Annotated in this window: 112 protein-coding genes and 1 pseudogene (2 of these 113 cut by a window edge); 47 read left to right on the top strand and 66 right to left on the bottom strand. The window is 73.7% G+C overall.

The annotated features are described in order from the left end of the window. The 9 genes and pseudogenes from ftsW to mraZ form a co-directional block, all read right to left on the bottom strand. Positions 1–678 carry the 5' portion of a putative lipid II flippase FtsW gene (ftsW, locus tag ABD665_RS08245; protein WP_344741779.1) on the bottom strand. 618 nt of this gene lie to the left of the window's left edge, so 678 of the gene's 1,296 nt are visible here — the first part of the coding sequence; its start codon is at positions 676–678; the stop codon falls past the left edge of the window. Between the two features lie 56 nt (positions 679–734). Next, positions 735–2,240 (bottom strand): UDP-N-acetylmuramoyl-L-alanine--D-glutamate ligase, encoded by a 1,506-nt coding sequence (gene murD / locus ABD665_RS08250; protein ID WP_204913967.1) that lies wholly within the window; start codon positions 2,238–2,240, stop codon positions 735–737. Positions 2,241–2,330: 90 nt separating this feature from the next. Next, the gene (gene mraY, locus ABD665_RS08255; protein ID WP_204911410.1) at positions 2,331–3,407 is read right to left on the bottom strand and encodes a phospho-N-acetylmuramoyl-pentapeptide-transferase; all 1,077 of its coding nucleotides are present in this window, start codon (positions 3,405–3,407) and stop codon (positions 2,331–2,333) included. Then, positions 3,404–4,996, bottom strand: coding sequence for a Mur ligase family protein (locus ABD665_RS08260; protein WP_204911409.1), 1,593 nt, complete (start codon positions 4,994–4,996; stop codon positions 3,404–3,406). The genes mraY and ABD665_RS08260 overlap by 4 nt, the downstream gene beginning before the upstream one ends. Beyond that, the gene (locus tag ABD665_RS08265) at positions 4,993–6,531 is read right to left on the bottom strand and encodes a UDP-N-acetylmuramoyl-L-alanyl-D-glutamate--2,6-diaminopimelate ligase (protein ID WP_486348140.1); all 1,539 of its coding nucleotides are present in this window, start codon (positions 6,529–6,531) and stop codon (positions 4,993–4,995) included. Before ABD665_RS08265 ends, ABD665_RS08260 begins: the two co-directional genes overlap by 4 nt. A gap of 31 nt (positions 6,532–6,562) precedes the next feature. Further along, positions 6,563–8,584, bottom strand: a complete 2,022-nt coding sequence (locus tag ABD665_RS08270; RefSeq protein ID WP_204911408.1) for a penicillin-binding transpeptidase domain-containing protein — start codon at positions 8,582–8,584, stop codon at positions 6,563–6,565. Between the two features lie 11 nt (positions 8,585–8,595). Beyond that, entirely contained in the window at positions 8,596–9,174 is a 579-nt protein-coding gene (ftsL, locus tag ABD665_RS08275; protein ID WP_204911407.1) for a cell division protein FtsL, read from the bottom strand. A gap of 218 nt (positions 9,175–9,392) precedes the next feature. Beyond that, a pseudogene (gene rsmH, locus ABD665_RS08280) lies at positions 9,393–10,367 on the bottom strand (16S rRNA (cytosine(1402)-N(4))-methyltransferase RsmH); the annotation flags it as partial. Positions 10,368–10,601: 234 nt separating this feature from the next. Beyond that, positions 10,602–11,027 (bottom strand): division/cell wall cluster transcriptional repressor MraZ, encoded by a 426-nt coding sequence (mraZ, locus tag ABD665_RS08285; protein WP_204911405.1) that lies wholly within the window; start codon positions 11,025–11,027, stop codon positions 10,602–10,604. Between the two features lie 286 nt (positions 11,028–11,313). Between mraZ and ABD665_RS08290 the strand changes: the two genes are divergently transcribed. Genes ABD665_RS08290 through ABD665_RS08300 form a run of 3 tightly spaced genes read left to right on the top strand, consistent with a single transcriptional unit; the run spans position 11,314 to position 15,869 of the window. Next, positions 11,314–12,321 (top strand): AAA family ATPase, encoded by a 1,008-nt coding sequence (locus ABD665_RS08290; protein WP_344741959.1) that lies wholly within the window; start codon positions 11,314–11,316, stop codon positions 12,319–12,321. A 19-nt stretch (positions 12,322–12,340) separates the two neighbouring features. After that, entirely contained in the window at positions 12,341–13,615 is a 1,275-nt protein-coding gene (locus ABD665_RS08295; protein WP_204911404.1) for a DUF58 domain-containing protein, read from the top strand. Between the two features lie 10 nt (positions 13,616–13,625). Further along, complete coding sequence (locus ABD665_RS08300) at positions 13,626–15,869, top strand: transglutaminaseTgpA domain-containing protein (RefSeq protein ID WP_204911403.1); 2,244 nt, start codon at positions 13,626–13,628, stop codon at positions 15,867–15,869. Positions 15,870–16,207: 338 nt separating this feature from the next. Here the strand turns inward: ABD665_RS08300 and ABD665_RS08305 are convergent, their stop codons facing one another. The 5 genes from ABD665_RS08305 to ABD665_RS08325 all read right to left on the bottom strand — a co-directional run bounded on the left by ABD665_RS08305 (position 16,208) and on the right by ABD665_RS08325 (position 20,248). Continuing rightward, complete coding sequence (locus tag ABD665_RS08305) at positions 16,208–16,621, bottom strand: DUF3040 domain-containing protein (RefSeq protein WP_204911402.1); 414 nt, start codon at positions 16,619–16,621, stop codon at positions 16,208–16,210. Between the two features lie 164 nt (positions 16,622–16,785). Next, positions 16,786–18,000, bottom strand: coding sequence for a DNA polymerase IV (dinB, locus tag ABD665_RS08310; RefSeq protein ID WP_344741784.1), 1,215 nt, complete (start codon positions 17,998–18,000; stop codon positions 16,786–16,788). An 89-nt stretch (positions 18,001–18,089) separates the two neighbouring features. Further along, complete coding sequence (locus ABD665_RS08315) at positions 18,090–18,821, bottom strand: methyltransferase domain-containing protein (protein ID WP_204911401.1); 732 nt, start codon at positions 18,819–18,821, stop codon at positions 18,090–18,092. 324 nt (positions 18,822–19,145) lie between these two features. Continuing rightward, positions 19,146–19,859 (bottom strand): hypothetical protein, encoded by a 714-nt coding sequence (locus ABD665_RS08320; RefSeq protein ID WP_204911400.1) that lies wholly within the window; start codon positions 19,857–19,859, stop codon positions 19,146–19,148. A 32-nt stretch (positions 19,860–19,891) separates the two neighbouring features. Beyond that, positions 19,892–20,248, bottom strand: a complete 357-nt coding sequence (locus tag ABD665_RS08325; RefSeq protein WP_204911399.1) for a SelT/SelW/SelH family protein — start codon at positions 20,246–20,248, stop codon at positions 19,892–19,894. A gap of 60 nt (positions 20,249–20,308) precedes the next feature. Between ABD665_RS08325 and ABD665_RS08330 the strand changes: the two genes are divergently transcribed. Continuing rightward, positions 20,309–21,634 (top strand): FAD-dependent oxidoreductase, encoded by a 1,326-nt coding sequence (locus tag ABD665_RS08330; protein WP_204911398.1) that lies wholly within the window; start codon positions 20,309–20,311, stop codon positions 21,632–21,634. Positions 21,635–21,765: 131 nt separating this feature from the next. Next, positions 21,766–23,958, top strand: coding sequence for a UvrD-helicase domain-containing protein (locus tag ABD665_RS08335; RefSeq protein ID WP_204911397.1), 2,193 nt, complete (start codon positions 21,766–21,768; stop codon positions 23,956–23,958). A gap of 18 nt (positions 23,959–23,976) precedes the next feature. Here ABD665_RS08335 and ABD665_RS08340 read toward each other — a convergent pair whose 3' ends face one another. Continuing rightward, entirely contained in the window at positions 23,977–24,687 is a 711-nt protein-coding gene (locus tag ABD665_RS08340) for a cobalamin-dependent protein (RefSeq protein ID WP_204911396.1), read from the bottom strand. A gap of 109 nt (positions 24,688–24,796) precedes the next feature. Then, the gene (locus ABD665_RS08345) at positions 24,797–25,738 is read right to left on the bottom strand and encodes a methylenetetrahydrofolate reductase (RefSeq protein WP_204911395.1); all 942 of its coding nucleotides are present in this window, start codon (positions 25,736–25,738) and stop codon (positions 24,797–24,799) included. 109 nt (positions 25,739–25,847) lie between these two features. Here ABD665_RS08345 and ABD665_RS08350 point away from each other — a divergent pair, with 109 nt between their 5' ends. After that, positions 25,848–26,972 (top strand): polyprenyl synthetase family protein, encoded by a 1,125-nt coding sequence (locus ABD665_RS08350; RefSeq protein ID WP_344741961.1) that lies wholly within the window; start codon positions 25,848–25,850, stop codon positions 26,970–26,972. Positions 26,973–27,002: 30 nt separating this feature from the next. Here the strand turns inward: ABD665_RS08350 and ABD665_RS08355 are convergent, their stop codons facing one another. From ABD665_RS08355 to ABD665_RS08370, 4 genes are read right to left on the bottom strand one after another with little or no spacing between them, the layout of a single operon-like run. Further along, positions 27,003–27,377: a barstar family protein gene (locus tag ABD665_RS08355; protein WP_204911393.1), complete on the bottom strand. Its 375-nt coding sequence runs from the start codon at positions 27,375–27,377 to the stop codon at positions 27,003–27,005. Continuing rightward, positions 27,374–27,886, bottom strand: coding sequence for a guanyl-specific ribonuclease (locus ABD665_RS08360; protein WP_344741788.1), 513 nt, complete (start codon positions 27,884–27,886; stop codon positions 27,374–27,376). Before ABD665_RS08360 ends, ABD665_RS08355 begins: the two co-directional genes overlap by 4 nt. Next, complete coding sequence (thiE, locus tag ABD665_RS08365; RefSeq protein WP_204913953.1) at positions 27,883–28,596, bottom strand: thiamine phosphate synthase; 714 nt, start codon at positions 28,594–28,596, stop codon at positions 27,883–27,885. The genes ABD665_RS08360 and thiE overlap by 4 nt, the downstream gene beginning before the upstream one ends. 5 nt (positions 28,597–28,601) lie before the next feature. Continuing rightward, the gene (locus ABD665_RS08370; RefSeq protein WP_204911392.1) at positions 28,602–29,609 is read right to left on the bottom strand and encodes an LLM class flavin-dependent oxidoreductase; all 1,008 of its coding nucleotides are present in this window, start codon (positions 29,607–29,609) and stop codon (positions 28,602–28,604) included. 92 nt (positions 29,610–29,701) lie between these two features. Here ABD665_RS08370 and thiO point away from each other — a divergent pair, with 92 nt between their 5' ends. The 6 genes from thiO (at position 29,702) to ABD665_RS08400 (ending at position 36,048) form a co-directional block, all read left to right on the top strand. After that, positions 29,702–30,883 (top strand): glycine oxidase ThiO, encoded by a 1,182-nt coding sequence (gene thiO, locus ABD665_RS08375; protein WP_204911391.1) that lies wholly within the window; start codon positions 29,702–29,704, stop codon positions 30,881–30,883. Further along, positions 30,880–31,080: a sulfur carrier protein ThiS gene (gene thiS, locus ABD665_RS08380; protein WP_204911390.1), complete on the top strand. Its 201-nt coding sequence runs from the start codon at positions 30,880–30,882 to the stop codon at positions 31,078–31,080. Before thiO ends, thiS begins: the two co-directional genes overlap by 4 nt. Next, positions 31,073–31,942 carry a thiazole synthase gene (locus tag ABD665_RS08385; protein WP_204911389.1) on the top strand — a complete coding sequence of 290 codons (870 nt, stop codon included), beginning with the start codon at positions 31,073–31,075 and terminating at the stop codon, positions 31,940–31,942. Before thiS ends, ABD665_RS08385 begins: the two co-directional genes overlap by 8 nt. 85 nt (positions 31,943–32,027) lie before the next feature. After that, a complete protein-coding gene (gene pknB, locus ABD665_RS08390; RefSeq protein ID WP_204911388.1) occupies positions 32,028–34,202 on the top strand; it encodes a Stk1 family PASTA domain-containing Ser/Thr kinase in 2,175 nt (724 codons plus the stop codon). Positions 34,203–34,244: 42 nt separating this feature from the next. Continuing rightward, a complete protein-coding gene (locus tag ABD665_RS08395; RefSeq protein ID WP_344741795.1) occupies positions 34,245–35,189 on the top strand; it encodes a DMT family transporter in 945 nt (314 codons plus the stop codon). Continuing rightward, entirely contained in the window at positions 35,182–36,048 is an 867-nt protein-coding gene (locus ABD665_RS08400; RefSeq protein ID WP_204911387.1) for a VOC family protein, read from the top strand. Before ABD665_RS08395 ends, ABD665_RS08400 begins: the two co-directional genes overlap by 8 nt. 153 nt (positions 36,049–36,201) lie before the next feature. On the opposite strand, the gene ABD665_RS08405 is transcribed toward ABD665_RS08400, so the two are convergent. Further along, a complete protein-coding gene (locus tag ABD665_RS08405; protein WP_204911386.1) occupies positions 36,202–36,858 on the bottom strand; it encodes an MBL fold metallo-hydrolase in 657 nt (218 codons plus the stop codon). Positions 36,859–36,957: 99 nt separating this feature from the next. Between ABD665_RS08405 and ABD665_RS08410 the strand changes: the two genes are divergently transcribed. From ABD665_RS08410 to ABD665_RS08420, 3 genes are all read left to right on the top strand, one after another. Then, a complete protein-coding gene (locus ABD665_RS08410) occupies positions 36,958–37,629 on the top strand; it encodes a GntR family transcriptional regulator (RefSeq protein WP_344741798.1) in 672 nt (223 codons plus the stop codon). Positions 37,630–37,755: 126 nt separating this feature from the next. After that, a complete protein-coding gene (locus tag ABD665_RS08415; RefSeq protein ID WP_344741800.1) occupies positions 37,756–38,235 on the top strand; it encodes a sigma-70 family RNA polymerase sigma factor in 480 nt (159 codons plus the stop codon). Further along, the gene (locus ABD665_RS08420; protein ID WP_204911384.1) at positions 38,225–38,815 is read left to right on the top strand and encodes a hypothetical protein; all 591 of its coding nucleotides are present in this window, start codon (positions 38,225–38,227) and stop codon (positions 38,813–38,815) included. The genes ABD665_RS08415 and ABD665_RS08420 overlap by 11 nt, the downstream gene beginning before the upstream one ends. A 36-nt stretch (positions 38,816–38,851) precedes the next feature. Here ABD665_RS08420 and ABD665_RS08425 read toward each other — a convergent pair whose 3' ends face one another. From ABD665_RS08425 to ABD665_RS08450, 6 genes are all read right to left on the bottom strand, one after another. Beyond that, entirely contained in the window at positions 38,852–40,432 is a 1,581-nt protein-coding gene (locus ABD665_RS08425; RefSeq protein WP_204911383.1) for an FAD-dependent oxidoreductase, read from the bottom strand. Continuing rightward, positions 40,429–40,713, bottom strand: a complete 285-nt coding sequence (locus ABD665_RS08430) for a (2Fe-2S)-binding protein (protein WP_344741803.1) — start codon at positions 40,711–40,713, stop codon at positions 40,429–40,431. The genes ABD665_RS08425 and ABD665_RS08430 overlap by 4 nt, the downstream gene beginning before the upstream one ends. Then, a complete protein-coding gene (locus tag ABD665_RS08435; RefSeq protein ID WP_204911382.1) occupies positions 40,703–41,896 on the bottom strand; it encodes an FAD-dependent oxidoreductase in 1,194 nt (397 codons plus the stop codon). Before ABD665_RS08435 ends, ABD665_RS08430 begins: the two co-directional genes overlap by 11 nt. Before the next feature lie 148 nt (positions 41,897–42,044). Next, entirely contained in the window at positions 42,045–43,046 is a 1,002-nt protein-coding gene (locus tag ABD665_RS08440; RefSeq protein ID WP_204911381.1) for a proline racemase family protein, read from the bottom strand. Beyond that, positions 43,043–44,557, bottom strand: a complete 1,515-nt coding sequence (locus ABD665_RS08445; protein WP_344741806.1) for an aldehyde dehydrogenase (NADP(+)) — start codon at positions 44,555–44,557, stop codon at positions 43,043–43,045. The genes ABD665_RS08440 and ABD665_RS08445 overlap by 4 nt, the downstream gene beginning before the upstream one ends. A gap of 4 nt (positions 44,558–44,561) precedes the next feature. After that, the gene (locus ABD665_RS08450) at positions 44,562–45,479 is read right to left on the bottom strand and encodes a dihydrodipicolinate synthase family protein (RefSeq protein ID WP_204911380.1); all 918 of its coding nucleotides are present in this window, start codon (positions 45,477–45,479) and stop codon (positions 44,562–44,564) included. 159 nt (positions 45,480–45,638) lie between these two features. Between ABD665_RS08450 and ABD665_RS08455 the strand changes: the two genes are divergently transcribed. Beyond that, the gene (locus tag ABD665_RS08455; RefSeq protein ID WP_204911379.1) at positions 45,639–46,538 is read left to right on the top strand and encodes a bestrophin family protein; all 900 of its coding nucleotides are present in this window, start codon (positions 45,639–45,641) and stop codon (positions 46,536–46,538) included. An 89-nt stretch (positions 46,539–46,627) separates the two neighbouring features. Then, a complete protein-coding gene (locus tag ABD665_RS08460) occupies positions 46,628–46,843 on the top strand; it encodes a DUF4332 domain-containing protein (protein WP_204911378.1) in 216 nt (71 codons plus the stop codon). 40 nt (positions 46,844–46,883) lie between these two features. On the opposite strand, the gene ABD665_RS08465 is transcribed toward ABD665_RS08460, so the two are convergent. From ABD665_RS08465 to ABD665_RS08485, 5 genes are all read right to left on the bottom strand, one after another. Continuing rightward, entirely contained in the window at positions 46,884–47,924 is a 1,041-nt protein-coding gene (locus ABD665_RS08465; protein ID WP_204911377.1) for a GntG family PLP-dependent aldolase, read from the bottom strand. 156 nt (positions 47,925–48,080) lie between these two features. After that, positions 48,081–48,602 carry a hypothetical protein gene (locus ABD665_RS08470; protein ID WP_204911376.1) on the bottom strand — a complete coding sequence of 174 codons (522 nt, stop codon included), beginning with the start codon at positions 48,600–48,602 and terminating at the stop codon, positions 48,081–48,083. Positions 48,603–48,640: 38 nt separating this feature from the next. Further along, positions 48,641–50,053 (bottom strand): class II 3-deoxy-7-phosphoheptulonate synthase, encoded by a 1,413-nt coding sequence (locus tag ABD665_RS08475; protein ID WP_204911375.1) that lies wholly within the window; start codon positions 50,051–50,053, stop codon positions 48,641–48,643. Between the two features lie 282 nt (positions 50,054–50,335). Continuing rightward, positions 50,336–51,046 carry a lysophospholipid acyltransferase family protein gene (locus tag ABD665_RS08480; RefSeq protein ID WP_344741965.1) on the bottom strand — a complete coding sequence of 237 codons (711 nt, stop codon included), beginning with the start codon at positions 51,044–51,046 and terminating at the stop codon, positions 50,336–50,338. Positions 51,047–51,168: 122 nt separating this feature from the next. Further along, positions 51,169–51,903: a lysophospholipid acyltransferase family protein gene (locus tag ABD665_RS08485; RefSeq protein WP_344741813.1), complete on the bottom strand. Its 735-nt coding sequence runs from the start codon at positions 51,901–51,903 to the stop codon at positions 51,169–51,171. Positions 51,904–51,974: 71 nt separating this feature from the next. On the opposite strand from ABD665_RS08485, the gene ABD665_RS08490 reads away from it, so the two are divergent. Together ABD665_RS08490 and ABD665_RS08495 are read left to right on the top strand one after the other, a co-directional pair. Next, on the top strand, positions 51,975–52,778 hold the full coding sequence (locus tag ABD665_RS08490; RefSeq protein WP_204911374.1) for an alpha/beta fold hydrolase: 804 nt from the start codon (positions 51,975–51,977) through the stop codon (positions 52,776–52,778). 22 nt (positions 52,779–52,800) lie between these two features. Then, complete coding sequence (locus ABD665_RS08495; protein WP_204911373.1) at positions 52,801–53,292, top strand: hypothetical protein; 492 nt, start codon at positions 52,801–52,803, stop codon at positions 53,290–53,292. A gap of 39 nt (positions 53,293–53,331) precedes the next feature. Here the strand turns inward: ABD665_RS08495 and ABD665_RS08500 are convergent, their stop codons facing one another. The 6 genes from ABD665_RS08500 to ABD665_RS08525 form a co-directional block, all read right to left on the bottom strand. After that, on the bottom strand, positions 53,332–54,387 hold the full coding sequence (locus ABD665_RS08500; protein WP_204913943.1) for an ROK family glucokinase: 1,056 nt from the start codon (positions 54,385–54,387) through the stop codon (positions 53,332–53,334). Positions 54,388–54,443: 56 nt separating this feature from the next. Continuing rightward, the gene (locus tag ABD665_RS08505; protein WP_204911372.1) at positions 54,444–54,869 is read right to left on the bottom strand and encodes an SRPBCC family protein; all 426 of its coding nucleotides are present in this window, start codon (positions 54,867–54,869) and stop codon (positions 54,444–54,446) included. Positions 54,870–54,874: 5 nt separating this feature from the next. Continuing rightward, a complete protein-coding gene (locus ABD665_RS08510) occupies positions 54,875–56,002 on the bottom strand; it encodes a glycosyltransferase (protein WP_204911371.1) in 1,128 nt (375 codons plus the stop codon). A gap of 6 nt (positions 56,003–56,008) precedes the next feature. Next, entirely contained in the window at positions 56,009–57,172 is a 1,164-nt protein-coding gene (locus tag ABD665_RS08515) for a hypothetical protein (RefSeq protein ID WP_204911370.1), read from the bottom strand. Positions 57,173–57,300: 128 nt separating this feature from the next. Further along, positions 57,301–58,365 carry an NlpC/P60 family protein gene (locus ABD665_RS08520; RefSeq protein WP_204911369.1) on the bottom strand — a complete coding sequence of 355 codons (1,065 nt, stop codon included), beginning with the start codon at positions 58,363–58,365 and terminating at the stop codon, positions 57,301–57,303. A gap of 256 nt (positions 58,366–58,621) precedes the next feature. Continuing rightward, positions 58,622–58,915 carry a hypothetical protein gene (locus ABD665_RS08525; protein WP_204911368.1) on the bottom strand — a complete coding sequence of 98 codons (294 nt, stop codon included), beginning with the start codon at positions 58,913–58,915 and terminating at the stop codon, positions 58,622–58,624. A gap of 144 nt (positions 58,916–59,059) precedes the next feature. On the opposite strand from ABD665_RS08525, the gene ABD665_RS08530 reads away from it, so the two are divergent. The 4 genes from ABD665_RS08530 to ABD665_RS08545 all read left to right on the top strand — a co-directional run bounded on the left by ABD665_RS08530 (position 59,060) and on the right by ABD665_RS08545 (position 62,549). Next, a complete protein-coding gene (locus ABD665_RS08530; protein ID WP_204911367.1) occupies positions 59,060–59,908 on the top strand; it encodes a methyltransferase domain-containing protein in 849 nt (282 codons plus the stop codon). A gap of 252 nt (positions 59,909–60,160) precedes the next feature. Continuing rightward, complete coding sequence (locus ABD665_RS08535; protein ID WP_204911366.1) at positions 60,161–61,915, top strand: DEDD exonuclease domain-containing protein; 1,755 nt, start codon at positions 60,161–60,163, stop codon at positions 61,913–61,915. A 108-nt stretch (positions 61,916–62,023) separates the two neighbouring features. Beyond that, positions 62,024–62,302 (top strand): Lrp/AsnC ligand binding domain-containing protein, encoded by a 279-nt coding sequence (locus ABD665_RS08540; RefSeq protein WP_204911365.1) that lies wholly within the window; start codon positions 62,024–62,026, stop codon positions 62,300–62,302. 4 nt (positions 62,303–62,306) lie between these two features. After that, a complete protein-coding gene (locus tag ABD665_RS08545) occupies positions 62,307–62,549 on the top strand; it encodes a hypothetical protein (RefSeq protein WP_204911364.1) in 243 nt (80 codons plus the stop codon). A 33-nt stretch (positions 62,550–62,582) separates the two neighbouring features. On the opposite strand, the gene ABD665_RS08550 is transcribed toward ABD665_RS08545, so the two are convergent. Continuing rightward, a complete protein-coding gene (locus ABD665_RS08550) occupies positions 62,583–63,434 on the bottom strand; it encodes a rhomboid family intramembrane serine protease (RefSeq protein ID WP_204911363.1) in 852 nt (283 codons plus the stop codon). A 19-nt stretch (positions 63,435–63,453) separates the two neighbouring features. Next, a complete protein-coding gene (locus tag ABD665_RS08555; protein WP_204911362.1) occupies positions 63,454–63,987 on the bottom strand; it encodes a peptidylprolyl isomerase in 534 nt (177 codons plus the stop codon). Between the two features lie 201 nt (positions 63,988–64,188). Here ABD665_RS08555 and ABD665_RS08560 point away from each other — a divergent pair, with 201 nt between their 5' ends. From ABD665_RS08560 to ABD665_RS08570, 3 genes are all read left to right on the top strand, one after another. Continuing rightward, positions 64,189–65,598: a sunset domain-containing protein gene (locus ABD665_RS08560; protein WP_204911361.1), complete on the top strand. Its 1,410-nt coding sequence runs from the start codon at positions 64,189–64,191 to the stop codon at positions 65,596–65,598. Between the two features lie 225 nt (positions 65,599–65,823). Beyond that, the gene (locus ABD665_RS08565) at positions 65,824–66,372 is read left to right on the top strand and encodes a hypothetical protein (protein ID WP_204911360.1); all 549 of its coding nucleotides are present in this window, start codon (positions 65,824–65,826) and stop codon (positions 66,370–66,372) included. Positions 66,373–66,399: 27 nt separating this feature from the next. Continuing rightward, the gene (locus ABD665_RS08570) at positions 66,400–67,086 is read left to right on the top strand and encodes a prepilin peptidase (RefSeq protein WP_204911359.1); all 687 of its coding nucleotides are present in this window, start codon (positions 66,400–66,402) and stop codon (positions 67,084–67,086) included. Here the strand turns inward: ABD665_RS08570 and ABD665_RS08575 are convergent. The 3 genes from ABD665_RS08575 to ABD665_RS08585 all read right to left on the bottom strand — a co-directional run bounded on the left by ABD665_RS08575 (position 67,076) and on the right by ABD665_RS08585 (position 69,083). Beyond that, the gene (locus ABD665_RS08575) at positions 67,076–67,516 is read right to left on the bottom strand and encodes a pilus assembly protein CpaE (protein WP_204911358.1); all 441 of its coding nucleotides are present in this window, start codon (positions 67,514–67,516) and stop codon (positions 67,076–67,078) included. The genes ABD665_RS08570 and ABD665_RS08575 overlap by 11 nt on opposite strands. Positions 67,517–67,581: 65 nt before the next feature. Continuing rightward, positions 67,582–68,658, bottom strand: a complete 1,077-nt coding sequence (gene trpD, locus ABD665_RS08580; protein ID WP_204911357.1) for an anthranilate phosphoribosyltransferase — start codon at positions 68,656–68,658, stop codon at positions 67,582–67,584. Further along, on the bottom strand, positions 68,655–69,083 hold the full coding sequence (locus ABD665_RS08585) for a response regulator transcription factor (RefSeq protein WP_204911356.1): 429 nt from the start codon (positions 69,081–69,083) through the stop codon (positions 68,655–68,657). Before ABD665_RS08585 ends, trpD begins: the two co-directional genes overlap by 4 nt. 157 nt (positions 69,084–69,240) lie before the next feature. Between ABD665_RS08585 and ctaE the strand changes: the two genes are divergently transcribed. From ctaE to ABD665_RS08620, 7 genes are all read left to right on the top strand, one after another. Further along, positions 69,241–69,945: an aa3-type cytochrome oxidase subunit III gene (ctaE, locus tag ABD665_RS08590; protein ID WP_486348144.1), complete on the top strand. Its 705-nt coding sequence runs from the start codon at positions 69,241–69,243 to the stop codon at positions 69,943–69,945. Between the two features lie 130 nt (positions 69,946–70,075). After that, positions 70,076–70,894 (top strand): cytochrome bc1 complex diheme cytochrome c subunit, encoded by an 819-nt coding sequence (qcrC, locus tag ABD665_RS08595; protein ID WP_204911355.1) that lies wholly within the window; start codon positions 70,076–70,078, stop codon positions 70,892–70,894. After that, positions 70,891–71,988: a cytochrome bc1 complex Rieske iron-sulfur subunit gene (gene qcrA, locus ABD665_RS08600; protein WP_204911354.1), complete on the top strand. Its 1,098-nt coding sequence runs from the start codon at positions 70,891–70,893 to the stop codon at positions 71,986–71,988. Before qcrC ends, qcrA begins: the two co-directional genes overlap by 4 nt. Then, the gene (gene qcrB, locus ABD665_RS08605) at positions 71,988–73,784 is read left to right on the top strand and encodes a cytochrome bc1 complex cytochrome b subunit (protein WP_204911353.1); all 1,797 of its coding nucleotides are present in this window, start codon (positions 71,988–71,990) and stop codon (positions 73,782–73,784) included. The genes qcrA and qcrB overlap by 1 nt, the downstream gene beginning before the upstream one ends. 217 nt (positions 73,785–74,001) lie before the next feature. Further along, complete coding sequence (locus tag ABD665_RS08610) at positions 74,002–74,850, top strand: hypothetical protein (RefSeq protein WP_204911352.1); 849 nt, start codon at positions 74,002–74,004, stop codon at positions 74,848–74,850. 79 nt (positions 74,851–74,929) lie between these two features. Further along, on the top strand, positions 74,930–75,940 hold the full coding sequence (locus tag ABD665_RS08615) for a substrate-binding domain-containing protein (protein ID WP_204911351.1): 1,011 nt from the start codon (positions 74,930–74,932) through the stop codon (positions 75,938–75,940). Further along, the gene (locus ABD665_RS08620; RefSeq protein ID WP_204911350.1) at positions 75,940–76,626 is read left to right on the top strand and encodes a sensor domain-containing protein; all 687 of its coding nucleotides are present in this window, start codon (positions 75,940–75,942) and stop codon (positions 76,624–76,626) included. The genes ABD665_RS08615 and ABD665_RS08620 overlap by 1 nt, the downstream gene beginning before the upstream one ends. A 134-nt stretch (positions 76,627–76,760) precedes the next feature. Here the strand turns inward: ABD665_RS08620 and ABD665_RS08625 are convergent, their stop codons facing one another. From ABD665_RS08625 to ABD665_RS08635, 3 genes are all read right to left on the bottom strand, one after another. Further along, a complete protein-coding gene (locus ABD665_RS08625) occupies positions 76,761–78,155 on the bottom strand; it encodes an extracellular solute-binding protein (protein WP_204911349.1) in 1,395 nt (464 codons plus the stop codon). Positions 78,156–78,223: 68 nt separating this feature from the next. After that, entirely contained in the window at positions 78,224–79,165 is a 942-nt protein-coding gene (locus tag ABD665_RS08630) for an ABC transporter permease subunit (protein WP_204911348.1), read from the bottom strand. 11 nt (positions 79,166–79,176) lie between these two features. After that, entirely contained in the window at positions 79,177–80,124 is a 948-nt protein-coding gene (locus tag ABD665_RS08635) for a carbohydrate ABC transporter permease (protein ID WP_344741828.1), read from the bottom strand. Between the two features lie 417 nt (positions 80,125–80,541). Between ABD665_RS08635 and ABD665_RS08640 the strand changes: the two genes are divergently transcribed. Both ABD665_RS08640 and ABD665_RS08645 read left to right on the top strand, forming a co-directional pair. Next, a complete protein-coding gene (locus ABD665_RS08640; protein ID WP_204911347.1) occupies positions 80,542–81,642 on the top strand; it encodes a substrate-binding domain-containing protein in 1,101 nt (366 codons plus the stop codon). 15 nt (positions 81,643–81,657) lie between these two features. After that, positions 81,658–83,916, top strand: a complete 2,259-nt coding sequence (locus ABD665_RS08645) for an alpha-galactosidase (protein ID WP_204911346.1) — start codon at positions 81,658–81,660, stop codon at positions 83,914–83,916. A gap of 396 nt (positions 83,917–84,312) precedes the next feature. Here ABD665_RS08645 and ABD665_RS08650 read toward each other — a convergent pair whose 3' ends face one another. The 6 genes from ABD665_RS08650 to ABD665_RS08675 are packed head-to-tail and all read right to left on the bottom strand — an operon-like array spanning position 84,313 to position 88,909. Further along, on the bottom strand, positions 84,313–85,062 hold the full coding sequence (locus ABD665_RS08650; protein WP_204911345.1) for an urease accessory protein UreD: 750 nt from the start codon (positions 85,060–85,062) through the stop codon (positions 84,313–84,315). 3 nt (positions 85,063–85,065) lie between these two features. Beyond that, positions 85,066–85,845 carry an urease accessory protein UreG gene (ureG, locus tag ABD665_RS08655; protein WP_344741833.1) on the bottom strand — a complete coding sequence of 260 codons (780 nt, stop codon included), beginning with the start codon at positions 85,843–85,845 and terminating at the stop codon, positions 85,066–85,068. Further along, the gene (locus tag ABD665_RS08660; RefSeq protein ID WP_344741835.1) at positions 85,838–86,536 is read right to left on the bottom strand and encodes an urease accessory protein UreF; all 699 of its coding nucleotides are present in this window, start codon (positions 86,534–86,536) and stop codon (positions 85,838–85,840) included. Before ABD665_RS08660 ends, ureG begins: the two co-directional genes overlap by 8 nt. 19 nt (positions 86,537–86,555) lie before the next feature. Next, positions 86,556–88,256 (bottom strand): urease subunit alpha, encoded by a 1,701-nt coding sequence (locus ABD665_RS08665; RefSeq protein ID WP_204911344.1) that lies wholly within the window; start codon positions 88,254–88,256, stop codon positions 86,556–86,558. 3 nt (positions 88,257–88,259) lie between these two features. Then, positions 88,260–88,604 carry an urease subunit beta gene (gene ureB, locus ABD665_RS08670; RefSeq protein WP_204911343.1) on the bottom strand — a complete coding sequence of 115 codons (345 nt, stop codon included), beginning with the start codon at positions 88,602–88,604 and terminating at the stop codon, positions 88,260–88,262. A gap of 11 nt (positions 88,605–88,615) precedes the next feature. Beyond that, positions 88,616–88,909, bottom strand: a complete 294-nt coding sequence (locus ABD665_RS08675; protein WP_425562135.1) for an urease subunit gamma — start codon at positions 88,907–88,909, stop codon at positions 88,616–88,618. Positions 88,910–89,056: 147 nt separating this feature from the next. On the opposite strand from ABD665_RS08675, the gene ABD665_RS08680 reads away from it, so the two are divergent. The 4 genes from ABD665_RS08680 to ABD665_RS08695 all read left to right on the top strand — a co-directional run bounded on the left by ABD665_RS08680 (position 89,057) and on the right by ABD665_RS08695 (position 92,104). Continuing rightward, positions 89,057–89,995, top strand: coding sequence for an SMP-30/gluconolactonase/LRE family protein (locus ABD665_RS08680; protein ID WP_204911341.1), 939 nt, complete (start codon positions 89,057–89,059; stop codon positions 89,993–89,995). Positions 89,996–90,105: 110 nt separating this feature from the next. Beyond that, positions 90,106–90,621: a P-loop nucleotide/nucleoside kinase family protein gene (locus ABD665_RS08685; protein ID WP_204911340.1), complete on the top strand. Its 516-nt coding sequence runs from the start codon at positions 90,106–90,108 to the stop codon at positions 90,619–90,621. 57 nt (positions 90,622–90,678) lie between these two features. Next, positions 90,679–91,512: an alpha/beta fold hydrolase gene (locus ABD665_RS08690; RefSeq protein WP_204911339.1), complete on the top strand. Its 834-nt coding sequence runs from the start codon at positions 90,679–90,681 to the stop codon at positions 91,510–91,512. Then, complete coding sequence (locus ABD665_RS08695) at positions 91,505–92,104, top strand: WHG domain-containing protein (RefSeq protein ID WP_204911338.1); 600 nt, start codon at positions 91,505–91,507, stop codon at positions 92,102–92,104. The genes ABD665_RS08690 and ABD665_RS08695 overlap by 8 nt, the downstream gene beginning before the upstream one ends. Positions 92,105–92,107: 3 nt before the next feature. Here the strand turns inward: ABD665_RS08695 and ABD665_RS08700 are convergent, their stop codons facing one another. The 3 genes from ABD665_RS08700 to ABD665_RS08710 all read right to left on the bottom strand — a co-directional run bounded on the left by ABD665_RS08700 (position 92,108) and on the right by ABD665_RS08710 (position 94,675). Next, positions 92,108–93,001 carry an SDR family NAD(P)-dependent oxidoreductase gene (locus ABD665_RS08700; protein WP_204911337.1) on the bottom strand — a complete coding sequence of 298 codons (894 nt, stop codon included), beginning with the start codon at positions 92,999–93,001 and terminating at the stop codon, positions 92,108–92,110. Beyond that, positions 92,998–93,750 (bottom strand): SDR family oxidoreductase, encoded by a 753-nt coding sequence (locus ABD665_RS08705; protein WP_204911336.1) that lies wholly within the window; start codon positions 93,748–93,750, stop codon positions 92,998–93,000. The genes ABD665_RS08700 and ABD665_RS08705 overlap by 4 nt, the downstream gene beginning before the upstream one ends. A gap of 85 nt (positions 93,751–93,835) precedes the next feature. Then, a complete protein-coding gene (locus ABD665_RS08710; RefSeq protein ID WP_204911335.1) occupies positions 93,836–94,675 on the bottom strand; it encodes a helix-turn-helix domain-containing protein in 840 nt (279 codons plus the stop codon). A gap of 47 nt (positions 94,676–94,722) precedes the next feature. On the opposite strand from ABD665_RS08710, the gene ABD665_RS08715 reads away from it, so the two are divergent. Beyond that, a complete protein-coding gene (locus tag ABD665_RS08715) occupies positions 94,723–95,301 on the top strand; it encodes a GNAT family N-acetyltransferase (RefSeq protein ID WP_204911334.1) in 579 nt (192 codons plus the stop codon). On the opposite strand, the gene ABD665_RS08720 is transcribed toward ABD665_RS08715, so the two are convergent. From ABD665_RS08720 to ABD665_RS08730, 3 genes are all read right to left on the bottom strand, one after another. Then, positions 95,291–96,034 carry a polysaccharide deacetylase family protein gene (locus ABD665_RS08720; protein WP_204911333.1) on the bottom strand — a complete coding sequence of 248 codons (744 nt, stop codon included), beginning with the start codon at positions 96,032–96,034 and terminating at the stop codon, positions 95,291–95,293. The two genes, ABD665_RS08715 and ABD665_RS08720, sit on opposite strands and share 11 nt — an antisense overlap. Before the next feature lie 34 nt (positions 96,035–96,068). Continuing rightward, positions 96,069–97,169 (bottom strand): endo-1,4-beta-xylanase, encoded by a 1,101-nt coding sequence (locus tag ABD665_RS08725; protein WP_204911332.1) that lies wholly within the window; start codon positions 97,167–97,169, stop codon positions 96,069–96,071. Positions 97,170–97,651: 482 nt separating this feature from the next. Next, positions 97,652–98,683, bottom strand: a complete 1,032-nt coding sequence (locus tag ABD665_RS08730) for a glutathione S-transferase C-terminal domain-containing protein (protein WP_204911331.1) — start codon at positions 98,681–98,683, stop codon at positions 97,652–97,654. A 90-nt stretch (positions 98,684–98,773) separates the two neighbouring features. Here ABD665_RS08730 and ABD665_RS08735 point away from each other — a divergent pair, with 90 nt between their 5' ends. Further along, positions 98,774–100,249 (top strand): GuaB1 family IMP dehydrogenase-related protein, encoded by a 1,476-nt coding sequence (locus ABD665_RS08735; protein ID WP_204911330.1) that lies wholly within the window; start codon positions 98,774–98,776, stop codon positions 100,247–100,249. Between the two features lie 665 nt (positions 100,250–100,914). Beyond that, positions 100,915–101,346, top strand: coding sequence for a restriction system modified-DNA reader domain-containing protein (locus ABD665_RS08740; protein ID WP_204911329.1), 432 nt, complete (start codon positions 100,915–100,917; stop codon positions 101,344–101,346). A 60-nt stretch (positions 101,347–101,406) separates the two neighbouring features. On the opposite strand, the gene ABD665_RS08745 is transcribed toward ABD665_RS08740, so the two are convergent. After that, on the bottom strand, positions 101,407–101,703 hold the full coding sequence (locus tag ABD665_RS08745) for a hypothetical protein (protein ID WP_204911328.1): 297 nt from the start codon (positions 101,701–101,703) through the stop codon (positions 101,407–101,409). A gap of 236 nt (positions 101,704–101,939) precedes the next feature. Here ABD665_RS08745 and ABD665_RS08750 point away from each other — a divergent pair, with 236 nt between their 5' ends. Continuing rightward, positions 101,940–102,164: a hypothetical protein gene (locus ABD665_RS08750; RefSeq protein WP_204911327.1), complete on the top strand. Its 225-nt coding sequence runs from the start codon at positions 101,940–101,942 to the stop codon at positions 102,162–102,164. A 179-nt stretch (positions 102,165–102,343) separates the two neighbouring features. Continuing rightward, positions 102,344–102,718 (top strand): hypothetical protein, encoded by a 375-nt coding sequence (locus ABD665_RS08755; RefSeq protein ID WP_204911326.1) that lies wholly within the window; start codon positions 102,344–102,346, stop codon positions 102,716–102,718. A 630-nt stretch (positions 102,719–103,348) separates the two neighbouring features. On the opposite strand, the gene ABD665_RS08760 is transcribed toward ABD665_RS08755, so the two are convergent. The 3 genes from ABD665_RS08760 to ABD665_RS08770 all read right to left on the bottom strand — a co-directional run bounded on the left by ABD665_RS08760 (position 103,349) and on the right by ABD665_RS08770 (position 105,959). After that, on the bottom strand, positions 103,349–104,200 hold the full coding sequence (locus ABD665_RS08760; protein WP_204911325.1) for a PhzF family phenazine biosynthesis isomerase: 852 nt from the start codon (positions 104,198–104,200) through the stop codon (positions 103,349–103,351). A gap of 84 nt (positions 104,201–104,284) precedes the next feature. After that, on the bottom strand, positions 104,285–105,658 hold the full coding sequence (locus tag ABD665_RS08765) for an NAD(P)-binding protein (RefSeq protein WP_204911324.1): 1,374 nt from the start codon (positions 105,656–105,658) through the stop codon (positions 104,285–104,287). Positions 105,659–105,686: 28 nt separating this feature from the next. Next, on the bottom strand, positions 105,687–105,959 hold the full coding sequence (locus ABD665_RS08770) for a DUF2277 family protein (RefSeq protein WP_204911323.1): 273 nt from the start codon (positions 105,957–105,959) through the stop codon (positions 105,687–105,689). 326 nt (positions 105,960–106,285) lie between these two features. On the opposite strand from ABD665_RS08770, the gene ABD665_RS08775 reads away from it, so the two are divergent. Continuing rightward, positions 106,286–107,197 carry a ribonuclease Z gene (locus tag ABD665_RS08775; protein ID WP_204911322.1) on the top strand — a complete coding sequence of 304 codons (912 nt, stop codon included), beginning with the start codon at positions 106,286–106,288 and terminating at the stop codon, positions 107,195–107,197. Between the two features lie 9 nt (positions 107,198–107,206). Here the strand turns inward: ABD665_RS08775 and ABD665_RS08780 are convergent, their stop codons facing one another. Next, a complete protein-coding gene (locus tag ABD665_RS08780; protein ID WP_204911321.1) occupies positions 107,207–107,932 on the bottom strand; it encodes an SDR family NAD(P)-dependent oxidoreductase in 726 nt (241 codons plus the stop codon). A 94-nt stretch (positions 107,933–108,026) separates the two neighbouring features. Here ABD665_RS08780 and ABD665_RS08785 point away from each other — a divergent pair, with 94 nt between their 5' ends. Continuing rightward, positions 108,027–108,878, top strand: coding sequence for a LysR family transcriptional regulator (locus ABD665_RS08785; protein WP_204911320.1), 852 nt, complete (start codon positions 108,027–108,029; stop codon positions 108,876–108,878). Positions 108,879–109,117: 239 nt separating this feature from the next. Here ABD665_RS08785 and ABD665_RS08790 read toward each other — a convergent pair whose 3' ends face one another. The 3 genes from ABD665_RS08790 to ctaC are packed head-to-tail and all read right to left on the bottom strand — an operon-like array spanning position 109,118 to position 112,232. After that, positions 109,118–109,513 (bottom strand): aa3-type cytochrome oxidase subunit IV, encoded by a 396-nt coding sequence (locus ABD665_RS08790; protein WP_204911319.1) that lies wholly within the window; start codon positions 109,511–109,513, stop codon positions 109,118–109,120. Beyond that, positions 109,510–111,339, bottom strand: a complete 1,830-nt coding sequence (ctaD, locus tag ABD665_RS08795) for an aa3-type cytochrome oxidase subunit I (RefSeq protein WP_204911318.1) — start codon at positions 111,337–111,339, stop codon at positions 109,510–109,512. The genes ABD665_RS08790 and ctaD overlap by 4 nt, the downstream gene beginning before the upstream one ends. After that, the gene (gene ctaC, locus ABD665_RS08800; RefSeq protein WP_486348143.1) at positions 111,336–112,232 is read right to left on the bottom strand and encodes an aa3-type cytochrome oxidase subunit II; all 897 of its coding nucleotides are present in this window, start codon (positions 112,230–112,232) and stop codon (positions 111,336–111,338) included. The genes ctaD and ctaC overlap by 4 nt, the downstream gene beginning before the upstream one ends. A gap of 210 nt (positions 112,233–112,442) precedes the next feature. On the opposite strand from ctaC, the gene ABD665_RS08805 reads away from it, so the two are divergent. Beyond that, positions 112,443–112,671, top strand: partial view of a cysteine desulfurase family protein gene (locus ABD665_RS08805; RefSeq protein ID WP_344741849.1) — the start only. The gene runs 917 nt beyond the window's last position; the window shows 229 of its 1,146 coding nt (coding positions 1–229); its start codon is at positions 112,443–112,445; its stop codon lies beyond the right edge, outside the window.

The raw sequence follows: 112,671 nt of genomic DNA on the forward strand, positions 1-112,671 counted from the left end.
GGCCCCGAGCCCGGCGAGGACCCGCATCGGGGCGCCGACGATCCACAGCACCCCGGCCACGATCCCGGCGAGCACGACGGCCGTGCCGGCGTCGCCCTGGAAGACGACGAGCGCGATGACGAGCCCCGAGACCGGCAGGAACGGGACCAGCAGGTGGAAGGGCCGGTCCAGGAGCTTCTGCTTGCGGGCCAGCACGTCCGCGCCCCACAGCACCAGGGCCAGCTTGGCGAACTCGGCCGGCTGGATGCCGAAGCCGCCGATGCCGGTGGAGAGCCAGTTCCGGTTGCCGTTGATGGTCATGCCGAGCGGCGTGTAGGTCAGCACCAGCAGCAGGATCGCCAGGCCCATGCCGACCCAGCTCACCCAACGCAGCGTGGCGACGGGGAGCTTGAGGATGACGATCGCGCCGGTGGCGCCGATCGCGAGGAACATCAGCTGGCGCTTGACGTAGTAGTACGAGTCGCCGGTCGTCAGGTAGGCGTTCACGCTCGAGGCCGACAGCACCATCATCAGCCCGACCACGAGCAGCAGCGCCACCGAGCCGAGCACGAGGTGGTAGCTGGTGAGCGGCCGGTCGAGCACGGCCCGCAGCCACAGCGCGACCGCCCGGCCCGGGGTGGGGGCGATGTCGGTCTTGAGGTCGGCCTTGGGCCGACGGGTGGGGGTCAGGGTCGCCACGGGTGGCTTCCTCCTTCTCGTCCCACGTCGCCCGCCCGGCCCGATCGCGGTGGCGGTCAGGACTCGAGCGCGCGCACCGCCTCGGTGAAGGCGTCGCCGCGGGCGGCGTAGTCGACGAACATGTCCAGGCTGGCGCAGCCCGGCGCGAGCAGGACCACGTCTCCCGGCCGGGCCAGGGACGAGGCCGCCGCGACGACCCGTGCCATGACGTCGGCGCTGGCCGCCGGCGTCTTGCGACCATCCTCGGCGCTGGTCACGACCTCGACCGGCACATCCGGTGCGTGTCGAGCGAGCGCTTCGGCGACCACCGGCGCGTCCACCCCGAGCAGCACCGCGGCCCGCAGCCGGGGCCCGTGCGCCCGCACCAGGTCGTCGAAGCGGGTGCCCTTGGCCTGACCGCCGGCGATCCACACGACCCGGCTGCCCGAGGGGTCCTCCGGGTCGCCGAAGGTGCGCAGCGCGGCGTCGGCGGCGTGCGGGTTGGTGGCCTTGGAGTCGTCGACCCAGCGGACGCCGCGGCGCTCGGCGACCGTGGCGATCTTGTGCGCGCCGACGCGGACGGCGCGGAGCCCGTCGCGCACGGCGTTGGCGGGCACCCCGTACGAGCGGGCCAGCGCGGCGGCGGCGAGGGCGTTCGCGACGACGTGCGGCGGGGGCACGTCGTCGGCGCTCCCGCCCGCCGCGAGGGCGACGTCCGCGAGCGACGCGATCTCCAGCGCGGAGTCGCGGCGCTGCTCGATGAACGCCCGGTCGACCAGCAGGTCGTCGACGACGCCCAGCATCGAGGGCGCCGGCGTGCCGAGCGTGAACCCGATCGCCCGGGCCCCCTCGACCACGTCCGCCTCCTCGACCATCGCCTCCGTGGCGCGGTCGGCGACGTTGTAGACGCAGGCGTGCGAGACGCCCTCGTAAATCTTGGCCTTCGCCGCCCCGTACGCCTCGAAGCCGCCGTGCCACGACAGGTGGTCCGGCTGCAGGTTGAGCACGACCGCCGAGTGCAGGGCCAGCGAGCTGGACCAGTGCAGCTGGTGGCTGGACAGCTCGACGGCGATGACGTCGTACGGCTCGGGGTCGAGCACGATCTCCATCACCGGGCGGCCGATGTTGCCGACCGCCGCGGTCTTCAGCCCCGCCGCGCCCAGCATCGCCTCGAGCATCTGGGTGGTCGTGGTCTTGCCGTTGGTGCCGGTGATGCCGAGCCACGGGATCACCTTGGCCGGACGGCTCAGCCGCCACGCGAGCTCGACCTCGCTCCAGACCGGCACGGAGCCCGCCAGCGCCTGCACGAGGATCGGCGCGCTCGGCGGGAAGCCGGTGGTGACGACGAGGTCCGCGCCCTCGGGCAGCGTCGCGGTCGAGCCCGGCCCCAGCCGGACCGTCGCCCCGAGCACCTCGAGCAGCGCGCCCTTGTCGGCGTTCGCCTCCGTGGCCGCGTCGTCGAGCACGGTGACCCGGGCGCCCAGCTGCAGCAGCCCGTCGGCGGCGGCGAAGCCGGACACGCCGACCCCGGCGATCACGACGTGGGCGTCCGGCCACGGCGAGGCGCCGTCGGCGAGCGACATCCAGGAGATGGTCACGACTGCGAAGGTCCTTCCCTTGACCCGCACCGGTCCGGCGCACCGGACCGCGTCGGGGCGAAGCGGAGACAGAGGTTACGCGTTGCCGGCGACCCATTCCGCGTAGAAGATGCCGAGCCCGCCGGCGACGAAGAGCCCGCAGATGATCCAGAAGCGCATCACGATCGTCACCTGGGCCCAGTTCAGGAGCTCGAAGTGGTGGTGGATCGGCGACATCTTGAAGATGCGCTTGCCGTGCGTGAGCTTGAAGTAGCCGACCTGGAGGACCACGGACATCACCTCGATGACCAGCAGCCCGCCGAGGATGATCAGCAGCAGCTCGGTGCGGGTGAAGATCGCCATGCCGGCCAGCGCGCCGCCGAGCGAGAGCGAGCCGGTGTCGCCCATGAAGATCTTCGCGGGCTCCGCGTTCCACCAGAGGAAGCCGAAGCACGCGCCGGCCAGGGCGACGGCGACGACGGCGAGGTCGTACGGGTCGCGCACCTCGTAGCACTTGGGGCCGGCCGACGAGACGTAGGCGCAGGACTGGTTGTACTGCCAGATGTTGACCAGCGTGTAGGCGCCGAAGATCATCACGCAGGCGCCGGCGGCGAGGCCGTCGAGCCCGTCGGTGAGGTTCACGCCGTTGCTGGCCGCGGCGATCAGCAGCATCACCCAGAGCACGACGAGCACGACCGGCAGCACGGGCAGCCAGTCGATGTCGCGCAGGAACGAGATGGCCTGCGACGCCGGCCGGATCCCCCGCTCGTCGGGGAACTGCAGCGCGAGCAGGGCGAAGATGATCGCCACGATCGACTGCCCGGCGATCTTGGCCTTGCTCCGCAGGCCGAGCGACCGCTGCTTGCTGATCTTGATGAAGTCGTCGAGGAAGCCGACGACCCCGAGACCGGTGAAGAGGAAGAGCACGAGCAGCCCGGACGCCGACGGGAGCGTCCAGGTGATCAGGTGGCTGATCGTGTAGGCCAGCAGCACCGACGCGATGATCACCAGCCCGCCCATGGTGGGCGTGCCGCGCTTGACGTGGTGCGACGTCGGCCCGTCGTCGCGGATCAGCTGGCCGTAGCCCTTCTTGACCAGGAAGGTGATGGCCAGCCGGGTGCCGAGGAGGGTGCCCAGCAGGGCGAGGAAGCCGGCGAGGAAGACGACCTTCACGCGCGGCCACCGGCCTCGACAGCGGTGTCGTGCTCCGGGTCGGGTGCACGCAGGATGTCGTCGGCCACGACGTCCAAGGCTAGGCCACGCGACGCCTTGACCAGGACCACGTCGCCGGGTCGCACGTCGGCGCGCACCCAGGCCGCCGCCTGCGACCCGTCGGCCGCGATGCGGGCGCGCCCGGTCTGGCCGGCCACGAGCAGCGGGGCGAACTCCCCCAGCGCGACCACCTCGTCCACGCCGGCGGCGGCCGTCTGCGCGGCCAGCGCGGCGTGCAGCGCGGGCGCCTCGGCGCCGAGCTCGAGCATGTCCCCGAGCACCGCCCAGGAACGTCCGCGACCCCGCGCCAGCTCGACCAGGGTGTCGACGGCCGCGGCCATGGAGTCGGGGTTGGCGTTGTAGCTGTCGTTGACGACGCGGACGCCGTCGGCGCGGTCGTGCACCTCCATCCGCCAGCGCGACGCCGGCTCGGCGGCGCTCAGCGCGGGCGCGACGACGTCGAGGGAGAGCCCGACCGCGAAGGCCGCGGCCGCGGCGGCCGTCGCGTTCGCCACCTGGTGGCGCCCGGTGCCGCGCAGCGCGACGGACGCCTCCTCCTCGGTCCCGCCGGACCGCCGGTGCAGCGTGAACGCGTAGCGCCCCCGGTCGTCGGCCGTGAGCGCGTCAGCCCAGACGGCGTCGCCCGCTCCGGGGGCGGCGCCCACCGCGTACGGCAGCACCTCAGCGCGCGTGCGCGACCGCATCGCCCAGACACGTTCGTCGTCCGCGTTGAGGACGGCGACGCCCTCGTCCGTGAGCGCCTCGACCAGCTCGCCCTTGGCCTGCGCGATGGCCTCCCGGCCGCCGAACTCCCCGACGTGCGCGTGCCCGACGTTGAGCACCACGGCCACGTCCGGCGGCGCGATGCCGCAGAGGTACGCGATGTGCCCGATCCCCCGGGCGCCCATCTCCACGACGAGGAAGGCCGTGCTCTGTCCCGAGGGGGGACGACCCCCCACACCCCCCGCGGGGTTCCCCTCGCTGGCGCTCGTGGAACGCACTCCTGAGGGGGGACGACCCCCCACACCCCCCGCGGGGTTCCCCTCGCTGGCACTCGTGGAACCCGCTTCGACGCGCAGCACGGTGAGCGGGACGCCCAGCTCGTTGTTCAGGTTGCCGGCCGGCGCGACGGTGGGCCCGGCGGCGGCGAGGACCGCGCCGAGCAGGTCCTTGGTCGAGGTCTTGCCCTGCGAGCCGGTGATCCCGACGACGCGGAGCCCGGCAGCGCGGGCTCGGTCGACGACGTGGCGCGCGAGCCGGCCGAGCGCCTCGAGCGGGTCGGGGACCACGAGCTGCGGGCCGTCGACCCCGTCGACGGGGTGGGCGACGAGCACGGCGGCCGCGCCCTGGGCGAAGGCGCGGGCGACGAAGGTGTGCCCGTCCACCCGCTCCCCCGGCAGCGCGACGAAGAGCGAGCCCGGTCCGACCGTGCGGGAGTCGGCGGTGACGTGCGTGACCGTGACGCCGAGGTCGAACGGAGCGGCGCCCGGGCCGGGACGGAGGTCGGCGCCGAGGACGGTGGCGACCTGGGAGACGCGGAGCGGGATCACCGGGCCCCCCTACCCGCCTGCAGCGCGACCCAGGCGTCCCGGACCACGTCGGCGTCGACGAACGGCGTGACCACGCCGGCGACCTCCTGGCCGGTCTCGTGGCCCTTGCCGAGCACGACGACGGCGTCGTCGGGCCCGGCCAGCGCGAGCGCCGCGGCGATCGCCGACCGGCGGTCGCCGCCGTCGACGACCTGCACGTCCGAGCGGCGGACGCTGCGCGCGCCGGCGAGCACCTGGGCCCGGATGGCAGCGGGGTCCTCGCTGCGCGGGTTGTCGTCGGTGACGACGACCACGTCGGCGGCCACCGCGGCCGCGACGCCCATCGGCCCGCGCTTGCCCGGGTCCCGGTCCCCGCCGGCGCCGAGCACGACCACCACGCGGGCGGTGTCGGTCAGGGCGCCGACCGCGGCGGTGACGGCCTCCGGGGTGTGGGCGAAGTCCACGAACACCGCCGGGGCGCCCTCCCCGAGGTCCACGCGCTGCATGCGGCCCGGCACGGACGCCTGCTCGAGGCCGCGGGCCGCCGCCGCGAGGTCGCCGCCGGTCGCCGCCACCATGGCGAGCGCGGTCAGCGCGTTACGCACGTTGTGCTCCCCCGGCAGCGGCAGCCACAGCTCGACCCGCTCGCCGTGCACCCCCGCGACCAGCCGCGTACGGCCGCGTTCGGTCGGGCCGAGCGCGATCCGGTGGACGTCCGCGTACGGGCCGGCGCCGGTGGTCGTCACGGGCAGGCCCGCCGTCCGGGCCCGGCCGACGAGGACCTCGCCGCGGGCGTCGTCGACGTTCAGCACCGCGTGCCGGGTCCGTTCGGGGGTGAAGAGGGAGGCCTTGGCCTCGAAGTAGGACTCGAGGTCGCCGTGGAAGTCGAGGTGGTCGGTCCCGAAGCCCGTGAACGCCGCGACGTCGAAGACGATGGCGTCGACCCGGCCGAGCGCGAGGGCGTGCGAGGACACCTCCATGACGAGGGCGCGGGCGCCGTGCTCGACCAGATGGCCCAGCAGGCCCTGCAGCTCGGGCGACTCGGGCGTGGTCACCGTGGTCCGGGAACCGCCGAGGTCGCGCCCGTCGAGGGCGAACCCGACCGTGCCGATCAGCCCCGTCGAGGTGCCCGAGGCCCGGAGCGCGGCGTCGAGGAGGTAGGCCGTCGTCGTCTTGCCCTGCGTGCCGGTGATCCCGTACGTGGTGAGCGCCGTGGCCGGCCGCCCGTAGACGGTGGCCGCGACGGACGCCATGGCCCGGCGCGGGTCCTCGACCACGGCGACCGGGAGCACGTCGTCGGCCAGGGCCGCACCCGCGGGGTCCGTCAGCAGCGCCACGGCCCCGGCCGCGGCGGCCCGCCCCGCGAACGCCGCCCCGTGGTGGTGGCGGCCGGGGAGGCCGACGAAGAGGTCGCCCGGCTCCACGAACCGGGTGTCGAGGGTGACGCCGGAGACCGCGACGGAGGACCCGGCGCCGGGCACGAGCGCGTCGAGCGGGACCGGGGGCGTCGTCCGGGGCCGGAGCCCCGTCCGCGCTGCACCCTGGTCGTCCGCCACGTCGACGACGCTACCGACCGGCTTCACCGCCTCACCAGGTCGTGCGCTTCGGCTTGGTCTCGCGCGCGTCCGGCACCACCGAGTAGCGCGGGAGCACGTACTTCATGACGTCGCGCCACACCGGGTTGGCCGTGCTCGTGCCGGTGTCGAACTTGCCGCGCGGGTTGTTCATGACGACGTAGGTCAGGATCTCCGGGTCGTCCAGCGGCGCGAAGCCGACGAACGAGGTCACGTAGCCCTTGTAGCGGTGCAGCTCGGGGTCGGCCCGCTGCGCGGTGCCGGTCTTGCCGCCGCTGGTGTAGGCGTCGAGCTTGAGGTTGTTCTGGCCGTTCTCGCTGTCCATGACGGCCTGCATCAGGTCGCGGACCTGGGCCGAGGACTTGGCGGAGATGATCCGGCGCGGCTCGCGCTTGTCGAGGTCGACGGTGTTGCCCGCCGAGTCGGTGGCCTGGGAGATGACGGTCGGCGGGTTGTAGACGCCGCCGTTGACGATGCCGGAGATCGCCGCCGCCTCCTGGACCGCGGTGACCGAGATGGCCTGCCCGAAGGCGGCCTGGTCGCGCTGGATGTCCGACATGTCCGCCGGCGGGATGATCCCCGCGGACTCGCCGGGCAGCTGGACGCCGGTCGGCTTGCCGAGCCCGAAGCGCACGTAGTAGTCGTGCAGCTGCTTGCGGTCCATCTGGCGGGCCAGCATCGCCGTGCCGATGTTCGAGGACTGGGCGATGATGCCGCGCAGGCGCAGCCGCAGCGGGTCGGACTCGTGGGTGAAGGCGTCCTTGATCGACAGCGGCCCCGACTTGAGCCGGTACGGCACCGAGACCCGGGTGTCCGGCGTGGCCGTCCCCGAGTCGATCAGCGCGGCCGCGGTGAGGACCTTCTCGACGCTGCCCGGCTCGTACGGCGCCGAGACGGCGGTGTTGCCGCGGGCCTCGGTCGGCGACGCGCTGGGGTTCGAGGAGTCGTACGTCGGCGCGTTGGCCATGGCCAGCACCTCGCCGGTCTTGACGTTCATGACGATCGCCGTGCCGTAGTCCGACTTCGTCCGCACGACCTGCTTGGCCAGGCGCTCCTGGACCATCCACTGGAGCTCGCTGTCGATGCTGAGGCGGAGGTTCAGCCCGTTCTGCGCCGGGGTGACCTCGCTGTCGCCGAGCGGGATCTTGCTGCCGTTCGGCGCGCTCTCGTACGTCTCCTGGCCGACCTTGCCCGACAGCTCCTTGTTCATGGAGAGCTCGAGCCCGCCCAGGCCCTTGCCGTCGGCGCCGACGAAGCCGACCACCGAGGAGCCGACCGACCCGTTGGGGTAGGTGCGGACCGGGTCGGCCTCGCGGAAGATCCCGTAGATGCCCGCCTTGGAGAGGTCGGCGGCCAGCTGGGTGTAGGTGAGCGCCGGCACCTGCTTCTTGAGGTAGACGAAGTGCGTGTTCGGCGTGGTCAGCAGCGGGACGAGCTGCTCGGGCGTCATCTGGAGGTAGGGCGCGAGGATGCCCGCGACCTCCGGGGCCTTGGCGCCGACCAGCGTGGGGTCCGCCGTGACGGCGACGGCCGGCTGCGTGGCGGCCAGGACGGTGCCGTTGCGGTCGGTGATCTCGCCGCGCGACGGCAGCAGCGGCAGGGTGCGGGTGAGCGCGTCGATGGAGTCGGCGGTGTAGCGGGCCGAGTCGAAGCCCTGCAGCTGCAGCAGCCGCCCGGCGCACAGCGACAGGCCCATCGCCATGATGACGAGCACGACGTGGAGCCGGCGGCTGGACGACCCGAGCGGGACGCGGATGGCGGTGATCGGGGTCCGGGGCGGCGGACGGCGGACCACGGGCTTCGGCCGCGGCGCCGACGTCCGGGCCGAGGTCGACGAGGTCGAGGACGCCGGGCGCCGGACGGCCGGCTCGGGGCGCGGACGGGCGCGCTCGCGGGAGCCGTCGCGCAGGATCCGCTCGCCGCGGCGGTGCGCCTCGCCCCCGTCGGGGGTCCGGCGACGCGTCGCGTCGGACCGGTCGCGCCCCTCGGGACCGAGGCGGCCCCCGGCGGCGGGGTGCGGTCGGCGTTGCGGCATCGGCAGGCCTCTCAGCGGCTGGTGGTGGTCGGCTGCGGCGTGCTGGGTGCGGTGCTCGGGGCGGGGGTGGGTGCGGCGGTCGCGGCGGCGGCCGCCTTCGCGGCCTCCTCCGCCTTGTCGGCGGCCTCCGCCGCGGCACGCTCGGCGGTCAGCTGCTCGCCGGTGCCCGGTGCGAGGTAGCGCATCTCGGTCCCCTTGGTGGTCTCCGCGTCGCCCTTGACGGTGCCGTCGGGCAGCACCAGGAACGCCGGGTGGACGTTGGGCCGCATGCCCTGCGCGTACGCCTTCTGCGCCAGCGAACCCGGCGAGGAGACGGTCTGCAGCTGCGACTCGAGGTCATCCTGCACATACGTGAGCTGGCTGGCCTGGCTGTTGAGGCGGCGCGCCTCGAACTCCTGGTTCTGCAGCGTCGTGTTCAGCAGGAGCAGCCCCGCCATCCCCAGCCCGAACGCCGCGATCAGCACGATGAGGAACGGCAGCCGCGCCATCCGCGCCCCGGGCGTCGCCAGCGGCCGGAGGGCCGGCGGGGTGGCGGTGCGGTCCGGACGGGCGGTGGTCTTCTTGCCGGGAGCGGCGACGAGAGCGCTCATGCGCCCACCTCCTTGGATCGGGGGGTTCGGGGGGTTTCAGGAGCGGCGGCAGGGGGCGCGGGAGGCGCGGGAAGTCGTCCCCCCTCATGACCTCGCGGGGTTTCACGAGCGCCAGCGAGCGGAACCCCACCGGGGGGTGTGGGGGGTCGTCCCCCCTCAAGACGGAGATCCCCACCGGGGGGTGTGGGGGGTCGTCCCCCCTCAAGACGCGGCTCGAAGACGCGGACCGCCGCCCGGAGGCGGGCGGACGCGGCGCGGGGGTTGGTGGCGACCTCGGCCTCGGTCGGGCGCTGGGCGCCGCGGGTGAGCAGCTCGAGCTCGGCGCGGAGCTCGGGCGGGACGACGGGGAGGCCGCGGGGCGCGCGGTCGGTGGAACCGGCGGCCAGGATCTGCTTGACCGGGCGGTCCTCGAGCGAGTGGTAGGCGAGCACGGCGATCCGCCCGCCGACGGCGAGCGCGGAGACGGCGCTGGGCAGGACCGACTCGAGCGCGGCGAGCTCGCCGTTGACCTCGATCCGCAGTGCCTGGAACGTGCGCTTGGCTGGGTGTCCGCCGGTGCGCTGGGTGGCCATGGGGATGGCCGAGCGGAGCAGCTCGACCAGCCGGCCGGAGCGCTCGAACGGCTCGACCTCGCGGGCCTCGACGATCCGGCGCGCGATGCGGTCCGCGAACCGCTCCTCGCCGTAGCGCCGCAGCACCCGGGCGAGCTCCCGAGGCCCGTAGGTGTTGAGGACCTCGGCCGCGGTCGGGCCCGTACGCCCCATCCGCATGTCCAGCGGGGCGTCGGCGGCGTACGCGAAGCCGCGCTCGGCCGAGTCGATCTGCAGGGAAGAGAGCCCCAGGTCGAGCAGCACGCCCTGCACCCGCGGGTGGCCGAGGCGTTCCAGGACGTCGGGCAGCTCGTCGTAGACGGCCTCGACGAGGGTGACGCGGTCGCCGTACGGGGCCAGCCGCTCGCCCGCCAGCGCCAGCGCCTGGGGATCGCGGTCGAGACCGACCAGGTGGGCCTCGGGGCACGCCTCGAGCAGCGCGCTCGCGTGCCCGGCCAGCCCGAGGGTGCCGTCGACGACGACCGGGTGGGGGTTCGTGGGGGTGGGCACGAGTGCCGGGGTCAGGAGGGCCAGGACCTCGTCGAGCATCACGGGGACGTGGGTCGGCCGTGCCGAGCCCTCCCCGCCGGTGCTCTCGACCATGTACCCGCTCGACCCTTCGGCTGTGCCCTGCTCGTCCGGCCGGCCCACGGCTTGGGCCCGCTGGTCCACGCGGGACGTGCCGGGTGGTTCCAACCCGAGGCCTGCTGGCGACCTGGCACCGGGGAAGTGGTGCCAGGGCGCCGGCCTGCGGGTTGAAGCCGCTCGGCACGTCCTGCGTGCTGTCCTGCGCCTGCTCGTCCTGCTCGAGTGCTCTCCGGCTGAGGGGGGAAGTCCTCAGACGCCGGGGAAGACCTCGTCGTCCAGGTCGGCGAACGCCGACTCCTTGCTCGCCTCGTAGGCCTGCCACGCCGCGGCGTCCCAGATCTCCACGCGGTTGATCGCGCCGACGACGACGCAGTCCCGGTCCAGGCCCGCGTACGCCCGCAGGTGCTGCGGGATCGTCACCCGGCCCTGCTTGTCGGGCGTCTCGTCCGAGGCTCCCGACGCGAGCATGCGTTGGTAGTCACGGACCTGCTGGCTCGAGGACGCCCCCCGGACGCCCTGCACCAGCTCGGCGAAGGTCGCGACGGGCCAGATGGCCAGGCAGCGCTCCTGGAAACGGGTGATCACCAGGCCCTCCGCCAGCTCGTCGCGGTACTTCGCCGGGAGGATCAGCCGGCCCTTCTCGTCGAGCTTCGGAGTGTGGGTCCCGAGGAACACGGGCCCTCCTCTTCCACTCCACGATGCGGGTGCTGAACTCCACTGCGCGCCACTTTACTCCACTTCGCCCCACTCGACCCCCTTGCGAGGGCGCGTCGGCCTCCGGAGCACCGCCGACGTCCGTCCGGAGGGAGGTTTCTGTCGCGCCGACCAGGTTTCCGACGCCCGCATACGATGAGCGGGCACCGCACGAGGAAGCGCCGGACGCGCCCGTACGCGTGCACGGCAGCAGCCCTCGGGACGTCGTCCCGCTGGACCACCGGGACGAAGGGGATGGCTCGTGAGCCTGGGCGTCGACAACGACGCGCGTCGGGATGAGCGCAGCGAGCAGGCCGAGCACTCCGTCGCGGACGTGGTGGCCGTCATGGGCCGCGTGCGGCAGGCCATCGAGCAGGTGATCGAGGGCAAGCGCGAGGCGATCGACCTGGCCATGGTCGTGCTCCTGGCCGAGGGCCACCTGCTGGTGGAGGACGTGCCGGGCGTCGGCAAGACGATGCTGGCCAAGGCCATCGGGCGCTCGATCGACTGCTCCGTGCGCCGGGTGCAGTTCACCCCGGACCTGCTGCCGAGCGACATCACCGGCGTCTCGATCTGGAACTCCGACACCCGCGACTTCGAGTTCAAGCCGGGCGGGATCTTCGCCAACATCGTGGTGGGCGACGAGATCAACCGCGCCTCGCCGAAGACCCAGTCCGCGCTCCTGGAGTCCATGGAGGAGCGCCAGGTCAGCGTCGACGGCACGACCTACCTGCTGGACGCGCCCTTCATGGTCGTCGCCACGCAGAACCCGATCGAGATGGAGGGCACCTACCCCCTCCCCGAGGCCCAGCGCGACCGCTTCCTCGCGCGCCTCGAGATGGGCTACCCGACGCCGAGCGCCGAGCTGGACATGCTCGACTCGCACGGGTCGTCGGACCCGCTCTCGCGGCTCAGCCCGGTCACCGACGCCGCGACGATCCGCGGCCTGATCAAGGCGGTCGCCGAGGTCTTCGTGGCGCCGGCCGTCAAGCACTACCTCGTCTCCGTGGTCGGGGCGACCCGCACCTCGCGCGACCTGCGCCTCGGCGCCTCGCCGCGTGCCAGCCTGCAGCTCCTCCGGGCGGTGCGGGCGTACGCGGCGCTCCAGGGCCGCGACTACGTCACGCCCGACGACGTCCAGGCCCTCGCCGTGCCGGTGCTCGCGCACCGCGTGCTGCTGTCGGCCGAGGCCCAGCTCTCCCGCCGCAGCGCGGAGGAGGTCATCCGCCGGGCCCTCGCCGAGGTGCGGGTGCCCGACCGCAACCCCGGCCGCTGAGCGGGGAGCGGGACCGCACGTGAAGCGCGTCTGGACGGTGCTGACCGTGCGCGGCCGTTGGCTGACCGGGATCGGCCTGGTCGTGCTCCTCGGCGCCATGGTCAGCGGCCAGCGCGACGTCATGCGGGTGGGTCTGCTGCTGCTCGCGCTCCCCCTCGTCGCACTCGTGCTCGTGCTGCGCGCCCGGCTGCGGATGTCGGCGGAACGTTCCGTGGAGCCGGCCCAGGTCGCCCTCGGCACCCCCATGCACGGCCGGATCACCCTCGGCCAGGACTCCCTGCTGCCCGCGGCGCTGCTCGAGCTCGAGGACCAGGTGCCCCCGGAGCTCGGCGAGCGCCCCCGCTTCCTGGTCGACCACGCCACCTCGCACTGGCAGCGCACCGTCGAGTACCCGCTCCTCGGCCGGGCCCGCGGTCACTACCGGACCGGCCCCCTGATGGTGCGGACCACCGACCCGTTCGGGCTCGTGCAGCTCGACCGGACGTTCACCGCGACGAGCGAGGTCGTCGTCACCCCGCAGGTCTTCGACCTGATCCGCGTCGCCGCGGGCGGCAGCGGGGGCAGCGCCGGCGAGTCCCGACCGCGCCGGATCGGCGTCTCCGGGACCGACGACGTGCTCGTCCGCGAGTACCGGCAGGGCGACGACGTGCGCCGCATCCACTGGCGCTCCACCGCCCGTTCGGGCGACCTGATGGTGCGCCGCGAGGAGCAGGCCTTCGACCCGAGCACGAGCGTCCTGCTCGACACGCGCGCCTTCGGCCACGCCGGCCGCGGCCTGCACCACTCCCTCGAGTGGGCCGTCTCCGCCGTCGCGTCCGTCGGGCTGCGGCTGGCCGAGGACGGCTACACCGTCGACGTCACCACCCCGGAGGGACCGCTGCAGACCACCACCGCCCGCGGGCCGGTCGCGGCCGACGCCCTGCTGCGCCAGCTCACCGACCTCCAGCCCGTCCCCGGGCACGGCCTCGGCCACCTCCTCTCCGACGCCGGCGGCGAGCGCGGCGAGCAGCTCGTCGTGGCCGTCCTCGGTCGGCTCACGCCCGAGGAGGCGTACGCGCTCGCCGGCGTCCGCCGCCAGCGGGCCACGGGGCTCGCGCTGGTGCTCGACGTCGACGCCTGGGCACGGGTCGGTTCGCGCGGCGAGGTCGAGCCCCCCGGGGACGACGTCCCGAGCGCGGCGGCCCGGGCGGCGGAGGTCCTGGCCGAGCGCCAGTGGCGGGTCGTGGTCGTCGACCCGACCATGACCGTGCCGCAGGCCTGGGAGGCCCTCGAGCGCACGGCGGTCCCGGCGTGAGGACCGCCTGATGCGCGCCGACACCCGCCTGGGCCTCGCGACCGTCCTGGCGATGGGCCTCGCGACCCTCACCGTGCTGCCGCTGACCAGCGACCGGCTGTTCGTGCCGCTGACCTGGCTCGGCACGCTGCTGCTCTGCACCCTCGGCCTCGTGCTGCGCCGCCGCGGTGCCGGCGCCAGCCTGACCTTCGCGACCCAGCTGCTGGCGGTGGTCATCGGCTCGCTCGTGCTCGCGTACGGGATCAGCGGCGACCCCGACCTCCTCACCCGCTACCCCCGGCTGTGGGCCCGCGGCGTCCTGCACATGCAGACCCAGAGCTCGCCGATGGGCGCGGACCCGGGCGTGCTGCTGATCTTCGTGACGACGATCTGCCTCGTCGCGGCGCTGGCCGACCTGGTCGTCTCCGGCCTCGAGCGGCCGGCGTGGGCCGTCGCCCCGCTCGCCACCCTGTTCGCGGTGCCGGCCATCGGCCTCGGGTTCGACACCGGCGTGCTGAGCTTCGCGTGCCTCGCGCTCGGCTACCTGGCCGTCCTCGTCGCCGACGCGCTCAACCGCGCCGCTGCGTGGAACCGGGGGCTGAGCGCCGACTCCTCCCGCAGCGAGGCCCACCGGACCACCGCCACCGGCACCCGTGCGCGCTCCACCGCCGGTCCCGCCGTCTGGCGTTCCGCGGGCCTGCTCGCCGGGCCGGCCGTCGTGCTCGCGCTCGTCCTCGGCGTGCTGCTGCCCACGATCAGCCTGCCCGGGCTCGGGGTGGGCAACGGGTTCGGCGGGAACGGTCCGCTGCAGCTGACCGACCCCAGCCTCGACCTCAAGCGCAACCTCAACCAGCCGACGAACCGGGTGGTGTTCCGCTACACGACCGACCAGCCCGGCGGGGTCTACCTGCGGATGGCCGCGCTCCCCCAGTTCTCCGACGCCGGCTTCGGCAACACCCAGATCCGGCTCAACACCGGCACCAACCTCTCCGAGCCGCCCGGCTACAGCGGGCAGGTCCCCCGGGTCCGCACCACGAAGATCACGTCGGTCGACTTCTCGTCGCAGTACCTGCCCGCCCCGTACGCGGCCCGCACCTTCACGGCCGCCGGCGAGTGGAGCTACAACAGCGAGTCGCTGACGATCGTGAACAGCGAGAACCGCTCCGACGAGCTGACCAACCTCAGCTACGAGGTGCGCAGCTGGGACATCGCCCCCACCGCCGAGGACCTCGGTCGCGCCGGCGCCGGCTCGCCGGCCGACGGGGACGTGACGGCGGAGGTTCCGCGGGACCTGCCTCCCGAGCTCGTCGAGCTGAGCCGCCAGGTCACGCGCGGGGCCGACACCCCGTACGCCCGCGCCGCCGCGATCCAGGCCTACCTGCGCGACGCGGACAACTTCACGTACGACACCCAGCAGCGGCCGGGCACCGGCTACCAGGCGCTGGTCAACTTCCTCACCGTCGACCGGCGCGGCTACTGCGAGCAGTTCGCCAGCGCGATGGCGATGATGGCGCGGGTCAACGGCATCCCGTCCCGCGTGGCCGTCGGCTTCCTGCCCGGCAGCCAGGTCGGGGACACCTACGACGTGTCCGTGCGCGACATGCACGCCTGGCCCGAGCTCTACTTCTCCGGCTACGGCTGGGTGCGGTTCGAGCCGACGCCGGGTGTCCAGACGGGTTCGCCGCCGCCCTGGACCGTCCCGACCGACGACGCGGACACCCCGAGCGCCAGCGCCGCGCCCTCGAGCGCCCCGAGCTCGGCCGCGCCGAGCGCGTCCACCGCCCCGAGCACGGCGCCGCAGGACACGCCCACCACCACGACCGAGACGACGACCTCGTTCCCGTGGCGCACGGTCTTCGTCGTCGCGGGCGCCGTGGTCCTGCTGCTCCTGCTCGCCGCCCCCGCCGTGCTGCGCGTCCGGCGCCGCCGGTCCCGCCTCGACACGGACGTCCCCACGGACGAGCAGGTCGAGGCGGCCTGGGCGGAGCTGCGCGACACGGTGCTCGACTTCGGCGGGACCTGGCCCGAGGGCACACCGCGCGCCGTCGGCCGCGAGCTCGGCGAACGCCTCCCGCCCGCCGACCGCGACGACCTCGGCCGCGTCGCCACCCTCGTCGAACGCGCGCGCTACGCCCCCGACCTCGGCGACCCCGAGCAGGCCCGCGGCCTCTCCGGCACGACCACCTCGCTGCGCCACGCCATCAGCGCCCCCGCCGGCCGCGCCCGGCGCCTCCGCGCCTTCCTCGCCCCGCCCTCCCTCTTCCGCCGGCGCTGAGCCTGAGGCGCGTACGCGCGTCTGCTCGCTCCGCACGCGAGGCAGGGGCGGGATTGCTGACCACGTCTGCTCGACATGCGGCTCGCCGCCACCCGTACGGTCCACGTCTGCTCGACCTTGTGACGTCTGCGCGTGTTCAAACCCGCGCAGATGACACAAGAGCGAGCAGACAGCCCTCAGGGCCGAGCTCACGGTCCTCGGTGGAGGAACCGCTGGTCCGGCAGGCGGCAGAACCGATCAGGCGTACGGAGCAGCGGTTCGTCGGCACAACGGGTCCGGACGTGCAGAACGGCGGCGCGCTGGGCGCGGCCGCCGTTCGGATGCTGGGTGGTGCCGGGCTACATGCCCTCGTCGCGCCGCTTGCGCCAGCGCTCTTCCATCTTGTCCATGAACCCCTGGCCGCTGGGTGGGCGGCTGCCTCCGGGGGTCTTCACCCGGTCGGGACGGTCGCTCATGTCCGCGGCGGAGCCGACGTGCTGCCAGGAGAGGATCGCGATCACCGCGGCGGCGACCATCACCAGGAACCCCAGGACGCTGAGCGCGATGTACCCGCGGGTGCCGGTCGCCAGGTAGAGACCGGCCACGAGCAGGACCAGCCCGCCGAAGAACGCCACGCCCGCCAGAGCGGCACGACGTCGATGAACTCGACGCGTCCCCGTTCCGCGCATGGCGTTGACGAGCTTGGGGTCCTCGGCCGCCAGGGCGGCCTCCATCTGCTCGAGAAGCCGCTGCTCCTCGTTCGAGAGGGCCATCGGCCACCTCCCACCCGGTCACGTGATCAACTGCGGCCATCCTACGTGCCCGTGCGCCGGCCTCGAGGTGCGCGGTCGAATCGATACCAACCCGCTACGACGCCGTCGTCAGTCACACAGAAACCCGCGTGCTGAGCCGTGGGCTCCGCCAGTCTAGGCGGGCCTCAGGCCAGGGGGAACAGCCCGCGGGAATTGGCCTCGGCGACGCTCGTCGACCGCCGGTCCCCGCCCAGCACCGCCCGTCGGACGGCTCCCGGCCCGAACCGCGCGACGGTCTCGTCGATGGCGTGCTCGGCCTCCCGCCAGCCGAACTCCGGGTCGGTCAGCTGCGGCTGGCGGTGGGCCCGCGACTCGTCCACGAGGCCCTCCACGCGTACGCCCACCCGGCGGATGCGGGCGCGGTCCAGGCCGAGCCGGTCGTACGTCCCCATCACCGCCGCGTGGATCTCCTCACCCACGTCGGTGGGCGAGTCGATGGTCACCGCCCGGTTGATCTCGCGGAAGTCCGCGAACCGCAGGCAGAGCACGATCGTCCGGCCCAGCACGCCCTGCTTGCGCATCCGGCGGGCGGTCTTGTCGGCCATCCGCAGGAGCTCGCGGGACACGACCTCACGCTGGTCGGTGTCGAGCGACAGGGTCTCCTGCGAGCCGACGCTGCGCTCCCGCGTCCACGGAACCACCGTCCGGGCGTCCCGGCCCCAGGCGAGCGAGCGGAGCCCGGCGCCGGCGTTGGGCCCGAACACCGGCCGCAGCGCCCGTACGTCGGCGTGCGCGAGGTCGCCGACGGTCTCGATGCCGAGCCGGTGGAGCTTGGCCGCGGTGGCCGCACCGACGCCCCACATCGACTCGACCGGCAGCGGGTGCAGGAAGTCGGTCACCCTGTCGGGCGGCACCTCGACGAGCCCGTCGGGCTTGGCCGCGCGCGACGCGACCTTGGCCACGAACTTGCTCGGCCCGATGCCCACGGAACAGGTGATGTGCTGCTCGTCGGCGACGGTCGCCCGCAGCCGCTCCCCCAGCGCGACCGCCGAGCCGTGCATGCGCAGCGCGCCGGTCACGTCCAGGAACGCCTCGTCCACCGACGCCGACTCCACCACGGCGCTGAACGAGCAGAACACCTCGACGATCGCCTTGGAGACGGCGACGTAGCTCTCGAAGTCCGGCGGCAGGAACGTCGCCCGCGGCGCCAGCCGGCGGGCCTCGGAGGACGACATCCCCGAACGCACCCCGAGGGCGCGGGCCTCGTACGTGCAGGAGAGCACCACGCCGCGCCCCTCGCCGCCGACGATGACGGGCGTGCCCTGCAGGTCAGGACGGTTGCGGAGCGCGACGGAGGCGTAGAAGGCGTCCATGTCGACGTGCAGGATCGTCCGGCTCACGCGCGGACCGCCCGTCGTGCAGAATCGAACACGCGTTCTACCCTAGCGCCCACCGCCGACAACCGGCGGCAGCCGGCGCCGGGGCGGCGTCAGAACGCGCTGAGCAGCTCCTCGGGCGGCAGCTGGGCGAAGACGTGCACGTGCGGCGCGAGCGCCCGGAACGCCGGGTCGCGGCTCACCGCGGTCTCCAGCGCGAGCAGGTCGGCCCAGGCCCCCGGACCCTCGACAGCGACCTCGGGCACGAGCTCGGCCACGGCCCCGATCCCGTCCGCCTCCAGCACCGCGAACCCGGCGGCCTCGACGAGCGCGGTCACCGCGGCGAAGTCGAGCCGCCGCGGGTCGTCCCAGGTCTGCCGGGCGGCGGCGAGGTTGCCGGCGACGGCCTGGTTGACCACGAGGGCGTGCTTCTGGGCGACGAGCAGGCTGAGCGCCCCGCCCGGCCGGAGCACCGCGGCCGCGTCGGAGAGGACGGCGGCCGGGTCGTCAACCACCTCGAGCACCCGGTGGCACAGCACGACGTCGACGCTCTCCGGGCCGAGCAGCGCCACGAGGTCGGACGCGTCGCCCTGCCGCGCGGCGACGGTGCCCTCGAGGTGGTCGTCGGCGAGGCGGCGCTCGAGGGAGGCGAGCGCGTCGGGGCTCGGGTCGACCACGGTCACGTGGTGCCCGCGCCGGGCGACGTCGAGGGCGAGCCCGCCGGTGCCGCCACCGAGGTCGACCACGTCCAGGGGCCGCTGCTCCCCGGGGACCAGCTCGTCGAGCTGGGCACCGAGCACCTCGGCCAGCCGTGTCGAGGCGACCGAACGCCGTCGTCTGGTCATCGCCACCGACCCTCCTGCCCGTCTGCCGCCGCGTCGCCGTGCCGGCTCCGTGCGGGCAGCGTATCGGGAGGCGTACGCGCGGACCCCGGACGAACGACGACCCCGGTGCGCACGGGGGTCGAGGTCCGTGCGCACCGGGGTCGAGACGTCGGCGCGTGCCGCGAACACGCCACCGGGGTTCGGCGGTGTCGGCGGGCCCCTTCCCCAAGCAGCCTCTCGAACACCTGTTCGAACCCTCCGAACACTACCGCCACCCTCCGACAGTTCCGTGGGGCACGCGCACCGGCGTGTCGTCCGCGGCCCCGGACGGGAGGCGGCGGCGCCTCAGCGCTCCCGGTAGCGCTGCGGCGGGCGGTGGGCCGTGAAGGTCGGCGCGGGCACGAGGTCGTCCGGCGTGCCGTGCTCGCCGACCTCCCCGATGTTGCGGACCCGGCTGACCGCGGGCGCGACGGCGTGGAGCCCGTGCGCGGGGAAGACGCGGGTGTTGAGGTTCCAGTCCCAGCCCGTCTCGAAGCCGGGCTCGACGTTGTAGGTCGAGTAGTCGCGGTCCCACGTGGGGCCGACGAGGTCGAGCCAGCGGTCGCGCCAGGTCCCCCACACCCACGGGCAGAACTCCGTGGTCCGGACCAGCTCGTCCGCTCCCGGGCCGGGCGGGCCGGGGCTGAAGGCGTGCGCGGTCGCGACCGCGGGGTCGGCGGCGTACGCGGCGGCCACGTGCGCGAACAGCTCGAGCACGTCGTCGGAGACCAGCAGGTCGTCCTCCGCCCGCACCACGAAGCCGTGCCCGGCCCGGAACAGGGCGTCGAGGTGCGCGTACGGGTTCTCGAGGACGCCGAGCCGGCTCGGGTTGAGGACGACCTCGGTGTCCTCGTGCCCGGTCCTGCCCACGAAGGACCGCACCAGGTCGACGACCGCGTCGCGGGCCGGGCTGGGCTCGACCGCGACCCGGAGGTGCCAGCCGTCCAGGCCGCGGACCTCGGCCCACGCGTCCAGGACCGGCGCCAGGTAGTGGGGCCGGTCGTACGCGGTCAGCAGCACCGCGGGGCGGTCCGCCTCCCGCGCGCCCGGCGTCACTGCTCGGCGGCCGGCTGCCCGGCGTTCGGCTGCGCGGCGGCCGCGTGCCGGTCGGTGTGGCCGAGGCTGCGTCCTGGGGCGACGCGGTCGCGCACCAGGCGCTTGAGCGGCGCCAGGTCGGGGAACCCGCCGTCGGCCTTCCGGTCCCAGACCACCTCGTCGTCGATCCGGACGACGAAGACGCCGCCGACCCCGGGCACGAGCGCGACCTCGCCGAGCTCGGTGGTGAAGGAGGTCAGCAGCTCCCCGGCCAGCCAGCTAGCGCGCAGCAGCCAGCGGCACTGGGTGCAGTAGGTGATGCTCACCCGGGGACGGGGGCCCTCCGGGAGGGTCGGGGCCGTGGGCTCGCTCATGGGCCTCACCTTCTCACCGGCCTCCGCGCCGGGCCCGCGCCGCTCGCCTACCCTCGCCAGGTGCCGACCACCTCCGGACCGCTCGTGGCCGTGGTCGGCGGCGGCCTGGCGGGTCTCGCCGCCGCCGCCCGGCTGGCCAAGATGGGCCACCGCGTGCGGCTGCACGAGGCCTCCGGAACCCTCGGCGGGACGTGGGCGCCGTACGCCCTGCCGGGCACCGGGGTCCTGGTGGACGACGCCCCCGGCGTCCTGGGCTTCCCGGCACCGTGGCGCGACCTGCTCCGCAAGAGCGGGCGCCCGCTGGAGGCCGAGCTCGCCCGGCTCGGCCTCGGGCTGGTGCCCGCCCCGGGCGTCGAGCACCGGTTCGCGGACGGGACCTCCCTGGTCCTGCCCAGCGACCGCGGCGAGCAGCACGCGGCCCTCGACCACGCGTACGGGCCGGCGGCCGCCGCACGCTGGCAGCACCTCCTCGACTCCCTCGGCGAGGTCTGGCAGACGCTGCGCCCGCTCGGCCTGGAGGAGGCGTACGACTCGGCCGCGCTGACCCGCGACGTCGTGCGCCGGCTCCGCGGGCGGCGGACGCTGGCGGACCTCGCCGACGGCCTCGACGAGCCGCACCTGCGGGCCCTCGTCCGCAGCGTGGCCCATCGGCAGGGCACGACGCCGGAGCGGGCGCCGGCCCTCGCCGCGGTCGACCTCCTGGTGGGCCGCACGTTCGGCCGCTGGCAGGTGGCTCCGGCGACCCCGTCGGGCACCCCGGTGCACGATCCCGCCGCGCCCGGCGACGTCGGCCGGTCGTCGGTGCTCGTCGACGTCCTGGTCGCGCGGCTGGCGCTGCGGAAGGTGGAGGTCCGGACCGGTTCCGCGGTCGAGGCCGTCGAGGTGGCGGCCGGTGCCGTGACCGGGGTGCGGACCGCGACGGGCGTCGAGCCGGCCGACGCGGTCGTGCTGGCCGTCGACCCGTGGACGGCGGCCGGCCTGCTGCCGGGCGGTTCCGCGCGCACGCTCCGGCGGACGCTGCGCGGGGCCACCGCGGCCCGGCTGCCGACCGCCGCGCACACGGTCCTGCCCGACGACGCCCGGGTGCCCCTGGACGTCCACGAGCGCGTCCACCTCGACGCCGACGGCGTGCCGGTCGTGGAGACGACGCGCCGGCTCTCGGGCCGGGTCGTGCGCACCGTGCAGGACCACCACGCCACCACCGAGCACCCCGGGTCGGGCCTGGTCACGAAAGGCCTCCGGGGCTGGCGGCGCCGGCCCGGCACCGCGACGGCCCTGCCCGGGGTCGCCCTCGCCGGGGCGGCCTCGCCCGCGGGCCCCAGCCCCTCGGTGGTCGTCCAGACCGGCGCCCTGGCCGCGTACGCGGTGGCCGGCCGGCGCGACTGAGCCCGGGCACCGGGAGCCGCCCGACGGAGACGCCCGGCGGAGACCCACGGCACCCGCCGGACCCGCCTCCGTCCGACGAGGCCCCGGCCCTGCGGCGCGACCGTATAGTGGGCCGTCCGTTTTCTCCATGGATGGATGGGTCTTTGGCCATCGAGTCGCACACCGACCCGCTCACGACCGAGATAGCGGTCGAGCAGGCCCACGTGGACCTCGTCTACGCCCGTCTGGGCGAGGCGTCCCGGTCCGCCGAGCAGGTCGCCAGCGCCGGGCGTTCGCTGTTCCGCTCCGACCGGGGCTCCTACGTCCGCGAGGAGGACGGGACCGGCCTCTACGAGCGCGACGTCTTCGCCTTCCAGGCCGCCAAGCGCCTCGCCGTGCTGGACGCCGAGCACGAGGGCCTGGTCTTCGGACGCCTGGACCGCACGGACGGCGAGGTCCGCTACGTCGGCCGCATCGGCGTGCGCGACGACGACTACGAGCCGCTGGTGATCGACTGGCGAGCGCCGGCCGCCGAACCCTTCTACCGGGCCACGCCCACCCAGCCGATGGACGTCGTCCGCCGGAGGGTGCTGCGCTGCCAGGGCGACCGGGTGGTCGGCATCGAGGACGACCTGCTGGACTCCGAGCACGCCGACGGCGAGCTCGTGGTGATCGGCGAGGGCGCGCTGATGGCGGCCCTGTCCAGGGCCCGCGGCCACCAGATGCGCGACATCGTCGCCACCATCCAGGGCGAGCAGGACGAGGCGATCCGCGCGCCGTACCAGGGCTTCACGCTGATCTCCGGCGGTCCGGGCACGGGCAAGACCGTGGTCGGGCTGCACCGCGCCGCCTACCTGCTCTACTCCAACCGGCGCCGCTTCGAGTCCGGCGGCGTCCTCGTCGTGGGCCCGAGCACCGTCTTCCTGCACTACATCGAGCGCGTGCTCCCGAGCCTCGGCGAGGAGTCGGTGACGCTGCGCTCGATGGGTTCGGTGCCCTCCGACGTGCTGCCCGTGACCGGCGAGCGTCCGGACGACCCGCCGACGGCCGCGGTCAAGGGCAGCCTGCGGATGCTGCCGGTGCTCAAGCGCCTGGTCACCGAACCGCTGGTGGGCCACCCCCTCGAGCTGCGGGTCGTCGTGCAGGGCCAGGTCCTCGTGCTGCCGTCCGCGACGCTCACCTCGATCCGGCGCGACGTGCTCGCGCACCACAAGCTCAACGCCGGCCGCGAGGCCGCCGAGAAGGCCCTGCTGAACGCGCTGTGGCGCTCCCGGCCCTCGGAGGTCGACATGGAGCGCGACGAGTTCGACGAGCTGGTGACCGGGCTGGCGTCGTTCGCGATGTTCGGCCACGCGTGGTGGCCGACGCTGAGCGCCACGGCCGCGCTGCGCCGGCTGGCCGACCCCGCCCTGGCGCGACGGCTGAGCGCCGGCGTGCTGAGCGCGTCCGACGCCGGGCTGCTCAGCGCGGGCCTGACCGACCTGGAGGAGCGCGGCCCGACCGTCGCCGACGTCGCCCTGCTGGACGAGCTCGTGCACGTCCTCGGCCCGGTGCCGCCGGAGCCGGCGGAGACCGAGACGTCGCTGTTCCTCGACGCCGACTCCGAGTACTCCGAGATCCTCACCACCGCCGACCGGCTCGCCACTCCGAAGGAGGTCGACCCCTTCGACCTGCCGCACCGGACGTACGCGCACGTGCTGATCGACGAGGCGCAGGACGTCACGCCGATGCAGTGGCGGATGCTGCGCCGGCGCGGCGCCAGCGCCAGCTGGACGATCGTCGGCGACCCGGCCCAGAGCTCCTGGCCCGACGCCGCCGAGACCGACCGGGCGCTGCGGGAGATCATCGCGAACGCGCCGGTTCGCCGCTTCCGGATGAGCACGAACTACCGGAGCCCGGCGGAGGTCTTCGACCTCGCCAGCCAGGTCGTCGTGAAGGCCTACCCGGACGCCGACCTGCCGACTGCGGTCCGCTCCACCGGGGTCGAGCCGCTGCTCGTCGTCGGGCAGGACCTGGCCGTCGACGTCGTCGAGCAGGTCCGGGCGCTGCTGGGCGAGGTCGCCGGGACCGTGGGCGTCATCTGCCCGCCGTCCCGCCGGGACGCCGTCGAGGCCCACCTGTCCGCGGCGGGGCTCGAGGGGTCGGAGCGCATCGCGGTCGTCACCTCGACCGAGTCGAAGGGCCTGGAGTACGACGGGGTCCTGGTGGTCACGCCCGACGACGTGGTCGCCGAGGCGCCGGGTGGCGTGCGGTCGCTCTACGTCGCCCTCACGAGGCCGACCCAGCGCCTGGTCACGCTCGACCTGGGCTCACCGGGACGCTGGCGCCCCGAGCCGCAGGCCTGACGCGGGCCCCGACCCGGGCTAGGCGCTCGCGACGACGGGCTGGCGGAAGCGGTCCCGGGGCTGGCTGACCGGCTCCGGGGGCGGCGTCGTGTGGCGCGTGGCGAGCATCTGGGCCGCCTCCGTCAGGGTCCCGTCCAGCGGCACGCCCGGCGTGTTCTGCCGGAAGAACTGCGAGGCGAACGACGAGCCGGCGAAGTAGACGGGCAGTCCCGCCTCGGCGACGGCCTTCACGGAGCGGACGGCCTGGCTGGCCACGGTCGGGGTGTGCGACGACAGCACGACGGCCGTCGGGTTGATCGAGCGGGCGGCCAGCAGCAGCGACGCCACCGGCGTCTGCGCGCCGAGGTTGCAGACCTCGACCCCGCGGCTGCCGAGCAGCAGGTCGAGGCAGTCCAGCGCGAGGGTGTGCATGTCCTGCGGGCCCGCGGCCAGCAGGATCGTGCCCTTGCGGGACGGGCCGGGCAGCACGGCCGACTTGGCCGCCACCCAGCGCGCGACGGCCGTGGACAGCATGTGCTCGTGGGCGACGTCGATGGTGCCGCTCGACCAGAAGGTGCCGACCACGCGGAGCGAGGGGAAGATGACCTCGTCGATCGTCGCGTCGACGCCGTGCACGCCGTCCGCGTCGTCCAGGACGGCGCCCACGCGCGACTGGTTGAACGCGCGTACGGCGGTCAGGATCGTACCGACGTAGGTGGCGGGTGCGGGGTCGACGTGCACGGTCTCCATGCTCCTGGAAGAGGCGGCTGAAGTGGGTCGACCCCCGTCGACCAATCTGGTTACGACGTCATCCTGAGGGACGACAACGCTTGCCCGCAAGCAAACCGGGAAAATTTTCTTACGTGCGGTTAAGGCTCGGTTGAAGGCGAGCGTAAATCTCGCGGGTGGCCGGCGAGCGGTTCATGGTGATGAAGTGCAGCCCCGGCGCACCCCCGGCCAGCAGCTCCTCCGACAGCGTCGTGGCGAGGTCGACACCGGCCGCCCGAACGAGGGCCGGGTCGTGCCCGACCTCGCGCAGCCGGTCGGTCACGAAGGGTGGCAGCGGGGCGCCGGACAGGTCCGCGAACCGCTCGATCTGGCTGATCCGGGTCACCGGCATGATCCCGGGGATGATCGGCAGGTCGCTGCCCAGCGCGCGCACCCGGGCGACGAGGTCGAAGTAGCGCTCGGCGGTGAAGAAGAGCTGGGTGATGGCGAAGCTCGCGCCGGCCCGCTGCTTGGCCACGAGGATCCGGGCGTCGAGGTCGGCGTCGCGCGTCTGCGGGTGCAGGTCGGGGAAGGCCCCGACGCCGATGCAGAAGTCGCCCAGCCCAGCGACCAGCGCGACGAGCTCGGTGGCGTTCTGCAGCCCCTCCGGGTGCGGCTCCCACGGGACGGTCGGCCCGCCGGGCATGTCGCCGCGGATCGCCATGACGTGGTTGATGCCGACCGAGGCGTACGCGCCCACCACGTGCCGCAGCTGCTCGCGGCTCTGGCTCGCGGCGGTGAGGTGCGCCATCGGCCGGAGGGTCGTCTGCTCGGCGATCTGCTGCGTGGCGCTGACCGTGCGGTCGCGCGTCGAGCCGGACGCGCCGTAGGTGACGGAGACGAAGTCGGGGCCGAGCGACTCGAGCTCGCGGATCGTCGTCCAGAGCTGCCGGTGCTGCTCGGCGTCCTTGGCCGGGAAGAGCTCGAAGGACACCAGCGGCCGGTCGCCCGCCTGGAGGAGCTGGGCCACCGTCGGGGCACGGCCGGGGCGCACGGGCCGCGGGCGCGCGACGACGGTTCCTGTCCCGGACATGGCGACCACGATAGGTGCCCGGAGAAGCGCGTTCCGTACGCTCTCGGGTGTGGACAGACCGGGGGCGGACGTCGGGGGCACGGGTACGGCGACCCTGGTGCCGGGCCAGCTGCTCGATCCCGGCGACCCGCTCGGGGTCGGGTTCCGGCGGGCGGTGTCCGAGCGCGTGGCCGCCTTCGTCGAGCGCCAGCGGCCCGCCCTGGAAGCGATGGGCCCCGAGCTCGAGCCGGTCCGGGCCATGGCCGCCGAGCTCCTGGCGGGCGGCAAGCGGCTGCGGCCCGCCTTCGCCGTCTGGGGCTTCGTCGCCGCGGCGGGCCGGCCGTCGGACGCCGTCGTCCAGCCGCTGCTGGACGCGGCCGCGAGCTTCGACCTGCTGCACGCGAGCGCCCTCGTCCACGACGACGTCATGGACTCCTCGGACCTGCGCCGCGGTCAGCCGGCCGCCCACCGGCGGTTCGAGGCGCTGCACGGGCGGGCGGGCTGGCTGGGCGACGGGCCCGGCTTCGGCCGTGCCGGGGCGATCCTGCTCGGCGACCTGCTGATCATGTGGTCGGCCCAGCTGCTGGCGCGGTCCGGGCTGCCCGACGAGGCGCTCGCGCGGGCCCTGCCGCTGGTCGACGTGATGCGCACCGAGGTCACCTGCGGGCAGTACCTCGACATGGTCGTGCAGGCCCAGCCCCTCGCCCGCTGGCTGCCGGAGGTCGACGGGCGGCCCGCGCTCGCCGGCGCCCTCGCCGACGCCGACCGGGTGACCGAGCACAAGACCGCCCGCTACACCGTCGTCCGGCCGCTGCAGGCCGGCGCGGCCGTGGGCGGGGCCGACCCCGCCCTCCTGGCCGACCTGCGGGCGTACGGGTCGCCGCTGGGCCGGGCCTTCCAGTTCCGCGACGACCTGCTCGGCGTGTTCGGCGACCCGGAGGTCACCGGCAAGCCCGCCGGGGACGACCTGCGCGAGGGCAAGCGGACCGTGCTCGTCGCCCAGGCCTACGCCCGCACCGACGCCGCGGGGCGCCGGCTGCTCGTGGAGCTGCTCGGCGACCCCGGCCTCGGGGCCGACGGCGTCGCGCGGCTGCAGGACGTCATCAGCGCTTCCGGGGCCACCGCCGAGGTCGAGGCGACCATCGCCCGGGCCCACGACGAGGCCCTGGCCGCCCTCGACCTCGCCGACGTCACCGACGAGGGCCGGACGGCCCTCCGGGCGCTCGCCGACGCGGCGGTGCGCCGGACCTCCTGAGGTCGGTGCCCGCCTGGGAGGACGCGTCCTTCAGTCGGTGAGCAGGACCACCCGCGCCGGGGCGGCCGGGCGCGTGGGTCCCGCCGACGCCCAGTCCCGCAGCAGGTGCAGCAGCATCCGCCACCGCTCGGGCCGGGCGCGGGCGTACGTGCTCCACTCCCCCAGCACGAGCGCCGTCGGGACCGTGCGGTCACGCAGGACCTCGTCGAGCGCGTCCAGGTTCCGCCCGAACCACCCCGGCAGGTCGAGGGCGGCGGCCAGCCCGTCGAACAGGGCGTCGTCGTCCGTGGCGCCCGGCACGACCGCCACGCCCCAGCCGCGACGCCCGAGCTCGGCGGCCACGGGTCCGGCCGGGCCCAGGACCCGGTGGACGCCGTCCCGCGGCCACAGGTCGGGGCCGGTCACCGCACGACCTGCACGAACGTGGCGTAGTGGTCGCCCGTGTAGTACACGAGCCGGTCGTCGTCGCCGGTGACGATCCGCCGCGGGCCGCGGTCGCGCTCGCCCGGCGTGCGCACGGTGTACTCGCGGTACCAGCCCCGCGGGTGGGCCGGCAGCACGCGCTCGTAGTTGCCGAAGGTCGCGCCGTCCTGCGCGTACGGGAAGGGGCCGCCCGCGTCGATCAGCGACAGGGTCGCCTGCGCCTCGCGCGGGAGGTCGGCAGGGCTGACGCTGCGGAGCCCGCCCCCCGGCGCGGTGGTGGCGCTGCGCCGGGTGGGCGCCGGTGACGCCCGCCGGGCGGGGGCGGTCGGCCTGGCCGTGGTGCGGGGCTGCGCGCTGGCAGTGGACGTCGCGGGGGCGGCCGCCCCCGAACCACCGTCCCCGACCAGGCCGACGAGCACCGCGACCAGGGCGAGCACGAGCACGGTGACGACCACCGTCGCCGTGCGCGCCCCGCGGGCGGGACCGCTCACGTGTCGAGGGCCGCGGAGCGGAGCCCGTACGCGGCGAGCTCCGGGTCGTCCGCCCACGCCTGGCGCAGGCGGTCCTTGAGCACCCGGGCGGCGGCCTCGGGGTCGGGCGCCTGCGTGATGGCCCGGACGACGACGACGCGGCGGGCGCCGGCCTCGATGACCTGGTCGAGGTTGCCCGCGTCCAGCCCGCCGATGGCGAACCAGGGCTTGGACGCCGGGTCGGCGACCGGGGCGGTCCGCGCGGCGTGCCGGACGAGGTCGAGCCCGACCGGGACGTAGTCGGGCTTGGTCGGGGTGGCGTGCACCGGGCCGACGGCGAAGTAGTTCACGTCGGGGTCGGCGAGCGCCTCGTCGGCCTGGTCGGGCGTGTGCGTCGAGCGGCCGATCAGCGCCCACTCGTGCAGCGAGCGGCGGGCCCTGCGCGCGGAACCGTCCGTCTGCCCGAGGTGCAGCATGTCGGCGGCGAAGGCCTTCGCGACCCGCGGCGAGTCGTTCACGCAGACGATCCCGCGGGCCCCGGCGACGCTGCGCGCGACCTCGAGCGCGGCCAGCTCGGCCTCCGGCGCCATGTTCTTCTGGCGGATCTGCACGACGTCCACCCCGCCGGCGAAGGCGGCGCCGAGGAAGTCCGCCAGGTCGCCCTGGCGCTCCCGCGCGTCGGTGCAGAGGTACAGGCGCGACGCCCGCAGCCGGGAGGCCAGGCTCATCATCACGGTCACGCGGACAGTCTCTCAACGACCAGCGGGGCCACCTGCGTGCCGAAGAGCTCGATCGACCGCATCGTCGCGGCGTGCCCGACGTGGGCGGCGTGCATCTCGAAGCGCTGCAGCCCGAGCGCGCGGGTGAGCGCGACGATCTTGTCCGCCACCCGTTCGGGGTGGCCGAAGAACAGGGCCCCCTCGGGGGCGAGGACCGCCTCGACCGCGGCCTCCGACATCGCCGGCCAGCCGCGCTCCCGGCCGATCCCGTCGAACGTCGCCCGGTAGGCGGGCAGGAACTCCTCCCGCCCGGCCTTCTCGTCGAGGCAGACGTAGCCGTGGCTGTGGACCGCGAGCGGCGTGGCCGGGTCGGCCTCGCCGTACTCGAGCGCCCGGCGGTAGAGGTCGGCGTGCGGCGCGAACGAGGCCCACTGCCCGCCGATGATCGCCAGCGCCATCGGCAGCCCGAGCGTGCCGGCCCGCACGACGGACTCCGGGGTGCCGCCCACGGCCAGCCAGACCGGCAGCCGCCGCTCCGGCCGGGGGTGCACCTCGAGCCCGTCGAGCGGCGGACGGAACCGGCCCGACCAGGTCGTCGGACCGCCCTCGCGCAGGGCGAGCAGCAGCTCGAGCTTCTCCGCGAACAGGGCGTCGTAGTCGCCGAGGGAGTGGCCGAACAGCGGGAACGACTCCGTGAACGACCCCCGGCCGGCCATCAGCTCGGCCCGCCCGGACGACAGCAGGTCGAGGGTGACGAAGTCCTGGAACACGCGTACGGGGTCCGCCGAGCTCAGCACCGTGACCGCGCTGCTCAGCCGGATGCGGTTCGTGCGGCCGGCGACGGTGGCCAGCACGACGGCCGGGGCGGACGCGGCCATGTCCGGGCGGTGGTGCTCGCCGACGCCGTAGACCGCGAGGCCCACCTGCTCGGCGAGGACGGCCTCCTCCACCACCTGCCGCAGCCGCTCCCCCGGCGAGACCCCGGCCTCGGTGACCTCGGCGAACGTCGTGATCCCCAGCTCCATGGCGTGATCCTCCCGCACCGCGAACGGCCCTGTCGCCACCGCGGGACCGCCCGCACCCCGGCCTAAACTGCCCGGGTGGACGGGACCGGCACGTGAGCGCCCCTGACGTCGTCGTGGTCGGCGGTGGCCTGATCGGCACCGCGACCGCCTGGCGGCTCGCCGAGGCCGGGGCGGACGTGACGCTGGTCGTCGGGGAACGTTCCGCGGCCGCCTCCCGGGTCGCCGCCGGGATGCTGGCGCCGGTCACCGAGACGACCTTCACCGAACGCACGCTGCTCGCGCTCAACCAGGCGTCGAGCGAGCGGTGGCCGTCCTTCTCCGCCGAGGTCGTGGAGGCGTCCGGCCGGCCCTCGGGGCTGCGCGAGGGACCGACGCTCTCGGTCGCCTCCGACGCCGACGACGGGGCCCGGCTGCGGACGTTCGCGGACTACCTCGACCGCCTGGGGCTGCGCCACGACCGCCTGACGAGCCGGGAGTGCCGCGCGCTCGAGCCGCTGCTCGCGCCGACCGTGCGCAGCGGGCTGCTCGTGCCGACGGACTGGAGCTGCGACAACCGGGTGCTGCTCGAGGCCCTCGCCGTCGCGGCGGAGCGGGCCGGCGTGCGCGAGGTCACCGGGTTCGTGCACCGGGTCGAGAGCACCGACGGGCGCGTCACCGGCGCGACCCTCGCCGACGGCACCACGCTCGCGACCGGCCGGGTGGTCCTGGCCAACGGTGCCTGGGCCGCGCAGGTCGACGGCGTGCCCACGGTCCCGGTGCGCCCGGTCAAGGGCCAGGTCCTCCGGCTCGACCCGGGGCGGTTCCCGGGGCCGGGGATGACCGTCCGCGCGTTCAGCCGCGGCAACGAGGTCTACCTCGTCCCCCGTGAGCACGGCCACGAGGTCGTGGTCGGGGCGACCGTGGAGGAGCAGGGCTTCGACCACCGCGTCACCGCGGGCGGGGTCTACGAGCTCCTCCGCGACGCGCGCGAGGTCATCCCGATGACCGCCGAGTACGCCCTCGCCGAGACCAACGTCGGCTGGCGGCCCGGCACCCCGGACAACGCGCCGATCCTCGGCGGCTGCGAGCTGGCGGGGCTGACCCTGGCGACCGGGCACCACCGCAACGGGGTGCTGCTCACCCCGGTGTCCGCCGACGTGACCGCCGGGTTCGTGCTGACCGGCGAGCTCGCCGAGGTGGTCACGCCCTTCACCCTGGCCCGCTTCGCCGGGCCGCCGCCCGCGCCGCGGCTCCGGGCCGTCCCGGGTGCGCGCGGACCGGAGGTCGTCCGGTGATCGTCTTCGTCAACGGCGAGCGCCGCGAGGTGGAGCCCGCGGTGACGCTCGACCAGGTGCTCGGCCTCGGCGGCCAGGCTCCGCGCGGCTTCGCGGTCGCGCTGGACGGCGTCGTCGTCCCCCGCACCCGGCACCGGACGACCGTCCTCGACGAGGGCGCGCGCGTCGAGGTCGTCACGGCGGTGCAGGGTGGCTGACGTGCACCCGAGCCCCGCCCAGAGCCCCGACCCCGCCGCCGACCCGCTCGTCATCGCCGGCCGGTCCTTCTCGTCCCGCCTGATCATGGGCACCGGCGGCGCGCCGAGCCTGGAGGTGATGGAGGCCGCCCTGCTGGCCTCCGGGACCGAGCTGACCACCGTCGCGATGCGCCGGGTCGACCCGTCGGCCCCGGGCTCCGTGCTCGACGTCCTGGACCGGCACCGGATCATGGTGCTGCCGAACACCGCCGGCTGCTACACCAGCGCCGACGCCGTGCTGACCGCCCAGCTGGCCCGCGAGGCGCTGGAGACCGACTGGGTCAAGCTCGAGGTGATCGCCGACGAGGTGACGCTGCTGCCCGACCCGATCGAGCTGCTCGACGCCGCGGAGCGCCTGGTCGCCGACGGGTTCGTGGTGCTGCCGTACACCAACGACGACCCGGTGCTGGCCCGCCGGCTGGCCGACGCGGGCTGCGCGGCCGTCATGCCGCTCGGAGCACCGATCGGCTCCGGCCTCGGCATCCGCAACGAGCACAACATCGAGCTGATCGTGGCCGACGCGACCGTGCCCGTGGTCCTCGACGCGGGCCTCGGCACCGCCTCCGAGGCGGCGCGGGCGCTGGAGCTCGGGTGCGACGCCGTGCTGCTCGCGTCGGCCGTCACGCGCGCCGAGGACCCGGTCGCGATGGCCCACGCGATGCGCCTCGCCGTGCAGGCGGGGCGGCTCGCCGCGGGGGCGGGCCGGATCCCGGTCCGGCGCTACGCCCGGGCCTCGACCACGCACGAGGGCCGGGTCGAGCGGCCGCAGCGGCTCGAGGACGACCGGCGCGTCAGCAGCGGCGTCCTGCCCCTGCACTCCTAGACTCGCGGCCAGCCCACGACTCTGGCGAGGGGCAACGGCGACGCCGCGACCGGCGCCGCCATCGGTGGCGGGAGCAGGCGTGACGATGACCAGCACCTTCGGCCCCCGGGGCTCCGGCTCCCGCGGCCCGAGCGGTGACCCCCTGGTCGGTCGGGTGCTCGACGGCCGCTACGAGATCACCGAACGGCTCGCGCGCGGCGGCATGGCGACGGTCTACCGCGGCATCGACACCCGGCTGACCCGGACGGTCGCGGTCAAGATCATGCACGTCGGGCTCGGCGACGACCTCGAGTTCGCGCGGAAGTTCGACCACGAGGCGCGCGCCGCGGCCCGGCTGTCCCACCCCAACGTCGTCTCCGTCTTCGACCAGGGCGCGGACGCCGTCGACGGCACCGTCGTGCGGCCCTACATCGTCATGGAGTACGTCGAGGGCCAGACGCTGCGCGACGTCGTCAACGCACGTGCCCCGCTCGACCCGGTCGAGGCGCTCGACCTGCTCGAGCCCGTCGTCGCCGCCCTCGCCGCGGCCCACGACGCCGGGCTCGTGCACCGCGACGTCAAGCCCGAGAACGTCCTGATCGGCGCCCGTGGGCGCGTCAAGGTCGCCGACTTCGGCCTCGCCAAGGCGATCAGCTCGCAGACCCAGACCGCGACCCAGGGCCTGCTCATCGGGACCGTCTCCTACCTCCCGCCCGAGCTCGTCACGTCCGGCCACGCCGACGCCCGCAGCGACGTCTACAGCGCCGGCGTGGTGCTCTTCGAGCTGCTGACCGGCCGCAAGCCGCACTGCGGCGACACCCCGATCCAGGTCGCGTACGCCCACGTGCACGCCGACGTCCCGCCGCCGTCGGCGCACGCGCCGCGCGGGACCGTCCCGCCCTACCTCGACGCGCTCGTGGCCCGCGCGACCAGCCGGGACGCGGCGCTGCGCCCGCCGGACGGCCGGGTGCTGCTCACCCAGGTCCGCCGGGTCCGCGCCGCGCTGCACGCGGGCCTCGCCGACGACCCCGAGCTCACCCAGGACCTGCTGCCCACCGCCCCGCGCCGCCCGGACCCGGACGACGCGCTCACCCAGGTCGTCGGCGAGCGGGCGGACTTCGAGCCGACCCAGCACATCCGCGCGGCCGTGGCCCAGCGCCCGTCCTTCAGCGCCCCGCACGAGGAGCTGACCGACCCGGACCCGTACGGCACCCGTTCCGGTGCTCGCGCGTACGACGCGCCTGCGTACGACCCCGCCGCGTACGCGCCCGCCCCGACGCACCCGACGGTGCGCGACGCGCCCCCGCCCGTGGTGCCCGGCCACGACCCCCGGTCCCGGTTCCGTCCGCCGGCGGACGACCCGCAGCGCGTCGCGGCCCGCCGGGAGCGCGAGGCCCGACGCCGCCGGCGCGGCTGGCTCGCCCTGATCCTCGTGCTGCTGCTGACCACGGCCGCGGCCGTGACCGGCTGGTACCTGACCGAGGGACGCTTCACCAGCGCCCCGGCCCTCACCACCCTGACCCGCAGCGACGCGGCGGCGGTCGCCGAACGGGCCGACCTCGCCGTGGACTTCAGCGACGGCTACAGCGAGACCGTGCCGGTCGGCGAGGTCGTCTCCACCGAGCCCGCGCCCGGCGCGCGGCTCCGCAAGGGCACCCACATCGAGGCCGTGCTGTCGCGCGGCCCCGAGCGGTTCGCGATGCCGAGCGTGGTCGGGCTGACCCAGGACGCGGCCACGGCGCAGCTGCGCGCCGGGAACCTCAAGGTCGGCAAGGTGACGAGCCGGTGGAGCGCGACGGTCGCCAAGGGCGTCGTGCTCGGCGCGGGCCAGGACCCCGGGGCGTCGCTCAAGCGCGACACCGCCGTGCCGCTCGTCGTGAGCGGCGGGCCGCAGCCGGTGAAGCTCGCCGACTGGACGGGCAAGGACGCCGACAAGGCCGTCGCCGCGCTCAAGAAGGCCGGCCTCGTCCCCGTCGTGACCACCGCGACGTCGGACGAGGTCCCGGCCGGGGACGTGGTCAGCCAGGACCCGCCGCCCGGCGACCTGGTCAAGGGCGACGAGGTCCGCCTCGTCGAGTCGAAGGGCCCGGTGCTCGTCACCGTGCCGAACGTGCGGGCCATGGGCATCCGCAAGGCCGAGGAGACGATGAAGGCCGCGGGCTTCAGCACGAGGTCCAAGAAGGCGACGAACTACCTCGGCCTCGGCTACGTCGTGACGTCCTCCCCCGGTGGCGGCAAGCAGGCGCCGAAGGGCTCGACCATCACCCTCTACCTGGTCTGAGCACCGGCTTCCGGGCGTCCCCCGGATCCCTACGCTGGGCCGGTGACCCGCTCGCGCACGCACGCCCTCGCGTTCACGGCGCTGCTGGTCATGTCGGCGGTGTGGGGCTCGACCTTCTTCCTGATCAAGGACCTGGCCACCCGTCTGGGCGTCCTCGACCTGCTCGCGGTGCGCTTCGCGATCGCCTCCGTGGCCCTCGCGCTCCTGGCCGCGCCGCGGCTGCGCATCGACGCCGGCGTGCTGCGCCGGGGCGTGCTGCTCGGCCTGCTCTACGGGGTCGCCCAGATCCTCCAGACCGCCGGGCTCTCGATGACGGCGGCGAGCGTCTCCGGCTTCGTGACCGGCCTCTACGTCGTCCTCACCCCGCTGATCGGCGCGCTGCTGTTCCGCTCGCGGGTCGACCGGGCGACCTGGGTCGGTGCCGTGCTGGCGACCGTCGGCCTCGGGGTGCTGTCCCTCGGGAGCAGCGGCGGCGGCTTCGGCCTGGGCGGCGGGGAGGCGCTCACCCTGGCCTCGGCCGCCGTGTACGCCCTGCACATCCTGGCGCTGAGCCGCTGGACCGACCCGGCGCGCGCGCTCGGGCTGAGCCTCGTGCAGCTCGTCGTCATCGCGGTCGTCTGCACGCTCGCGGCCCTGTGGCCCGACGCGCAGGGCCGGACGGGCCTGACGCTGCCGTCGACGTCGGCCGACTGGTGGTCGCTGCTCTACCTCGCGGTCGTCGCCGGTGCGCTGACGATGGTCCTGCAGACCTGGGCGCAGGCCCACGTCGAACCCTCCCGCGCCGCCGTCGTCATGGCCATGGAGCCCGTGTGGGCCGCCGGCTTCGCGGTCGCGTTCGGCGGCGAGCGGGTGAGCGTCCGGATGGTGCTCGGCGGGTTCGCGATCATCGCCGCCATGTACGTCGTCGAGCTGGCACCCCGACGGCCACCGCCCCCGGAGGCCGTCCCGGCGACCGCGTGGGACGTGGCGGAGGACCGGCGTGCCTGACCCCGTGGCGGTGACTCCGCCCGCCGTGGTCACATCGTCCATGGACCTCGTCACCTTCACGCACGTCGTGCTCGACGGATCCCTGTCCGACAGGGCCGCCGCCTTCTGGGGCCGGGCGCTCAACGGCTCCTGGCGCGCGGCGGCGCCGGACCCCGGCCTGGCCGCCAGCCTGGTGCAGGTGAACGGCGACAGCTACGTCCACCGCGCCCCCCGCACCGGCACCGCCCCGGCCCTCGTGCTGGAGGTCGCGGACGTGCCGGAGACCGTACGACGCCTGCTCGACCTCGGCGCCGGGCGGGACGAGGCCGCCGGGACCGGGCTGGGCGACCCGAGCACCGAGGGGCCGAGCGCCGAGGACGTCCCCGGGTCCGGCGGCGCCCCGGGCAGCGCGGACGGGGACGGGGCCTGGGAGGGGATGCGGTCCCCCGGCGGGCTGCCGTTCGCCCTCACGCTGGCCCACCCGCACCGCCGGGCCCCGGCCGCGCGCTGGAAGGACGGCAACCACAGCCGCCTCGTGCAGGTGTGCCTCGACTGCCCGCCCGACCGGGCGCAGGCCGAGGCGGAGTTCTGGCGGGACGCGACCGGGTGGGCCTGGCAGGACAGCGACAGCGCGGAGTTCGTCTGCCACCTGGTCCCGTCGGCGGGCTCGCTGCAGCTGCTGGTGCAGCGCCGTGCGTCCCCGGAACCGCCGGACGTGACGCTGCACCTCGACCTGGGGACGAGCGACCGGGAGGCCGAGGCCGACCGCCTCGTCGCCCTCGGCGCCGAGCGCGTGGCCACGGGCGACGGCTGGATCGTGCTCCGGGACCCCGACGGCACGACCTTCTGCGCGACCGGCCAGCCGCCCGAGGCGCCCTAGCGACCACCCGAGGACGACCGGTCGGTCCACCCACCCTGAGATCCGGCACGTCGACGCAGGACCGGCACTTGGGTCACGCTCAACCCGCGTCCCGCGCGCGATCGAGAGGTCGCACCTCAGAGGAGCCGGCTGACCCGACGGGCGCCCCGCCGCTCAGAAGCGGTGCGTCTGGCCCCCGCGGAGGTCGACCAGGGACGTCGGCGTCATCTCCTTGACGCGTCCGGACAGCAGCCCGCGGCCGCGGTCGTTGAGCAGCTCGTCGTGGATGCCGAACCCCTCGGTGGCGGCGACGGCGCGGGCGAAGTCGATCGTCTCGCGCAGCGCGCCCCACGGGCCGTAGAGCGGCACGGCCAGGATGTCGACGCCGCTCGGGGCGACGGCGTACGAGTCGCCCGGGTGGAAGAAGGTCGGCTCGCCCTCGGAGCGCAGCACGAAGCCGACGTTGCCGATCCGCGGCAGGTCGGGGTGGATGACGGCGTGCGCCCCACCGACGGCGGTCACCAGCACGTCGCCGATGGCCGTCTGGTCGTCGGGGGCCAGCCCGCTGCCCCCCGGGAGCGGCGGGAGCTCCCCGGCCTCGCTCGCCGCCAGGATCGAGGGCTCGACGACGACCCGGGCGCCGGGGTTCGCGGCCAGCAGCGCCGGCAGGGCCGCGGGGTCCATGTGGTCGGGGTGGCGGTGCGTGACGAGGACCGCGTCGAGGTCGGTCAGCCCGTGCCAGGCGTCGGAGAGGTTGCCCGGGTCGATCAGGATCCGGGCGCCGTCGGTCTGGACGAGGACGGCGGAGTGACCGAGGTGCGTGAGCTGCATGGTGCCCACGCTAGCGAGGCCGTGCGCGAGGCGGACCGGCCGTGGGCGGCGCGCCCCGTACGGTGTCACGTACCAGTCCGACGAGGGAGGACCGTCGCGGTGACACCGACGTCCAGCATCACGACCCTGCCCAAGACGAACCTGCGCGACCGGGTGTCCCAGGCGCTGCGCTCGGCCATCATCTCCGGCGAGATGGAGCCCGGCGTCGTCTACTCCGCACCGTCGCTCGCCGCCCGGTTCGGGGTCTCGGCCACGCCGGTGCGCGAGGCGATGCTCGACCTCGTCCGCGAGGGCATGGTGACGATCGTGCCCAACAAGGGCTTCCGCGTGACCGAGGTCGACGAGGCCTCGCTCGACCAGGTCGCCCAGGTCCGCCAGCTCCTCGAACCGCCCGTCGTCGCCCGGGTGACCGCGCTCGTCCCGGTCGAGGACCTGCCCGGCCTGCGGCAGATGGCGCAGGACATCGTCGACGAGGCGGCGGCCGGCGACCTCGTCGCCTACACGGAGGCCGACCGGCAGTTCCACCTCCGGCTGCTGGCGTACGACGGGAACCCCCGCCTCGTCGACCTCGTCTCCGAGCTCCGCAGCCAGACGCGCCTGCTCGGGCTGAGCAGCATGCTGGCCAGCGGCGCCCTCGCCGAGAACGCGCGGGAGCACCTCACCCTGGTGGACCTCGTGGAGGCCCGCGACGCCGCCGGCGCCGAGGCGCTGATGCACGCCCACATCGCGCGGACCCGGACGACCTGGGCGGGGCGCCCGGACGTAACCTGAGCGTTCCCGGCAGCAGGGCGCTGGTCGGGGGACGTGGCCGCGAGGAGTCGAGTGCCGTCATCCCAGGACGACGAGGGACCCCTCGTCGACGCCTTCCGCGCCGGCGGGACCACCGCGCTCGCGGACGTGTACGACCGCTGGTCGCCGCTGGTCTACAGCCTCGCGCTGCGCTCGGTCGGCGACGTCGCGCGGGCCGAGCGGGTCACCCAGCGGGTGTTCACGCGGGCCTGGGCCGCCCGGGCGACGTACGACCCCGCCCTGGCCCGCTTCTCCGACTGGCTGGTCGACCTGACGCGGGACTGCATCGGCGGCGCTGGAGCCGTCGCGGGACGGGCGGACGTGGTCGCGTCTCCGTTCGACGCCGACGATTTCGGGCAGGGTGAGTCCAAGACGGGCGGACTGGCCGAAAGGTTGGTGGTTGCGGACGGGATGTCCCACCTGGACACGCTGTCGCAACGAGTGCTGCGCATGGCTCTCGACCACGACCTCACGCTCGCGGAGATCGCGGAGCGGACGGGGCTGCGGGTCGAGGAGGTCAGGTCCCAGGTCGCAGCCGGTCTGATGGAGCTACGCCAGCGGCTGGAGGTGCAGGTCGATGCACACTGATCCCGACTCGCTGGCCCTGCTCGCCCTGGGCGAGCCGGTCAGCATCCTCGACGACCCCACGCACGTCACGACGTGCCCGGTCTGCGCGGCGGAGCTGGCGGGGCTGAGGCGGGTCGTGGGCCTCGCCCGTGACGCCGCGGGCCTCGCGCTGACCGAGCCCGGGCCGCGCGTCTGGGCCACGATCCGGCAGGAGCTCGACGCCCGGACCAGCGGCCACGGGCTCCCGTCCGCGCAGGAGCTGCGGGCGCACGCCCGGCTCATCGCGGTGCAGCCGTCGTGGTCGGACGCGTCCGGCGAGGCCGAGCTGGAGACCGACGAGGCCGGACGACGGCTGCTGCGGGTCTCCCTGCACGCGGACCTGCCCAGCGGCGGAGTCCGTCAGGCCTGGCTCGTTCACCGCGACGACCCGCGCACGCGCCAGTCCCTCGGCGTCCTCGACGGCCGGCACGGCCTGTGGACGGTCGCGCACGCGATCGACCTCGAGCAGTTCCCGTTCCTGGAGATCTCGCAGGAGAGCATCGCCAGCACCGAGCCCTCCGGGCAGACGATCGTCCGCGGGGAGCTCGTCCGCGCCGCCTGACGGTCCCCGCCCGGACGTCGTCCGGGCGGGCTGACCTCACGGTCGGTCGAGGGCGACGACCGTCTCCTGCGGGTCGACGTCGGCCAGCGCCGCGAGGCGGCCGAGGCTCACCGGGGTCGAGAGCGTCCGCTTGGCGGTCGGGCGCAGGTCGTCGACCGTGAGCGACCGGCCCTCCTGCTGGGCCGCGAGCAACGCGGTGGCGAAGCCGCACACCCGCCCCTGGCACCAGCCCATCCCCGTACGGGTCAGCAGCTTGGCCGTCCGGGCGTCGCCGCCGCCGAGCTCGTCGCGCGCCCGTTCCACGGTCGCCACGTCGACCTCCTCGCAGCGGCAGACCAGCGTCTCGGGCGTCAGCCACGTCGACCAGGTCGGCGGGACCGGGTGCGCGCGGTGCATCGCGCCGGCGAAGGCGCGGCCGCGCCGGATCGCCCCCTGCAGCCGCCGGGCGCGACGGGGGTCCCCGGGGCGGCCGCGGTCGGCCGCGGCCGTCAGACCGGCGAGCTCGCCCTCCTGCAGGGCCAGGGCCGCGCCGCCGACGCCGGTCGCCTCCCCCGCCACGTAGACGCGCGGGGCGGTGCTGCGCAGCCCGGCGTCGACGACGGCGACCAGCGAGTCGTCGACGTCGACCCGGGTGTCCGCGCCGACGGCGGTGACGAGCTCGAGCGACGGGGTGAAGCCCCAGCCGAGCGCGACGAGGTCCACCTGCGCGGTCCGCTCGCTGCCCGGCACGAGGCCCCCGTGCGCGTCGAGGCGCGCGGTGGTGACCGACTCGACGGCCTCACGGCCCCCGATCGCGGTGACGACGGTGCGCTGGCGGTAGGGGATGCGGTGGGCGAGCAGCGTGCGGACGTAGCCGACCGCGTCGAGGCCCTTGGCCGGGGTCTGCACGGCCCCGCGGAGCTGGCGGGCCCAGCCGCTGACCGGGTTCGCCTCGCAGATGCCCAGCACCTCGGCGCCGGCCTCGGCCAGGCCGGCGGCGACGGGCAGCAGGAAGGGTCCGGTGCCGGCGACCACGGCGCGCCGGCCGGCGAGCGACCCGTGGCCCTTGAGCATCGCCTGGACGCCGCCCGCGGCCATGACGCCCGGCAGGTCCCAGCCCGGCACCGGCAGCTGGCGGTCGTAGCCGCCGGGGCAGAGCACGAGGGCGTCGACGACGACCTCGGTGGGCACGCGGGCGTCCTGCTCGGGCCCGAGGCCCTCCACGACGGGGCTGAGGCGGAGCCGCCAGCCCTCGCCGGCCCGTTCGGTGAACCAGACCTGCGCGCCCGGCACGTACGTGATCGCGCCGGGACGGACGAGGGCGTCGAAACGTTCGCGGAGCCGGACGTACGTCCGCCAGTCGTGCTGCCCGTGCTGCCCGTGCTGCCCGTGCTGCCCGTGCTGCCCGTGGTCATGGTCGCCGTTGCCGGCGGCGTGCCCGTCGCGGTGGTCGCGCTCGTCGGCCACGAGCTCGGCCGCGCTCTGCTCGTCGAGGTGGCGCCAGTACTGCCCGCCCGGCTGGCGGCCGGCGTCGACCACCGTCACCGAGAGCCCGGCGCCGGCGGCGGCGACCGCGGCGGCGAGGCCGGCGGGACCGGCCCCCACGACCGCGAGGTCCGTACGGCTCGACGGGTTCACGTCCACTCCTCGGGTGCGCCGGTCCGCAGCCGCATCCCGGGCTGCACGGGGACCAGGCAGGCCCGCTGGTCGGGGCGCCCGTCGACCTCGATGAGGCAGTCGAAGCACACGCCGATGCCGCAGAACAGGCCGCGCGGCCTGCCGCGGCGCCGGGTCGTGCGCCAGGACCGGACGCCGGCGTCGGTGAGGGCGGCACCGACGCTCTGGCCGGGCCGGGCGGTCAGCGGGCGTCCGTCGAGCTCGAAGGGCACGGAACCGGCACGCTCGGGTTCAGCGGGCACCGGCGAGCTCCTGGTCGGTCGAGGGGACGGGGGTGTCGAAGCGTTCCGGGCGGAACGGGTGGAGGTCCAGCGCGGTCGGTCGACCGGTCAGGGCCTCGGCGAGCACGGAACCGGTGCCGACGCTCAGGCCGATGCCGGCACCCTCGTGCCCGCACGCGTGCCACAGGCCGGGCGCCCGGGGGTCGGGGCCGACGACCGGGAGGTGGTCGGGGCAGTAGGGCCGGAAGCCGGCGTACGCGCGGATGAGCGAGGCGTCGCGCAGCACCGGGAACAGGGCGCCCGCGGCGGCGGCGAGCCGGGCGAGCACCGGCAGCGAGGGCGTCTTGTCGAAGCCGACCCGCTCGCGCGAGGCGCCGACGAGGACCGTGCCGCTGGGCGTGCCCTCGACGACCGGGGAGGTCTGCAGCGCCTCGTCGGAGCTGGCGACGTCGGCGACGTAGCTGGCGCCGTAGACCTTGTGGTGCACGACCGGCGGCAGCGGCTGGGTGACCAGCACGAACCCGCGGCGCGGCAGGACGGGCAGGTGCACGCCGGCCAGGCGGGCGACCTCGCCCGACCAGGTGCCGGCGGCGTTCAGGACGGCGGGCGCGCTCACGTCGCCGGCCGACGTGCGGACCCCGGTGACCGTGTCGCCGTCCCGCAGGAAGCCGGTGACCGCGGACCCCGTCACCACGGAGGCGCCGAGGCCGCGGGCGAGCCGCAGCAGGTGCGCGGTGAGCAGCATCGGCTGCACCTGCGCGTCCTGGGGGTAGAACATGCCGCCGGCGAGGTCGCGGGTGAGGAAGGGCTCGTACGCGGGCAGCTCGTCGGTCCCGACGGCGACGGTCTCGATGCCGGCCCCACGCTGGTGCACCGCGAGCTCCTGCAGCGCCCGGACGCCGGCGTCGTCGTCGCTGACCACGAGCCCGCCCTTGGCCTCGTACTCCCACAGGTGGCCGTGCTCGGCGAGGTCCTGGGTCCAGACGCGCTGCGACAGCAGCGCGAGCTCGAGCTCGGCCCCCGGCTCCTTGTCGGACAGGAGGAGGTTCCCCTCCCCCGCGCTGCTCGTCCCACCCGCCACCGGCCCACGGTCGACGACGACCACGCGCAGCCCGGCCCGCGCCGCGAAGTATGCGCACGCCGCCCCGACGGCCCCCGCGCCGACGACCACGAGGTCCGCCGTACGCGGCACCGTCCCGCTCATCGCACCCCTCCCGGTCGCTGCCCCACGGGTCCCAGGACTTTCACGTTTACGTGAAACTCCCGTACTGACCACGGCAGATCTGCCGTGGTGAGCATGGGTGTTTCACGTAAACGTGAAACTCCGGATGCCGCCGGGAGCGCAGCCGAGGTCACAGGGTGAAGCCGGCGGGGAAGGGGTCGGTGGGGTCGAGGAGGTACTGGCCCATGCCGGTGACCCAGGCGCGGCCGGTGATGCTCGGGAGGACGGCGGGCAGCTCGCCGACCGTGGTCTCGCCGAGCAGCCGGCCGGTGAAGCGCGAGCCGATGAACGACTCGTTGACGAACTCGTCGCCGATGGCCAGCTCGCCGCGGGCGTGCAGCTGCGCCATCCGGCCGCACGTGCCGGTGCCGCAGGGCGAGCGGTCGAACCAGCCCGGGTAGATCGCCATCGCGTGCCGCGAGTGCTGCGCCGTCGAACCGGGCGCGGCCAGGTAGACGTGGTGGCAGCCGTTGATGTCCGCCTGCAGCGGGTGCACCGGCCGGTCCTGCTCGTCGATCGCGGCCATGATCGCCAGGCCCGCGTCGAGCAGCCTGTTCTTGGCCGCGTGCTCGAAGGGCAGCCCGAGAGACTCGAGCTGCACGACGGCGTAGAAGTTGCCGCCGTACGCGATGTCGTACGTGACGTCGCCGTAGCCGGGGACGGAGACGACGCGGTCCAGCCCGAGGTTGAACGACGGCACCATCTCCAGCGTGACCGAGGTGGCGTGCCCGTCGGTCACGGCGACCTTGGCCACGACGAGCCCGGCGGGCACCTCGAGGCGGATGGTCGTGACGGGCTCGACGACCGGCACCATGCCGGTCTCGACCAGCACGGTCGCGACCCCCATCGTCCCGTGCCCGCACATCGGCAGCAGGCCGGACACCTCGATGAACAGCACGCCCCAGTCCGCGTCGGGCCGGGTCGGCGGCTGCAGGATCGCGCCGCTCATCGACCCGTGCCCGCGCGGCTCGCACATCAGCAGTGTGCGCAGGTCGTCGCTGTGCTCCATGAACCACAGGCGCCGCTCGGCCATGCTCGCGCCCGGGATGACCCCGAACCCGCCGGTGATCACGCGGGTCGGCATGCCCTCCGTGTGGGAGTCGACCGCCGAGAAGACCCGGCTGGCCCTCACGCGGTCGCCCCGGGCCGCTGGAGGGTTCCGTCCACGCGCGTGGGCAGCGCGGCGGCGTCGCGCAGCTCGGCCGGCAGCAGCGCCTGCGGGAAGCCCTGGAAGGCGACCGGGCGCAGGAACCGGTCGATCGCCGCCGTGCCGACCGAGGTGGTCGAGGGGGCGGTCGTCGCCGGGTAGGGCCCGCCGTGCTGCTGGGCGTACGTGACGCTGACGCCGGTGGGCCAGCCGTTCCAGAGCAGGCGGCCGGCCTTGGTCCCCAGCACCGTGACGAGCTCGCCCAGCGCCGGCACGTCGGACTCCTCACCGAACACCGACGCCGTCAGCTGCCCGTCGATCGCCTGCGCGAGGGCGAGCAGGTCGGCCTCGCCGGCGTACGTCGCGACGAGCAGGGTCGGGCCGAAGCACTCCCGGAACAGCTCCTCGACGTCGGCCAGCAGGCTCGCCACGTCGGTGAGCAGCACGGTCGGCCCGGGCGTCGCGTCCTCGCCGTCGGCGGAACGGGCCAGCACGCTGACGTGCGGCAGCTCCTCGAGCTCGTGGCGTACGCGGTTGTGGCCGGACACCATCCGATCCGACAGCATCGGCGCCGCGCCCGGCAGCTCGGCCGTGCGCAGGGCCTCGAGCACCGAGGAGCCCTCCGGCACGAGCAGCACGCCCGGCTTGGTGCAGAACTGCCCGACGCCGAGGGTGAACGAGGCGACGGCCTGGCTCGCGATCTCCGGCCCGCGCGCCTCGGCGGCGGCCCGGGTGACGAACACCGGGTTCACGCTGCCGAGCTCGCCGAAGAAGGGGATCGGGACGGGCCGGGACGTGGCCAGGTCGAACAGGGTGCGCCCGCCGACGGTGGAGCCGGTGAAGGCGCCGGCCTGCACCCCGGGGTCGGTCAGCGCGGCCCGGCCGGCCTCGTCGCCCACGAGGAGCGTGAAGAGGTCGTCCGGGGCGCCCGCGGCGGTCAGTGCCCCACGGACGACGTCCGCGGTGGCGACGGACAGCCGCAGGTGGCCCGGGTGGGCCTTGAGCAGCACCGGGCAGCCCGCGGCCAGCGCCGAGGCGGTGTCCCCGCCGGCGACGCTGAAGGCGAACGGGAAGTTCACCGCGGCGAAGACGACGACCGGGCCCAGCGGCACCTGCGTCCGCCGCAGGTCCGGTCGCGGGGCGCCCATCGGCCACGCCGGGTCGGCGTGGTCGACGCGGACGTCCAGGTAGGCGCCCTCGCGCAGCACCTCGCCGAACAGCCGCAGCTGGAAGGTGGTGCGCTGCAGCTCGCCGCGGAGCCGACCCTCGGGCAGGTGCGACTCCGCCATCGCGAGCGGCACGAGGTCGTCCCCGGCCGCGTCGAGGGCGTCCGCGACGGCGTCGAGGACGCCCGCACGGTCGGCCCGGGAGGTCGCCGCCCAGCGCTGCCCCGCCGCCACGGCGGCGGCGACGAGCTCGGGGACGGCGTCCAGCGCGGTCTCGGCGGGCGCCGGTGACGTGGCGGTGATCTGGACGGTGCTGCTCAGTGTGCTCACCTGACTACTTGTAGCCCTTGGCCAGGGCGGCTTCGGTGTCGGCCACCACGCGGTCGTGGATCTCGGTCGGCAGCGCGGCGCGCGGCGGGCGGCAGACGCCGCCCTTGCGGCCGGCGACGTCCATCGAGAGCTTGATCGCCTGGACGAACTCGGTCTTGGAGTCCCAGCGCAGCAGCGAGTGCAGGTCGCGGTAGATGGGCAGCGCGCGGGCGAGGTCGGCGGGGTCGCCGGAGGTGACCAGCTCGTAGAGCTCGAGCGTCGACTGCGGGATCGCGTTCGGGTAGCCCGCGACCCAGCCGACGGCACCGGCCACGCCGAGCTCGAGCAGCACGTCGTCGGAGCCGACGATCAGGTCGAGGTCGGGGGCCAGCTCGGCGATCTCGTACGCGCGGCGCACGTCGCCGGTGAACTCCTTGACCGCCACGATCAGGCCCTCGGCGTGCAGCTGCGCGAGCACGGACGGCAGCAGGTCGACCTTGGTGTCGTACGGGTTGTTGTAGGCGACGATCGGGAGCCCGACCTTGGCTGCCTCGCGGTAGTGGCGCAGGACGGTGTCGGCGTCGGCGCGGTAGGTGTTCGGCGGGAGCAGCAGCACGGAGCTGGCCCCGGCCTTCTGCGCCTGCTCGATCCAGCGGACGCTCTGCAGGGTGCCGTAGGCGCCGCAACCGGCCATGACGCCGAAGCCCTCGGGGCTGGCCTGGACGGCGGTCTCGACGACCTTGGCCCGCTCGTCGTCCGAGAGCGTCTGGTACTCCCCCAGCGAGCCGTTCGGCGCGACCCCGTGGGTGCCGTACGCGGCGAGCCACGCGACGTGCTCGCCGAAGGCGTCGTAGTCGACGCTCAGGTCGTCGTGGAAGGGCAGCGCGGTCGCGGTGTAGACACCGCGCCAGGGGGTGCTCGTGGGCGTTGCGGACTCGGCCATGGGGACCATCCTCTCTCGGTGATCAGTACCATATGCAATTGCACTAGCCCTTGGCAAGTCGGACGACGGTCCTCCCCTGGACCGCACCGACGAGAATGGGTGTCCAGCGTGCCCGACGAGGGGTCGCGTCACCCGTCGCCCGACCCCCGAGGACGCCCCGTGATCCTGAACGAGAAGCAGCTGCCCCTGCGCGCCTGGCGCGGCCTGGCCGCGTCGGTCGCCGCCCTGCTGGTCTGGGACGTGCTCGTCACGGTCCTCTACCTCAACGCGACGACGCACTTCGAGGCGATCGACATCCAGTTCACCCTGTTCGGCACGGTGATCGCGCTCTTCGTCGGCTTCATGGTCAACGCCGCGTACGGGCGCTGGTGGGAGGCGCGGACGCTGTGGGGCCAGGTCGTGAACTCCTCGCGGAGCCTCGCGCGGCAGGCGCTCGTCCTGCTCGACGAGGACGTCCCGGGTGCGAGGCCCGGGCTCGCCGCCCAGGTGGTCCGCAACCAGGTCGCGTACGTCCACGTCCTGCGCACCGCCCTGCGCGGGCAGCCGCTGCCGGAGGAGGCGGGCACGTTCCTCGGGCCGGACCGCCTCGCGCACGTCGAGCGGGCGACCAACCGGCAGACCGCCGTGCTCCTCGACACCGACCGGCTGCTGAGCGAGGCCCACCGCCGCGGGATGGTCGGCGAGCTGTCGCGCCTGGAGCTGGAGGCCGCGCTGGTCGCGCTGACCGACGCCCAGGGCGGCCTCGAGCGGATCAAGAACACGCCGCTGCCGGTCCAGTACCGCTTCCTGCCGCGGTTCTTCTCCCGGCTGTTCTGCGTGATCCTGCCCTTCGCCGTGGTCGAGGACCTCGGCTGGCTCACGCCGCTCGGCTCCGGGCTCGTCGGCCTGATGTTCCTGCTGGCCGTGCAGATCGGCGACCAGCTCGCGAACCCCTTCGCCGACGGCGTCTACGACGTCCCCATGACGACCATCAGCCGGACCGTCGAGATCGACCTGACCCAGATGCTCGGCGACGAGCCGCCGCGGCCGGTCGAGCCGGTCGCCGAGGTCCTCTACTGAGCCTGCGACCCACCGTCGACACCGCCCGCCCCGAGGCCTAGATTTCGCGCAGGGCCAGAGGGGCTGGCCGACGAGGAGCACAGACGACCATGGCGATGGAGAACGACCTCTACAAGCTCAAGGGCATCGGCCCGAAGCACACCGAGATGCTCGAGAGCATCGGCGTCGACTCCATCAAGGAGCTCAGCCACCGCAACCCGGCCTCGCTGACCCAGATGATCCTCGACCGGCACGGCCGCGTCATCGGGGTGTCCGAGAAGCAGGTCGGCGCCTGGATCGACGAGGCCAAGACGCTCCAGGGCTGAGCGTGACCGGCCGTCCCGCCACGGGCGGGACGGCTCCGGCTCAGGCCGCCCGGCGAACCGCGGCGAGGACGTCGCCCAGGACCTGACCCGCCGTACGGGCCTCCTCGAGCGTGACGTCGAGGTGGGTCACCGCGCGGACCGTGCGCGTGCCGACCGTGCCGACGCGGACGCCCTGCGCGGCCGCCGCGGCCACCACCTGGGTCGCCGCGACGTCGCCGGTGTCGAGCGCCACGATGTTCGTCTCCACGGCGGCCGGGTCGATGGCCTCCGGCGCGCCCGCGGCGGCGGCCTCGGCCAGCGCCCTGGCGGCGGCGTGGTCCTCCGCGAGCCGGTCCACGTGGTGCTCGAGGGCGTAGAGGCCCGCCGCGGCGAGGATGCCGGCCTGGCGCCAGCCCCCGCCGAGCCGCTTGCGCTGCACGCGGGCACGGGCGATGTCGGCCGCGGGACCCACGAGCACCGAGCCCACCGGGGCGCCCAGGCCCTTCGACAGGCACAGGCTCACGGTGTCGAAGAGCCGCCCGTACGTCTCCAGCGGGATGCCGGTCGCGACCGCCGCGTTCGGCAGCCGGGCGCCGTCGAGGTGGAAGGCGATCCCGAGGTCGCGGCACAGGTCCGCGGTCGCCTGCAGCTGGTCGAGCGGCTGGACGGTGCCGCCGCCGAAGTTGTGCGTGTTCTCCACGGCGACGCAGGCCGTCGACACGAGGTAGGGGCCGGCGTCGGGCGAGACGATCGCCGCGACCTCGGCCGAGTCCAGCCGACCGTTGACCGAGGGCCAGGTCCGCATCGTGACGCCGGTGAGGGCGCCGTGGGCGCCCATCTCCGCGCGGGCGACGTGCGCGTTCACGTCGCAGAGCACCTCGGTGCCGGGCGCGACGTGCAGCCAGACCCCGAGGACGTTGGTCATGGACCCGGTCGCGCAGTAGAGCCCGGCCTCGTGGCCCAGCATCTCCGCGGCCCGCTCCTCGAGCGCGTGGATCGTGGGGTCCTCGTCGTAGACGTCGTCCCCCACCGGCGCGGAGGCCATGGCCTCGCGCATCGCGGCGGTCGGGACGGTGACGGTGTCGGAGCGCAGGTCGATCACGTCCCCGACCCTAGCCACGCCCGGGCGACGAGCCCGGCCCGTCCATCTCCGCCCGGCAGCAGCCTCCCGGAACCGGGAAGTGGTCGGTCCGGAGCCGGATCCGGGTCTCCCGGTGGCTCGGACCGACCACTTTCTGGTGGTGCGAGGGCAGAGGCCCTAGTCGCAGGTGCAGGTGCCGTTCATCGAGCGCTGCATGAAGCACTCGGGGCACGGCTCGCCCCACAGCTCGCTGACGAAGGCGCCGCCGCCGACGCCGACCTGGTACTCCTCGAGCGGCACGAACTCCTCGCCGATCTGGACGTACGTCTTGCCGGCCCAGGCGACCGGGTGGTCCTCCAGCGACAGCGCGACGAAGGAGCGGCTCTGCGGAAGGTAGACCTTGTCCCACTTGAGGCCCTTGAGCAGCTTGATGAGGCGCGGGCGCACCTCCGGGTTGGCCCCGAACTCACGCAGCGCGCCGTCCAGCGTCTTCTGCGGGATCCGGCCCACGCCGTCGAGCTCCGCGCGCGTCCAGCGGCAGACCGGCACGGACGTGTCGCCCGGGGCGACCGGCTCGACCTCGAGACCGGCGATGTGGGGGCAGCCGCGCAGGTGGATGCGCAGCCCGTCGGTGGTCTTGTAGAGGGTCTCGGACTCGGTCTTCTGGTCGATCACGGGCGCGGTCTTGGCTTTGGTCACGCCTCCACAGTGTCACGCCGGCCCCTGCGGGGCACTACTCAGAGCGAGACGGGGGCGTACGCCTGCACCGGGTTCGTCCGCTTGATGCGGCCCGAGGTGAGGCGTTCGGCGACCAGGAACGCGAGCTCGAGGCTCTGGTTCCGGTTGAGCCGGGGGTCGCACAGCGTCTCGTAGCGGTTGACCAGGTCGGCCTCGACGATCTCGTCGCTGCCGCCCACGCACTCCGTCACGTCGTCGCCCGTCAGCTCGACGTGCACGCCGCCGGGCCAGGTGCCGAGCTCCTCGTGGACGTCGAAGAAGCCGTTCAGCTCGTCCATCACGTCGGAGAAGGCCCGCGTCTTGTAGCCGTTGCGCGACTCGAAGGTGTTGCCGTGCATCGGGTCCGACACCCAGGCGACGCGGCGGCCGCTCGCGGTGACCTTGGCGACCAGCTCGGGCAGGACCTCGCGGATCTTGCCCGCGCCCATCCGGGTGATGAAGGTGATCCGGCCGTCGACGTGGTCGGGGTCGATCCGGTCGGCCAGAGCCAGGGCGACGTCCGCCGTCGTCGACGGGCCGAGCTTGATGCCGATCGGGTTGTGGACGTTGCGCATGAGCTCGACGTGCGGGCCCTCGAGCTGCCGCGTCCGCTCGCCGATCCAGAGGAAGTGGCCCGACGTGCCGTACGGGTTGCCCGTGCGGGAGTCGACGCGGGTGAGCGCGTGCTCGTACTCGAGCAGCAGCGCCTCGTGGCTGGAGTAGAAGTCGACGGTCCGGAACGTGTCCTCGTCGATCCCGCAGGCCACCATGAAGGCCAGCGCGCGGTCGATGTCGTCGGCCAGCTGCTGGTACTGCACACCGGCGGCCGACTGGACGAAGTCGGCGTTCCAGCTGTGCACGCTGCGCAGGTGGGCGAAGCCGCCGGTCATGAAGGCGCGGGTGAGGTTCAGCGTGGCCGCGGACGCGTGGTAGACCCCGAGCAGCCGCTCCGGGTCCGGGATCCGTGACGCTTCGGTGAAGTCGAAGCCGTTGACGGCGTCGCCGCGGTAGGCCGGCAGCGTCACGCCGCCGCGGGTCTCGTCGTCGGAGCTGCGCGGCTTGGCGTACTGGCCGGCCATCCGACCGACCTTGACGATCGGGACCTGGGCGGCGTACGTCAGCACGACGGCCATGGAGAGCAGGGTGCGGAGCTTGCCGGAGATGTTCTGCGCGGTCACGCCGGCGAACGTCTCGGCGCAGTCGCCGCCCTGCAGGAAGAACGCCTCGCCGGCGGCGACGCTGGCCATCTTGGCCCGCAGCGAGTCGCACTCCGCCGCGAACACCAGCGGCGGCAGGACCCGGAGCCGGTCGACCACGTCCCCGAGCGCGGCCGGGTCGCGATAGGTCGGCTGCTGCCGGGCGTCGAGGGCGTGCAGCTCCGTGAGGGAGGGCACACCCGCCTCGGTCAGTCGGGCCTGGACCGTCTCGGACATCCCGCAAGCGTACGGGAGCGCGTGGGTGGGCCTCCCCGGTTTCCACGACGCTGAGAACGCCCCCACCACGAACGCCGACCTCTTCGAGGCCCTTCGACAGGCTCAGGGGGCGTTCCGGCCTACGCGCCCTGAGCTCGTCGAAGGGCCCGGGACGGGTCGGCGCCACCGGCCACCACGAACGCCGACCTCTTCGAGGCCCTTCGACAGCCTCAGGGGGCGTTGCGGCCTACGCCCCCTGAGCTCGTCGAAGGGCCCGGGACGGGTCGGCGCCTCGATGACGCCCTAGGTCTGGGGGCTGACCTCGTCGAGCTCGGCGGCCTTGGCCTCCTTGGCGGCGAGCTCCTTGGCCACCGGGGCGTACAGGTCGACGTACTCCTGGCCCGAGAGCTCCATGATCGCGTACATGATCTCGTCGGTGATCGATCGCAGGACGAACCTGTCGTCCTCCATGCCCGCGTAGCGGGAGAAGTCGAGCGGCTCCCCGAACCGCACGGTCGGGCTGACCACACGCTTGATGATCTTGCCGGGCGGGGCGATCACGTCGGTGCCGATCACGGCCGTCGGGATCACCGGCACGCCCGACAGCAGCGCCAGCCGGGCGACGCCCGTCCGGCCCTTGTAGAGCCGCCCGTCGTGGCTGCGGGTGCCCTCCGGGTAGATGCCGAACAGCTCCCCGCGCTCGAGCACCTGCAGCCCGGCTCGGATCGCGCCCTCGCTCGCCCGTCCGCCGCTGCGGTCGACCGGGACCTGGCCGGTCCCGGCGAAGAAGCGCTTCTGCGCCCAGCCCTTGATGCCGACGCCGGTGAAGTAGTCGGACTTGGCCACGAACGTCACCCGGCGGTTCAGCGCCAGGGGGGTGAAGAGCCAGTCGGCGTACGAGAGGTGGTTGCTCGCCAGGATCGCGCCGCCCTCGGTCGGCACGCGGTCCGCGCCCTCCTCGATCGGACGGAACAGCCGGTTGACGACCGGGCCGAGGACGACGTGCCGCAGCACCCAGTAGACGCCGCGCCCGGGACGGTTGCCGTCGGCGCTGGCGACGCTGAGCGTGCCCGAGGCGTCGATCGAGACGACGTCGGTCGGGCCCGGCGCCGCGCCCGGGTCACGCCGCGGGGGCCTCACGGGCGGTGCGGCAGCGGGGGCGCGGTGCGCCCGAGCCCGGGCCGTTCGACCTCCACGGCCTCGACCTCGCGGCCCTCGCGGAGCGCGGCCTTGACCCCGCTGGCGTAGACCTCGACGTAGGGCTGGCCGCTCAGGGCCTGGATCGCCGCCATCACCTCGTCGGTGACGTGGCGCAGCACGTCGCGGTCGTTGCCCGCGCCGGCGTAGGCGCTGAAGTCGAGCGGCTCGCCGAAGCGGACCACCGAACGGCGCCAGCTCGGCGGGTGGGTGTGCTGCACGCCGACGGGGATGACCGGTACGCCGGTGGCCAGGGCCAGGCGCGCCACGCCGGTGCGGCCGCGGTAGAGCCGCCCGTCCGGCGAGCGCGTGCCCTCGGGGAAGATGCCGACGACCTTGCCGGCGCGCAGCGCGTCCAGCACGACGTCCATGCTCGAGGCGCTGGCGCGTCCGCCGGAGCGGTCCATGGGCAGGATGCCGACGACCGTCACGAACCAGGCCACCACGCGCGAGACCGGTCCACGGCTCACGAACAGCTCGGCCTTGGCCGGGAACGTCATCTGCCGCGGCAGCATCGCGGGGATCACCAGCGTGTCCCAGCCGGAGACGTGGTTCCCGGCGACCAGCGCGCCGCCCGAGAGGGGCACCCGCTCCGTGCCCTCGAGCCGGGGCCGCATGAGCACCTGGACGAGCGGCTTGAAGAGCGCACGCTTGAAGAACGTGTAGTAGGACAAGGCGACCTCCTCGTCACCGCGGGCCGTACGGCGGCGCGGGCCTGGACGCACCCTAGTGGGAGCATGCGCGCATGGACGTCGCCGAGCGCCTCGCGCGTGCCCCGCAGGCCGCCGGGCTGGACCCGCGGGCCGCCCCGTTCGCCGGTGGCCCCGAGGACGGGTCGCCCGTCCTGGTCGTGCACGGCTTCTCCGGGTCACCGCGCTCGATGCGGCCGTGGGCCGAGCACCTGGCGGCGCACGGGTTCCGGGTGGAGCTGCCGCGGCTGCCCGGGCACGGGACGAGCTGGCGCGAGCTGAACGTCACCGGCTGGCCCGACTGGTACGCGGCCGCCGAGCGTGCGCTGCTGCGCCTCGCCGACGCGACGGGCCGCCCGGTCGGGATCGGCGGGCTGTCGATGGGCGGCGCGCTCGCGCTGCGGCTCGCGCAGCGGCACCCGGACCTGGTCCGCGGGCTCGTCCTGGTCAACCCGGTCATCAACATCGTCGACCCGCGGGTCCGGGTGCTCCGCTGGCTGCGCCTGCTGACGCCGTCGCTGGGCGGCATCGCCGGGGACGTGGCCAAGCCGGGCGCCGACGAGGGCGGCTACGACCGCACGCCCCTGCACGCCCTCTACTCCCAGAGCCACCTGTGGGCGGCGGTGCGGCGCGACCTGCCGCTCGTCCGTACGCCGCTGCTCGTCTACCGATCGCGCCAGGACCACGTCGCCGACCCGTCGTCGGTCGCGCTGATCTCGGAGGCCACGACCTCGCCGGACCGGACCTTCGTGGTGCTCGAGCGCAGCTACCATGTGGCTACGCTCGACCACGAGGCGCCGCTGGTCTTCGACGGCAGCGTCGAGCTCTTCGCCCGCCTGGCCGGGGGACGAAGCTCGTAGGAGCCCGGGGAGAGAGTCACCTATGGCGGAGCGGGACGACGACCGCGAGGCGATCGACCGCGCCTTCGCCGAGCTGGTGGCGGGTTACCACCTCACCGCCGACCGCCCGGACGAGCCGCGGCGCACGCTCGAGCTGACGTCCGAGCTCACCACCACCGACGAGGGCCGCAGCGAGACCGCGGAACCCGCCGAGACCTTCGTCCTGCCCAGCCGTCCGGAGCCGCCGGTCGCGCCGGGCGTGCGCTCCTGGACGCCCCCGCCGCCCCCCGCGGGCGACGACCGCTACGTGCCCGACCCGCTGCCGCCCCTGGCCCGCCCGGGCGCACCCGCGCTCGTCGGCTGGACCGGCGTGCTGTTCGCGGCGGTCGTCGTGCTGGCCGCCGGGTTCGGGCTGAACCTGCCTGCGTGGCTCGGCTGGCTCGCCGTGACGGGCTTCATCGTCGGCGCGGTCGTGCTGCTCACCCAGCTGCCGCGCCACCGTCCGCCCGACGCGGGCGACGGCGCCGTCCTCTGAACCTGCTCTCCCCCGCCCCACGGGCCCGGAAGGGTCCGCTCAGGCGCTGAGCTCGCGACGCCGGGCGCGGAGCTCGCCACCCCGCCGCTCCGCACGCTTGCTGCGCCGCTTGCGCCGTGGCCAGAAGCCCGAACGAGCCGAGTTCGGCGGCTCCTGCAGCGCCCGACGGGCCAGGTCCGCCGCGCCGACCAGCCCGGCGTCGTTCCGGAACCGGGCGAGCTCGAGCCGCGCGTACGCCCGGAAGCCCCGTCCCGACAGGGTCGCCTGGAAGGCCTCCCGCGCCGGGCCGACGAGCAGCTCGCCGGCGGCGCTGACGCCGCCCCCGATCACGACGACCTCGGGGTCGAGCCCGGCGACGACGTCGGCGATCCCGAGGCCGAGCCAGGTCCCGACGTCGGCCAGCAGGGCGACGGCCACCGGGTCACCGGCCATCGCGGCCGCCGTGACGTGCGGGCCGCTGACGGCCTCGGGCACGACGCCGAGCGACGTCCGCAGCGTGTCCGCGCCGGGGCCGTCCGAGGCGAGCAGCGCCCGGGCCTCGCGGACGAGGGCGTTGCCCGAGGCGTACTGCTCCCAGCAGCCGCGGTTGCCGCACTCGCACCAGTGCCCGCCGGGCACCTTGGTCATGTGGCCCCACTCGCCAGCCATCCCGTACGTGCCCCGGAACAGCTCGCCGTTGATCACCAGGCCGCCGCCGATGCCGGTGCCGAGCGTCAGGCAGACCATCACCGACGACCCCGCGCCGGCGCCGAAGCGGTACTCCGCCCAGGCCGCCGCGTTCGCGTCGTTGTCGACGATGGTCGGGAGGTTGATCCGCTGCGCCAGCGCGGCCCGGAGGGGTTCGTCGCGCCACGCCAGGTGCGGGCTGAAGCGGACCACCGACTGCGTGTTGTCGACCCAGCCCGCGGCGCCGATGCCGACGGCCTCCACGCGGTGCCGCTCGCGCAGGCGCTCCACCGCGTCCACGATCGCGTCCTCGACGGCCTTGGGGTCGTGGGAGGGCGTGGGGACCTGCGAACGCTCCAGGACCCGCCCGGCCTCGTCGACGACGCCGGCGGCCACCTTCGTGCCGCCGATGTCGACGCCGACGCTCAGCCGCTCGGGGAGCGGACGCGGTCGCGGCTGCCGGACGCCGGCCGGCCTCGTGCCGCTCAGCCTTCGACCCGGCGCTTGAGCCCACGGAGGGCGCCGTCCACGATCGTCTTCTCCGCCTTGCGGCGCAGCAGCCCGATCATGGGCAGGGAGGTGTCGACGGCCAGGGTGTAGGTGACGTCCGTACGCCCGCTCCCGCCGGCCAGGACGTACGAGCCGTCCATGGCGGTCAGGCGGCCGCCGCGCACGAGGCGCCAGGAGACCCGGGCCGGGGTCCAGTCGTAGGCGAGCACGTAGGTGTCGGAGAACAGCGGGTGCGCGAGCACCATCTCCACCTCGTCCGCGCGCCCGGCGTCCTCGCTGAGGACGGTGGCCCGCTCCAGGGAGTCGACCCAGGCGGGGTACGCGGCGAAGTCGGCGATCACCGCCATGACCTCGTCGGGCTCGGCGTCGATGACGACGCTGGAGCTCGTCTGGCCTGGCACGGGCCTCAGGGTACGGGATCGGGGCCGATGCGGAGCGCGGTGCGGAGCGTCGTCCGGGCCCGGTCCGCCCCGAAGCGTTCCTGCACCAGGCGCCGCCCCCGCTCCCCCGTCGCCGCCGCGGCCGCGGGGTCGTCCAGCAGCTCGAGCAGCGCCCGGGTCCAGGCCGTCGGGTCGTCCGTCGGGAGCACCCGCCCGGTGACGCCGTCGAGCACCGTCTCCGGCGCGCCGCCGGAGTCGCCGACGAGGACGGGCAGGCCGCAGGCGGCCGCCTCCAGCGCGGCCAGGCCGAGACCCTCGGGGTTGAGCCCGGCCCAGCGCGTGCGGACGGGCAGGGCGAAGACGTGCGCCGCCCGGAGCCGGTCGGCCACGGCCGGGGCCGGCAGCGCGCCGGTGAAGGTCACCGAGCCCGCGACGCCGAGCCGGTCCGCGAGGGTGCGCAGAGCACCCGCCTGCGGCCCGTCCCCGACCACGACCAGGCGCGGGGCGCGGGCGGGGCCGAGGGCCTCGACCACGCCCGGCCAGGCGCGGAGCAGGACGTCGAAGCCCTTCTGGACGACGAGCCGCCCCACCGCCACCACGATGGGCGTGGCGGCCGCCGGACCGGCACCGGTCCCCGGGCGGAAGACGGGGTCGACCAGCGGCGGGAGCCGCAGCAGCCGCGCGCGGGCGGCCGGTCGCAGGGCCGGCGCGATCCGGCCGGCGGTGTAGTCGGAGATCGTCGTCAGGTGGTCGCACGCGTCGCCGACCCGGCGCAGCGCGGTGCGGGCGCCGGGCAGCGTCGCCCACCACACCTCGTGGCCGTGGGTGAGGGCGACGACGGCCTCGGCCCCGGCCCGGCGCAGGCCCGGGGCCAGCAGCCCCAGGGGCATCGCGGCGCCGACGAGCACGCGGCTGGCGCCGTGCTCGCGCAGCAGGTCGGCCGCCCGGGCGGCGACCCGGGGCGTGGGCTGGAGCAGGCTGCCGTCGCGGACCACGGGGTAGGCCCGGGCGGCGTCGGTGGCGGCCGCACCCGGCGGGCCGGACGTGTAGACCACGACGTCGTCGTCGAGGAGGCGGCAGGCCTGGGCCACGAAGGACTCGATGCCGCCGATCCGGGGCGGGAAGTCGTTGGTCACGACGAGCGTGGTGGGCACCGGGCCTCAGCCCCCGCCGTCGGCGGTCGCGCGGCGGAGCGCGTCGCGCCACCAGCCCACGAGGGTGCTCTCGTCGACCCCGAGCGCCGACCGGGCGGCGTCGTCGACCGGGCTCCCGGTGTCCAGAGCCGCGTAGAAGCGGCCGAGGTCGTCCTCGCCCCGGCGGTCCACGACCGTCTCGCAGAGCAGCCAGGCCTGCGCGTACGCCGCTCCCACGTCCGCACCGCCCGTGGCGAAGGCCGCGTCGTCGGGCAGCGCGGTGGGCGCTCCCCCGGTGCGCAGCGCGGCGAGGTCGGCACCCCGCTGGCCGGGGTGGGCCGCCAGCGCGACGTGCTCGGCCAGCCCCTCGACCGCCCAGAGCGGGGCGGGCGAGGCGGCCGAACGGGTGGCGACGTGGACGGTCTCGTGCACGAGCGTCGCCCCGAGCGCGTCGTCCGGCTGCGCGGCCGTCGCGGGGTTGACCACGACCCGGACGGCCGCGTCCGTCGTCGGGCCCTCCGGTCGGGTGACCGCGGCGGTGGTGGCGTACGTGGTGGGGGCGGCGCCGAGGACGCGGGCGAGGTCGGCGCCGCTGCCCGGCACCTCGACGACCAGGTGCCCGTCCCACCGTCCGCGGAGCGGCTCGGGCAGGTGGGTGCGGGCGTCGGCGGCGGCGCGCACGGCCAGGTCGAGCCAGCGCGTGGCGTCCTGGCCCGTTCCCGCGAGGACGGTCACGTCTCCCCGGGTCGCACGGACGGTGGGCGCGAGCCACAACAGCGGGACGGGGTCGGGCTCAGCGCCCGCGTCGGACCCGCCGTCGGTCCCGCCCTGGGGGCCGTCGTCGGTCCCGGCCAGCCGGGGACCGGTGGTTCCGGGGACGAGGGTCAGCCAGACGGTGGAGGTCGCGTCGGCCCGCTCCCCCGGCAGCCGCCAGTCGAGCCGCGCCTGCACCGCCCGGGCGTCGGGCCCGAGCACGGCACGACGGGCCGCCGGGAGCTCCTGCTCGACGCCGGTCAGGCGGAGCCGGAGCCGGGCGGGCGCCACGGCGCGGAGGTTGTCGAAGAGGAGGGACAGCCGGGTGGCTGACGTCGGGTCGACGGCGGCGACGCCCGTGTCCCAGTCAGCTCGTGATCCCGTCAGCGCAGCCGTGACCAGGCGGTCGACCGCCATCTGCGCGTCGACCGCGTCCATCGTGCCGACGGACGGAGGGGTGGCCGTGACGGCCGGCTCCGACCTCGGGCCGGTGCAGGCCTGGAGCCCGAGCGGGACCAGGAGGAGCAGGAGCCCGGCGACGGAGCGCCGGGCGCGCAGCGGGAGGGTCAGGCGGGGCGACGGGCGCCGGCGAACGGCATCGTCGAGAGCTTGGCGTACTTGACGGTCGAGCCCGGACGCGGCGCGTGAATGATCATGCCGTCGCCGACGTACAGCGCGACGTGGCTGATGCCGCTGTAGAAGAAGACGAGGTCGCCCGGCTGCAGCTCGTCGCGAGAGACCGCGCGGCCGTCACGGAACTGGGCCTGCGAGGTGCGGTCGAGGCTGACGCCGGCCGCCTTCCACGCGCCGAGGGTCAGACCGGAGCAGTCGTACGCGCCCGGGCCGGTGGCACCGAAGCGGTAGGGCTTGCCGAGCTGCTTGCGGGCCCAGGCGAGTGCCGTCTGACCCTTGCTGCCGTCGTTCGCGGCCGGGTCGGTGGTCTCGGGGGTGGTGCCCAGCGCGCTCTCGGCGAGCGTCTTGGCGTCCTCGGTCTGCTTCTGGTCCTGGGCGGCGAGCGCCTGCTGCTGCTCGGTCGTCAGCTTGTCCAGGACCGCCTTGGCCTCGGTGAGCTTCTTGTCCGAGCCGGCCTTGAGGCCGGCGAGGTCGGACTCCTTCTTCTCCAGGGCGACGAGGTCGGTCTGGCGCGACTTCTGCAGGTCGGAGAGGCTGGCGCGCTGCTGCTGGAAGTCCTGCAGCACCTTGTTCTGGTTGGCGCCGACCTTCTCGATCGTCGACACCTGGGAGAGGAAGCCCTCGGTGTCGGAGTCGAGCAGGAGCTGGGCGGCCGTGTCGACGTTCCGGTCCTGGAACTGCGCGAGGGCGGCCTGGCCGACCTGCTTGCGCAGCGCGTCGACCTTCTGGGCCTGCGTCTGGGCGTCCTGCTGCTTGAGGGCGAGGTCGGCCTTGGAGGCGTCGACCTGCTGCTTGACCGCGAGGTAGTCCTGGTCGAGCGCCTCGGCGTCCACCTGGAGCTGCTCGATCTGGGCCTTCGCCTCGGCGATGGTCACGGCCGGGTCCGCGGAAGCGGTCGACGCGGGGCCGACGAACATCGCAGCGCCGAGCGCCAGGCTCGTGAGCCCGAGCGCCAGCCCTCGGCTGGCACCTCTGGTCTCGCGGAGGCGTGGGAACACGCGGTCTAACCCCTTCGTCTGACTGCATCCGGTCCCGTCTGCGCGCACGCCGACGGTCCGGAACGGTCCTGTGCCCAGGATGCGTCCTGGCCCCGATCTACCAGTGTGCCCGACCTTCACGGAGGGCGCCCCTGGAGCGAGGGAATTCACAGCGTTGCCGAAGCGTGATCGACACCCTTGTCATCGGGTTCGTCAACCGTTCAAGTGCATCGGCTCGCTCAGGTTAGATCACGGTTTGGTCACTGGCAAACCCCGCCTAACCTTCCGAGCCCGTCACGTAACCGGTAAAAATGTCCCGGTCGTCCAGCCCCTCCCAGTCCGCCGGGGCCGGCGAGGCCACGCTCCGGACCGGCCGGGCGGTCGGGACGAGGCGCAACGGAGGCACCAGCCCCGACCCGGCGAGCGCCGACAGCGCCTGCTGCTCGTCGCCGTCGAGGTCGACCCGGGGGCCCGGGATCCCGAGCAGCACGGTGACGACGCAGTCCGTGCAGGCCGGCCCCCGTGCCGAGCAGGAGTCGCAGTCGACGTGCAGGGTGCTCCGCTGGCTCATCGTGGTCTCTCCCCTGGTCGAGCCGGTCTCGCCGGCTGCTGTCGCGGTGCTCTGGTCGGCGTGGCCGGTGACGTCCCCTCACGTCACCGGCCCGCCTTCGCACACTCTGACCACGCCCACTGACACTCCTGGGAGACTCGGCGCATGAGCAGCACCGAGGCGGACCGGCCGGCACCCGACGCGGGAGCGCCGGAGGGTCCGCGCGAGACGTACTCGCACGGTCACCACGCCTCGGTCCTCGCGGCGCACGGCCGGCGCACGGCCGCGACCTCGGCGGCCTACCTGCTGCCGCACCTGCGTCCCGACCACGTCCTGCTGGACGTCGGCGCGGGGCCCGGGACCATCACGGTCGACCTCGCCGCGCACGTGGCGCGCGTCGACGGCCTCGACCCCGCCCCCGCCGCCGTGGCCGCCGCGCAGGAGCTGGTCGCGAGCCGCGGCGTCGACAACGTGCGGATCGCGACGGGCGACGTCTACGCGCTCGACGCCGCCGACGACACGTACGACGTCGTGCACGCCCACCAGGTCCTCCAGCACCTGGCCGACCCCGTCGCCGCGCTGCGCGAGATGCGCCGGGTGTGCCGCCCCGGCGGTCTCGTGGCGGTGCGCGACGCCGACTACGCGACCATGACCTGGTTCCCGCAGAGCGAGGAGCTGACGCGCTGGCTGGCCCTCTACGAGGCGATCGCCCGCGCCAACGGCGGCGAGCCCGACGCGGGCCGGCGGCTCAAGTCCTGGGCGCTGGAGGCGGGCTTCGACGACGTCACCGCGACCGGCTCGGTCTGGTGCTACGCCTCCGACGAGGACCTCGCCTGGTGGACGGGGACCTGGGCGGAGCGCCTGACCGCGTCCTCCTTCGCCACCTCGGCGCTCGCGCACGGCCTCGCCGACCGCGACGAGCTGGGCCGCCTGGCCGAGGGCTGGCTGGCCTTCGGCCAGGACCCGCGCGCCTGGTTCCTGGTGCCGCACGGCGAGGTCCTCGCGGTCGCCTGAGCCGGGTCCCGGCCACGACGTCGGCCGACTTCTCGTGAGCGTCGGCAAGCGGAAGGGCCGGGCGGAGTCTGGACGACTGAGAGAGCACGTCGCGTCGCCCTCTTGACCAGCGCGCGACCGCCGCGGCGTGCGAACGCGGGAGGAAGACCCCGCCGTAGGCCCTGCAGCGGGCGCGAACGAGACGACACCAGACACGCCTCTCGAACAGGTGTGCGAGCAGTTTGTCGGTGGCGGCCCGTACGGTCTCGCGCCATGACCCCCTCGGCTGCGCAGGCGAGCTTCGACGACCTCGGCACCCCGCTGTCGGACCTCACCTACTGCGTGGTCGACCTGGAGACGACCGGCGGCGCGGAGACCGACCGGATCACCGAGATCGGCGCGGTCAAGGTGCGCGCCGGCGAGGTGCTCGGCGAGTTCCAGACGCTGGTGAACCCGCGCACGCACGTGCCGCCGCTCATCGCGGTGCTCACCGGCATCACGAACTCGATGGTCGCCGGCGCCCCCACGCTGCGCGAGGTGCTGCCGGCCTTCCTCGCCTTCGCCCAGGGGACGGTGGTCGTCGCGCACAACGCGCCCTTCGACACCGGCTTCCTCCGCCGGGCCTGCGAGGCGCTCGGCTACCCGTACCCGCGCTGGCCCGTCCTCGACACGGCCACGCTGGCGCGGGTCATCCTGCTGCGCGACGAGGTGCCCAACTGCAAGCTCGGGACGCTCGCCCGCCACTTCCGCACCACCGTCACGCCCAACCACCGCGCGCTCACGGACGCCCAGGCCACCGTCGACGTGCTGCACGGCCTGATGGAGCGGGTCGGCAACCTCGGCGTCCACACCCTCGAGGACCTGCAGGAGTTCAGCCGGCAGGTGTCCCCGCAGCGACGCTCGAAGCGCACCTGGGCGGCCGGCCTGCCCGAGACGGCGGGGGTCTACCTGTTCGTCGCCGAGCAGGAGGCGAGCCCCGGGACGGCCGGCGGCGAGGCCCAGCGGCACGTCCTCTACGTGGGCAAGTCCAAGAACCTGCGGGCCCGGGTGCGCACCTACTTCACGGCCGCCGAGAAGCGCCGGCGGATGGACGAGATGGTCCGGCTGGCCACCGGCGTCGAGACGATCCCGTGCCAGACCCAGCTCGAGGCGGACGTGCTGGAGCTGCGGCTGATCGCCGCCCACGCCCCGCGCTACAACCGCCGGTCCAAGTTCCCCGACCGCCTGTCGTGGGTCAAGATCACGACCGAGACGTTCCCCCGGCTCTCCATCGTCACCGGGGTGCGCGACGACGGCGCGTCGTACTTCGGGCCCTTCCAGCGTCGGCAGGCGGCCGAGGACGTCGTGCTCGCGATCTACGACGGCTTCCCGCTGCGGCAGTGCACGGCGCGGCTGAGCGCGACGAAGCCGGTGGCCGCGTGCGCGCTGGCCGGCATGGGCCGCTGCTGCGCACCGTGCGACGGCTCCGTCGGGCCCGAGGAGTACTCGGCCCTGGTCGAGCGCGTCCGGGCCGCCCTGTGCAGCGACGCCCGCCCGGCCGTGGCGGCGGTCTCGGCGCGGCTGAGCCGCCTGGTGGGCGAGCGGCGCTACGAGGAGGCCGAGACGATCCGGCGGCGGCTCGAGACGCTCGGCCGGACCGCCCGGCGCTTCCACCGGGTCTCGAGCCTGGCCGCCTGCCCGGAGATCGTCGCCGCCCGGCGCGAGGGCGCCGGCTGGGACATCCACGTGATCCGCTACGGCCGCCTCGCCAGCACCGGCGTGGCCGGCCCGCACGACGTCCCCCAGGCGGTCGCGCGCGACACCGTGGCGACCGCCGAGACCGTGCGCCCGGCCCCGCACCCGCTGCCGGCGGCGGGGATCGAGGAGACCGAGCAGATCGCGGACTGGCTCGAGCAGCCCGGCGTACGGCTGATGCACATCGAGGGCGACTGGGCCTGGCCGCTGCACGCGGTGCTCGACCACGAGACCCTCGTCCAGCACGCGCTCGGCGGCGCGGCGGCGCCGCTGCCGGCCCTGGCCTCGGCGTAGGAGGACCGGTGGCCCGCCGGCACCGTCCGACGGTGCGCACCGAGGAGCCGGGAGGGAGCTGCCCCGCAGGGCGTCGGGCCGGACCCTCCCGACCCTAGGATGGCGACCGTGGTGACCGCGATCGTCTTCATCAACGCCGAGGTGGCGCGCATCGGCGAGGTGGCGGAGGCCGTCGCCGCCCTGCCCGGGGTCTCGGAGGTCTACTCCGTCACCGGCGCGCTCGACCTGGTCGCGATCGTCCGGGTCGCCGACCACGAGCAGGTCGCGGGCGTGGTCGCCGACCGCCTGAACAAGGTGCCCGGCATCCTGCGCACGGAGACCCACATCGCGTTCCGCGCCTACTCGGCGCACGACCTCGAGGCGGCCTTCTCCCTCGGTGGCGACTGACCGCGTGACGGACCACTCCCCCGTCCCGGGTCAGGCACCCGAGCAGGTCGAGGACCCCGCCCCGGGCGCCGAGCCCCTCACGGCCGACCTGTCCACCGGTCGGCCGCGGGTCCCGACCCGGGCGCTGGTCGTGACCGCGCTGGTCCTCGTCGCGCTGCTCGTGGCCAGCACGGTCGTCGCCCTCGTCCTGCTGCACCAGCCCCGGCTGACGCCGGTGCCGGTGCCCTCGGTGTCCGCGATCGCCTGACCGCCCGGGGGCGGACCTTCTGACCCCGAGGGGTCAGAAGGACACGAAGGTCGGCAGCGCGACCGCCACCACGCAGGCCACGACGACGGCCAGCAGACCCACCACCTGGACCGGCGTGCGGTTGGCACGCGGCGCGTACGCGAGCACGACGCCCGCCAGCGCGCCGACGAGGATGCCGCCGATCATCGTGAGCCAGCCGTAGCTGGCGAAGCCGACCACCAGGCTGTAGAGCACGAGGATCACGAAGAGGCCGATGTCGCCCCGCACGTCCTCGCCGCTCTTGCGCTTGCCGATGGCGTTCGCCGCCAGCAGGCCGACGACGGCCGAGGCCGCGCCGAGCGTGAAGCCGTTGGCGGGCCCCAGCAGGTAGAACAGCGTCGACCCGCCGAGGGTGGCCGCGAAGTAGATCGCCAGGAACCGCGCCGGCCCCACCTCGGACTCGATGGCACGGCCGGCGAGCCACAGCACCAGCAGGTTCATCACCAGGCCGAGCAGCCCGCCCGAGACGAGCCCGCTCGTCAGGAGCCTCCACAGCTCACCGCTCGCCACACCCGGGTTGTACATGAGCAGCCACGGCAGGACGAGCCCGCGGGTGACCAGGTTCGTCACGTAGACGACGGCCAGGGCGACCATCACGCCCTTGGTCGCGACCCCGGCACCCGCGTTGGCCCGGGCGCCGAAGCGGGTGCGCGGCTCGCGCACACCCGCCCGGCCGAGCCCGACGCAGCGCGGGCACTGGAACCCGACGGACGCCGGGTTCATGCACTCCCCGCAGATCGAACGGCCGCACCGCTGGCAGGCGATGCCGGTCTGCCGGTCCGGGTGCCGGTAGCAGGCGGCGAAGCCCGGGGCCGCGAAGTCCGGCCCCGTCGGCTCGGCGCTCATCGGCTCGTCGGGTGGAGCATCAGGAGGTGGCGTCCGCCGAGCCGAGGGTCACGGACTCGATGACGACGGGCTCGACGGGACGGTCGCCCCGGCCGGTCCGCACGTTGGCGATCTCGTCGACGACCGCGCGGCTCTGGGCGTCGGCGACCTCGCCGAAGATCGAGTGCTTGCGGTTCAGGTGCGGCGTGTTCGTCACGGTGATGAAGAACTGCGAGCCGTTGGTTCCGGGCCCCGCGTTGGCCATCGCCAGCAGGTAGGGCCGGTTGAAGGAGAGGTCCGTGTGGAACTCGTCGGCGAAGGTGTAGCCCGGGCCGCCGGTGCCGGTGCCCAGACGGTCGCCGGTCTGGATCATGAAGCCGTCGATGACGCGGTGGAAGATGACGCCGTCGTAGAACGGGCCGGTGGTGCGCTCACCCGTCTGCGGGTCCTGGTACTCCTGCGTGCCGCCGGCCAGGCCGACGAAGTTCGCCACCGTCTTCGGCGCCTGGTCCGCGAAGAGGTTCAGCACGATGTCGCCGTGGTTGGTGTGCAGGGTTGCCGTTTGCTGGGCCACGAGAAGGGGCACCTTTCTGATGAGGGTCCGGGCTGCCCGGACGCCGGTCACGACCGGCGAGAACCTCGTGAGGTCCGCGCGGCTGGCCTTCCATCTTGGCAGACCGACCCAACGCAGCCCGTCTCTCGGGCCTGACCAGGCCGGACGCTACGGTTGGACAGGCGGCTGGTGGACACCGGTCACCGTCTGGAGGAGACAGAAGTGAACAAGACCCCTGACCCCGGCGAGGTCGTGCGCGACAAGGTCATCCCCGCCGCCGAAGAGCTCGTCGCCGCGTTCGCCGAGCGCGTCGGACCGCTCGCCAAGGAAGCCGTCGACCAGGTCACGCCGGTCGCCCAGGCCGCGGCCGAGAAGACGGTCGCGCTGGCGCACGCGGCCGCCGAGAAGGTCGCCCCCCTCACCCACCAGGCGGTGGACGCGGTCACGCCGTTCGCGCAGCAGACGCGCGACGCCGTGGCGCCCTACGCGCAGCAGGCCGCCGACGCCGTGAGCCCGTACGCCTCCCAGGCCGCCGAGCGCGTGGCGCCGCTGGCCCAGCAGGCGGCCGGGGCGGTCGCGCCGTACGCGACGCTGCTGGTCGAGCAGGGCCGCAAGTCCGGGCTCGACCTCGCCGACCGGCTCGAGCCGGCGCTCGGTGCCGCCAGGGACGCCTTCGACGGCGCCCGGGAGCGGGTCACCAGCGACGTCCTCCCGGCCGTCGGTGCCGCCGCCACGACGGCGGCCGCCTCCGCCGCCCCGCTGGTCGCGGCCGCGACCGAGCGCGGCAAGGCCCTCGTGCAGAGCACCCGGAGCCAGCCCGTGGTCGTCGCCCCGCCGAAGAAGAAGCGAGGCTGGCTGACCACCCTCGCCGTGGTGGCCGCGGCCGCCGGCGCCACGTACGTCGTCGTGCGCCGCCTCGTCGGCGACAAGGGTTCGCAGTGGCAGGCCGCCCGTCCGAGCACGCCGTACGAGCCGCCGGTGAGCGCCGAGGCCGGGGTCGCCACCCCGACGCCGGAGACCGCTCCCCCGACGGCCGGCGGCGAGGAGGTCGTGGCGAGCACGACCTCGCTCTACGGCACGGCCGGCACGGGCGAGGGTTCTCAGAGCCCGGTGGAGGACACCGACGCGTCCGCCGTCGCGGCACGCAACGAGACGATCGACGAGGTGGCCGACGTGGACGAGGGAGCCGACTCCGCACCGGCGGCCGGGCAGACGTCCGGGACCTACGGCGAGGGCTCCGCGACCGACGCGTCGACGGCGTCCTCGGGCACGTCCGGCTCGTCCGAGGGCACCTTCGGCGACGCCGACGGCGCGTCGCCCCTGGGCGACGACCGCGTCGAGGAGCAGGTGCAGGTGGCCGAGGAGCGCGTCTACGAGGAGCCCGAGGCCGCGGTGTGGGCCGAGGAGGACACGAAGATGGGCGGCGGGCCGGCGGAGCACCCCGAGCGCTACGACCTGCCGGGTGTTTACGTCGGCGTCGAGCCGCCCCCCGGCTACACCATCAAGGGCAACGAGCGCTCGATGAAGTACCACACCGTCGACTCGAACAGCTACGGCCGCACGATCGCCCAGGTCTGGTTCGACTCGGAGGACGCGGCCGAGAAGGCCGGCTTCACCCGCGCGCAGCACTGAGCGGACGGAGCACCGGGCCGCAGCGAGACGACAGCGGTCCAGCAGCACAGCAGCACGCCGACGGGCGGTCCGGGTCCTCCGGGCCGCCCGTCGGCGTCTCCGGTCCCGGGCACGGACAACACCCGCGCCCGAGCGACAACACCTCCCGTGTCACATCCAGCCCCGTGCGGAGGCCTTCTCCTACGAGGGCCCCCGCCGGGGGCCCCGGACGGGGACGGGGACGTCATGACGGTGCAGGCGGAGGCAGGGTCCGGTCGGGCGGGCCTGGAGGGGACGGAGGCGGACCGGGCGGCAGCGACCGGGGAGCACGCGGAGGCGGACCGGTGGTGGGTCGACGCCCGCCCGTTCCGGGCGCACCTGCAGCACCTCATGGGCGTCGGCCGGCTGGACGTGCCCGAGGTGGCCGTCGTCCTCGGCCTCTCGACCCGGGCGGTCCGGCACCTGCTCGAGGGTCGGTCGGGCCGGGTGCCGCGCCGGATCAGCCCGCCGACCGCCCGCCGCCTGCTGCTGGTCCGGGTCGACGACGTGCGCGAGCTCCGGTGGCGAGTCGCCCCGGCCGCCCCGGCCCGCACCTCCCTGGACCTCCTGCGCGCCGAGGGCTGGTCCATCGCCGACGTGGCCTTCGCCGTCGGCTCCGCCCTGGACGAGCTCGTCGCCCTCGACGACGCGACCCACTGCAACCGGCTGCTCGCCGTCCGGCTCGTGGGGCTGGCCCGGCGACTGCCCGGCACCCGGGACGACCAGGACCTCGACGAGGTCGCGGCGGCGGCGTGACGGGGACGCGTCCGTACGATCGGCCCGGTGCCGACCCTGTCCCCCTGGCCCGCGCCGGGGCTGCCGGCCGTGGTGCTCGTGGTGCTGGCGACGGCGCTCCCGGTGCTGCTGGGCGCACGCGCGGTGCTGGTCCGCCTGCCCGAGCCGGCGGAGCCCGACGGCAAGCCGCCCTACGCGACGCTCGCGACGCCGCGCTTCGTCGGGACCTGCAGCGCGCTCGCGGCCCTGGCCGGGCTCCTGGTCGCGCTGACCCTGCCGCCCGCGGTGTGGCCGCTCTGGTGGGTCCTCGCCGGGCCCGCTCTGGTCCTCGTCGCCGTGGACGCCCGGACCACCTGGCTGCCGCTCCGGCTGACCCACGTCGTGTGGGCGGCCGCCGTCGGAGCGGCCGCGCTGTCGACCGTCCTCGGCGGGGTCGAGGTGCTGGTCCGCGTCGGCGTGGGGGCGGCCGCGGCCGCCCTGCTCTACCTCGGGCTCTGGCGGCTCTCGCGCGGCGGGCTGGGGTTCGGTGACGTGCGGCTCGCCCCGGTCCTCGGTGCGGCGGGTGCGGCCGTCGGCTGGTCGACCCTCGTCGCGACCCTGCTCCTCGGCAGCCTGGCGGGAGCGGTGGTCGGGGCGGTCCTCACGCTGCGCGGGCGCCCCGGTGCCTTCGCGTACGCGCCTTCGATGCTGGCGGGCGCGTTCCTGGCCTGCGCGCTGCGGGCGTTCAGCGGGTGAGGGCGCCGACCGCGTCGCTCGCGGCCGGGCCGCGGGCCGGCAGCACCACGAGCAGCGCCTCGGCGTAGGCGTCGCTGGCGTCGGGCCGCGGCTCGGTGTGGAAGGCGCCGTCCGGGCCGGCGCCGCTGACCACGAAGCCGTCGCCCAGCCGGTCGAGGGAGACGAAGGCGTCACCGAGCAGCGTCCGCAGCTGCTCCTCGCGCGGCAGCCACACGACGGCGTCGGACTCGACGGAGTCGAGGGCCCACTCGACGGTCCCGTTGAAGTGGAAGCGGGACTCGCCGTTCTTCACGATCAGCTCGACGACCATGTCCGCGATGCTGAAGACCGACTCCGAGATCTCGGGCCGCGGGATGAAGAACTGGTCACCGTTGGCGGGAGTCCAGTCCAGGACGGGGGCGAGCCGGCTCGCGAGGTCGCGTGAGATCACCCGACCAGCGTACGGACCCCGCCACCCGGTGCCAGGGCGGAGCGGCACGGGCTGCCGGGGGTGGGTCAGCCCCCGGTACGGCGGACCGCGCGGGTCGCCGCCACCCAGGCGTCAAGGGTCCGGGCGGAAGCACCGCTGTCGACGGCCTCGCGGGCCACCTCCAGCTGGGCGGCGAGCTGCGCGGTGAGCCCGGCCGCGTCGGGGCCCTCGTGGGCGACCAGCGCGGCGGCGGCGTTCAGCAGGACGACGTCGCGCACCGGCCCGGTCTCCCCCGCCAGGACGGCACGGACGACGTCGGCGTTGTGCTGCGGGTCCCCGCCCACGAGGTCGTCGGGCTCGGCCCGGGCGATGCCCACGTCCAGCGGGTCGAAGGTCGTCCGCACGACGGTGCCGTCGCGGTGGACCCAGACGGTCGAGGGGCAGGTGGTGGTGAGCTCGTCGAGCCCGTCCCCGCCGTGGACGACGAGGCCCTGGTTGCCGCGACGGGCGAGCACGCCGGCCACGAGCTCGGCCACCCGTGCGTCGGCCACGCCCACCGCCTGGGCGGCGGGTTGCGCGGGGTTGGCCAGGGGGCCGAGGAAGTTGAAGACGGTGGCGACGCCGAGCTCGCGGCGCACGAGGCCCGCGTGCCGCAGCGCCGGGTGGTAGAGCGGGGCGAAGAGGAAGGCGATCCCGGCCTCGTCGACGACGCGCTGCTGGTCCTCGGGGACGACGTCGAGGACGACCCCGAGGGCCTCGAGCACGTCCGCGGCCCCGCTGGCCGAGGATGCCGCGCGGTTGCCGTGCTTGACCACGCGCGCCCCGGCGCCGGCGGCGACGATCGCGGCCATCGTCGAGATGTTGACCGTGTTGGCCCGGTCGCCGCCCGAGCCGACGACGTCGACCGCGTGGCCGCCGATCTCGAGGGGGGTCGCGAAGTCGAGCATCGTCTCGGCCAGGCCGGAGATCTCGTCGACCGTCTCGCCCTTGGTCCGCAGCGCCATCACGAAGCCGGCGATCTGCGCGGGGGTGGCGGAGCCGCCGAGGATCTGGCGCATCGCCCAGGCCGTCGTGGCCCGGTCCGCGTCGCGGCGCGCCACGAGGCCGCTCAGCACGGACGGCCAGGTCGGCTCCGCGCCGGGTCCGGGGGTCGCGCCGCTCACACGCGTCCGGCGGCGCTGGCCGCGTCGCGCAGCAGCTGCGCGACCACCGCCGGCAGCCGCACGGGGTCCACGGGATGGCCCACCACGCCGTCGGCGCGGGACCAGGTCGCGAGCCAGGCGTCGTCGGGCCGGCCCGTCAGCACCAGCAGCGGCGGGCAGCGGCGGACCTCGTCCTTCAGCTGGCGGCACAGGCCCATGCCGCCCGGGACGGCCTCGCCGTCGAGGATCGCGAGGTCGATGCCCCCGCGGTCCATCGCCGTGAGCACCGCGGGCTGGGTGGCGACCTCCTCCACCCGGACAGGCGGGAGGTCGCGGGCGACGCGGCGCCCGAGGGCCAGCCGCACGTCCTCCCGGGTGCGCCGGTTGGACGAATAGAGCAGCACGGTCAGGGCGCCGGGCGCGTCTGGTCCGGGATGGCTGCTCATGTCGACGTCTCCTGCGCGCTCGCCTGCCTGGGTCGGCCCGCCGACCGCGCGGACCGCGAGCAGCCTAGTGGTCGGCCCGGGCGTCCGGCCGACGCCATGCTGCGCCGCGCCCGACCGTGCCCCTTGCGGCATCTGTGGACATAATGACTCCGTGGCCATGCACACGCACAGCGTCACCGGCTCCATGACGAAGCCGGAGAGCGCGCTGCACCCGATCCCTCAGTCCCGCCTCTACGGCAGGGCCGGGAGACCCGACGCCGTGGCGGTGGGCACCATCATCTGGCTGGCGTCGGAGCTGATGTTCTTCGCCGCCCTCTTCGCCGCCTACTTCACGATCCGCAACGTGACCTTCGCCCAGGCGGCGCAGGCCAACGTGCCGGCGCTGTGGGACACCTCGACCGCGATGCTCAACATCCCGTTCGCCATCGCGAACACCGCGGTCCTGGTGTCGAGCTCGTTCACCTGCCAGATGGGCGTCTTCGCCGCCGAGCGCGGCCAGGTCGGCCGCACCGGCTCCCGGCTGAACGTCGGCGGCTGGGGCCTGCGCGAGTGGTACTACCTGACGTTCGGCCTCGGCGCCTTCTTCATCGCCGGGCAGACCTTCGAGTACGCCACGCTCTTCCACGAGAACCTGACGATCTCGACGAACGCGTACGGCTCGGTCTTCTTCCTGGCCACCGGCTTCCACGGCCTGCACGTGACCGGCGGGCTGATCGCCTTCCTGTTCGTCCTGGGCCGCACGTTCCTGGCCCGCACCTTCACGCACGAGCAGGCCGTCACCGCGGTCGTCGTCTCGTACTACTGGCACTTCGTCGACATCGTCTGGATCGCGCTCTTCGGCGTGATCTACCTGCTGCGCTGACGTCGTCCCCCGGCCGCCCCACGGGGACGGCCGACCTGCGCCGACGGTGACGCAAGCGACACACCACGTGTCGCATCCGTCGTCGGGCAGACAACTGAATCCTTGGATGAACGACGGAGGGGTAGAAACAGTGGCATTCCTGGCGGCACGACGGCGGCACCCGGCGACACGGGCTCTGCTCCTGCTGCTCGCGCTGTTCGTCATGGGGATCCTGTCGATGCTGTTCGCCCCCGGGCAGCAGTCGTCGGCCGACACCGGGACGAGCCAGCAGGTCGAGCAGGGCAAGGCGCTGTTCGCCGTCCAGTGCTCCTCCTGCCACGGCCTGAACGGCGAGGGCCAGGTCACCAGCACCATCCAGGGCCCGCCCCTGGCCGGCGTCGGCGCCGCCTCCGTCGAGTTCCAGGTGGGCACCGGCCGCATGCCGATGTCGCAGGGTCAGGTGGCGCAGGCGCCCGTGCACCCGGTCCGCTTCAGCGAGTCCGAGATCGCGGCCCTGGCCGCGTACGTCGCGACCCTCGGCCCGGGCCCGGCGATTCCCGCTCCGGAGCAGTACGACACGGCCGGCGTCAGCCAGGAGGACATCGCCCGCGGCGGCGAGCTCTTCCGCACCAACTGCTCGGCCTGCCACAACTTCGAGGGTGCGGGCGGCGCGCTGCCCGGCGGCAAGTACGCCCCCTCGCTGATGGACACCGAGAACATCCACATCTACGAGGCCATGGTGACCGGCCCGCAGCAGATGCCGGTCTTCAACGACGACGTCCTCCGCCCGGAGGACAAGAAGGCGATCATCGCCTACCTCAACGACCTGCACTCCCGCCCCAACCAGGGCGGCCTCGACCTCGGCGGGCTCGGCCCGGTGAGCGAGGGCCTGTGGGCCTGGATCATCGGCATCGGTGGTCTGATCGTCTTCGCGGTCTGGATCGCGTCCAAGGGAGTCAAGGCGAAGTGACCGATCTCGAACGCAGCGCATCGGCCGGCGACGGCCACACCGACCTCGACGTCGCGCACCCGGAGTCGCAGTACCCGGTCGCCGACCCCGGCCACCCGGAGCACCTGCCCCGGCTGACCGACGTCGACGAGGCCGCGGCCGACCGGGCCACCCGGCAGGTGGCGACGATGTTCGCCCTCGTGCCGGTGCTGGCCATCGGCTTCGCGGTCGCGTACTTCGCGGTCCCGAAGACGGCGTACGTCGACTTCGGCTTCCTGCACGTCGACCTGCAGCACCTGCTGCTGGGCACGACCGCCGGGCTCGCCCTCCTCCTGATCGGCGTCGGCGCGGTCCAGTGGGCACGCCAGCTGATGGACGACCACGAGATGGTCGACTACCGGCACAGCGCCACCTCCGACCGGGACGACCGCGAGTACGTCGTCACGGAGCTGCAGAAGGGCACCGAGGAGTCGAAGATCACGCGCCGCAAGGTGCTGGGTCGCAGCCTCGTCGGCGCGCTCGCCGCGATGGGCATCCCGCTCATCGTCAGCTTCGCCGACCTCGGTCCCTGGCCCACCAAGAAGCGCCGGGCCGCCACGATCGAGACGACGATCTGGCACGAGGGCGTCCGGCTCGTCAACGACGTCACCTACGTGCCGATCAAGGCCTCCGACCTGGAGATCGGGCAGCTGGTCAACGGCCAGCCCGAGAACCTCAAGGAGCTCGAGGGCACGGAGTTCCAGCAGGCCAAGGCGAAGTCCTCGATCATCGTGGTCCGCATGGACCCCCGCACCATCCAGATCCCGGCCTCGCGCCAGGACTGGCAGGTCGGCGGGATCCTCTGCTACTCCAAGATCTGCACCCACGTCGGCTGCCCCATCAGCCTGTGGGAGCAGCAGACGCACCACCTGCTCTGCCCGTGCCACCAGTCGACCTTCGACCTCGGCAACTCGGGGCTGGTCATCTTCGGCCCGGCCGCGCGTGCGCTGCCGCAGCTGCCCATCACCGTGGACGCCGAGGGCTACCTCGTCGCACGCAGTGGTTTCACCGTCCCGGTCGGCCCGAGCTTCTTCGAGCGGGACTCGCGCAACGACTTCAAGGAAGGGGACAACTGATGGCTCGTCCAGCAGCCACAGTTTCCGACGCTCCGGCCGTCCAGGCGGCAACCCCCAAGCAGGAGCTGGGGCCGGTCTTCAAGCTGGCCGCCGGCCCGGCGGACTACCTCGACCAACGCCTCGGCGTGGCCAAGCTGAGCCGTCCCTTCATCCGCAAGGTGTTCCCCGACCACTGGTCGTTCCTGCTGGGTGAGGTCGCGCTCTACTCGTTCGTCGTCCTGCTGCTGACCGGGGTCTTCCTGACCATCTGGTACAAGCCGTCGATGGCCGAGGTCGAGTACGACGGCACCTACCAGCTGCTCCGCGGGCTCACCATGTCGCAGAGCTACGAGTCCTCGCTGCAGCTGTCCTTCGACATCCGCGGCGGCCTCCTGGTCCGGCAGATCCACCACTGGTCGGCGATGCTCTTCCTCGCCGCGATGCTGGCGCACATGCTCCGCGTGTTCTTCACGGGCGCGTTCCGCAAGCCGCGCGAGCTCAACTACCTGCTGGGCGTCGGCCTCATCCTGACCGGCCTCATCGAGGGCTTCGCGGGCTACTCGCTGCCCGACGACCTGCTGTCCGGCACGGGTCTCCGCTTCGTCGACGGCCTCATCCGGGCCATCCCGCTCATCGGGACCTGGGCCGAGTTCTTCGTCTTCGGCGGCGAGTTCCCCGGCGACATCATCGTGGCCCGCCTCTACATGGTCCACATCCTGCTGCTGCCGGCGATCATCCTGGGCCTGATCGCGGCCCACCTGGCGCTGGTCGTCTACCTCAAGCACACGCAGTTCCCCGGCCCGGGCCGGAACGAGACCAACGTCGTCGGCTACCCGATCTTCCCGGTCTACATGGCGAAGGCCGGTGGGTTCTTCTTCATCGTCTTCGGCGTGCTGGTCCTCATGGGCGGGCTGATGCAGATCAACCCGATCTGGACGTACGGGCCCTACAACCCGGCCGAGGTCACGGCGGGCTCGCAGCCCGACTGGTACATGGGCTTCGTCGAGGGCGCCATCCGGATCATGCCGAACTGGGAGTCCCACATCGGCGGCACGACCTGGTCGTGGAACGTCGCGATCCCGGGTCTCGGCGTCATGGGTCTGTTCTTCGGCCTGATGGCGGCCTACCCCTTCCTCGAGGCGTGGGTCACCAAGGACAAGGCCGAGCACCACATCCTCGAGCGTCCCCGCAACAACCCGACCCGCACCGGCCTCGGCGTCGCGGCGATGACGGCGTACGGCATGCTCTGGATCGGCGGTGGCAACGACCTCGTCGCGACCCAGTTCCACGTGTCGCTCAACGCGGTGACCTACATCCTGCGGGTGGCGGTCTTCGTGGCCCCGGTCCTGGCGTTCATGATCACCAAGCGCATCTGCATCGGGCTCCAGCGTTCCGACGAGGAGCGTCTGCTGCACGGGGCCGAGACGGGCATCATCGAGCGCGACCCGTCGGGTTCCTACTCCGAGCGGCACGCCCCGATCAGCCAGGGCGAGGCCTGGACGCTGACCCAGCACCGCCAGTACGCGGCGCTGATGCCGGCGGAGTCCGACCCCGACCTGACCGACGGTCAGCTGCAGCGCGAGAACCTCCGCCGTCGGGCGAGCCGGTTCTACTTCATCGACACGCTGCGCAAGCCGACGCGGGCCGAGCTCGAGGCGGCTCAGCACCACGGCGACGGGCACGACGGCCACGAGATCGAGTCCGGTCACAACGGGAACGGTCAGAACGGCAACGGCAACGGCCACAACGGGAACGGGAACGGCCACCACTCCATCGAGGCCGGCGAGAAGACTTCCGGAGCGGTTCCCAGCCAGTAGCACCGAGCACCACCGGCACCACGACGAAGCCCCGCCTCCCCTACCGGGAGGCGGGGCTTCGTCGTTCCCCGGCCGGCCGCCGCCGGAGCTCCACCCGCGCACCGGGCGGTGCCTGTGGGTTCCGTCACCCTGGGTAACGAACCGGCGGAGCGGGTCGTTGGCCGACACGGACGAGGACACGCAGGTGTCCGCCACGCCCGGACGAGACCACGGAGACATGAGCACCGACCAGCACGGCCGCACGCGCCCGCCCTCCCCCGACGAGGGGCCCGCCCAGCAGGAGAAGCCGAAGAGCCCTCTGTCGATCACCCAGGTGGTCGCCGGTGCCCTGGCCGCGATGACCGCGGCTGCCCTCGGCTCCCGCCTCAGCGTCGCCGGCACGGTGCTGGGAGCGGCGTTCGCGAGCATCGTCGCGGCCGTCGCGAGCGCCCTCTACTCCGCCTCCCTGCGACGGACGAGCAAGGGCGTCAGCGCGGTGCTGGTCCGGGTCCGCCCCACGTCCTCCGCCGCGGGCGCCCCCGGCGACGCCGGCCCGACCGCCGCCTCGGCCGACGCACGGCCCGACCTGGGCACGGGCACCCGTACGGACCTCGGTCCGGTGAGCGACGACGACCCCGACGCCGGGTCCGACTGGGTGCTCCCCGTCACCGCCGCGGAGGACGTCCCGCCGACCGCCACGGCGGACGCCCCGCGCAGGTTCGCCTGGAAGCCGGCGCTCGTCGGCGCCCTGCTGATGTTCGTCATCGCGGCCCTGGTGCTGACCGGCATCGAGCTGGCCACCGGTCGGGCCCTGTCGGGCGGCACGGGGACGACGGTCGGCCAGGTCGCCGACCCCGGCACCCGCCCGTCCCCCACCCCGACGGCGCGCACCACGCCGACGCCCACCGCCACCCCGACCCCGACGCGCAGCGCGGAGCCGAGCGCGACGCCGACGCCCACGCCGTCGAGCGAGCCGACGGCCGCGCCCAGCGCGACGCCGAGCGCGGCCCCGACGCCGAGCGCCACGCCGTCCGCGTCGACGCCCAGCGCCGCCCCGACCCCGTCCGGGTCGTCGTCCACCCCGTGACCAGGCGCGGCTCCGTTAAGATCATCTGACGGGCCTGTCGGTCCGCGGGGTGACGAGCTGGACCCGAGGGGGACGCACGGTGGCTGCCGGTCGGCGCGCCGTCACGCGTGACGACGTGGCCCGTCAGGCCGGCGTCAGCACCGCGGTCGTCAGCTACGTCGTGAACAACGGCCCCAAGCCCGTCGCGCCCAAGACCGCCGCCCGGGTGCGGGACGCCATCGAGCTCCTCGACTACCGCCCGAACCCGAGCGCGAAGGCCCTCCGCAAGGGGCGGACCGACATCATCGGCCTGGTGCTGGCCGACGCGGACAACCCCTTCTACACCGAGTACGCCTCCGCCATCGGCGCCGAGGCCTTCGACCGCGGCCGCGCCCTGATGATCGCGACGGCCCGGCACGACCTCGCCAACGAGACGCGGCTCGTCGACGACCTGCTCGGTCGCCAGGTCGACGGGATCATCGCGGCCAGCGTCTCGCACCGCCCCGAGGAGACGATGCTGCGCTCGTTCCGGCTCCCGCCGGTCGTGCTGCTGGACGCCTCCGCGCCGACCCCGGGCTTCGCCGGCGTCGGGCTGGACGGGGCGTCGGGGGCCCGCCTGGCCGTCGAGCACCTCGTCCGGGTGCACGGCCACCGGAGGATCGGCCTCGTGCTCGGCGAGACGAACCCGGAGCGCGAGGACAACCGGGAGACCGGGTGGCGCCGGGCGCTGCACGACGAGGGCCTGCCGGAGGGTCCGCTCGCCCGCGTGTCCTGGACGCGCGACGGCGGGTACGAGGCCGGCCGGCTCCTCCTGGACGACCCGGACCCGCCGACCGCCGTGTTCGCCTGCAGCGACCTGCTCGCCGTCGGGCTGCTGCGCGCCGGGCACGAGCGCGGGCTCGCGCTCCCCGGCGACCTCGCCGTGATCAGCTTCGACGGGACCAAGGAGGCCGAGTACTCCTGGCCGCCCCTCACCGTGGTGGCCCAGCCGATCGCCGAGATGGCCCGCGCGGCCGTCTCCCTGGCGCTGGACCCGGCCCGCCCGACCCCCTTCCACCAGTTCCCGGGGACGCTCGTCGTCCGTCGCTCCTGCGGCTGCCCGGTCGCCTGATGCCCCGCCGGCCGGCGCGCTCCCCCGCGGCGCCGGTCGTCGCCGCCCTCGTCGCCGGCTCGCTGGTGGTCGTCGGCGCGGAGGTCGGGGCGGCGTACGCGGTCCGGTCCGCCCTCGACCACCGCGCGTACGTGACCGAGCTACGGCTCGACGCGGCGCTGGAGACGTTCCGTCCGGTGGAGCGCCCCGGCCTCGCCTCGCCGGCGGACCCCGCGACCTTCGGCCCGGACCAGAACCCCCGGACCGACCCGGCCGCCTGCGCACCCCTCAGCGTGCTGACCACGACGAGCCCGGTGGACGGCCGCAGCTGGACCGGGGCGTCCGGGCGGCCGCTGCAGCCCGTCACGCTGCTCGTCGTCCGCTTCGACGACGCCGCCACCGCCCGCGCGGAGCTCGACCGCAAGCGGCTCGCGCTGCTCCGCTGCCGCCGGGTCGCCATCACCTTCCCGCCGTACGACGGCCCGCCCACGACCTACACGGTCGAGGACCGCCTGCGACCGACCACCGCCGCGGGCCCCGTGGTGCGGTGGAGCCTCGTCGGCGGCGACCGGCGCTTCGACTTCTACGTCCGCCGTTACGCCAACACCCTCACCTGGACCTACGCCGACGACGTCAGCACCCCGCAGGTGCGCGAAGAGGTCGCCGACAGCCTCGTCACCCGCCTGCAGGACCTCGCCCACCGCTGACGGACCCGTGCGCGTCCTGCGGGGAGCGGGAGCCGGCGGGCGGGACCGGCCGCGGGGACGCGAGAGGGGCGCCGCCCGGTGGTCCGGACGACGCCCCTCGTGGGCGGTGCAGGGCGTCCGCGGACGCCCTCAGCTCACTGGAAGAGCTGGTTGACCTGGGTGTTCGCCTCGGTCAGCGAGGACACGTCGGCCTTGCCCGACAGGACGTTGTCCATGGCCGGGGTCATGATGTTGTTGATCTCCGACGCGTGGTCGGTGATCGGGAACAGGAACGTCGTCTTGTTCGTGACCTGGTCGGTGAAGGGCGTCACGTCGATGCCCTTGGCCTTCCAGGCGGCGACGGCCTTGTCCGTGGCGGACGGGATGGCCGGGAAGACGATGGCCTTCTCGCCCACGATGTCCTGGCAGGCGGCCGAGCCGAGGAACTCGACCCACTTGGCCGCGGCCGGCTTGTTCTTCGACCCGATCCAGATGGAGTCGGCCAGGCCGTTGTACATGCTGGCCCGCTGACCGCTCGGACCGGTCGGCGTCGGGGCGAGCCCGACGTCGAGGCCCTTGGCGCCGAAGAGCTGGTTGGTGCTCCACGAGCCGCTGGTGGTCATCGCGTACTTGCCGGCGCCGAAGATCGACGACTGGTCCTGACCGGTGACGGCGGCGACGCTGGGCATGTAGCCCTTGTCGATCAGCGTCTTGAACCAGGCGATGGTCTGCTGGAACTGGGGCTGGTCGTAGTTGTAGTGCGTGCCCCAGGGGTTCTTGTCGGTATGCGTCCAGCCGTTGGAGCCGGTGTACATGCTCCACTGGGTCTGGCCGTTCGGGCCGCCGGAACCGCCGTCGAGACCGAGGCCGTAGACCTTGATCTTGGACTTGTCGAAGCCGGGCTCGTCACCGCGGCGCCCGCTGGTGTCCTGGGTCAGGTGGGCGATGGTCTTCTCGTACGTGCCCCCGTCGGTCGGGTTCCAGGAGAGCGTGGCCAGGTCGGACTCGTTGATGCCCGCGGCCTCGACGAACTTCTTGTTGTAGAAGAGGCCGACGGTGTCGAAGTCCTTGGGCAGGCCGTAGCGCTTGCCGTCCTCGCTCTTCCACAGGTCGGCGAGGCCGGTCTGGTACTGGTTCGGGTCGATCCCGTCCTTGGCCAGCGTCGGGTCGAGGTCGACCAGCTGGTCCTGGTTGGCGAACTCGCCGAACTTGGCCAGGTGGTCGGTGAAGACGTCCGGGGCGTCGCCGGCGACGAAGCCGTTCGTGAGCTTGCTCCAGTAGTCGTCCCACCCGGTCTGGGTGATCTTGATCGTGACGTTCGGGTTCGCCGTGTGGAAGGCGTCCGCGCAGGCCTGGTAGGCCGGGAGCTGGTTCGCGTCCCACAGCCAGTAGCTGACCTCGCCCGACGCCGTACTGGTGTCGATCGCGTCGCCGTCCCCACCGCCGCTGCCACCGGAGTCCGAGCTGCCGCCACCGCACGCGGTGAGGGTGAGGCTCAGCGCCGCGAGACCGACGAGCGCGGCCCCCAGCTTCTTGCGCGTTCCTGCCATCGTTGGCATGTCCTTTCGGTGTGACGTCCGCCGTCGGTCGACGAGGGACGGGTCCTGCAGGGTGCGGGTCACTTGCCCGCGGAGAAGCCGATCGAGTTCACGACCCGCTTGGCGAAGACGAGGAAGACGATCAGGAGCGGCAGCGCGGCCACGAGCACCGCGGCCATGAGCCCGGCCCAGTCGGGACCGGTCTGGGGCGTCTGCGACTTGAAGACGCCGAGGGCGACGGTGAGCACCCGGGACTGGTCGTTGGTCCCGACCAGCAGCGGCCAGAGGTACTCGTTCCACATGTTGATGAGGGTGAGGATCGCCAGCGTGGTGATGGGGGCGGCGCTCATCGGCAGCACGATGCCGAAGAAGATCCGCCAGTGGCCGGCGCCGTCGAGCTTGGCGGCCTCCTCGATCTCGCGGCTGATGCCGAGGAAGAACTGCCGCAGGAAGAAGATCGCGAACGGCGTCATGAAGAAGTACGGCGCGATGAGCCCCGGGAACGTCCCGAGCAGGCCGAGGTTCTTGATCAGGATGAAGTTCGGCAGCGCGGTGAAGATCGGCGGGACCATCAGCGCGGTCAGGAACACGAAGAACACGACGTCCCGGCCGGGCCACTTCAGCCGCGCGAAGGCGTACGCGGCCAGCGCGCTGAAGAAGACCTGCCCCGCGGTCGCGACGACCGCGAAGATCACGGAGTTGCGCAGGTAGAGGAAGAAGTCGACCGACGCGCCCGACCCGCCCTCGGCCTGGGCGTCGGCCGTGCTCGCCAGCCCCAGCACCCGCTTGTACGCGCCGAGCGTGAAGTCCACCGGGCCGGGGTTGCCCGGCTCCAGGAAGAGCGAGCGCGACGTCGACAGCGACGTGCGCAGGATCCAGTAGAAGGGGAACAGCGTCACCAGGATGATGATGATCATGCAGGCCCAGGCGAGGACCCGGCCGGGGCTGACCGGCCTGCGTCCCCGGGTGCCCTCGGCGGTCTGCTCGGGCGCGATCCGCGCCGGTGCGGTGGTGGTGGCCATGTCTCGCCCTCTCAGGACAGGTCGGACTCGCCGGCACGGAGCAGGCGTAGCTGGACGAGGGCGACGATCGCGAGGATGACGAACAGCACGAGGGAGATCGCGCTCGCGTAGCCGAACTGGCCCTCCTGGAAGCCCTTCTGGATGATGTAGTACTGGATCACCCGGCTGGCGTTGCCCGGCCCGCCCCGGGTCGTCACCGCGACGGTGTCGAACACCTGGAACGAGCCCGTCACGGTGATCACCAGCACCAGCGCGAGGATCGGGCGCAGCAGCGGGAGCGTGATCCGCCAGAACGACCGCCACTCGGTGCTGCCGTCGACCGCGGCGGCCTCGTACACGTAGTCGGGGATGGTCTGCAGGCCGGCGAAGATCAGCAGGGCCGTGTAGCCCATGTGACGCCACACGTTGACCAGCGCGATGGTCGTGATGGCGGTGGAGTCGCCGCCGAAGAAGGTGATCCGGTCGAGCCCGAGGTCGGCGAGCACCTCGTTGACGATGCCCACCTGGAAGTCGAGCATCAGGAACCAGACCAGGGCGGCGATGACGTTCGAGATCAGGAACGGCAGCAGGATGACCGCCCGGACGACCGTGCTCTTGGTCAGGCGCTGCATGAGCACGCCGATCGCCACGGCCAGGATGGTCTGGAAGAAGATGTTGAGGAAGACGTACTCCAGCGTCACCTTCATCGCGTTCCAGAAGAGCGCGTCGCCGAAGAGCTTGGTGTAGTTCCCGAGGCCGATGAAGTGCGGCGAGCCGAGCACGTTGTAGCGCGTCAGGCTGAAGTAGATGCCGCGGATCGTCGGGTAGAGGTAGAAGACCAGGAAGCCGAAGGCGGCCGGCGCGATGAACACCAGCGCCATGCCGAGGTCCGACCGGCCGGGCGGACGGTCGCTGCCCCTGGCCTCCGGCGTCGCGCCCTCGACCGTCCCGAGGGCGACGTCGGTGGTCGCCGTGCTCACTCCGGGGCCCCGGACAGCACTCCAGGACCGGGCCGGAACCGCATCCGCTGCGGCGGCGTCCCCGTGCACGACATCATCGTCATCTCCTCCGGAACCTCGGTTCGGCGTACGGCGCAGCCCCGGAGACCGGAGCAGGCGCCGCTACGATGCGCTGGAAGTTACAGCAGTAGATCCGCGGAAGGCAAGACCCTTCGGGCGTCGTGTCGGAACTGAGACCTCGACGTCCCGTTCTCATCCTGTTCCCAGAAGCCACCCCGATATCGCTCAGAATCGGCCGCCACACGGGCTCCACGACGGCTCGAGGCCCAGCTCCGGCCCCCACCGGCCCGCGACTCGCCCTGGTCAGGGACTTCCGCCCGGCGTTCTACCGCAGTAGATTGACCGCTCCCACGAGCGACGACGCTGAGGAGGTCGAGCATGTCCGTGCCCGCTCGAGCCACCTCGCCGTCCGGCTCCGGCAGCCGGCCGGCCGCCCGTCAGCCCGCTCCCCGCGCCGCTCCGCCGGCCGCCCGCGCCGCGACCCGCGCGGACGTGGCGCGGCACGCCGGGGTGAGCACGGCCGTCGTCAGCTACGTGGTGAACGAGGGCCCGCGACGCGTCGCCCCGGAGACCGCGGCCCGGGTCCGCGCCGCCGTCGAGGCCCTGGACTACTCCCCCAACGTGGCGGCCCGCGCGCTGCGCATGGGGTCGAGCGAGATGCTCGGCCTGGTCGTCCCGGACATCACCAACCTGTTCTTCGCCGAGCTCGCGCACGCCGTCGAGAGCGCCGCGGCCGAGCACGGCTTCCTGGTCACGCTGGCGAGCTCGGGCTCCGACGTCGACCTCGAGCGCGAGCTCGTGGCGGACCTCGCCGGCCGGAACGCGGACGGGCTGATGGTCTCCACCGTGCTCACCCCGGAGGCGCTGACCGCCCTCCCGGCCCCGCGGCGGCCGACCGTCCTGATCAACGTCTCGGCCCCCTTCGCCGGCTACGCGGCGGTGGGCTCGGACGCGCGGCAGGGGGCGTACGACCTGGTCGAGCACCTCCTCGGGACCCACGGCCACACCAGCGTCGCGCTCGTCATCGGCGAGTCCACCGAACGTCTGCCCGAACCGCGGGAACGGGGGTTCGTCGAGGCCTTCGCGGCCCACGGGCTCCCACCGGGCCCGGTCGTGCGCACCGCGTTCAGCCGCACGGGCGGCTACGACGCCGTCCGCCGCATCCTGGCCTGGCGGCACCGGCCCGACGCGATCTTCCTGTCGTCGGACCAGCAGGCGTCGGGGGCCTACCGCGCCGTGCGCGAGGCGGGGCTCGAGTGCCCGGACGACGTCGCGCTCATCGCCTACGACGGCACCTCGCAGTCAGCGTTCAGCTGGCCGCCCCTGACCGTCGCCCGCCAGCCGGTCGAGGCGATGGCCCGCGCGGCGCTGCAGGCGGTCCTCGACCCCGTGAACGCCCCCGCCCACCAGCAGCTGCCGACCGAGCTGGTCGTGCGTCGGTCGTGCGGCTGCCCCAGTCCCCCGTCACCCACCGCCTGATCGGACGTGCCACCCGTGCCCGCGAACACCCCTGCCCTCCCGACCTGCGTCGCCCTCACCGCGGGCGGCGTCAGCCTCGTGCTGGACCTCGGCGGCGGCCGGCTGCCGACCGTCCTGCACTGGGGCGCCGAGCTGCCGGCCCTCACCGACGAGGACGCCCGGGCGCTGGCCGACGCCGCCGGGCCGGTGCCCGCGCCGAGCTCCGTCGACCACCCGCTCCCGGTCGCCCTGCTGCCCGAGCACTGGACCGGGTGGACCGGTCGCCCCGGGCTGAGCGGGTCGCGCGGCGGCGTCGCCTGGTCGCCGCGGTTCACCGTCGTGGACGCGGAGCTCGACGGCACTTCGATCGACCTCGGGCCCGGCACCACGTCCGCCGGGGCCGGCACCCTCACCGTCCGGGCGACGGACGCCGACGCCGACCTGGACCTCGTGCTGACCGTCCAGCTGACGCCCGAGGGGCTGGTGCGGCTGCGCGCCCGCCTGACGAACACCGCGGCGGACGCGTACGGGCTCCAGGACCTCGTGCTGGCGCTGCCCGTGCCGGCGGTGGCCCGGGAGGTGCTGGACCTGGCCGGCCGCTGGGGCAAGGAGCGCGTCCCGCAGCGCGGCCGGCTCGACGTCGGCACGCACCTGCGGGAGGGCCGCCGTGGCCGGACCGGACCGGACGCCGCGACGCTGCTGCACGTCGGCACGCCCGGCTTCGACTTCGCCGGCGGCGAGGTCTGGGCCGTGCACGTCGGCTGGAGCGGCAACCACACGCACTACGCGGAGCGGCTGGCGAGCGGGGAGCAGGTGATCGGCGGCGGCGAGCTGCTGCTGCCCGGCGAGGTCGTGCTCGACGGCGGCGCCTCCTACGAGACGCCGTGGGTCTACGCCGCGTACGGCGTCGGGCTCGACGACGTCGCGCGCCGCTTCCACCGCTTCCTGCGCGCCCGCGCGCACCACCCGGGCCCGGACCGTCCGGTGACGATCAACGTCTGGGAGGCCGTCTACTTCGACCACGGCAACCACGCGAAGCTCCTCGAGCTCGCGCGCCTCGCGGCGTCGGTCGGCGTCGAGCGCTACGTGCTCGACGACGGGTGGTTCGGGGCGCGGCGCGACGACTCGGCCGGGCTGGGCGACTGGACGGTCTCGGCCGACGTCTGGCCGGACGGGCTGCACCCGCTGGTCGACGCGGTGAAGGACCTCGGCATGCAGTTCGGGCTGTGGTTCGAGCCGGAGATGATCAACGAGGACTCCGACGTCGCCCGCGCGCACCCGGAGTGGATCATGGCCACGGGCGGCCGGCTGCCGGTCGAGGCCCGGCGGCAGCAGGTGATCAACCTCGGCATCCCGGACTGCTACGCCTACGTCCGCGACCGGATCTTCGCGATCCTCGCCGAGTACGACGTCGGCTACATCAAGTGGGACCACAACCGCGACCTCGTCGACGCCGGGACCTCGCCCGCCGGCCGGCCGGGCGTGCACGAGCAGACGCTCGCCTTCTACCGGCTCGTCGACGAGATCAAGGCCGCGCACCCGGGCCTGGAGATCGAGTCCTGCTCCTCCGGCGGCTCGCGCGTCGACCTCGGCGTCCTCGAGCGGACGGACCGCGTCTGGGTGTCGGACTGCATCGACCCGCTCGAGCGCCAGCAGATGCACCGGTGGACCACGCAGCTGATCCCGCCGGAGCTGATGGGCTCGCACATCGCCTCGGGCGCCTCGCACACCACGGGGCGGTTCCACGACCTGCGGTTCCGCGCGGCCACCGCGATCTGGGGCCACCTCGGGGTCGAGTGGGACCTCACCAGCGCCACCGAGGCCGAGCTCGCCGAGCTGGCCGACTGGGTCGCCTTCTACAAGGAGCACCGTGCGCTGCTCCTGCAGGGCGACCTCGTCCGCATCGACTTCCCCGACGACGCGCTCCTGGCAGGCGGCGTCGTGGCCCACGACCGGCGCAGCGCGATCTTCTCCTTCGCGTCCATGTCGCGCTCTGACGTGGCTTCGGTGGGCCGGGTCCCGCTGCCCGGGCTCGACCCGGACCGGCGCTACGCCGTCTCCCCCGTCCTGCTCGACCACGCCCCGGGCGGGGTCGTCCCGCCGCCCTGGTGGCACGTCCGCGCGACCGGGACCGACGACCACGCGACCGCCGACCAGCACGGCCCGGTCCGGCTGGTCACCGACGAGCGCGGGCCCGTCGTCCTCACCGGCGCGGCCCTGGGCCGAAGCGGCCTCACCGCGGCCCCCACCCACCCCGAGCAGGCGGCGGTCTACCACCTCGAGGCGATCGACTGAGCCAGGGGCCTGACGCGGACGCCCCCCGAGCCTGTCGAAGGAGCGTCCCCGCGTTGCCTTCCGAGCGCACGCGACAACGCTCCCTGAGCTTGTCGAAGGGCCACGAAGTGGTTGACGTCTCTTCGCACGAGCCGACCTTTGCGAGGCCCTTCGACAGGCTCAGGGGGCGTTCTCGCGTCGCCTCCCGAGCGCCCACACAACGCTCCCTGAGCTTGTCGGGCGTTCGTCGCGCTGCCTCTCAAGCGCACGCGACAACGCTCCCTGAGCTTGTCGAAGGGAGCATCCTCGCGTCGCCTTCCGAGCGCACGCGACAACGCCCCCTGAGCCTGTCGAAGGGCCACGAAGTGGTCGGCGTCCTTCCGCACGAGCCGACCCCTGCGAGGCCTTTCGCCGATCTCAGGGGGCGTGCGCGTCGACGGCCGTCGGATGATCGGTGCCGAGAACGGGCTGGAGCCCGGCGCGGGCGACGTCGACGCGGTGCAGGGGTGAGGCGGCGAGGCTGACGCCGAGCCAACGCGCGAGGGTCCCGGCGCCGTCGAGGAGGGCGTACGTCGTGGCGGTGGTCGGCTCGGCCTGCGCGGCCCCGAGCCAGGTGACGGTGTCGAGGACGCGCTGCGCGCCGAGCATCCCGGGAGCGTCCCGCAGGCCGTCCGGGTCGAGGCGCTGGTCCTCGAGCAGGACCGGCCGGCCGTTCCGGCGCACCGAGGTGACCGACCGCAGGCGCCCGCCGCGCTGACCGCTCCGGCCGAGCACGACGGTGTCCCGCAGGGCCGCGGCCGCGCCCGGGGCCAGGTCGACGTCGAGGGTGCGGGTCACGTCGGCCCCGTCGGCGACGACGAAGGGCTCACCGGCGTACGTCAGCCCGGCCCCCTCGGCGAGCGCGACCCGCACGTGCCACGCGGAGGGCTCGCCCCGCCCGTGGTACGCCACGGTCCCCGCGACGTCGAAGAGGTCGAGCCGTGCCCCGGCGCCGACCCGGACCTCCAGCTCCACCACGTCCCCGCCGAGCAGCAGCGCGGTCGTGGCCAGCAACCCGATCCGGCACCGCTCGGCCCCGGTCGCGACCACCTGGGGGCGCAGCAGACCCTGCCGGAGCCGGGCGACGTGCCGCCCGCCGACCAGGTCGACCGCGATGGTGGTGGCCACGGGTCAGTGGCTGTGGGCGTGCTCGTGGCTGTGCGTCTCGCCGGTCTCCGTGTGGCTGTGCGTCTCGCCCGTCTCGGCGTGGAAGTGCGGCGCCATCGGCCCCGGGTCCTGCGCCACGTGGCGTCCCCCACGGAACTCGGCGAGCGTCTCGAGCACCCACGCCCGCACGCGGGCGACCGAGGCCGGGTCCAGCCGGCTGAGCGGCAGGACGGTGCGACCCTCGCGGGCGTGCTCCGCGTCGGCGACCATCTGGTCCACGTCGACCCCGACGTACGGCGCGAGGTCGGTCTTGTTGACCACCAGCGCGTCGGCGCGGGCGATGCCGGGGCCGCCCTTGCGGGCCACGTCGCCGCCGCCGGCCACGTCGAGGACGAAGAACTGGGCGTCGACCAGGGCCGGGGAGAAGGTGGCGGTGAGGTTGTCGCCGCCGGACTCGACCAGCACGACGTCGACGGGCGCGAAGTCGCGCTCGAGGTCCTCGACGGCGAGCAGGTTCTGCGTGACGTCGTCGCGGATCGCGGTGTGCGGGCAGGCGCCCGTCTCCACGGCCCGGATCCGCTCCGGGTCGAGCACGCCGGCCGACCGCAGGAAGCGGGCGTCCTCGTCGGTGTAGATGTCGTTCGTCACGACCGCCAGGCTGAGCTCGGTCCCGAGCTCGCGGCAGAGCAGCGCGATGAGCGAGCTCTTGCCGGTGCCGACCGGGCCGGCGACGCCGATCCGCAGGGCCCGGGTGGGGATGGTGCCGCTCATGTCGCTCCCGGAGCTGGTCGAAGGGTCAGGCACGGAACAACCGCCTCTCGCTGGTTCGGTGGTGCTGGCCCCACTCCTCGACGAGGGGGGCGCTGTGGGCCGGGATGTCGTCGGTGCCCCGGGCGTCCAGGACCCGGGCCACGAGGGCCTCGACCGCGACGGCCGCGTCGGCGGCCCAGCGGACCCCGACGCTCGGGTCGAACGGCTCGAGCTTGAGCGCGGCCGCCACGACGGTCTGGACGTCCTCGTACGCGACGAGCCGGGCGGTCTGCTCGGCGTCGAGGCCCGCCTGCGCCGCCACGACCCCGGTCACCACGGCGCGGCACCACGGGCCCGGTGCGGTGGCGAAGGGCGCCAGGTCCCACACCGCCGCCGCGGTGCGGAGGTAGCTGCGACCGAGCAGGTCCGACGCCTCGCGCAGCGCGTCGGACAGCGTCCGGACGCGCCAGGCGGCGTCGACCTCGCGCAGGGCGGCCACCACGTCCGACGTCGGGACCTCGCGGAAGGCGTCCCGGGCCCACACACGGCCGGCCACCACGGCCGTCACGGCCTCGACCTCGGTGACCGTGGCGAGCCGCACCCGCAGGTAGGCCGGCACCTGGTCGACGCGCATGCCGTGCCGCAGCGCCGGCTCGACGCCCGCCGACTGCGTGTGCGCACCGGTGGGCAGCCGGCCGTCGGCGAGCAGCAGGGAGAGGTAGGGGGCGGACGAGGCGGCGGTCACGGGGTCACGGCTCCGGCGCTCAGAACATCGAGTAGAGCTGGGCGAGCGGCAGGACGCTCGCGGGGGCGGGGGTGATCAAGGAACCGTCGACCGTGATCGCGTGCGTCTCCGCGTCGACCGTGATCGTCGGGAGGGCGTCGTTCATGATCATCTGCGCCTTGCCGACGTCGCGCGTCGGGCGGCAGGCGACCAGCTGCCGCTGCAGCCCCAGCTCGTCGGCCAGACCCGCCTCGAGGGCCGCGGGAGCGACGTACGTCTGCGAGCGCGCCGCCCCGCTGCCCCAGTAGAGCGCCGGGCGCATCAGCACCGGTTGCGGGGTGGGGATGGAGGCGTTCGGGTCGCCGAGCGCCGCGACGACGATGCCACCGCCCTTGATCACCACGCTCGGGCGGACGCCGAAGAAGCGCGGGTCCCAGAGCACGAGGTCGGCGAGCTTGCCCACCTCCACCGACCCGATCTCGTGGTCCACGCCGTGGCTGATCGCCGGGTTGATCGTGTACTTGGCGACGTAGCGGCGCGCGCGGAAGTTGTCGGCCGGCAGCCCGCCGGAGAGCTCGCCCCGGACCTGCTTCATCACGTGCGCGACCTGCCAGGTCCGGGTGATCACCTCGCCGATGCGGCCCATCGCCTGCGCGTCGGAGGACGTGATCGAGATGGCGCCGAGGTCGTGCAGGTGGTCCTCGGCGGCGATCGTCGTCGCCCGGATCCGCGACTCGGCGAACGCCAGGTCCTCGGGCACGGACGGGTTCAGGTGGTGGCAGACCATCAGCATGTCGAGGTGCTCGGCGACGGTGTTGACGGTGTGCGGGAGGGTCGGGTTCGTCGAGCCGGGCAGCACGTGCGGCAGCCCCGCGATCGTGAGGATGTCCGGCGCGTGACCGCCGCCGGCCCCCTCGACGTGGAAGGCGGAGATGCTGCGCCCGGCCATCGCGGCGACCGTCGAGGCGACGAAGCCGGACTCGTTCAGCGAGTCGGAGTGCAGCGCGACCTGCAGGCCCCACTCCTCCGCCCCGCGCAGCGCGGCGTCCACGGCGGCCGGGGTGGAACCCCAGTCCTCGTGCACCTTGTAGCCGCCGGCCCCGGCGAGCGCCTGCTCCTCGAACGCGGCCGCCGAGACCGTGTTGCCCTTGCCGAGCAGCAGCAGGTTGACCGGGTAGGCGTCGAGGGCGCGGTGGGCCTGCTTGAGGTGCCACGCGCCGGGGGTGACCGTGGTGGCCTTCGAGCCCTCCGAGGGCCCGGTGCCGCCGCCGCCCAGCGTCGTCAGCCCCGCGGCCAGCGCCTCGTGGATCTGCGAGGGCGAGAGCAGGTGGACGTGGGCGTCGAAGCCGCCGGCGGTGAGGATCTTGCCCTCGCCGGAGATCACGTCGGTGCCCGGACCGATGACCAGCGCGGGGTCCACCCCGTCGGCGATGTCGGGGTTCCCGCTGCGCCCGATCCCGACGATCCGCCCGTCGCGGACGCCGACGTCGGCGCGCACGATCCCCCAGTGGTCGAGGACGACCACGTTGGTGATCACGGTGTCGAGCGCGCCCTCGGCCGAGGTCGCGAGCGACTGGTTGCCGGACTCGCGGATGGACTTGCCGCCGCCGAAGACCGACTCCTCGCCGCCGACGGTCAGGTCCTGCTCGATCTCGATCCACAGGTCGGTGTCGCCGAGCCGGATCTGGTCCCCCGCGGTGGGGCCGAAGATCGCGGCGTAGTCCTCGCGTCGGATGCGCACGCGTCAGCCCTCCTGGTCGGCCATGCCGGGCGTACGGAGCTGGAGGCCAGGCACGAGCCGGCGCCCGCGCAGGGCGACGATCCCGACGGTGCGCGACGCGCCCGGCTCGAAGCGGACCGAGGTCCCCGCGGCGATGTCGAGCCGGAAGCCCTGGGCGGCGGCGCGGTCGAAGTCCAGGCCCGCGTTCACGTCGGGCAGGTGGAAGTGCGACCCGACCTGGATCGGCCGGTCGGCGGTGTTCGTGAACGTCAGCTCGCCGCGCTCGTCGGGGCCCCGGTCGGCGTTGAGCTCGATCTCCCCCGGTGCGATCCGGTACGCCCCGGGTCCCGAGGTCGCGAAGCCCGCCATGTCGTCTCCTTCTACTGGATCGGCGAGTGGAGGGTGACGAGCTTGCGGCCGTCGGGGAAGGTCGCCTCGACCTGGACGTCCGTCATCATCTCGGGCACGCCCTCCATGACCTGGTCGCGTGTCAGCACCTCGCGCCCGGTGCTCATGAGCTCCTCGACGCCGGCGCCCTCGCGGGCCCGCTCGACGACCCAGGTGCTCAGCAGGGCGACGGACTCGGGCCAGTTCAGCCGGACCCCGCGGGCCAGCCGGTCCCGCGCGACCATGCCCGCGACGGCCATCAGCAGCTTCTCGGTCTCCGACGGCATGAGGTTCACCGGGGGTCCTCCTCGCGGGCGGCGACGGGCGTACGGGCGCGGGCTGGTGCAGCGCCCGTGACGCTAGCGAGCGATTGTTTCCACCGCGTTGCGGCTCCCGCGGTCGGGCCCGTCGACCACGCCCGTACGGTGTCGCGGGTGACGACGCCGCCCGGCCAGGCCCCCACCGACGCTCTGCCCGCGACCTGGGAGAGGCTGGACGAGCGGTTCGCGAAGGTGGACGGCGACTCCCTCGTCGTCCGGATCGCGTCCGGCTGCCGCTGGACCGAGGGCGGGACCTACCTGCCGGCCGCGCGCAGCTTCGTCTGGAGCGACATCCCGAACGACCGCCTGCTGCGCTGGGACGAGCTGACGGGCGAGACGGGCGTCTTCCGCTCCCCCGCCGGCTACCCGAACGGCAGCACCCTGGACGGCGAGGGCCGTCTCGTGACCTGCCACCACGGCCTGCGCGGCGTCACCCGCACCGAGCACGACGGCTCGGTCACCGTCCTCGCCGACCACTTCGAGGGCCGGCGCTTCAACAGCCCGAACGACGTCGTCGTCGACCGGCGCGGCGCGGTGTGGTTCACCGACCCCGGCTACGGCATCGGCACGGACTACGAGGGCTTCCAGGCGGAGAGCGAGATCGGGGGCAGCCACGTCTACCGGATCGACCCCGACGGGACGACCCGGCAGGTGACCGACGACTTCGACCAGCCGAACGGGCTGGCGCTCTCGCTCGACGAGTCCCAGCTCTACGTCGTCGACTCCGAGCGGCGCCACCTGCGGGTCTTCGACGTCACCGACGACGGCACCCTGACCGGCGGGGACGTGCTCGCCACCAGCACGGCCGGCACCTTCGACGGCGTCCGCCTCGACACCGCCGGACGGATCTGGGCGGCCGCCGAGGACGGCGTCCACTGCCTGCACCCGGACGGCACCCTGCTCGGCAAGCTGCTGCTGCCCGAGATCGCGGCCAACCTCACCTTCGGCGGGCTCAAGCGCAACCTGCTCTTCGTCTGCGCCTCCACCAGCGTCTACCTGATCATGCTGAACGTCACCGGGGCACCCGGCCCGTACGCGGTCCCGCGCGCCTGACGCCCAGGGGCTCTTCGGCTGGACGCCCATCCGGTCCTGGCGCGACGGGCCGGACGACCGAGCGCGAAACCCCTCGCCGTCCCACGAGGCCCCTCGCTAGCGTCCGGGGCATGGGTCGACGGAACTACCTGGTCGAGGGCCTCTCGGGGACGGGCAAGACCTCGGTGGCCGAGGAGCTGCAGCGCCGCGGCCACCACGTCGTCCACGGCGACCGGGAGCTCGCCTACCGGGGCGATCCGGCGACGGGCGAGCCGGTGTCGACGGGCGGCCACGAGCACCACCTCTGGGACGTCGCCCGGGTCCGCGCGCTGGCCGCGGACCGGACCCGCCCGGCCACGTTCTTCTGCGGCGGCTCCCGGAACTTCCCCGCGTTCCTCGACCTCTTCGACGAGGTCTTCGTCCTGCAGGTCGACCTCGCGACGCTGAACCGTCGCCTGGACGCGCGGCCCGACGAGGAGTGGGGCGGCGGTCCCACCGAACGGGCCCTAATCGAGCAGTTCCACGCGTCCGGCGCGGACGTCCCGGACGGGGTGCCCGTGGACGCGACCGCGCCGCTCGCCCGGGTCGTCGACGCGATCCTCGCCCGCTGCGACCTCCTGCCCGACCCGCCCGCAGCACCCCGTTGACAGAACTGACTACTAGAGTTAGTTTTATGACTAACGCGATTAGTCCAGGAGGACGACATGACCGAACAGCTGACCATCGGGACCCACCAGCTCGCCTACGACGTCACCGGCGAGGGTCCCCTCGTCGTGCTCGCGCACGGCATCGGTGACAGCCGGCACGCCTACCGCCTGCTCGTCCCCGGCCTCGTCTCGGCCGGCTACCGGGTCGCCGCCGTCGACCTCCGCGGGTGCGGCGACTCCAGCCTCGGCTGGGACGGCTACAGCCGTACGGACATCGCCGGCGACCTCGTCGCCCTCGTCCGGGAGCTGGGCGGGCCCGCCGTGATCGTCGGCCAGTCGATCAGCGGCGGGGCCGCGACCATCGCCGCCGCGACCGCGCCCGACGTGATCACGGGCGTCGTCGAGCTGGCCCCCTTCACCCGCAAGGTGTCCTACTCCCTCTCCGGCTTCCTCCGGGTCTCCCGCTACCGGCGCGGGTTCGTCCTGCTGGCCCGCACCCTGCTCGGCAGCCGGAAGGCCTGGGAGGGCTACCTCGACCTCGCCTACCCGGCGAAGCCGGCCGACTGGGACGCCGAGCTGGCCCGCATCGACGCCAAGCTCCGCGAGCCCGGCCGGATGAAGGTCCTGCAGGCCATGTGCACGACGGCGCCGACCGACGCGGGCGCCCAGCTCGCGAACGTCCGGTGCCCCGTCCTCGTCGTCGAGGGCGACCTCGACCCCGACTTCGTCGACCCGCGCGCCGAGGGCGAGGCCGTGCTGGCCGCGCTGCCCGACGGCCTCGGCGAGCTCGTGGTCCTCGAGGGCGTCGGCCACTACCCCCACGCGCAGGCGCCCGACGCGCTCCTCGCGGTGGCCCTGCCCTTCCTCGCCCGGGTGCTCCCCCGTGCCTAGGGCCGGCCTCAGCCCGGCCGCGGTCACCGAGGCCGGCGCCGCCCTCGCCGACGAGATCGGGTTCGACGGGCTGACGATGGGGCTGGTCGCCGAGCGCCTCGGGGTCCGGACGCCCTCGCTCTACAACCACGTGGCCAACCTCGCCGACCTCGGCCACCGGATCGCCGTCCTGGCCGCGGTCGAGCTGGGCGACGCGCTGCGCGACGCGTCCCAGGGCCGGGCGGGCAGCGACGCCCTGGCCGCCGTCGCCGCGGCGATGCGGACGTACGTCAAGCAGCACCCGGGCCGCTACGCCGCCGGCAACCGGGTCCCCCCGACCGGGCCGGACGACGCGCTGACGATCGCGAGCGGGCGGATGCTCGCCCCCCTGGCCGCGGTGCTGCGCGGCTACGGGCTGGACCCCGAGCAGGACGTCCACGCGCTGCGGATGCTGCGCAGCGCCCTGCACGGCTTCGCGACGCTGGAGGTCGAGGGCGGCTTCCGCTTCGACACCGACGTGGACGAGAGCTTCGCCTGGACCGTCGGGGTGCTGGACCGGGCCCTGCTCGCCTCCCGCGGCGCCGGGGTCGGCGCGGACCCCGGCGGCCGCTGACCCTCAGACCCGCGGCGTGAGCAGGTCCTCGAGCCCGATGCGGCCGTAGAAGTCGCGGCGCACCCGGTCCCCGACCTCGTTGACCTCCTCGGCGCCGTCGTCCGCCGGGTCGACGTGCACCCGGAACGGCCGCGTCCCCCGCTCCGCGCCGACGACCCCGGTGATAACCCGCGCGACCTCCCCCGGGTCCGCGTCGGGCGGCGACAGCTCGGCGAGCTTGTGCCCCACCTGGTCCATCAGCCCGGCGTAGCGGGACTCGTACGCCTGCTCCACCGCCTCGTCGCCCGGGTGGCCGGCGTGCGCGAAATGGTTCGTCCCGGTCGTGAACGAGCCGGGCACGACGATCGTGGTCTCGATGCCGAACCGGGCCAGCTCGGCGGCGTAGCTCACGGCGAGCGCGTCCTCGGCCGCCTTGGCCGCGAAGTAGGGCGCCAGGTAGGGCGGCGTCCCGCCACGGGTGCTCGTCGAGCCCACCCAGACCAGCAGGCCGCTGCCCTGCCCGCGCAGGTGCGGCAGCGCGGCGCGGTTCACGCGTTGGGTGGACAGCACGTTCACGTCGTAGACCGCGGCCAGCTCCTCGGGGGTGAAGGCCTCCGTCGGGCCGAGGACCATGTGGCCGGCGTTGTGCACGACCACGTCGAGGCCGGCACCGGCGGCGAGCACCGCGGCCACCCCGGCGTCGACCGACGCCTGGTCGGAGACGTCGAGCTCGACGGCGCGCAGGTCCACGTGGTGCTCCTCGGCGAAGGCCGCGAGCTCCGCGACGGCCGGCGCGTTGCGCCCGGTCGTGGCCCGGATCCCGGCCCACACGTCGTGCCCGGCCTCCGCGAGCGCGCGGACCGTCAAGGCGCCGAAGCCGCTGGACGCCCCGGTCACGAGGACGACCCGGCGGCTCACCGGGCCACCCCGCCGTTGACGAGGACGACCTGGCCGTTGACCCAGCGACCCGGTCCGGCGAGGAACGCCACGACCTCGGCGACGTCCTCCGGCCGCCCGAGCCGTTCCAGCGGTGGCGCCGAGGCCAGCCGGTCGACCGTCGCCCGGTCCTTGCCCTCGAGGAAGAGCGGCGTCGCCGTCGGGCCGGGAGCCACGGCGTTGACGGTCACGTCGCGGCCGCGCAGCTCGCGGGCGAGCACGAGGGTCATGGCGTCGACGGCGCCCTTCGAGGCGGCGTACGCGCTGTAGGTCGGCATGGCGAGCGAGGTCACCGACGTCGAGAAGTTGATCAGCGCACCACCCGGGCGCAGCCGCCGGACGGCCTGCTGGTCGACGACGAACGTGCCGCGCACGTTCACCCGGTGCATGCGGTCGAGGTCGGCCAGGTCCAGCTCGGCCAGCGGCGCGAGCAGCATGATCCCGGCGGTGTGCACGACGACGTCGACGCCCCCGTACGCCGCCTCGACGCGGTCGAAGAGGGCGGCGGTCTCGACCTCGTCGGCGACGTCGGCCCCCTCCGTGGAGGCCGTGCCGCCCGCGGCGGTGATGGCGGCGACGACCTCGCGAGCCCGGTCGTCGCGGCCGGCGTGGTGGACGACGACGGTCATGCCGTCGGCGGCGAGGCGGCGGGCGACCGCCGAGCCGATCCCGCCCGACCCGCCGGTGACGACGGCCACCCGCGGGTGCTGCTGCTCTGGTGCTGTGCTCATGCGCCGACCCTCGCCGGGGCGGTCCGACGGCGCTTCCACGTGCTTGCGCCACCCTTCGCCGGGTTGCTGCCGATGGACGCCCGGGCTAGCGCGCCGCCTCGGCCCGGTAGCGGCTCGGCGTGGTGCCGAGCTGCCGGTTGAAGGCCGTCGCCAGGTGGCCCGGGCTGCTGAACCCGCACGCGTACGCCACCTCGGTCACCGACCGCGTCGTCGTGGTGAGCAGGTCCTGCGCCGCCCGCACCCGGAGGCCGGCCAGGTAGCGCATGGGCGTCGTGCCGTGCTCGGCCTTGAAGACGCGGAGGAAGTGCCACGGCGACAGCCCGGCCACGTCGGCCAGCCCGACCAGCGTGAGGGGCTCGGCCAGGTGCTCGTCGACGTACGCCCGCACCCGGGCCATCCGCTGCCCCTCGTGCCGCGGCACCGTCGGCGCGGGCAGCCCGGCGTAGCGGGTGAGCAGGTGCACCACCAGGTACTGGGCCGCGGACTCCGCGTACAGCTCGGGCGCCCGGGCCGCCTGCGCGGCCGCCATCGCCCGCAGCAGCTGGCCCGTCACGGCGTCGTCGACGCTGAGGCTGTCCAGCACCGGGGCCTCGCCGCGACCCCAGACCTGCGTCGCGGCCTCCCGCACCGTCCGGCCGGGGACCGTCGCCTGCAGCGTCACGACCGGGTGCGGCGCGGTGACGCGCCACCGCAGCCGGGTGGGCCGGCCGGGCGCGGTGAGGCTCACGGTGCCCGCCGCGTGGGTGGCCCGGCGCCAGGACCGGCCCGACGAGGACTCGATGGTCTTCGTCCCGCGCAGCAGCAGCACCACGCGCTGGACGTCGGCCGCCGGGATGTGGAGGTCCTCCATCACCGCCGGCTCGAGCACCTGCCGCAGGGACAGCGACCGCCAGGCGTACGGGCCGCCGACCGGGGAGGAGCTCACGCCCCCATCCAACACGCCGGCCGGTAGCCGCAGGGAAGAATGAGGGGGTGCTGATCAGGACCAAGGCCGCGGCGGACGACGACGCCTGCGTGGCCGTGATGGAGCGGACCCACGCCGTCGACGGCTACCCGCGCTACTGGCCGGAGCGACCGGCGGGCTTCCTGCGGGCCAAGGGCGAGACCGACGCCTGGGTCGCGGAGCTCGACGGCCGCGTGGTGGGCCAGGTCGCCCTGCACCGCGCGGACGGCGAGCCGGTGGTGGCACTGGCCCAGGAGGCGACGGGCCTGCCGGTCGACCGGCTGACGGTCCTGGCGCGGCTGCTCGTGCACCCGGACGCCCGCGGCCGCGGCGTCGGGCGTTCGCTCGTGCGGACGGCGACGGCCCGGGCGTACGCGACCGGCCGCCGCCCGGTCCTCGACGTGCTGCAGGAGACCACCGGCCCGGCCCGGCTCTACGAGTCGGAGGGCTGGACCCGGCTGGGGCCGACGAGCCTCGACCTCAGCGGGTTCGGCTACGGCGACGTCCCGCCCCTGCGGCTGTGGGTCTACCTGGCGCCCCCCGCCGGAGGGGAGGCGCCGACCGCCGAGGCCGGATCCCCGGCGGCCGACGGGTCTCCTACGGCTTGACCGCCTTCGCGTGGAAGGTCGTGCCGCCGAACGGCACGGCCTCCGGCGTGTAGACGATCTTCCCGGCGCAGAGCCCGCGCTCCCGCAGGACCTGGGCGATGCCCGGGATGGCCTCGACCGTGCTCGGCGGCCAGTCGTGCATGAGGATGATGCCGCCGTCGGTCAGCGTCGCGGCCTTCGCCACGATCTGGTCGACGGTGGCGCCGTTCCAGTCCTCCGAGTCGACCGTCCAGAGCACCTCGAGCACGCCGATCCGCTCGGCGTCCGCCCGCACCGCGTCGTTCGTCGAGCCGAACGGCGGCCGGAACAGCGTCGGCGTCCTGCGGGTGATGTCGCGCAGCACCCACTGGGTGCCGGCGATCTCCTGGAAGCGCTGCGCCTCGTCGAGCGTGGTGAGGTCGGGGTGGGTGAACGTGTGGTTGCCCACCCACATCCCGGCCCGCCGTTCCGCCCGGACCAGGTCCGGACGGGCCAGCGCGTTGTTCCCCTGGTTGAACATCGTGGCCCGCAGGCCCTCCCGCTTGAGGGCCTTCAGCAGGTCCGGAGCGGTCGGGCTCGGCCCGTCGTCGAAGGTCAGGCCGACGTAGCCGTTGCGGCACGCCTTTTCCGGCTTGCCGTGGGACCCCGCCGCGGCCGGGCTGGCCCCGGCCGGGGAGGCCACGGCGACGGTCGTCGCCAGGGCGGCGAGCGTCACGAGCGCGGCACGTGCGGTGCGGACGAGCGTGGTGGTCATCTCGAGCTCCTTGCGTCGGTGTGCGTACCGGTCGTCAGTGCTTCTTGATGCCCTTGGCGAGCCGCAGGTCGCGCTGGACGACCTCGTACGCCGACTTCGGCTGGTAGTTCTCGTCGTAGAGGTTCGCCTGACCCTCGCCCGGGAAGACGCCCGGGATCCACGAGTACTTGTCGGTGAAGCCCCAGACCGTGAAGGAGATGCAGCTCTTCTCCAGCAGGCAGCTCTGCAGCATGTAGCTGTAGCCGTTGTCCTGGGCCTGGACCTCCGCGGGGCTGGCCGGGAGCGTGATCCGCACGTCGGCCTCGGTCACGGCGGTCTTCAGACCGAGCTTGCCGAAGCGGTGGAGGTTGGCCTCCATGTCCTCCGGCAGGCCGTAGTCGGTGCTCAGGTGGCCCTGGACCCCGTAGCCCTCGATCGGCACGCCCTCGCTCTTGAGCTCCTTGACGAGCTTGTAGACCGCGTTGCTCTTGGCGTTGATCCCCTCGGTGTTGTAGTCGTTGTAGAAGAGGATCGCCTTCGGGTCGGCCTTGTGTGCCCAGCGGAACGCGTCGGCGATGTAGCCGGGACCCAGCTCCCGCAGCCACAGCGAGTCGCGCAGGTTGCCGGTGCCGTCGTCCTCGAACGCCTCGTTCACCACGTCCCAGGCCCAGATCTCGCCCTTGAAGTGGCCGACCTCGTCCTGGACGTGCCGCTTGAGGATCTTGCGCAGCTGCTTCTTGTCGATGCTGCCGTCCTCGACGCCCTCGGTGAGCCAGGCCGGCACCTGGCTGTGCCAGACCAGCGTGTGGCCCCGGACCTTCTGCTTGTGGGCCTTGGCGAACGCGACGAGCTTGTCGGCCTCGGTGAAGTCCAGCTTGCCGCGCTCGGGCTCGACGACCTCCCACTTCATGACGTTCTCGGGGGTGACGGTGTTGAACTGGGCGGCGACGGCCTTGCTGTAGGTGGCGTCGTCGGCGAGCGCGGCCATGTCGACCGCGGTGCCGACGCGGACACCGGTCGGCTTGGCCAGCTGCTTGAGGGTCTTGGTGGGGGCGTCGCCGGTGGCGGCGCCCGCGGCGGGCATCCCACCGGCGAGCAGCGCGGACGTCAGGGCTCCGGCGGTGAGCAGGCCGAGACAGGTGCGGCGCAGGGACATGGGGGTTCCTCTCCATCGAGGTTCGTCGTCCGTCGGCGGTGCGGGGACGGTGTGGACCGGCGCGGCCGAGGAAACCCAAGGGGCGCGCGGGAGCAGCAGAAAGCCGCAGGAGACCGCCGTTGGTACCCCGAGGACGCTTCCGAAACTTTTCGAAGAAGTATCGGTCCGTCGCCGTGCTCCGGACCTTAATCCGGCCTGCGAAGAGAGGTCAAGTACTTCTCAGGATCAATTCTTCAACCGTCACGACGCATCCGCTGAGCGTGGATCGGGCGTACGTCGGGGAGCGTGGCTATCTACCCCGTCACCCGGTCCAGCGGACCGAGAAGTGCGAAAACTTTCGGTCTTCGTCGTGGCGGTCGGCTTGGTGGAGCGGCCGCGCTCCCGTCGACCGGTGATCTGGGCAGGAACGGCAGCAGCCCAGGACCGCGTCGCGGACCTGGGCTGCTGCTGGTGCACCGGCGGGGCCGGCGGAGCGGGTGGGGCTAGGCGGCGAGGGCCGCACCCGAGGCCGGGACGACCTCGGCGGGCAGCGGCGGGCCGGGCGGCGTGCCGTCGCCGAACGGGCGGCCGCCGAGCTCCTCGCGGTGGTGCGGCGTCAGCCAGCCGGCCAGGTCCGGGCCCTTGGGCACGATCTGGGTGGGGTTGATGTCGCTGTGCACCACGTAGTAGTGCTTCTTGATCTGCGCGAAGTCGGTCGTGTCGCCGAAGCCCGGCGTCTGGAAGAGGTCCCGCGCGTACGCCCAGAGGACCGGCATCTCGCTGAGCTTCTGCCGGTTGCACTTGAAGTGGCCGTGGTAGACGGGGTCGAAGCGGGCCAGCGTCGTGAACAGCCGCACGTCGGCCTCGGTGATGCTCTCCCCCATCAGGAAGCGCCGGCCGGCGAGACGCTCCTCGAGCCAGTCGAGCGCGACGAACAGCCGGTCGTACGCCGCCTCGTACGACTCCTGCGAGCCCGCGAAGCCGCAGCGGTAGACGCCGTTGTTGACCTCGGTGAAGACGCGCTTCATGACGACGTCCATCTCGTCGCGCAGGTGCTCGGGGTAGAGCTCGGGCGCACCCTCGCGGTGGAACGCGGTCCACTCGAGCGAGAGGTCCAGGGTCATCTGCGCGAAGTCGTTGGTGACCAGCTTGCCGTCGGTCTCGTCGACGATCGCCGGCACGGTGATGCCGCGCGGGTAGTCGGGGAACCGGGCGAAGTAGGCCTGCTGGAGCCGCTCGTAGCCCAGCACCGGGTCCACGCCGCCGGGGTCGAGGTCGAAGGTCCAGCTGCGCTGGTCGTGCGTGGGGCCGGTGAGCCCCATCGAGATCGCGCCCTCCAGCCCGAGCAGGCGCCGGACGATGATCGCCCGGTTGGCCCACGGGCACGCGCGCGCGGCGATCAGCCGGTAGCGGCCGGCCTCCACCGGGTAGCCGTCGCGCCCGTCGGCGGTGATCCGCGTGGGGACGTAGTTCATGTCCCGCTGGAACTCTTCGCCGGCGGTCACGTACGCGGCAGAAGTAGAAGCGTCAACCATTCACCCATCGTACCGTCGCGAGGGGGCCCGCGTGGCCGGGACGACGCACGACCTTTCCTCTCCCGCCCCGGACCAGGGACAATGGGACCCATGCGTTTCCTGCAGCCGCCGCCCGCCACGGACCTCACCTACAGCGACGTCTTCATGGTCCCGCGACGTTCGTCGCTGACCTCGCGCCTCGAGGTCGACCTGTCGTCGAACGACGGCGTCGGGACCACGCTCCCGCTCGTCGTGGCCAACATGACGGCGGTCTCGGGCCGCCGGATGTCGGAGACCGTCGCCCGGCGCGGCGGGGTGGCGATCATCCCGCAGGACATCCCGACCGACGTCGTCGCCGAGGTCGTCCGCAAGGTCAAGGCCTCGCACACCGTCTTCGACACCCCGGTGTCGGTCTCGCCCACCACCACGGTCGGCGAGGCCCTGTCGCTGCTGCCGAAGCGGGCGCACGGCCGGGTCGTCGTGGTCGACGGCGGTCGTCCGGTCGGCACGGTCGGCGAGGCGGACGCCGCCGGCGTGGACCGCTTCGCCCAGGTCAAGGACGTCATGAGCACCGACCTCGTGGTCGTCGACCCGCAGACCTCGCCGCAGAACATCTTCGACGCGCTCGCCGCCTCCCACCTCGAGCTGGCCGTGGTCGTCGAGCCCGACGCCGCCGCCGGCTCCGACGGGCAGCTGCTCGGCGTGATGACCGCCCGTTCTGCCGTCCGCTCCACCCTCTACCGGCCCGCCGTCGACCCGGACGGCGCGCTGATGATCGGCGCCGCCGTCGGCATCAACGGCGACGTCGCCGGCCGGGCCGAGGCGCTGCTCCGGGCCGGGATCGACGTGCTCGTCGTCGACACCGCCCACGGGCACCAGGACAAGATGCTCTCCTCGCTGAAGGCGGTCCGCGAGGTCCGCGACCGGCTGGCCGACGAGACCGGGCGGTCCGTCCCGCTCGTCGCCGGGAACGTCGTCTCCGCCGACGGCGTCGACGACCTCGTCGGGGCGGGCGCCGACGTGATCAAGGTCGGCGTCGGCCCGGGCGCGATGTGCACGACCCGGATGATGACCGGCGTCGGGCGGCCGCAGTTCAGCGCGGTGCTCGAGTGCGCGGCCGCGGCGCGGGCGCTCGGCAAGGCGGTCTGGGCCGACGGCGGCGTGCGCTACCCGCGCGACGTCGCCCTCGCCCTGGCCGCCGGCGCGGGCAGCGTGATGATCGGCTCCTGGTTCGCCGGGACGTACGAGAGCACCGGCAACCTGATGGTCGACGCGCAGGGCCGGATGTACAAGGAGTCGTACGGCATGGCCTCCGCCCGCGCGGTGCGCCTGCGGACCAAGGACCAGAGCGGCTTCGACCGCGCGCGGTCCGGCCTGTTCGAGGAGGGCATCTCCTCCTCCCGCATGTACGTCGACCCCGAGCGCCCCGGCGTCGAGGACCTCATCGACTCGATCGTCGCGGGCGTCCGCAGCTCCTGCACGTACGCCGGCGCCTCGAACCTCGAGGAGTTCCACCAGCTCGCCGTGGTCGGCGTCCAGTCGAGCTCGGGCTACGAGGAAGGTCGCCCCCTCAGCACGAGCTGGTGATGTTGGCGCAGCCCCTCACTCCAGGCAGATCCTGGCCCGGTTGGTCGCGCTCGGCGCTGACAATGCTGCACGGGACACCCTTGAGCTGGTACTGGCAGTCGGACGTGCGCAGCGAGAGATTAGCCAGTACCTGGAGCAGCTGGGACGTGGCTTCCACGCTGTCGAGTGGCACGACTCCGGCTACTACGGCAAGGGGGAGCTGGACGAGGTACTGAAGGCCTACCGGGGTACCGAGTGAGCCGGTACGACTAAGTCGATGGGCAGGACGCCGAGCTGCGAGCCAAGGGGCACGACGACGACCTGTACGACACGCAGTTCGTGGACGTTTGGACGTGTCTTTGCGGCGCCGAGATGAGCGCCAAGGTCTCCGCCTACCACCTCGACTCTGCGGCTTTGGAAGACGTCGTAGAGCCCGAGCCGCTGCCGCTCGCCGTCCAGGTCATCCGAGCCATCAAAGACGAGTTCCCTGGCGACTGGCTCGAGTTGAAGGCGACCATCCGCGGCCTCGTTGCCCGGTGGCCGCTCATTGACAGACCCGCCTCCGGCTCGACCGGGGCGGCTCGGCTGGGTGCGGCCGTTCTCTTCCATCCACTTGGAATCTGTGTTTAACTTGGATGCAAGGGCCCACGAAGAGAACGACAACCACTCACCCGAGGAGACCGACCATGAGACACATCGAAATAGACGAGGACGTGTACGCCTGGCTGGAGGCCCGAGTTCGCGGGTTCGAGACCCCGAACGACGTCTTCCGCCGAGAGGTACTCGGCCTCGATACGGCTCCAGCAACGACGCCGGCGGACCCCATCCCGCGTATCCGCCAGGGTGCGCTGTACGGCCTGATCCACGCCGGACTCGTGGAGGCAGGCGACGAGCTGACCTGCCACCGCACTCGGTCGGGGGAGACATACCGCGCCACCATCACCGAGGACGGTGCCATCAAGACCGACCTCGGCGTGTTCACCAAGCCGTCGCCGGCACTGAAGGCATTCGTCGGCAGCGAGATTGACGGCTGGGCGAATTGGATGCACGTGCCGACGCGAGAGCGTCTGCGCGACCTTCGGGCCCAAGCAGTCAGCTTGGGACTCATCGGCAAGTAGGAGCACCGAACCACAGCAGCCCCGCACGAGACAAGCGTGCGGGGCTGCTGCCTGTTCAGGCTACGACTCGGCGCTACTCAGCTCGTCGAACGGGATGTGGGGCGCGTGGTCGATGCGGACCCTGTGCTCTAGGTACCCGGTCTGATTGTGCCGCTTGGGGTCGTATTTGCTACCCGGGTTCTCCGACTCGAACTGCTTCGCTCGAGCCTCCTGGTCGCTCTTCCCGAAGAGGTACATGACGTGGTCCGCGTGGTTGTATGCGGTGACCGGGAGACCCGAGTCGGCTTCACGGTGCGGAATCCGCACGTAGCCCGGCTTGTGAACAGCCTTGCCGCTAATGACTAGACGAATGGGCATAGCCCGCCTCCTATCGCTAACGCCTACCCCGACTGGGGCGGCTATTGATGTGGCAGGAAGGAGTATCGCAGGTCAGCTTGCCGATGTCCAGAGGCGAAGCTCAGAAGATGAAGCCTCTGGGTGGAGGCCCGGGGACAGCGCCAAGCGGAGCTGTGCTGGTCGGCTTGTCTCCGCTGGACTAAGGGGCCCTGCTCGCGCAGTCACGCATCGACGTCGGCAACCCGTAGCATCCGGGGATGCCGAACCTTCCCCAGCCCGTCGTGAGCACCGCGTGGCGCTACAAGAACGAACCGACCAAGATTCACTACCGTGCGTACTGGCCCGACGGCAAGCCCCGCCACCTCATCGCGAAGGAAGGGGAAGCGCTGTACCGCGTCCTCGATGCGCAGCTGCAGGCCCTCGGGTACACGGCGCCGGCGTCAGCAGAGGCAGACCCGGAGGCGACCCCGGTGGACGAGTAGGACCGAGCAGCGCGACGAAGGGCCCGTTCGCGTACTGCGAACGGGGTTTTCACGTGTCACTGACACGACCTATTCACACCCTGAGCTGGAGTCTGCTGCCCGTAGGCTGCCGCCTCGTGCAGGCGCGACGACCACCAGCCGTACGCCACGTCCGTCGGCGAGCCGACCCAGGACCAGACGTGCAAGAGCCACCACGACGCAGCCGCCTGGACGTCTACAAGGGATGGCACCGCGAACCGTCTTTTTACCGAGAGGTGTACGCCCGCAGCGTTAGCGCAGCACTCGTCGGCCTACTCGGCATCGCACTTGCCTCTGCGTTCGGCATCATCAGCCGTAAGCCCCTCGCCTACTTCAGTATTGGCATTCTCGTCTTCAGTGTCGGTTGGTTTGTTTACGGGTTTGCGCAAGCCCGCAAGGTACAGAAGCTAGAGAAGAGCAGTACCGCAAGCCGGGAGGAGGTGGAGTTCTACGATAGGAGGGTTCGTAGGCTCCTAGTGGCGAATGCAATTCTGTTCACTATCTTCGCAGTCGTCACCACCGTTCTGGGGCTCTAGTCAGGCCGCACGGCAGTACCCGCGGTCTAGCTCAGCCTCAACCGGGAGTTGGTGAGCGCCTCACCTGCGTGCCTCATACGACGCTCCAGGAAGCTCCCCAGATTTCAACGGGGTCACTCGCGGGCAGTTGCCCATCTCGCGCGAAAAGTAAAGTGCGTCTCCACTTTGTGCACAAACCGCCCGTTTTGGTGCTCTGTGCGGCGATTCTCAGGCTCGTTTCTGACACCCGAGGCTTCGTGACTTGTCCAGAGTTCGCGCGGTGCTGGTGGAGAATCAGCTTTGAGTGAGCCGGCTGCGCGGATGAATAGGACGCCGGTCTCATCCGTAGCTCTAACCCGCACCTCGGCTTGGGCTTGCTCGACGGCTAGTGCACGCTCGTGGCGGAACTGCCGCACCAGTACGAGGTATGCGCCGCCGAGCCCGAGTGCAGTCGCCAGCAGGCTCTGCGTGAGGTCGGCCGCCCACTCCGGGGACCAGACAGCGTCCCAGTAGTTATCCCATGCGCCCACGCTGAGAGGCTAGCGGTCGGCAGGCTCACGAGACGTGGGTCGCCCTGCGTGAAAGTGGTCGCTCCGAAGGCCGCGACAGCCGCTGGGCAAGCCCGCAACGACCACTTGCGGGAAGCGGGGGCTAGGCCGGGATGGCGCTTGCGGCGCCCTTCACGCGGATGCCGGGCTCGCCGCGGAGGACGCTGACGTCGATCCGGCTGGGGCGGCCCATGTCGACGCCCTGGCAGATCGTGAACTCGGCGCTGGCGCCGATCAGGTGCAGGTCGCGCAGGTAGCCGCCGAAGGCGGCCGCCGCGGCCCCGGTCGCGGGGTCCTCGACGACGCCGCTGCCGGCGAACGGGTTGCGGGCGTGGAAGAGCTTGCGGCCCTCGGGCCACACCAGCAGGACCGTGATCAGGCCGTGCTCGCGCATCAGCGTGGCGAGGGCGTCGAAGTCGTAGTGCAGGTCGGCGAGGCGTTCGCGCGTACGGGTGACGAGGACGAGGTGCTCGGAGCCGGCGTTCGCCAGCCTGACCGGGTAGTCCGGGTCGAGGTCGCGCGGGGACCAGGCCAGCGCCCGCAGCACCGCGTCGACGAGGTCGTGGGGCGCGGGGCGGACCCGCGGGGAGACGCTGGTGAGCTCGGCCACGTGCCCGTGGTCCGTGCGCTGCGTGCTCACCGTGACCAGGCCGGCCGGGGTGTGGAACACGAGCTCGGCGGCCGGGTGCCGCTCGACGAGCGCGACGCCCGAGGCGATGGTCGCGTGGCCGCAGAACGGGACCTCCTGCTGCGGCGCGAAGTAGCGGACGTCGTAGACGTTCGGCTCCTGCGCACGCGGGAAGAGGAACGCGGTCTCGGAGTAGCCGAGGTCGGCCGCGATCTCCTGCATGGCCGCGTCGTCGAGGCCGTCGGCGTCGAGGACCACGCCGGCGGGGTTGCCGCCGCGGCCGTCCTTCGTCGTGAAGGCGGCGTAGCGGAGCACCTCGGTGGGCATGCGGCTCAATCTAGACGGCTGCGACCTCGGACCGACAGACCGACGGCCGCCTCCGAACGGCCTTCCCAGGGCGAAGCGCGCCGTTCAGGCAGGGGCGATCAGCTCGTCGAGGCGCGCGACGCCCGCGGGCACCGCGGCCGCCAGCCGAGCGAGCACCACGTCCAGCTCCGGTGAACCGGCCTCGGGAGGCACACGCGCCGGGTTGAGGGCCACCCGGTCGCTCCAGGCCTTGAGGTCCGGCTCGGCGCCGAAGGCCGCACCCGCCCGGAAGCCGCGCACGTTCATCCGGGCCCAGTCGGTCAGCGAGCCGCCCAGCGACGACGGCCGGCAGACCCGGTTCTTCTCGTCGTCGTCGTCGCGGGTCGCCTCGACCACGCCGGCGAGGGCCGCGCCGAAGCAGGGGAAGCCGGCCCGCACCGGCTGCAGCGTGATCACGTCCGGTCGCCAGATCGGTACCAGCGGCGGACGCTTGAGCCCGTCGGCCGCGCAGTGCACCACGAGCGCGTCGTCGGCGACGGCGACGGTCCCCTCGTCCAGGTCGACGAACCCCCGCCGCACGGCCCGCACCCGCCCGAGCCGGACGACGTGCTCGACGCTGCGCAGCAGGTCGAGCTCCCAGCGCCCGAGGGTCGGCACCTTGGCCATCGTGGGGGTGACCGTGCGGTCGATCCGCAGCATCGTCCCGGCCTCCTCCAGGTCGAGGAACAGCCCGGGCAGCGACGTGGCCTCGGACGCCAGCCCCATCAGCCCGGCCACCATGCCGAGGTAGACGACGGGGTCGGGCTCGAGGTTGGCGCGGTCGAGCATCCACGGGTCGCGCGGGCGCACCCAGCAGATCGCGTCGGGGTCCACGCCGTGCTGGAGCAGCCACACGACGCTGTCCGTGGCGGTCTTGCCGGACCCCACGACGACGTGCTGCCGCGTCGGGCCCGCGGCCGGGATGCCGCCGGCCGGCACCACCCGGGCACCGTCCACGGCGAAGGGCGGCGGGGTCTCGGCGGGGATGTCGGGCGAGAGGTAGCGCGCGTCGACGACCCGGCACCGCTCGGGCACCTCGTGCCGCTCCCCCGAGTCGAGCGACACGAACGTCCGCCCGCCCACGTGCTCCGAGCGGGGGAAGAAGCGGACCCGCCCGCTGGCGAGCAGACGGTCGGCGAGCACCTGCTCGTAGTAGGCCAGGATCGTCGGCTGGTCGGCCCGCTCGTGCAGCCCGGCCTCGGGGCCCTCGGTCTGCCGGCGGTCGTCGCCGAGCAGCGTCGACGCGACACCGTAGTAGGTCGAGGACTGGTGCAGGCGGACGAACGGGTACGCCCCGCGCCAGTGTCCGCCGACCCCGTCGCGGCGGTCGACCAGGACGACCCGGGCCTGCGGGTCGTGCTCGACGAGGGCGTCGACGAAGGCCAGGCCGGCCGCGCCGGCGCCGACGACCAGGTGGTCGGCCTCGAGGAGCTGCGTCACCGTCGCGGACCCGCGGAGGCCACGCGGGTCAGGCCGACGCGAAGCGGGCGGCCGAGCGCGCCCGGGCCTTGGCCGCCTCCTCCTCGCGGTTCTTCGGCGTGCCCGTGGTCACCAGGCTCTCCAGCAGGTGCTCCGTCGCGTGCGCGATGTCGTGGACCGCGCGCTCGAACGCGGCCTCGTTCGCCTTGGACGGCTTCGTCGTCCCGGCGATCTTCCGCACGTACTGCAGCGCGGCGTCGTGGACCTCGTTCGACGTCGCCGGCGGCTCGAAGTTGTTCAGCGGTCGGATGTTGCGACACATGGCCCCATCCTTCCTCCCGTACGCCGCGATGGGTAGATCCTCACCACGCGCCTGAGCCTGTCGAACGGCCCCACTGCCCTACGCCCCCTGAGCCTGTCGAAGGGCCCACCGCCCTACGCCCCCTGAGCCTGCCGAAGTGCCCACCGCCCTACGCCCCCTGAGCCTGCCGAAGGGCCCACCGCCCTACGCCCCCTGAGCCTGTCGAAGGGCCCGGAACGGGTTGGCTCTCCTGCACGAGAGAGAGGCCGACCTCTTCGAGGCCCTTCGACAGGCTCAGGGGGCGTTCGGCGAGCTCGGAGGACGTGCCCGGCGTAGGCTCCGCTGCCGTGGGGGCGCGGGAGCTGGTGGTGCTCGGCACGGCGTCCCAGGTCCCGACGCGGACCCGGTCGCACCAGGCCGCGGTGCTGCGGTGGGACCGCGAGGTGGTCCTCTTCGACCCGGGCGAGGGCACCCAGCGCCAGCTCACGCTGGCCGGGGTCGCGGCGGGCAGCATCACCCGGATCTGCATCACGCACCTGCACGGCGACCACTGCCTGGGGCTGCCCGGGGTGCTGCAACGGATCGCGCTCGACGGCCGGGACCGGCCCGTCGACCTGTACTTCCCCGCGGAGGGCCAGCCCTACGTGGACCGGCTGCGGAACGCCAGCGCGGCCGCCGGCGGGCCCGAGGTCCGCGAGCACCCCGTCTCGGCGGACGGCGTGGTCGACACCTGGCCCGGCCTGACGCTGTCCGCGCGGGCGCTCGACCACCGGGTGCCGACGTACGGCTGGCGCCTCCAGGAGCCCGACGGTCGACGGGTGGTGCGGGACCGGCTCGACGCCGTGGGGCTCGGCGGGCCGGACGTCGGCCGGCTGCTGCGCGACGGCGAGGTGACCGTCGACGGGCGCCGCGTCGGCGTGGAGGAGGTGACCGAGGCCCGGCGCGGGCAGTCCTTCGCGTTCGTCATGGACACCCGCCGCTGCGACGCCGCCGTGGAGCTCTGCCGGGACGTCGACCTCGCGGTGTGCGAGTCGACCTACCTGCGCACGGAGGCCGACCTCGCCGAGGCGTACGCGCACCTGACCGCCGCCGACGCGGCCGGGATCGCCGCCGAGGCCGGCGTCCGGCGCCTGGTCCTCACCCACTACTCGGCCCGGCACCCCGACGAGCAGGTGTTCGCCGACGAGGCCCGCCCGATCTTCGGCGACGTCACCGCCGTGCGGGACCTCGACCGCGTCGACGTCCCGCCTCGCCGCTGAGCCGACGGCTCACCAGGGGATGACGCCGGCGTCCTCGAAGTAGCCGCCGGTCGGACCGTCGTCGGGCAGCGTCGCGAGGCGGAGGGCGATGGCCGCACCCTGCTCGGGCGTCCGGTGGCCGCTGAACCCGTTGAGGTCCGTCGCGACGTAGCCCGGGCAGGCGAGGTTGATCAGGACGTTCGTGTCCTTCAGCTCCTTCGCGTACTGGACGGTCACGGCGTTGAGGAACGTCTTCGACGGCGAGTAGGCGACCGCGATCGGACCCGTGTCGCCACCGTCCGCGCTCTGCCGGGCCAGCGAGCCGACCCCGCTCGACATGTTGACGATGCGCGGCGAGGCGGACCGCCGCAGCAGCGGCAGGAAGGCGTTCGTGACCCGGATGACGCCGATGACGTTCGTCTCGACGACGGTCCGGATGACGTCCAGGTCCGCCGTCGTCGGCTGCTGCTGCATCCCGCCCGTGATGCCGGCGTTGTTCACCAGCACGTCCAGCCCGCCCGCCTGCTCCTGCACGAGGGCCACGGCCGCGGTCACGCTCGCGTCGTCGGTGACGTCCAGCGGCACCGCGAAGGCGTCGTGCCCCGCGGCGCGCAGCCGGGCGACCGCCTCGTCCAGGCGCTGCTGGTCGCGCGCCCCGACCCCGACCTTCCAGCCCAGGGCGCCGAGCCCCGCCGCGATCTCGTAGCCGATCCCCTTGTTCGCCCCGGTGACCAGGGCCGTCGTCTGTGCACTCATGGGACCGAGCGTCGTCGCGGCCGGCGGATCCGCCAACACGTCTTCGGCACCTCGCCATACCCGGCGGGTATCAGCCCCGCGCTAGCGTGGCGGGATGGAGACCCGCGAGCTGCGCTACTTCGTCGCCGTCGCCGAGGAGCTGCACTTCGGCCGGGCGGCGGCGCGGCTGAGCATGTCGCAGCCCCCGCTCTCCAGGGCCGTCCAGCAGCTCGAGCGCCGGCTCGGCGTCCGGCTGCTCGACCGGGGCACGCGGGGCGTGACGCTCACCGGACCTGGTGCGGTCCTGCTGCGGGAGGCACGCGCCGCGCTCGCCGCGGTCGAGGCCGCCGAACGCCGCACCGTCCGCGCCGCCGTCCCCGCCGACGAGGCCGAGGCGCCGGTGGTGCTCGCCACGAAGGCCGGCGCCTCCAGCGAGCTCGTCGCCAAGCTCCTCGACGCGTACGCCGCCGAGCCCGGCTCGGCACCGGTCGACATCGTCCTGTGCGCCATCGGCGACCAGGCGCGGATGCTGCGCGACGGCCGGGCCGACGTGGCCCTGCTGCACCGGCCGTTCGACGACGTGGCCGGCTTCGACGTCGAGGAGCTCGGCACCGAGGGCCAGGTCCTGGTGCTTCCGTCGGGCCACCCGTTCACGCAGCGCCCGAACGTCTCGCTGGCCGACACCCTCGCCGTCCCCGGCCTCCCGGCGCCCCGCTGGCCCCGCGACGACGGCACGTACGCCGACGGCCCGGGCCCGCAGGTCCACGACCACACCCAGCTGCTCCAGCTCGTCGCCCTGTCCCGCACCTGCGTGGTCCTCCCCGCCTCGGTGGGCGTCCACCTGAACGAGTCCCTCGCCGCCGTCCCCGTCCTCGACGCCCCCGAGGTGACGACGCTCATCGCCTGGCCACCCCACAGCCGCTCCCGAGCCGTCGCCGGCCTCGTCCGCACGGCCACCCGCCTCTAGCGCTCTCCCCCGTCTCAACGCCCAGGGGACGTGTTGCCGCCGGCCGCCAGCGGGACCCGCCGCGCATCCGGCTCGACCGCGCCGGACGCGTACGAGGTCATGTGGCCGGCGCCGTCTGGACGAACGAGCGATGACGCCACCCGTCGGGCGGACCGAGGTGGTCTGCCCATCGAGTGGCGTCATCGGGAGAGAGGAAGACGGCGTCTGAGGCCCTGCGACCTCGTACGCGTCCGAAAGGGCTAGTGCGCGTGGTCCCCGCGGTAGTACTCGAAGACCAGGCCGGTGAGCGTGACCGTGCCGAAGGCCACCCCGAGGATCATCAGCCACCAGCCGAAGACCGGCCCGAGGATGAACAGGGTGAAGGTCATGGCCACGAACAGCGGCCACTTGCTCTGCGGCGGGAAGAAGCCGAGCTCGCCGGCACCCTCTGCGATCTCACCGGACTTCTTGTCCTCCGGGCGCGGGTCGATGCGCCGGGCGATGAGTCCCAGGTAGAGGGAGATCATCAGCAGCAGGAAGAAGGTCAGGATGAGCGCCGCGGTGCCCGTGGGGTCGTTGCTCATCAGCCAGTAGACCGGCGAGATGGCCGCGACGAACACGGTCAGGACGATGAAGACCCACGTCTCAGCCCTCATCCGCGCCCGGCCTCCTTGTCGTTGAAGTCGGCCGAGGGCGGCGACTGGTTGGGGTGCTCGTCGTCGTACTTCTCGACCGGGTCGTTCGACTCGCCGCTGACGCGCTCCTCGAGCAGCCCGCGACGGCCGGTGTCGTCGGCCGCGTCGACCAGGGTGTCGTTCAGCTCACCGTTCATGTCGTTGTACTCCGACAGCGCCACCTCGGGGTGGTGCAGGTCGAAGGCCGGGGACTCCGAACGGATCCGCGGGATCGACGTGAAGTTGTGCCGCGGCGGCGGGCAGGAGGTCGCCCACTCGAGCGAACGTCCCCAGCCCCACGGGTCGTCGACGCCGACGTGCGGGTTGTTGCGGCTCTTCCACACGTTGTAGACGAACGGCAGCATCGAGGCGCCGAGCAGGAACGCACCGGCGGAGGAGATCTGGTTCAGCACCGTGAACCCCTCGTTCGGCAGGTAGTCGGCGTAGCGGCGCGGCATGCCCTCGACGCCCAGCCAGTGCTGCACGAAGAACGTCGCCTGGAAGCCGATGAACAGCAGCCAGAAGTGCACCTTGCCGAGAGTCTCGTCCAGCATGTAGCCGGTGAACTTCGGCCACCAGAAGTAGAAGCCGGCGAACATCGCGAACACGACGGTGCCGAACACCACGTAGTGGAAGTGCGCGACCACGAAGTAGGAGTCGGACAGCTGGAAGTCCAGCGGCGGGGAGGCCAGCACGACGCCGGTCAGACCACCGAAGAGGAAGGTGATCAGGAACCCGATCGCCCACAGCATCGGTGTTCGCATGGCGATGTTGCCGCCCCACATGGTGCCGATCCAGTTGAAGAACTTCACCCCGGTCGGGACCGCGATGAGGAACGTCATGAAGGAGAAGAACGGCAGGTTGACCGCACCGGTGACGTACATGTGGTGGGCCCACACGGCGACCGAGAGGGCCGCGATCGACAGCGTCGCGCCGACCAGGCCGACGTAGCCGAAGATCGGCTTGCGGCTGAAGACCGGCAGGATCTCCGTGATGATGCCGAAGAACGGCAGCGCGATGATGTAGACCTCGGGGTGCCCGAAGAACCAGAACAGGTGCTGCCACAGGATCGGCCCGCCGTTGCCGGCGTCGAACACGTGGGCCCCGAGCTTGCGGTCCGCCTCGAGCACCAGCAGCGCCGCCGCCAGGATCGGGAAGGCGATGAGCACCAGGATCGACGTCACCAGGATGTTCCAGGTGAAGATCGGCATCCGGAACATCGTCATGCCGGGGGCCCGCATGGTCAGGATCGTGGTGATGAAGTTGACCGCGCCGAGGATCGTGCCGAGGCCGGCCATGTAGAGGCCCATGATCCAGAGGTCGCCACCGACGCCGGGCGAGTTCACGGCGTCGCTCAGCGGCGCGTACGCGAACCAGCCGAAGCTGGCGGCGCCCTGCGGGGAGAGGAAGCCGGAGACCGTCACGAGGCCGCCGAAGAGGTAGAGCCAGTACGACAGCATGTTCAGCCGCGGGAACGCGACGTCCGGCGAGCCGATCTGCAGCGGCATGATCGCGTTCGCGAAGCCGGCGAACAGGGGCGTCGCGAAGAGCAGCAGCATGATCGTGCCGTGCATCGTGAAGAACTGGTTGTACGTCTCCCGCGACATGTACTGCATGCCCGGGAAGGCCAGCTCGGCGCGGATGCCCAGCGCCAGGATGCCGCCCAGGAAGAAGAACAGCATCGAGGTGATGAAGTAGAGGTTGCCGATCACCTTGTGGTCGGTGGTGACCATCCACTTCCAGGAGATCGTCCCGAGCTGCCTCTTCGGCGTCGCGATCTCCGTCGCGGTGCGCTGGAGCGTCGTCATCGCGTGCCTCCCTGCTGTGCTGCTGCTGCCGGCTCGGGGTCGCCCTCGCTGGTGTTACCCGGTTCGCCCACCGGGTTGGGGATGGCCGCCCCCTTGGCCTCGCCGGTCTGCCCGCGGGCCACCAGCGTCTTGAGGTGCGCCTCGTACTCGGCCTCGCTCACCACGTGGACCTCGAAGAGCATCGAGGAGTGGTAGGTGCCGCAGAGCTCGGCGCACTTGCCGTTGAAGACACCCTCACGGTTGGGGGTCACCGTGAAGTGGTTGTCGCGGCCCGGGATGACGTCCATCTTCTGGTAGAAGACGGGCACCCAGAACGAGTGGTTGACGTCGGGCGACGACAGGTTGAAGCGGACGGTCTTGTTGACCGGGAGGTACAGGGTCGACCACTGGTTGATCGTGCCCGTCTCCCACACGTCGGTGCCCACGCCGGGGACGTCGGCCGACTTGTAGTTGAAGGTCCAGGCCCACTTCTGCCCGACCACGTCGACCGTCAGGTCGGGGTCCGGGTTCTTCGTGACGACGTTCTGCGCCAGCACGGTGTAGTAGAAGAGCACGCCGATCACGACGAACGGCGCCACCGTGTAGAAGATCTCCATCGGCAGGTTGTAGCGGTTCTGCCGAGGCATGTCGTTGTGGTTCGTCCGGTAGCGCAGCGCCGCCCAGATGACCAGGGCGTAGACCGCGATGCCGATCGAGCCGGCGGCGATCCACGTGCCGATCCACAGGTCCCCGATGGCCGGGGCCTGGACGGTACCGGCCTCCGGCAGACCGAGGCGCTTGAGCTGCCCCGTCGTCTCGGCGGAGCACCCGGCCAGCAGCGTGAGGGCCACCCCGGACAGCGCCACCGAACTGCGCAGACCGACGCGTCGCGCCCGCTCTCTGCTCACACCCACTCTGGCCTTCTCCTCGAACATGCCCACGTGGGGCGGACGACCTGGGCCGTCTCCTGAGTCACGCACGGTGCCCCCGCCCCGACGGTCTTACCCGTCGTGAGGGGCTGTGACGCAGGTGCTCCGTGAGCAGCCTGCGCCTCGATGTTGCCCGGCCACAGTAACGCAGGAAGCCGAGCACCCCATGTCTGGCCCGGGCGTATCTTTCCGCGTGTGACGGACGTCCCCGCACCGGTCTTCCTCGACTGTTCTTCGGGCGAGCCGCTGCTTCCGGAGGCACGCGACGCGTGGGTTCTCGCCACGTCCTCGGGGTGGGGCGACCCCCAGCGGCTGCACCGGCCGGGACGGCTCGCCGCGCAGGCCCTCGACGACGCCCGGAGCCGTGTCGCCGGTCACGTCGGGGCCCGTCCGGACGAGGTCGTCCTCACCGGGCCGCTCGCCC

The sequence above is a fragment of the Microlunatus spumicola genome (genome assembly GCF_039536445.1).
Taxonomy (GTDB): domain Bacteria; phylum Actinomycetota; class Actinomycetes; order Propionibacteriales; family Propionibacteriaceae; genus Microlunatus; species Microlunatus spumicola.

Coding starts and splice junctions, on each gene's coding strand:
- murD (WP_204913967.1), bottom strand. CDS start 2,240: ATGTCGCTCGCCGACGGCGCCTCGCCGTGGCCGGACGCCCACGTCGTG.
- ABD665_RS08270 (WP_204911408.1), bottom strand. CDS start 8,584: ATGCCGCAACGCCGACCGCACCCCGCCGCCGGGGGCCGCCTCGGTCCC.
- ftsL (WP_204911407.1), bottom strand. CDS start 9,174: ATGAGCGCTCTCGTCGCCGCTCCCGGCAAGAAGACCACCGCCCGTCCG.
- ABD665_RS08300 (WP_204911403.1), top strand. CDS start 13,626: ATGCGCGCCGACACCCGCCTGGGCCTCGCGACCGTCCTGGCGATGGGC.
- ABD665_RS08305 (WP_204911402.1), bottom strand. CDS start 16,621: ATGGCCCTCTCGAACGAGGAGCAGCGGCTTCTCGAGCAGATGGAGGCC.
- ABD665_RS08315 (WP_204911401.1), bottom strand. CDS start 18,821: ATGACCAGACGACGGCGTTCGGTCGCCTCGACACGGCTGGCCGAGGTG.
- ABD665_RS08325 (WP_204911399.1), bottom strand. CDS start 20,248: ATGAGCGAGCCCACGGCCCCGACCCTCCCGGAGGGCCCCCGTCCCCGG.
- ABD665_RS08335 (WP_204911397.1), top strand. CDS start 21,766: ATGGATGGGTCTTTGGCCATCGAGTCGCACACCGACCCGCTCACGACC.
- ABD665_RS08340 (WP_204911396.1), bottom strand. CDS start 24,687: ATGGAGACCGTGCACGTCGACCCCGCACCCGCCACCTACGTCGGTACG.
- ABD665_RS08345 (WP_204911395.1), bottom strand. CDS start 25,738: ATGTCCGGGACAGGAACCGTCGTCGCGCGCCCGCGGCCCGTGCGCCCC.
- thiE (WP_204913953.1), bottom strand. CDS start 28,596: ATGATGAGCCTGGCCTCCCGGCTGCGGGCGTCGCGCCTGTACCTCTGC.
- ABD665_RS08370 (WP_204911392.1), bottom strand. CDS start 29,609: ATGGAGCTGGGGATCACGACGTTCGCCGAGGTCACCGAGGCCGGGGTC.
- pknB (WP_204911388.1), top strand. CDS start 32,028: ATGACCAGCACCTTCGGCCCCCGGGGCTCCGGCTCCCGCGGCCCGAGC.
- ABD665_RS08405 (WP_204911386.1), bottom strand. CDS start 36,858: ATGCAGCTCACGCACCTCGGTCACTCCGCCGTCCTCGTCCAGACCGAC.
- ABD665_RS08420 (WP_204911384.1), top strand. CDS start 38,225: ATGCACACTGATCCCGACTCGCTGGCCCTGCTCGCCCTGGGCGAGCCG.
- ABD665_RS08435 (WP_204911382.1), bottom strand. CDS start 41,896: ATGAGCGGGACGGTGCCGCGTACGGCGGACCTCGTGGTCGTCGGCGCG.
- ABD665_RS08450 (WP_204911380.1), bottom strand. CDS start 45,479: ATGGCCGAGTCCGCAACGCCCACGAGCACCCCCTGGCGCGGTGTCTAC.
- ABD665_RS08460 (WP_204911378.1), top strand. CDS start 46,628: ATGGCGATGGAGAACGACCTCTACAAGCTCAAGGGCATCGGCCCGAAG.
- ABD665_RS08475 (WP_204911375.1), bottom strand. CDS start 50,053: ATGTCCGAGACGGTCCAGGCCCGACTGACCGAGGCGGGTGTGCCCTCC.
- ABD665_RS08490 (WP_204911374.1), top strand. CDS start 51,975: ATGGACGTCGCCGAGCGCCTCGCGCGTGCCCCGCAGGCCGCCGGGCTG.
- ABD665_RS08495 (WP_204911373.1), top strand. CDS start 52,801: ATGGCGGAGCGGGACGACGACCGCGAGGCGATCGACCGCGCCTTCGCC.
- ABD665_RS08515 (WP_204911370.1), bottom strand. CDS start 57,172: ATGGACGCGGTCGACGCGCAGATGGCGGTCGACCGCCTGGTCACGGCT.
- ABD665_RS08525 (WP_204911368.1), bottom strand. CDS start 58,915: ATGAGCCAGCGGAGCACCCTGCACGTCGACTGCGACTCCTGCTCGGCA.
- ABD665_RS08530 (WP_204911367.1), top strand. CDS start 59,060: ATGAGCAGCACCGAGGCGGACCGGCCGGCACCCGACGCGGGAGCGCCG.
- ABD665_RS08535 (WP_204911366.1), top strand. CDS start 60,161: ATGACCCCCTCGGCTGCGCAGGCGAGCTTCGACGACCTCGGCACCCCG.
- ABD665_RS08550 (WP_204911363.1), bottom strand. CDS start 63,434: ATGAGCGCCGAGCCGACGGGGCCGGACTTCGCGGCCCCGGGCTTCGCC.
- ABD665_RS08565 (WP_204911360.1), top strand. CDS start 65,824: ATGACGGTGCAGGCGGAGGCAGGGTCCGGTCGGGCGGGCCTGGAGGGG.
- ABD665_RS08585 (WP_204911356.1), bottom strand. CDS start 69,083: ATGAGCAGCCATCCCGGACCAGACGCGCCCGGCGCCCTGACCGTGCTG.
- ctaE (WP_486348144.1), top strand. CDS start 69,241: ATGCACACGCACAGCGTCACCGGCTCCATGACGAAGCCGGAGAGCGCG.
- qcrB (WP_204911353.1), top strand. CDS start 71,988: ATGGCTCGTCCAGCAGCCACAGTTTCCGACGCTCCGGCCGTCCAGGCG.
- ABD665_RS08610 (WP_204911352.1), top strand. CDS start 74,002: ATGAGCACCGACCAGCACGGCCGCACGCGCCCGCCCTCCCCCGACGAG.
- ABD665_RS08620 (WP_204911350.1), top strand. CDS start 75,940: ATGCCCCGCCGGCCGGCGCGCTCCCCCGCGGCGCCGGTCGTCGCCGCC.
- ABD665_RS08625 (WP_204911349.1), bottom strand. CDS start 78,155: ATGGCAGGAACGCGCAAGAAGCTGGGGGCCGCGCTCGTCGGTCTCGCG.
- ABD665_RS08630 (WP_204911348.1), bottom strand. CDS start 79,165: ATGGCCACCACCACCGCACCGGCGCGGATCGCGCCCGAGCAGACCGCC.
- ABD665_RS08640 (WP_204911347.1), top strand. CDS start 80,542: ATGTCCGTGCCCGCTCGAGCCACCTCGCCGTCCGGCTCCGGCAGCCGG.
- ureB (WP_204911343.1), bottom strand. CDS start 88,604: ATGGCGGGCTTCGCGACCTCGGGACCCGGGGCGTACCGGATCGCACCG.
- ABD665_RS08675 (WP_425562135.1), bottom strand. CDS start 88,909: ATGCCGTCGGAGACCGAGAAGCTGCTGATGGCCGTCGCGGGCATGGTC.
- ABD665_RS08685 (WP_204911340.1), top strand. CDS start 90,106: ATGGGTCGACGGAACTACCTGGTCGAGGGCCTCTCGGGGACGGGCAAG.
- ABD665_RS08690 (WP_204911339.1), top strand. CDS start 90,679: ATGACCGAACAGCTGACCATCGGGACCCACCAGCTCGCCTACGACGTC.
- ABD665_RS08705 (WP_204911336.1), bottom strand. CDS start 93,750: ATGAGCACAGCACCAGAGCAGCAGCACCCGCGGGTGGCCGTCGTCACC.
- ABD665_RS08720 (WP_204911333.1), bottom strand. CDS start 96,034: ATGACCACCACGCTCGTCCGCACCGCACGTGCCGCGCTCGTGACGCTC.
- ABD665_RS08725 (WP_204911332.1), bottom strand. CDS start 97,169: ATGTCCCTGCGCCGCACCTGTCTCGGCCTGCTCACCGCCGGAGCCCTG.
- ABD665_RS08730 (WP_204911331.1), bottom strand. CDS start 98,683: ATGGTTGACGCTTCTACTTCTGCCGCGTACGTGACCGCCGGCGAAGAG.
- ABD665_RS08735 (WP_204911330.1), top strand. CDS start 98,774: ATGCGTTTCCTGCAGCCGCCGCCCGCCACGGACCTCACCTACAGCGAC.
- ABD665_RS08740 (WP_204911329.1), top strand. CDS start 100,915: ATGAGACACATCGAAATAGACGAGGACGTGTACGCCTGGCTGGAGGCC.
- ABD665_RS08745 (WP_204911328.1), bottom strand. CDS start 101,703: ATGCCCATTCGTCTAGTCATTAGCGGCAAGGCTGTTCACAAGCCGGGC.
- ABD665_RS08750 (WP_204911327.1), top strand. CDS start 101,940: ATGCCGAACCTTCCCCAGCCCGTCGTGAGCACCGCGTGGCGCTACAAG.
- ABD665_RS08760 (WP_204911325.1), bottom strand. CDS start 104,200: ATGCCCACCGAGGTGCTCCGCTACGCCGCCTTCACGACGAAGGACGGC.
- ABD665_RS08770 (WP_204911323.1), bottom strand. CDS start 105,959: ATGTGTCGCAACATCCGACCGCTGAACAACTTCGAGCCGCCGGCGACG.
- ABD665_RS08780 (WP_204911321.1), bottom strand. CDS start 107,932: ATGAGTGCACAGACGACGGCCCTGGTCACCGGGGCGAACAAGGGGATC.
- ABD665_RS08785 (WP_204911320.1), top strand. CDS start 108,027: ATGGAGACCCGCGAGCTGCGCTACTTCGTCGCCGTCGCCGAGGAGCTG.
- ABD665_RS08790 (WP_204911319.1), bottom strand. CDS start 109,513: ATGAGGGCTGAGACGTGGGTCTTCATCGTCCTGACCGTGTTCGTCGCG.
- ctaD (WP_204911318.1), bottom strand. CDS start 111,339: ATGACGACGCTCCAGCGCACCGCGACGGAGATCGCGACGCCGAAGAGG.